The 114,377-nt window shown below is 63.5% G+C and carries 107 protein-coding genes and 1 tRNA gene (2 of these 108 only partly in view); 57 read left to right on the top strand and 51 right to left on the bottom strand.

Annotated elements, in window-relative coordinates:
* Together ABIA96_RS17770 and ABIA96_RS17765 are read left to right on the top strand one after the other, a co-directional pair.
* On the top strand, positions 1–335 hold the 3' end of the coding sequence (locus ABIA96_RS17770; RefSeq protein ID WP_502918831.1) for an SDR family oxidoreductase. The gene continues 556 nt to the left of window position 1, outside the view; 335 of the gene's 891 nt are visible here — the last part of the coding sequence; the start codon falls outside the window, past its left edge; the stop codon is at positions 333–335.
* 17 nt (positions 336–352) lie between these two features.
* Positions 353–580 carry a hypothetical protein gene (locus ABIA96_RS17765; protein ID WP_354138340.1) on the top strand — a complete coding sequence of 76 codons (228 nt, stop codon included), beginning with the start codon at positions 353–355 and terminating at the stop codon, positions 578–580.
* A gap of 97 nt (positions 581–677) precedes the next feature.
* Here ABIA96_RS17765 and ABIA96_RS17760 read toward each other — a convergent pair.
* A tRNA-Leu gene (locus tag ABIA96_RS17760) sits at positions 678–762 on the bottom strand.
* Positions 763–917: 155 nt separating this feature from the next.
* On the opposite strand from ABIA96_RS17760, the gene ABIA96_RS17755 reads away from it, so the two are divergent.
* A complete protein-coding gene (locus ABIA96_RS17755) occupies positions 918–1,457 on the top strand; it encodes a disulfide bond formation protein B (protein WP_354138339.1) in 540 nt (179 codons plus the stop codon).
* A gap of 58 nt (positions 1,458–1,515) precedes the next feature.
* Here the strand turns inward: ABIA96_RS17755 and ABIA96_RS17750 are convergent, their stop codons facing one another.
* From ABIA96_RS17750 to ABIA96_RS17740, 3 genes are read right to left on the bottom strand one after another with little or no spacing between them, the layout of a single operon-like run.
* On the bottom strand, positions 1,516–2,247 hold the full coding sequence (locus ABIA96_RS17750; RefSeq protein ID WP_354138338.1) for an ABC transporter ATP-binding protein: 732 nt from the start codon (positions 2,245–2,247) through the stop codon (positions 1,516–1,518).
* Positions 2,244–4,013 (bottom strand): branched-chain amino acid ABC transporter ATP-binding protein/permease, encoded by a 1,770-nt coding sequence (locus ABIA96_RS17745; RefSeq protein WP_354138337.1) that lies wholly within the window; start codon positions 4,011–4,013, stop codon positions 2,244–2,246. Before ABIA96_RS17745 ends, ABIA96_RS17750 begins: the two co-directional genes overlap by 4 nt.
* Before the next feature lie 7 nt (positions 4,014–4,020).
* Positions 4,021–5,061, bottom strand: a complete 1,041-nt coding sequence (locus ABIA96_RS17740) for a branched-chain amino acid ABC transporter permease (protein WP_354138336.1) — start codon at positions 5,059–5,061, stop codon at positions 4,021–4,023.
* 176 nt (positions 5,062–5,237) lie between these two features.
* Between ABIA96_RS17740 and ABIA96_RS17735 the strand changes: the two genes are divergently transcribed.
* A complete protein-coding gene (locus tag ABIA96_RS17735) occupies positions 5,238–5,771 on the top strand; it encodes a MarR family winged helix-turn-helix transcriptional regulator (RefSeq protein WP_354138335.1) in 534 nt (177 codons plus the stop codon).
* A gap of 148 nt (positions 5,772–5,919) precedes the next feature.
* Here ABIA96_RS17735 and ABIA96_RS17730 read toward each other — a convergent pair whose 3' ends face one another.
* The 9 genes from ABIA96_RS17730 to ABIA96_RS17690 all read right to left on the bottom strand — a co-directional run bounded on the left by ABIA96_RS17730 (position 5,920) and on the right by ABIA96_RS17690 (position 15,833).
* Positions 5,920–7,203: a glycerate kinase type-2 family protein gene (locus tag ABIA96_RS17730; protein WP_354138334.1), complete on the bottom strand. Its 1,284-nt coding sequence runs from the start codon at positions 7,201–7,203 to the stop codon at positions 5,920–5,922.
* A 203-nt stretch (positions 7,204–7,406) separates the two neighbouring features.
* Complete coding sequence (locus tag ABIA96_RS17725; RefSeq protein ID WP_354138333.1) at positions 7,407–8,636, bottom strand: ABC transporter substrate-binding protein; 1,230 nt, start codon at positions 8,634–8,636, stop codon at positions 7,407–7,409.
* 226 nt (positions 8,637–8,862) lie between these two features.
* Positions 8,863–10,089: an ABC transporter substrate-binding protein gene (locus ABIA96_RS17720; protein ID WP_354138332.1), complete on the bottom strand. Its 1,227-nt coding sequence runs from the start codon at positions 10,087–10,089 to the stop codon at positions 8,863–8,865.
* Positions 10,090–10,208: 119 nt separating this feature from the next.
* Positions 10,209–11,438 carry an ABC transporter substrate-binding protein gene (locus tag ABIA96_RS17715; RefSeq protein ID WP_354138331.1) on the bottom strand — a complete coding sequence of 410 codons (1,230 nt, stop codon included), beginning with the start codon at positions 11,436–11,438 and terminating at the stop codon, positions 10,209–10,211.
* A 41-nt stretch (positions 11,439–11,479) separates the two neighbouring features.
* Complete coding sequence (locus ABIA96_RS17710; protein ID WP_354138330.1) at positions 11,480–12,499, bottom strand: branched-chain amino acid ABC transporter permease; 1,020 nt, start codon at positions 12,497–12,499, stop codon at positions 11,480–11,482.
* A 2-nt stretch (positions 12,500–12,501) separates the two neighbouring features.
* On the bottom strand, positions 12,502–13,380 hold the full coding sequence (locus ABIA96_RS17705) for a branched-chain amino acid ABC transporter permease (RefSeq protein ID WP_354138329.1): 879 nt from the start codon (positions 13,378–13,380) through the stop codon (positions 12,502–12,504).
* Positions 13,381–13,392: 12 nt separating this feature from the next.
* Positions 13,393–14,106, bottom strand: coding sequence for an ABC transporter ATP-binding protein (locus tag ABIA96_RS17700; RefSeq protein WP_354138328.1), 714 nt, complete (start codon positions 14,104–14,106; stop codon positions 13,393–13,395).
* Positions 14,103–14,900, bottom strand: a complete 798-nt coding sequence (locus tag ABIA96_RS17695; protein ID WP_354138327.1) for an ABC transporter ATP-binding protein — start codon at positions 14,898–14,900, stop codon at positions 14,103–14,105. Before ABIA96_RS17695 ends, ABIA96_RS17700 begins: the two co-directional genes overlap by 4 nt.
* Positions 14,901–14,966: 66 nt before the next feature.
* Positions 14,967–15,833 carry an IclR family transcriptional regulator gene (locus ABIA96_RS17690; protein ID WP_354138326.1) on the bottom strand — a complete coding sequence of 289 codons (867 nt, stop codon included), beginning with the start codon at positions 15,831–15,833 and terminating at the stop codon, positions 14,967–14,969.
* A gap of 125 nt (positions 15,834–15,958) precedes the next feature.
* On the opposite strand from ABIA96_RS17690, the gene ABIA96_RS17685 reads away from it, so the two are divergent.
* The 6 genes from ABIA96_RS17685 (at position 15,959) to ABIA96_RS17660 (ending at position 24,551) form a co-directional block, all read left to right on the top strand.
* Entirely contained in the window at positions 15,959–18,055 is a 2,097-nt protein-coding gene (locus ABIA96_RS17685) for a 3-hydroxyacyl-CoA dehydrogenase NAD-binding domain-containing protein (protein WP_354138325.1), read from the top strand.
* A gap of 139 nt (positions 18,056–18,194) precedes the next feature.
* Positions 18,195–19,871, top strand: a complete 1,677-nt coding sequence (gene pimA, locus ABIA96_RS17680; RefSeq protein ID WP_354138324.1) for a dicarboxylate--CoA ligase PimA — start codon at positions 18,195–18,197, stop codon at positions 19,869–19,871.
* Complete coding sequence (locus tag ABIA96_RS17675; RefSeq protein ID WP_354138323.1) at positions 19,868–21,055, top strand: acetyl-CoA C-acyltransferase; 1,188 nt, start codon at positions 19,868–19,870, stop codon at positions 21,053–21,055. The genes pimA and ABIA96_RS17675 overlap by 4 nt, the downstream gene beginning before the upstream one ends.
* Before the next feature lie 16 nt (positions 21,056–21,071).
* Positions 21,072–22,262, top strand: coding sequence for a pimeloyl-CoA dehydrogenase large subunit (gene pimC / locus ABIA96_RS17670; protein WP_354138322.1), 1,191 nt, complete (start codon positions 21,072–21,074; stop codon positions 22,260–22,262).
* A 214-nt stretch (positions 22,263–22,476) separates the two neighbouring features.
* Entirely contained in the window at positions 22,477–23,619 is a 1,143-nt protein-coding gene (gene pimD / locus ABIA96_RS17665) for a pimeloyl-CoA dehydrogenase small subunit (RefSeq protein WP_354138321.1), read from the top strand.
* Positions 23,620–23,777: 158 nt separating this feature from the next.
* Entirely contained in the window at positions 23,778–24,551 is a 774-nt protein-coding gene (locus ABIA96_RS17660) for an SDR family NAD(P)-dependent oxidoreductase (RefSeq protein ID WP_354138320.1), read from the top strand.
* A 6-nt stretch (positions 24,552–24,557) separates the two neighbouring features.
* Here ABIA96_RS17660 and ABIA96_RS17655 read toward each other — a convergent pair whose 3' ends face one another.
* Both ABIA96_RS17655 and ABIA96_RS17650 read right to left on the bottom strand, forming a co-directional pair.
* On the bottom strand, positions 24,558–25,451 hold the full coding sequence (locus ABIA96_RS17655; protein ID WP_354138319.1) for a hypothetical protein: 894 nt from the start codon (positions 25,449–25,451) through the stop codon (positions 24,558–24,560).
* A gap of 2 nt (positions 25,452–25,453) precedes the next feature.
* Positions 25,454–26,812, bottom strand: a complete 1,359-nt coding sequence (locus ABIA96_RS17650) for an MBOAT family O-acyltransferase (RefSeq protein WP_354138318.1) — start codon at positions 26,810–26,812, stop codon at positions 25,454–25,456.
* A 315-nt stretch (positions 26,813–27,127) separates the two neighbouring features.
* Here ABIA96_RS17650 and glpK point away from each other — a divergent pair, with 315 nt between their 5' ends.
* Positions 27,128–28,630 carry a glycerol kinase GlpK gene (glpK, locus tag ABIA96_RS17645; RefSeq protein WP_354138317.1) on the top strand — a complete coding sequence of 501 codons (1,503 nt, stop codon included), beginning with the start codon at positions 27,128–27,130 and terminating at the stop codon, positions 28,628–28,630.
* Between the two features lie 256 nt (positions 28,631–28,886).
* On the opposite strand, the gene ABIA96_RS17640 is transcribed toward glpK, so the two are convergent.
* A complete protein-coding gene (locus tag ABIA96_RS17640) occupies positions 28,887–30,044 on the bottom strand; it encodes a BBP7 family outer membrane beta-barrel protein (protein ID WP_354138316.1) in 1,158 nt (385 codons plus the stop codon).
* A 354-nt stretch (positions 30,045–30,398) separates the two neighbouring features.
* Between ABIA96_RS17640 and ABIA96_RS17635 the strand changes: the two genes are divergently transcribed.
* A complete protein-coding gene (locus ABIA96_RS17635) occupies positions 30,399–31,028 on the top strand; it encodes a glutathione S-transferase family protein (RefSeq protein ID WP_354138315.1) in 630 nt (209 codons plus the stop codon).
* A gap of 56 nt (positions 31,029–31,084) precedes the next feature.
* On the opposite strand, the gene ABIA96_RS17630 is transcribed toward ABIA96_RS17635, so the two are convergent.
* The 3 genes from ABIA96_RS17630 to metF all read right to left on the bottom strand — a co-directional run bounded on the left by ABIA96_RS17630 (position 31,085) and on the right by metF (position 37,400).
* Positions 31,085–32,092, bottom strand: a complete 1,008-nt coding sequence (locus ABIA96_RS17630; RefSeq protein ID WP_354138314.1) for a DUF3592 domain-containing protein — start codon at positions 32,090–32,092, stop codon at positions 31,085–31,087.
* A gap of 523 nt (positions 32,093–32,615) precedes the next feature.
* A complete protein-coding gene (gene metH, locus ABIA96_RS17625) occupies positions 32,616–36,467 on the bottom strand; it encodes a methionine synthase (RefSeq protein ID WP_354138313.1) in 3,852 nt (1,283 codons plus the stop codon).
* Positions 36,468–36,473: 6 nt separating this feature from the next.
* Positions 36,474–37,400: a methylenetetrahydrofolate reductase [NAD(P)H] gene (gene metF / locus ABIA96_RS17620; RefSeq protein ID WP_354138312.1), complete on the bottom strand. Its 927-nt coding sequence runs from the start codon at positions 37,398–37,400 to the stop codon at positions 36,474–36,476.
* A 400-nt stretch (positions 37,401–37,800) separates the two neighbouring features.
* On the opposite strand from metF, the gene ABIA96_RS17615 reads away from it, so the two are divergent.
* Positions 37,801–38,817 carry an LLM class flavin-dependent oxidoreductase gene (locus ABIA96_RS17615; protein ID WP_354138311.1) on the top strand — a complete coding sequence of 339 codons (1,017 nt, stop codon included), beginning with the start codon at positions 37,801–37,803 and terminating at the stop codon, positions 38,815–38,817.
* Positions 38,818–38,853: 36 nt separating this feature from the next.
* Here the strand turns inward: ABIA96_RS17615 and ABIA96_RS17610 are convergent, their stop codons facing one another.
* On the bottom strand, positions 38,854–39,699 hold the full coding sequence (locus ABIA96_RS17610) for a prephenate dehydratase (RefSeq protein WP_354138310.1): 846 nt from the start codon (positions 39,697–39,699) through the stop codon (positions 38,854–38,856).
* Positions 39,700–39,720: 21 nt separating this feature from the next.
* Entirely contained in the window at positions 39,721–40,461 is a 741-nt protein-coding gene (locus ABIA96_RS17605; RefSeq protein WP_354138309.1) for a 3-deoxy-manno-octulosonate cytidylyltransferase, read from the bottom strand.
* 218 nt (positions 40,462–40,679) lie between these two features.
* Between ABIA96_RS17605 and ABIA96_RS17600 the strand changes: the two genes are divergently transcribed.
* The 6 genes from ABIA96_RS17600 (at position 40,680) to ABIA96_RS17575 (ending at position 49,159) form a co-directional block, all read left to right on the top strand.
* A complete protein-coding gene (locus ABIA96_RS17600; RefSeq protein WP_354138308.1) occupies positions 40,680–41,234 on the top strand; it encodes a c-type cytochrome in 555 nt (184 codons plus the stop codon).
* 211 nt (positions 41,235–41,445) lie between these two features.
* On the top strand, positions 41,446–43,341 hold the full coding sequence (locus ABIA96_RS17595) for an ABC transporter substrate-binding protein (protein WP_354138307.1): 1,896 nt from the start codon (positions 41,446–41,448) through the stop codon (positions 43,339–43,341).
* A 14-nt stretch (positions 43,342–43,355) separates the two neighbouring features.
* Entirely contained in the window at positions 43,356–45,224 is a 1,869-nt protein-coding gene (locus ABIA96_RS17590) for an extracellular solute-binding protein (protein ID WP_354138306.1), read from the top strand.
* A 2-nt stretch (positions 45,225–45,226) separates the two neighbouring features.
* A complete protein-coding gene (locus tag ABIA96_RS17585) occupies positions 45,227–46,336 on the top strand; it encodes a microcin C ABC transporter permease YejB (protein ID WP_354138305.1) in 1,110 nt (369 codons plus the stop codon).
* Positions 46,336–47,514: an ABC transporter permease gene (locus ABIA96_RS17580; protein ID WP_354138304.1), complete on the top strand. Its 1,179-nt coding sequence runs from the start codon at positions 46,336–46,338 to the stop codon at positions 47,512–47,514. Before ABIA96_RS17585 ends, ABIA96_RS17580 begins: the two co-directional genes overlap by 1 nt.
* A gap of 7 nt (positions 47,515–47,521) precedes the next feature.
* Positions 47,522–49,159: an ABC transporter ATP-binding protein gene (locus tag ABIA96_RS17575; protein WP_354138303.1), complete on the top strand. Its 1,638-nt coding sequence runs from the start codon at positions 47,522–47,524 to the stop codon at positions 49,157–49,159.
* Positions 49,160–49,165: 6 nt separating this feature from the next.
* Here the strand turns inward: ABIA96_RS17575 and ABIA96_RS17570 are convergent, their stop codons facing one another.
* Positions 49,166–50,008 carry a C40 family peptidase gene (locus ABIA96_RS17570; protein WP_354138302.1) on the bottom strand — a complete coding sequence of 281 codons (843 nt, stop codon included), beginning with the start codon at positions 50,006–50,008 and terminating at the stop codon, positions 49,166–49,168.
* A complete protein-coding gene (locus tag ABIA96_RS17565; RefSeq protein ID WP_354138301.1) occupies positions 50,001–51,374 on the bottom strand; it encodes a leucyl aminopeptidase family protein in 1,374 nt (457 codons plus the stop codon). Before ABIA96_RS17565 ends, ABIA96_RS17570 begins: the two co-directional genes overlap by 8 nt.
* A gap of 202 nt (positions 51,375–51,576) precedes the next feature.
* Here ABIA96_RS17565 and ABIA96_RS17560 point away from each other — a divergent pair, with 202 nt between their 5' ends.
* Entirely contained in the window at positions 51,577–51,780 is a 204-nt protein-coding gene (locus tag ABIA96_RS17560; protein WP_354138300.1) for a hypothetical protein, read from the top strand.
* Positions 51,781–52,132: 352 nt separating this feature from the next.
* Positions 52,133–52,945 (top strand): tetratricopeptide repeat protein, encoded by an 813-nt coding sequence (locus ABIA96_RS17555; RefSeq protein ID WP_354138299.1) that lies wholly within the window; start codon positions 52,133–52,135, stop codon positions 52,943–52,945.
* A 63-nt stretch (positions 52,946–53,008) separates the two neighbouring features.
* Here ABIA96_RS17555 and ABIA96_RS17550 read toward each other — a convergent pair whose 3' ends face one another.
* The 10 genes from ABIA96_RS17550 to ABIA96_RS17505 all read right to left on the bottom strand — a co-directional run bounded on the left by ABIA96_RS17550 (position 53,009) and on the right by ABIA96_RS17505 (position 61,937).
* On the bottom strand, positions 53,009–53,983 hold the full coding sequence (locus tag ABIA96_RS17550; protein WP_354138298.1) for a type II secretion system F family protein: 975 nt from the start codon (positions 53,981–53,983) through the stop codon (positions 53,009–53,011).
* A 9-nt stretch (positions 53,984–53,992) separates the two neighbouring features.
* On the bottom strand, positions 53,993–54,970 hold the full coding sequence (locus ABIA96_RS17545; RefSeq protein WP_354138297.1) for a type II secretion system F family protein: 978 nt from the start codon (positions 54,968–54,970) through the stop codon (positions 53,993–53,995).
* 16 nt (positions 54,971–54,986) lie between these two features.
* The gene (locus tag ABIA96_RS17540) at positions 54,987–56,450 is read right to left on the bottom strand and encodes a TadA family conjugal transfer-associated ATPase (protein ID WP_354138296.1); all 1,464 of its coding nucleotides are present in this window, start codon (positions 56,448–56,450) and stop codon (positions 54,987–54,989) included.
* Positions 56,451–56,471: 21 nt separating this feature from the next.
* Positions 56,472–57,740 carry a CpaE/TadZ family protein gene (locus ABIA96_RS17535; protein WP_354138295.1) on the bottom strand — a complete coding sequence of 423 codons (1,269 nt, stop codon included), beginning with the start codon at positions 57,738–57,740 and terminating at the stop codon, positions 56,472–56,474.
* A complete protein-coding gene (locus tag ABIA96_RS17530; RefSeq protein WP_354138294.1) occupies positions 57,737–58,471 on the bottom strand; it encodes a CpaD family pilus assembly protein in 735 nt (244 codons plus the stop codon). Before ABIA96_RS17530 ends, ABIA96_RS17535 begins: the two co-directional genes overlap by 4 nt.
* 20 nt (positions 58,472–58,491) lie before the next feature.
* Positions 58,492–59,967 carry a type II and III secretion system protein family protein gene (locus ABIA96_RS17525; RefSeq protein WP_354138293.1) on the bottom strand — a complete coding sequence of 492 codons (1,476 nt, stop codon included), beginning with the start codon at positions 59,965–59,967 and terminating at the stop codon, positions 58,492–58,494.
* An 11-nt stretch (positions 59,968–59,978) separates the two neighbouring features.
* Positions 59,979–60,776 carry a Flp pilus assembly protein CpaB gene (cpaB, locus tag ABIA96_RS17520; RefSeq protein ID WP_354138292.1) on the bottom strand — a complete coding sequence of 266 codons (798 nt, stop codon included), beginning with the start codon at positions 60,774–60,776 and terminating at the stop codon, positions 59,979–59,981.
* Positions 60,777–60,904: 128 nt separating this feature from the next.
* The gene (locus ABIA96_RS17515) at positions 60,905–61,429 is read right to left on the bottom strand and encodes an A24 family peptidase (RefSeq protein WP_354138291.1); all 525 of its coding nucleotides are present in this window, start codon (positions 61,427–61,429) and stop codon (positions 60,905–60,907) included.
* 125 nt (positions 61,430–61,554) lie between these two features.
* A complete protein-coding gene (locus ABIA96_RS17510; RefSeq protein WP_354138624.1) occupies positions 61,555–61,695 on the bottom strand; it encodes a hypothetical protein in 141 nt (46 codons plus the stop codon).
* 77 nt (positions 61,696–61,772) lie between these two features.
* Positions 61,773–61,937, bottom strand: a complete 165-nt coding sequence (locus ABIA96_RS17505) for a Flp family type IVb pilin (RefSeq protein WP_008131913.1) — start codon at positions 61,935–61,937, stop codon at positions 61,773–61,775.
* Positions 61,938–62,192: 255 nt separating this feature from the next.
* Between ABIA96_RS17505 and ABIA96_RS17500 the strand changes: the two genes are divergently transcribed.
* From ABIA96_RS17500 to ABIA96_RS17480, 5 genes are all read left to right on the top strand, one after another.
* Positions 62,193–63,020 (top strand): sterol desaturase family protein, encoded by an 828-nt coding sequence (locus tag ABIA96_RS17500; RefSeq protein WP_354138617.1) that lies wholly within the window; start codon positions 62,193–62,195, stop codon positions 63,018–63,020.
* A 160-nt stretch (positions 63,021–63,180) separates the two neighbouring features.
* The gene (locus ABIA96_RS17495) at positions 63,181–63,672 is read left to right on the top strand and encodes a pilus assembly protein N-terminal domain-containing protein (RefSeq protein WP_354138290.1); all 492 of its coding nucleotides are present in this window, start codon (positions 63,181–63,183) and stop codon (positions 63,670–63,672) included.
* Between the two features lie 336 nt (positions 63,673–64,008).
* On the top strand, positions 64,009–65,418 hold the full coding sequence (locus tag ABIA96_RS17490) for a TadE/TadG family type IV pilus assembly protein (protein WP_354138616.1): 1,410 nt from the start codon (positions 64,009–64,011) through the stop codon (positions 65,416–65,418).
* Between the two features lie 9 nt (positions 65,419–65,427).
* The gene (locus ABIA96_RS17485; protein ID WP_354138289.1) at positions 65,428–65,985 is read left to right on the top strand and encodes a TadE/TadG family type IV pilus assembly protein; all 558 of its coding nucleotides are present in this window, start codon (positions 65,428–65,430) and stop codon (positions 65,983–65,985) included.
* 12 nt (positions 65,986–65,997) lie between these two features.
* Positions 65,998–66,660: a TadE/TadG family type IV pilus assembly protein gene (locus ABIA96_RS17480; protein WP_354138288.1), complete on the top strand. Its 663-nt coding sequence runs from the start codon at positions 65,998–66,000 to the stop codon at positions 66,658–66,660.
* 96 nt (positions 66,661–66,756) lie between these two features.
* Here ABIA96_RS17480 and ABIA96_RS17475 read toward each other — a convergent pair whose 3' ends face one another.
* From ABIA96_RS17475 to ABIA96_RS17465, 3 genes are all read right to left on the bottom strand, one after another.
* A complete protein-coding gene (locus tag ABIA96_RS17475) occupies positions 66,757–66,969 on the bottom strand; it encodes a cold-shock protein (RefSeq protein WP_027530211.1) in 213 nt (70 codons plus the stop codon).
* A 264-nt stretch (positions 66,970–67,233) separates the two neighbouring features.
* Entirely contained in the window at positions 67,234–67,521 is a 288-nt protein-coding gene (gene infA / locus ABIA96_RS17470; protein WP_008131890.1) for a translation initiation factor IF-1, read from the bottom strand.
* A 23-nt stretch (positions 67,522–67,544) separates the two neighbouring features.
* A complete protein-coding gene (locus tag ABIA96_RS17465) occupies positions 67,545–69,095 on the bottom strand; it encodes a DEAD/DEAH box helicase (RefSeq protein ID WP_354138287.1) in 1,551 nt (516 codons plus the stop codon).
* A 516-nt stretch (positions 69,096–69,611) separates the two neighbouring features.
* Here ABIA96_RS17465 and urtA point away from each other — a divergent pair.
* The 15 genes from urtA to ABIA96_RS17390 all read left to right on the top strand — a co-directional run bounded on the left by urtA (position 69,612) and on the right by ABIA96_RS17390 (position 83,355).
* Positions 69,612–70,934: an urea ABC transporter substrate-binding protein gene (gene urtA, locus ABIA96_RS17460; RefSeq protein WP_354138286.1), complete on the top strand. Its 1,323-nt coding sequence runs from the start codon at positions 69,612–69,614 to the stop codon at positions 70,932–70,934.
* A gap of 81 nt (positions 70,935–71,015) precedes the next feature.
* Positions 71,016–72,626, top strand: coding sequence for an urea ABC transporter permease subunit UrtB (gene urtB / locus ABIA96_RS17455; protein ID WP_354138285.1), 1,611 nt, complete (start codon positions 71,016–71,018; stop codon positions 72,624–72,626).
* Complete coding sequence (gene urtC, locus ABIA96_RS17450) at positions 72,623–73,789, top strand: urea ABC transporter permease subunit UrtC (RefSeq protein ID WP_354138284.1); 1,167 nt, start codon at positions 72,623–72,625, stop codon at positions 73,787–73,789. Before urtB ends, urtC begins: the two co-directional genes overlap by 4 nt.
* A gap of 5 nt (positions 73,790–73,794) precedes the next feature.
* Positions 73,795–74,556, top strand: a complete 762-nt coding sequence (gene urtD / locus ABIA96_RS17445) for an urea ABC transporter ATP-binding protein UrtD (RefSeq protein WP_354138283.1) — start codon at positions 73,795–73,797, stop codon at positions 74,554–74,556.
* 3 nt (positions 74,557–74,559) lie between these two features.
* Complete coding sequence (gene urtE, locus ABIA96_RS17440; RefSeq protein WP_354138282.1) at positions 74,560–75,255, top strand: urea ABC transporter ATP-binding subunit UrtE; 696 nt, start codon at positions 74,560–74,562, stop codon at positions 75,253–75,255.
* 54 nt (positions 75,256–75,309) lie between these two features.
* Positions 75,310–76,152, top strand: coding sequence for an urease accessory protein UreD (locus ABIA96_RS17435; RefSeq protein WP_354138281.1), 843 nt, complete (start codon positions 75,310–75,312; stop codon positions 76,150–76,152).
* Positions 76,153–76,192: 40 nt separating this feature from the next.
* The gene (locus ABIA96_RS17430) at positions 76,193–76,495 is read left to right on the top strand and encodes an urease subunit gamma (RefSeq protein WP_354138280.1); all 303 of its coding nucleotides are present in this window, start codon (positions 76,193–76,195) and stop codon (positions 76,493–76,495) included.
* Between the two features lie 11 nt (positions 76,496–76,506).
* On the top strand, positions 76,507–76,812 hold the full coding sequence (locus tag ABIA96_RS17425) for an urease subunit beta (protein WP_354138279.1): 306 nt from the start codon (positions 76,507–76,509) through the stop codon (positions 76,810–76,812).
* A 69-nt stretch (positions 76,813–76,881) separates the two neighbouring features.
* Entirely contained in the window at positions 76,882–78,597 is a 1,716-nt protein-coding gene (gene ureC, locus ABIA96_RS17420; protein ID WP_354138278.1) for an urease subunit alpha, read from the top strand.
* Between the two features lie 140 nt (positions 78,598–78,737).
* Complete coding sequence (locus ABIA96_RS17415; protein WP_354138277.1) at positions 78,738–79,037, top strand: putative quinol monooxygenase; 300 nt, start codon at positions 78,738–78,740, stop codon at positions 79,035–79,037.
* Between the two features lie 21 nt (positions 79,038–79,058).
* Positions 79,059–79,358: a putative quinol monooxygenase gene (locus ABIA96_RS17410; protein WP_354138276.1), complete on the top strand. Its 300-nt coding sequence runs from the start codon at positions 79,059–79,061 to the stop codon at positions 79,356–79,358.
* Positions 79,359–79,369: 11 nt separating this feature from the next.
* Positions 79,370–80,011: an urease accessory protein UreE gene (locus ABIA96_RS17405; RefSeq protein ID WP_354138275.1), complete on the top strand. Its 642-nt coding sequence runs from the start codon at positions 79,370–79,372 to the stop codon at positions 80,009–80,011.
* Entirely contained in the window at positions 79,992–80,720 is a 729-nt protein-coding gene (locus tag ABIA96_RS17400; RefSeq protein ID WP_354138615.1) for an urease accessory protein UreF, read from the top strand. Before ABIA96_RS17405 ends, ABIA96_RS17400 begins: the two co-directional genes overlap by 20 nt.
* Positions 80,721–80,758: 38 nt before the next feature.
* Positions 80,759–81,382, top strand: coding sequence for an urease accessory protein UreG (gene ureG, locus ABIA96_RS17395; RefSeq protein WP_354138274.1), 624 nt, complete (start codon positions 80,759–80,761; stop codon positions 81,380–81,382).
* Positions 81,383–81,696: 314 nt separating this feature from the next.
* Positions 81,697–83,355 carry a CHASE domain-containing protein gene (locus tag ABIA96_RS17390; protein WP_354138273.1) on the top strand — a complete coding sequence of 553 codons (1,659 nt, stop codon included), beginning with the start codon at positions 81,697–81,699 and terminating at the stop codon, positions 83,353–83,355.
* A 2-nt stretch (positions 83,356–83,357) separates the two neighbouring features.
* On the opposite strand, the gene ABIA96_RS17385 is transcribed toward ABIA96_RS17390, so the two are convergent.
* From ABIA96_RS17385 to ABIA96_RS17365, 5 genes are all read right to left on the bottom strand, one after another.
* The gene (locus tag ABIA96_RS17385) at positions 83,358–83,966 is read right to left on the bottom strand and encodes a TetR/AcrR family transcriptional regulator (protein ID WP_354138272.1); all 609 of its coding nucleotides are present in this window, start codon (positions 83,964–83,966) and stop codon (positions 83,358–83,360) included.
* Positions 83,967–84,055: 89 nt separating this feature from the next.
* Complete coding sequence (locus ABIA96_RS17380) at positions 84,056–85,198, bottom strand: OpgC domain-containing protein (protein WP_354138271.1); 1,143 nt, start codon at positions 85,196–85,198, stop codon at positions 84,056–84,058.
* A 189-nt stretch (positions 85,199–85,387) separates the two neighbouring features.
* A complete protein-coding gene (locus ABIA96_RS17375) occupies positions 85,388–85,840 on the bottom strand; it encodes a hypothetical protein (protein ID WP_354138270.1) in 453 nt (150 codons plus the stop codon).
* Positions 85,841–85,930: 90 nt separating this feature from the next.
* Positions 85,931–86,302 carry an ElaB/YgaM/YqjD family protein gene (locus ABIA96_RS17370; protein ID WP_354138269.1) on the bottom strand — a complete coding sequence of 124 codons (372 nt, stop codon included), beginning with the start codon at positions 86,300–86,302 and terminating at the stop codon, positions 85,931–85,933.
* A gap of 79 nt (positions 86,303–86,381) precedes the next feature.
* Complete coding sequence (locus tag ABIA96_RS17365) at positions 86,382–87,494, bottom strand: AI-2E family transporter (protein ID WP_354138268.1); 1,113 nt, start codon at positions 87,492–87,494, stop codon at positions 86,382–86,384.
* 207 nt (positions 87,495–87,701) lie between these two features.
* Between ABIA96_RS17365 and ABIA96_RS17360 the strand changes: the two genes are divergently transcribed.
* Entirely contained in the window at positions 87,702–88,472 is a 771-nt protein-coding gene (locus ABIA96_RS17360) for a L,D-transpeptidase (RefSeq protein ID WP_354138267.1), read from the top strand.
* A 17-nt stretch (positions 88,473–88,489) separates the two neighbouring features.
* Positions 88,490–89,143, top strand: coding sequence for a DUF2865 domain-containing protein (locus tag ABIA96_RS17355; RefSeq protein WP_354138266.1), 654 nt, complete (start codon positions 88,490–88,492; stop codon positions 89,141–89,143).
* A 10-nt stretch (positions 89,144–89,153) separates the two neighbouring features.
* On the opposite strand, the gene ABIA96_RS17350 is transcribed toward ABIA96_RS17355, so the two are convergent.
* Entirely contained in the window at positions 89,154–91,247 is a 2,094-nt protein-coding gene (locus ABIA96_RS17350) for a methyl-accepting chemotaxis protein (protein WP_354138265.1), read from the bottom strand.
* Between the two features lie 274 nt (positions 91,248–91,521).
* Here ABIA96_RS17350 and ABIA96_RS17345 point away from each other — a divergent pair, with 274 nt between their 5' ends.
* Positions 91,522–91,677 carry a Thivi_2564 family membrane protein gene (locus ABIA96_RS17345; protein ID WP_084292245.1) on the top strand — a complete coding sequence of 52 codons (156 nt, stop codon included), beginning with the start codon at positions 91,522–91,524 and terminating at the stop codon, positions 91,675–91,677.
* A gap of 158 nt (positions 91,678–91,835) precedes the next feature.
* Here ABIA96_RS17345 and ABIA96_RS17340 read toward each other — a convergent pair whose 3' ends face one another.
* From ABIA96_RS17340 to cysD, 3 genes are all read right to left on the bottom strand, one after another.
* Positions 91,836–94,001 (bottom strand): malate synthase G, encoded by a 2,166-nt coding sequence (locus ABIA96_RS17340; protein WP_354138264.1) that lies wholly within the window; start codon positions 93,999–94,001, stop codon positions 91,836–91,838.
* Positions 94,002–94,294: 293 nt separating this feature from the next.
* Positions 94,295–96,232 (bottom strand): adenylyl-sulfate kinase, encoded by a 1,938-nt coding sequence (cysC, locus tag ABIA96_RS17335; RefSeq protein WP_354138263.1) that lies wholly within the window; start codon positions 96,230–96,232, stop codon positions 94,295–94,297.
* A 19-nt stretch (positions 96,233–96,251) separates the two neighbouring features.
* Complete coding sequence (gene cysD / locus ABIA96_RS17330) at positions 96,252–97,046, bottom strand: sulfate adenylyltransferase subunit CysD (RefSeq protein WP_354138614.1); 795 nt, start codon at positions 97,044–97,046, stop codon at positions 96,252–96,254.
* Positions 97,047–97,291: 245 nt separating this feature from the next.
* On the opposite strand from cysD, the gene cysG reads away from it, so the two are divergent.
* From cysG to ABIA96_RS17270, 12 genes are all read left to right on the top strand, one after another.
* Entirely contained in the window at positions 97,292–98,728 is a 1,437-nt protein-coding gene (cysG, locus tag ABIA96_RS17325; protein WP_354138262.1) for a siroheme synthase CysG, read from the top strand.
* A complete protein-coding gene (locus ABIA96_RS17320; RefSeq protein WP_247500134.1) occupies positions 98,725–99,042 on the top strand; it encodes a DUF2849 domain-containing protein in 318 nt (105 codons plus the stop codon). The genes cysG and ABIA96_RS17320 overlap by 4 nt, the downstream gene beginning before the upstream one ends.
* Positions 99,043–99,053: 11 nt before the next feature.
* Entirely contained in the window at positions 99,054–100,709 is a 1,656-nt protein-coding gene (locus ABIA96_RS17315) for a nitrite/sulfite reductase (RefSeq protein WP_354138261.1), read from the top strand.
* Positions 100,696–101,211, top strand: coding sequence for a DUF934 domain-containing protein (locus ABIA96_RS17310; protein ID WP_354138260.1), 516 nt, complete (start codon positions 100,696–100,698; stop codon positions 101,209–101,211). The genes ABIA96_RS17315 and ABIA96_RS17310 overlap by 14 nt, the downstream gene beginning before the upstream one ends.
* The gene (locus ABIA96_RS17305; RefSeq protein WP_354138259.1) at positions 101,208–101,933 is read left to right on the top strand and encodes a phosphoadenylyl-sulfate reductase; all 726 of its coding nucleotides are present in this window, start codon (positions 101,208–101,210) and stop codon (positions 101,931–101,933) included. Before ABIA96_RS17310 ends, ABIA96_RS17305 begins: the two co-directional genes overlap by 4 nt.
* A gap of 112 nt (positions 101,934–102,045) precedes the next feature.
* Positions 102,046–103,071, top strand: a complete 1,026-nt coding sequence (locus ABIA96_RS17300) for a sulfate ABC transporter substrate-binding protein (protein ID WP_354138258.1) — start codon at positions 102,046–102,048, stop codon at positions 103,069–103,071.
* 36 nt (positions 103,072–103,107) lie between these two features.
* Positions 103,108–103,944: a sulfate ABC transporter permease subunit CysT gene (gene cysT, locus ABIA96_RS17295; RefSeq protein ID WP_502918825.1), complete on the top strand. Its 837-nt coding sequence runs from the start codon at positions 103,108–103,110 to the stop codon at positions 103,942–103,944.
* Positions 103,945–103,953: 9 nt separating this feature from the next.
* Positions 103,954–104,865 carry a sulfate ABC transporter permease subunit CysW gene (cysW, locus tag ABIA96_RS17290; protein ID WP_354138612.1) on the top strand — a complete coding sequence of 304 codons (912 nt, stop codon included), beginning with the start codon at positions 103,954–103,956 and terminating at the stop codon, positions 104,863–104,865.
* Positions 104,855–105,892, top strand: a complete 1,038-nt coding sequence (locus ABIA96_RS17285) for a sulfate/molybdate ABC transporter ATP-binding protein (RefSeq protein WP_354138257.1) — start codon at positions 104,855–104,857, stop codon at positions 105,890–105,892. The genes cysW and ABIA96_RS17285 overlap by 11 nt, the downstream gene beginning before the upstream one ends.
* Before the next feature lie 90 nt (positions 105,893–105,982).
* Positions 105,983–106,486 (top strand): CAP domain-containing protein, encoded by a 504-nt coding sequence (locus ABIA96_RS17280; protein ID WP_354138256.1) that lies wholly within the window; start codon positions 105,983–105,985, stop codon positions 106,484–106,486.
* 78 nt (positions 106,487–106,564) lie between these two features.
* Positions 106,565–107,740 (top strand): DUF3734 domain-containing protein, encoded by a 1,176-nt coding sequence (locus ABIA96_RS17275; protein ID WP_354138255.1) that lies wholly within the window; start codon positions 106,565–106,567, stop codon positions 107,738–107,740.
* A 1-nt stretch (position 107,741) separates the two neighbouring features.
* Positions 107,742–108,530, top strand: a complete 789-nt coding sequence (locus ABIA96_RS17270; protein WP_247507301.1) for a 3-hydroxybutyrate dehydrogenase — start codon at positions 107,742–107,744, stop codon at positions 108,528–108,530.
* Positions 108,531–108,664: 134 nt separating this feature from the next.
* On the opposite strand, the gene ABIA96_RS17265 is transcribed toward ABIA96_RS17270, so the two are convergent.
* The 5 genes from ABIA96_RS17265 to ABIA96_RS17245 form a co-directional block, all read right to left on the bottom strand.
* Positions 108,665–109,489, bottom strand: coding sequence for a sulfite exporter TauE/SafE family protein (locus ABIA96_RS17265; protein ID WP_354138254.1), 825 nt, complete (start codon positions 109,487–109,489; stop codon positions 108,665–108,667).
* A 182-nt stretch (positions 109,490–109,671) separates the two neighbouring features.
* On the bottom strand, positions 109,672–109,995 hold the full coding sequence (locus ABIA96_RS17260) for a type II toxin-antitoxin system RelE/ParE family toxin (RefSeq protein WP_354138253.1): 324 nt from the start codon (positions 109,993–109,995) through the stop codon (positions 109,672–109,674).
* Positions 109,992–110,228 carry a hypothetical protein gene (locus tag ABIA96_RS17255; protein ID WP_354138252.1) on the bottom strand — a complete coding sequence of 79 codons (237 nt, stop codon included), beginning with the start codon at positions 110,226–110,228 and terminating at the stop codon, positions 109,992–109,994. Before ABIA96_RS17255 ends, ABIA96_RS17260 begins: the two co-directional genes overlap by 4 nt.
* 41 nt (positions 110,229–110,269) lie before the next feature.
* Positions 110,270–111,652 (bottom strand): oligosaccharide flippase family protein, encoded by a 1,383-nt coding sequence (locus tag ABIA96_RS17250; RefSeq protein ID WP_354138251.1) that lies wholly within the window; start codon positions 111,650–111,652, stop codon positions 110,270–110,272.
* A 130-nt stretch (positions 111,653–111,782) separates the two neighbouring features.
* A complete protein-coding gene (locus tag ABIA96_RS17245; RefSeq protein ID WP_354138250.1) occupies positions 111,783–112,622 on the bottom strand; it encodes a protein-disulfide reductase DsbD domain-containing protein in 840 nt (279 codons plus the stop codon).
* 142 nt (positions 112,623–112,764) lie between these two features.
* Here ABIA96_RS17245 and ABIA96_RS17240 point away from each other — a divergent pair, with 142 nt between their 5' ends.
* Entirely contained in the window at positions 112,765–113,409 is a 645-nt protein-coding gene (locus ABIA96_RS17240) for a YqgE/AlgH family protein (RefSeq protein ID WP_354138249.1), read from the top strand.
* A 196-nt stretch (positions 113,410–113,605) separates the two neighbouring features.
* On the opposite strand, the gene ABIA96_RS17235 is transcribed toward ABIA96_RS17240, so the two are convergent.
* Positions 113,606–114,377 carry the 3' portion of a TauD/TfdA dioxygenase family protein gene (locus tag ABIA96_RS17235; RefSeq protein WP_354138248.1) on the bottom strand. Its footprint extends 116 nt past the window's final position, so the window shows 772 of its 888 coding nt (coding positions 117–888); its start codon lies off the right edge, out of view — the gene reads right to left on this strand; the stop codon is at positions 113,606–113,608.

Genomic DNA, 114,377 nt, shown 5'->3' with positions numbered 1-114,377 from the left:
CAACATCCGAACAGGCTTACGATCCTTCTCCAGATCTCTACGACTATGCGCAGACCAAAGCGGCGACGATGAACTACGTGAAGTCGCTGGCGAAGCAGCTTGCCTCCAAAGGCATTCGCGTCAACGGAGTCGCGCCGGGGCCAATCTGGACACCGCTCCAAGTGTCGGGCGGCGCTACGATGGAGAAGCTGGAAAAATTCGGTGGCATGACCCCATTGGGCCGCCCCGGCCAACCCGCTGAGCTAGCCTCCATCTACGTGCAGCTTGCCGCCGCCGATGCGAGTTACGCGACCGGCCAAGTCTATGGCTCCGCGGGTGGATCAGGACAGCCGTAATGCCACGGCCTCAACCGATGGCGCTTCTAACCATCAAGCCAACGCAAGTCGATATCGAGATCGCGAGTAAGGTCGCGGATCATACCGATGTGACGATCGCCGTATCTTTGAACTTGCTGCAGGCATGGAAGACGGGTGGCGCCGCAGTCGACGAATTCGCCTTGGAGCTCACGCCATCGTTCGCTGATGACGTTTGTTCGCCCGATACCAGCAAAAATGCCAGCAAATCGGACGGCCGCGGCTGATTTTTACGTAGGTTTTCAACGTGTCGCGAAAATTATTGCGTAAAAACCGGAATCGAACCAGCGAATTAAGTTATTGATATTATTACAAATTTTTCCGTGGTGCCCCTGGCCGGAATCGAACCAGCACTCCTTGCGGAACTCGATTTTGAGTCGAGCGCGTCTACCAGTTCCGCCACAGGGGCCCTCGGTCGGCCCCAGGAGGGGTCGTCGCGAAGCCGGCGGACTATAGCCATGGACAAAGCGGGGTCAACCCGCGCCAAAGTGATCCCGGGCGTTCTCGACAGCCGCCTGGGCCGGGGTTAGAGCCTTAAACTACGCCCCATCCGGAGAGGCCGCCGTGACGACCCAGAGCGCAATACCTGCGTTTCGCCCAGCCGCCAGTGGGCCTGCGCTGACGGCTTCGCTGGCCGTGACCCTGATCGCGGCGGCGACCATCGCAGGCGCCTGGTTCTTCCAGCTCGTCCTGGAGGTCCTGCCTTGTCCGCTCTGCCTCGAGCAGCGCTATGCCTATTATTTCGCGATCCCGCTCGGTGTGCTTACCGCGTTTGCGGCACGAAGCGGCGCGCCACGGCCGCTGCTGCTGGCCGGGCTCGCGCTTCTCGCGCTGGCGGCGCTCGCCAATGCCGGCCTCGGCACCTATCATTCCGGCGTCGAATGGGGGCTCTGGAAGGGGCCGACCGATTGCACCGGTCCGGTCGTCAATCTCGGCAGTGCCGGCGATCTCCTGTCGCGGCTCGACACCGTCAAGGTCGTGCGCTGCGACGAGGTGCAGTGGCGCTTCCTCGGCCTCTCGCTCGCCGGCTACAATGTGCTGATCTCGCTGCTGATGGCTGCGATCGCCGCCTGGGGTTTTGTTCGGACGGCAAACCGGCGGTGAGCATGATCCGGAAAAGTGTGCATCGGTTTTCCGATTAGATCATGCTCAAAATAACAACCTAGATCGCGCTCGCGGCCTCGTGCTGGAAACCGAGATAGCTGGCAGCCACTTGTTCGTTCGCCGCGACATCGCTGGCCTTGCCGCTCAACACGAATTCGCCGAGCTCCATCACATAAGCCTGGTCGGCGATCTTCAGCGCCGCCTGGGCGTTCTGCTCGACCAGCAGCACGGAGACGCCGCTGGCGCGGAGCTCCGTGACGATGCGGAAAATGTCGGCGACGATGATCGGGGCCAAGCCCAGGCTCGGCTCGTCCAGCATCAGCAGTTTGGGTTCGCCCATCAGCGCGCGGCCCATCGCGAGCATCTGTTGCTCGCCGCCGGAGAGCGTGCCGGCAAGCTGCTTGCGCCGTTCCTTCAGCCGCGGAAACAGGGTGTAGATCCGTTCCATCGAGGCTTTCGCCCTGCTTCTCTCGATGCGAAAAGCACCCAATTCGAGATTGTCCTCGACATTCATGGTCACGAACAATTCGCGGTGCTCCGGCACGAGGCCGAGCCCCATCGCGACGCGGTCCTCGATGTCGTGCTGCGCCAGGTCCTGGCCGGCAAAGGTGACGCGGCCCTTGAGCGGCAGGATGCCCATGATCGCCGACAGCAGCGTGGTCTTGCCGGCGCCGTTGGCGCCGACGATGGTGACGATCTGGTTCTCGCCGACTTCGAGAGCGACCGAGCGCACGGCTTCGACCTTGCCATAGGCGACATGCGCATCGGTGACGGACAACAGCGCGCTCATGCCGCCACTCCGAGATAGGCCTTGATCACTTCGGGATTGGTCTTGATCGTGGCGGGCGTGCCTTCCGCGATCTTGGTGCCGAAATCCAGCACCACGATGCGATCGGCGAGGTTCATCACAAAGCCCATGTCGTGTTCGACCAGCAGCACGCTCATGCCGCCGTCGCGCAGATCGCGCAGCAATTTCGCAAGCTGCTGCTTCTCCATGTGGCGCAGGCCCGCGGCCGGCTCGTCGAGCAGCAGCAGCATCGGATCGACGCACAGGGCGCGCGCGATCTCGACGATGCGCTGCTGGCCGAGCGAGAGCGATCCTGCGAGCTGATGCATCTGATCGGCGAGGCCGACGCGCTCGATCTGACGGGCGGCTTCTGCGAGCAGCCTGGCTTCGTCGGCGCGGTCGAGGCGCAGCATCGAGGCGAGCGGCCCTGATTGGCCGCGCAGATGTGCGCCGATTGCGACATTCTCCAGCACGGTCATGTCGGGCACGAGCTTGACGTGCTGGAAGGTGCGGGAGATGCCGAGCTTGACGATTTCCTGCGGCGGCGCGCGATCGACCTTCTTGCCGAGCACCGAGATCGAGCCCGAGGTCGCCGACAACACGCCGGTGATCAGGTTGAAGGTGGTGCTCTTGCCGGCGCCGTTCGGTCCGATCAAGGCGACGATCTCGCGAGCCTGGACGTCGAAGGAGACGTTATTGACCGCGACCACGCCGCCGAATTGTTTGCGCGCCTTCTCGACCTGGAGCAGGGTGTTTGACTGGCCGGGCGAGCGGGGACGGGCCTCGAGCTTCAGCGATGTGTCCGGCTTCCTGCCGCCCGACCATTCGGGCAGCAACGACATCAGCCAGGGCCAGACGCCGCCCGGTGCGAGCTGGAGCAGCGCCACCAGCATGATGCCGAACACGATGGTTTCGACCTGGCCGGAGCCGGGCAGGATCAGCGGCAGGTAGCTCTGCAGCACCTCTTTCAGGATCACGACGATCGCCGCGCCGAGCACGCCGCCCCAGACATAGCCGGCGCCGCCGACCACCGCGATGAAGAGATATTCGATGCCGGCCTGCGCCCCGAACGGCGTCGGGTTCACCGCGCGCTGGAGATGGGCGTAGAGCCAGCCGGAGAGGCCGGCGAGCACGGCGGCGTGGATGAACACCAGAAGCTTTGCGCGCGGCGTGTGCACGCCGAAGGCCTCTGCTGCCACATGGCCGCGCCGCAGCGCGCGGATGGCGCGGCCGGTGCGGGAATCCAGCAGGTTCATCGTGAGCAGCGCCGAGATGAGGACGGCGACCCAGATCGCATAATAGATCGAGCCGGGCGATAGCATCTTGAACGTGCCGATCGACAGCGGCGGGATCGCCGAGATGCCGTCGTTGCGACCGAGGAAGCCGAGCTTGCTGAAGAGGTAGAACAGGCCGAGCCCCCAGGCCAGCGTGCCGAGCGGCAGGTAGTGGCCGGAGAGACGGACCGTGACCAGGCCGAGCAGCACGGCGAGCAATCCGCTGACCACGAGTGACAGCGGCAGGGTCAGCCAGGGCGACAGGCCGTAAGCCGTCGTCAGCAGCGCCGTCGTGTAGGCACCGAAGCCGACGAAGGCTGCTTGTCCAAAAGAGGTCAGGCCGCCGACGCCGGTGAGCAGCACGAGGCCCATCGCGACGAGGGCGGAAAGACCGATATTGTCGAGCAGCACGATCCAGAATGGCGGCATGCCCGGGACGAACGGGATCGCTGCCATGACAGCTGCGAAGACAATGATGGGAAGCCGGCTCTGCATCTTGGCGTCAGTCCTTCTCTTCCTCGACGGCAGGTGCTGCGAGCGACCGCAGCAGCAGCACGGGGATCAGGAGCATGAACACGATCACCTCCTTGTAGTTGGAGGCATAGAAGGACGAGAACGCCTCGACGATGCCGACGAAGAGGGCCGCAACCGCTGTGAGGGGGTAGCTGACGAGGCCGCCAATGATCGCGGCGACAAAGCCCTTCAGGCCGATCAGGAAGCCCGAGTCATAGTAGAGCGTCGTGATCGGCACGATCATGATGCCCGACAGCGCGCCGATGACGGAGGCCAGCAGGAAGGCGATCTGGCCCGACAGCGAGGTGCGGATGCCGGCCAGCCGTGCGCCGAGCCGGTTGACGGCGGTGGCCCGCAGCGCCTTGCCGTAAAGCGTCAGGCCGAAGAACAGCCAGAGCCCGACGATGAAGGCGATGGTGATGCCGTAGACCGTGAGGCTCTGGCCTGTGAAGCGCAGCGAGCCCGCGGTGAAGGCGCCGGAGAGCACCGCCGGTCCGCGCTGACCCTCGGCGCCGAAGAACAGCAGGCCCAGTCCCTGAAGCGCCAGATGCACGCCGACCGAGGCGATCAGCAGCACCAGCACCGAGGTGTGCGCCAGCGGCTGGAACGCGATGCGGTAGAGATAGAGGCCGATCATCGCGACAATCGCCAGCGACAGCACGATGCAGACCGCGACCGGTGGCTTCTGGCCGGCGAAGTACAGCGTGACCGCCAGCACGATGGCCGGCAGCACGATATTGGCTAGGACGCTGCGCAGGATCAGTCGGCCATGCAGCGCCTTGCGGGCCACGAACAGGTCGAAGGCGCAGGCGCCGATGCCCATGGCGAGCGCCAGCTTGGCCGTGCCCGGCATCTGGCCCGAGGCCAGCGAGGCATAGGTCAGCGCGCCATAGGTGACGAATTCGCCCTGGGGGATGAGGATGACGCGGGTGACGGCGAAGACCAGCACCAGCGCCAGGCCGAGCAGCGCATAGATCGCGCCATTGGTAATGCCGTCCTGCAGCAGGAACAGCATGATGGTGGTGTTCAAGACCGGACGCTCCCCCTCAACGATCCGGACCGGTCTCCGCGGTTGCGGTGGATGGTCCGCTGACAGCCATTGAAATACGCTGGCGATATTTGATATGATCCATAACAATTATCAAATATAACATCAAGGTGGGCGGACGACCCGTCCGAATTTAGCGGGATTACGAGCACGAGGCGATGACCGTTTCCAGAACCGCTGAAAAGTCTTCTGAAAAGCCGTCCGACGCGACCAAGAGCCGCAAGGATGCTGCCGGGGGGCAAAGCCAAGGTCCAGCCGAAGCCCTCCAGCTCGGCGAGCTCTCGGAACAGCTGGGCTATGTGCTGAAGCGGGCGCAGCTCAAGGTGTTCGAGAACTTCTTGCGCTGCATGGCCTCGCTCCAGTTGACGCCGGCGCAGTTCTCGGTGCTCCTGCTGGTGGAGAAGAACCCCGGCCGTAACCAGACCGAGATCGCCTCCACCCTCGGTATCCTCAGGCCGAATTTCGTCGCCATGCTCGACAATCTCGAGAGCCGCGACCTCTGCGCCCGGATCCGCTCCACCAACGATCGCCGCTCGCATATCCTGGTTTTGACCGACAAGGGCAAGGCCGTGCTGACGCGCGCCAAGAAGCTCGTCGCCACCAAGCACGAGTCGCGGCTCAACGATCTCCTGGGGCAAGCCAATCGCGAAGCCCTGCTCGAAATGCTCTCGAAGATCGCCAACGAGTTTTGAGCCTCCGCCGTCATCGTCCGCCTTGTGCGCAATTGCGCACTGGAGCGGGCGATCCAGTACTCCGAGGCCGCAGTGGGTGACGGAGAGGCCGCGGCGTACTGGATTCCCCGCTTTCGCGGGGAATGACACCGTCATTGGGGCAGTCGCCTCAATCCACCAGTATCACGCGAATGTCGTTGACGTTCGTCAGGGTCGGCCCTGGCATCAGCAGATCGCCGGTCGCCTCGAAGAACGTCGTCGCGTCGTTGTTGTCCAGATATGCCTGCGGCGCGAGCCCCTGCGTCTTCATCTTCGCGAACGTCGCCGCGTCGATCAGCGCGCCGGCGGGGTCGGTGGGATGGCCGGCGCCGCCGTCGGCGCCGTCGGTGTCACCGGCGAGTGCCGAGATGCCGGTGGTGTCCTTGAGCAGGTCGGCGAGCGCCAGCGCGTATTCCTGGTTCGGGCCGCCACGGCCATTGCCGCGCACGGTGACCGTGAGCTCGCCACCGGACAGGATCGCGACGCGCTTGCCTCGTGCGCGGGCCTGCAGCGCGAGCCTGGCGTGATCGGCGGCGACCTCGCGGGCCTCGCCTTCGAGATCGGCGCCGAGATCGATGGTCTCGTAGCCGGCGTCTTTCGCGAGCTTCACCGCGGCGTCGAGCGATTGCTTCGGACGCGCGATCAATTCGAAATGCGCGCGCGCAAAGGCGGCATCGCCCGGCTTGCAGCTTTCGTTGGCGGGATCGTCAAGCGCGCGGCGCACGGCATCGTCGATGGCGAGCTTGTACTTCGCCACGATCGCGCGCGCATCGGCCAGCGTGGTGGGATCGGGCACGGTCGGACCCGAGGCGATCGCGGACGGGTCGTCATGCGGTACGTCGGAGATCGCGAGCGTCACGATCACGGCGGCGTTCTTGCCGGCGCGCGCGAGACGCCCGCCCTTGATGCGCGATAGATGCTTGCGCACGACGTTCATCTCGCCGATCGGCGCACCCGAGCGCAGCAGTGCCTTGTTGACCGCCTGCTTCTGCGCAAAACTGATCCCATCCACCGGCGCGATCCAATTCGCCGAGCCGCCGCCGGTGAGCAACACCAGCAGCAGATCGTCGGGACCAGCCTCGCTCGCGAGCGCGAGCGTGTCGGCCGCGCCCTTGAGGCCAGCTTCATCGGGCACGGGATGGCCGGCCTCGACGACGCGGATGCGGCGCGTCGGCACGCCATAGCCGTGGCGCGTGGTGGCGATGCCGAGAAGCCGCTGCGGTGCGAGCGCGAGCGTGTCGAGATAATGCCGCTCCGCAGCCGCAGCCATCGCGGCGGCGCCCTTGCCGGCGGCGAGGCAGATCACGCGGCCCTTGGGTGCAGGGCGCAGATGCGGCGCCAGAATCGCGTTCGGATGGGCGGCGGCGACGGCGGCGTCGTAGAGCGCGCGGAGCAGGGGGCGTCGGTCGGTCATGACGATGGCCTTCAGCAAACTCTGGGGCAGACTAAAGCGAGCGCGAGGACGTCGCCATGCCCCTTGCCTACCGCATCGGGCGCGAAAGGGTAAGCAGGCTTTACCATCATTCGATTGTGCAATCGCGTGATCATAATCGGCGCAGCAAAAGCCCCCTGCGATCATCTCGCAGGGGGCTTGTGATCATCGGATACCAGAATGGATTAGCCGCCGACGTCGGCGCTGATCACGTCCCCGAACAGCTCCCACTTCTCGCCCTTGAACTTCTCGAGTTGAAGCTGGCTGAGCGGCGCAAAATCGGTCGGCGAGGTGTTGATCTTCACGCCCGGCAGCAGCGCCTCGGTGCGGAAGTCCTTCAGGCTCGCCGCCTGCTTCATGATGTTCTCGCGCGTGAGATTATCACCGCACTGCTTCAGCACCTGGACCAGCGTCTGCGCCACGGCGTAGCCGACGATGGTGCCCTTGTCGAGCTTGTCGCCCTCGGGGAAGTACTTGCCCATGAAGGCCAGGAAGTCCTTCATGCCGGGATCGTTGTTCCACTCCGGATCCGCCACGTCCTTGAGATAGTCGGCCGAGATGATGCCCTGGCCGTTCTCGTATCCGGCGGGCTTCATCACGCTGCCGACGGAGGCGGAGACGTTGTTGAGGAAGTGCAGCGGCTTCCAGCCGATCTCGGCGACCTTCTTGATTGCCTGTGCCGCGAATTTCGGCGTCGAGATGTTCATGAACACGTTGGCGCCGGTCGACTTCATCTTGACGATGTGGCTGTCGATGGTCGGCTCGGAGGTCTCATAGCTCTCCTCCATGACGATCATAGAGGCGGCCTTGGCTCCCAGGCCGTCCTTCAGGCCCTTGAGATAGTCCTTGCCGTAGTCGTCGTTCTGGTAGAGCACGGCGATCTTGGCGTCGGGCTTGTTCTTCAAAAGCCACTTCGCATAGATCTGGGTCTCGCTCTGGTAGTTGGGCTGCCAGCCCATCGTCCACGGGAAGTTCTGCGGATCGTTCCACTTGGTGGCGCCGGTGGCGACGAACAGCTGCGGCACCTTCTTCGAGTTCATGTATTTGTGGATCGCCGAGTTCGGCGGCGTGCCGAGCGAGTTGAAGATGAACAGCACCTCGTCGCTCTCGACCAGCTTGCGCGCCTGCTCAACCGTCTTCGGCGGCGAATACGCATCATCGTAGCTGATATAGGTGATCTTGCGGCCGTTGATGCCGCCTTCGTCGTTGATCTTCTTGAAATAGGCGGCTTCGGTCCGCCCGATGATGCCGTAGGCGGAGGCCGGTCCGCTGTAGGGCATGATGTTGCCGATCTTGATCTCGGTATCGGTCGCGCCGGTATCGTATTTCTTCTGGGCCGACGCGATGGAGGTCGTGGCCGCAATGAGCGCGAGCGCCAGTGACGCGGCCGCAAGCTTGCCGGTGACAGCGGGCATTCCTATCTCCCTATTTTCTTGGTGTGTGTGCGCTCCTTTTTTTGCCTTCATTGTTTTTGGCGACGCGCCAGCAATTCAATACGATTTACCTGTTGCCTTCAACAGAAAGCCCCCGCGACGTCGTCGCAGGGGCTGCGTCTTTAGTAGTCAGGCAGGCTTGTGCAACTGCGAGAGAACTAGACCGTCTTGAGTTGCCTGATGACACTCAAGCTATTCTGAGTTGCTATCAGTGACCGAGGTCACTCGAGATGATATCGCCGAACAATTCCCACGCCTTGCCCTTGAACCGCATCATCTGGAGCTGCTCGATCGGCGCGAAATTGTCGGGCGCGGTGTTGATCTTGATGCCGGGCAGCAGTGTGTCCGGCTCGAAATCCTTTAAGGAAGCGGCCTGCTTCATGATGTTGTCGCGGGTGAGGTTGTCGCCGCACATCTGCAGCACCTTCACCATGGTCTGTGCGGCGGCATAGCCGAACACCACGCCGGCATCGAGCTTGTTGGCCTTCGGGTTGTACTGCGCGAGGAAGTTGTAGAACTTCTTCATGCCGTCATCGGCGTTCCACTGCGGATCGGAGCCGTCCTTAAGGTAGCTCGCCGACAAAATGCCTTGCGAGATCTCGAAGCCCGCCGGCTCGATCACGCCGCCCACGGACGCCGAGACGTTGGAGATGATGTGGACCGGATGCCAGTTGATCTCGGCCGCCTTCTTGATCGCTTGCGCCGCGAATTTCGGCGTGGTGATGCTGATGAACACGTCCGCGCCCGCGGCCTTCAGCTTCACGACATGCTCGTCGATCGCAGGCTCCGAGGTGTCGTAGCCTTCCTCGAGTACGATCATCGAGGCCTTGGCGCCGAGCCCGTCCCTCAGCCCGTTCAAATAGTCCTTGCCGAAATCGTCGTTCTGGTAGAGCACGCCGATCTTGCCGTCCGGCTTCTCCTTCATGATGTACTTGGCGTAGATCTTTGCCTCGCTCGCGTAGCTCGGCTGCCAGCCCATGGTCCAGGGGAAGTTCTTCGGATCGTTCCACTTCGAGGCGCCGCTCGCCACGAACAGTTGCGGCACCTTCTTCTCGTTCATGTATTTGCGGATGGCGCCGTTGGTGGAGGTTCCCAGCGAGCCGAAGATCAGCAGCACGCCGTCGCTCTCGACCAGCTTGCGCGCCTGCTCCACCGTCTTCGGCGGTGAATAGGCATCGTCATACGAGATGAACTTGATCTTGCGGCCGTTGATGCCGCCCTCGGCGTTGATCTTGTTGAAATAGGCGTCCTGGGTCTTGCCGATCGCGGCGTAGGCCGAGGCCGGGCCGCTATAGGGCATGATGTTGCCGATTTTGATCTCGGTATCGGAGGCGCCGCTGTCGTCGGACTTCTGTGCCAGCGCGGGATTGTTCATCGCAGTGCACAACGCGAATGCGGCTGAAAGCACCGCAACCTGAAATCGAACGACAGCCATTTCTCTCCCACCTCACCTGGATCGGCGCCGCATTGAACAAGATTGATGCACGACGTCAACAAAAAGCCCCCGCGTTCGTTCGCGGGGGCCTTGGCAGTTTGGACTATTGCGACAGCGCGTTATTCCGGAGCCACGTCGCCGCTCAGGATGTCGCCGAACTGTTCCCATTTCTCGCCCTTGAACCGCTGCATCTGCAGCTGGCTGATCGGGGCGAAATCGCTGGGGCTGGTGTTGATCTGGACGCCGGGCAGGAGAGTGTCCGGCGTAAAATCCTTCAGGCTCGCCGCCTGCTTCATCAAATTGGCGCGGGTGAGATCGTCGCCGCACTGTTCCAGCGCCTTGGCCAGCGTCTGCGCGGCACCGTAGCCGTAGACGACGCTGGAGTCGGTCTTGTCGGCGCCGGGCATGTACTTGTCGAGGAACTCGGCCCACTTCTTCATGCCGGCATCGTCAGCCCAGCGCGGATCGGCGCCGTCCTTGGCATAGGCCGCCGACAGCACGTTCTGGGCGGCCTCGAAGCCTGCCGGCTTCATCACGCTGCCGACCGAGGCCGACACGTTGGTGATGATCTGGAGCGGTTTCCAGCCGAGCTCGGCCGTCTTCTTGATGGTCTGGGCGCCGAACTTCGGCGTCGTGTAGATCAGGAGCACGTCGGGATTGGCAGCCTTGATCTTGACGATGTGGCCGTCGATCGACGGCTCGGAGACCTCATAGCTCTCCTCCATGATGATCATGGACGAAGCCTTGGCGCCAAAGCCGTCCTTGGTGCCCTTGAGGTAGTCTTTGCCGAAATCGTCGTTCTGATAGAGGATCGCGACCTTGGCGTCGGGCTTTTCCTTGATCAGCCACTTCGCATAGATATGCGCTTCGCTCTGGTAGGAGGGCTGCCAGCCCATGGTCCAGGGGAAGTTCTTCGGGGCGTTCCACTTGGTGGCGCCGGTGGCGACGAACAGCTGCGGGATCTTCTTGGCGTTCAGATATTTCTGGATCGCAGTATTCGAGGGCGTGCCGAGCGGGTTGAACACGGCGAGCACCTCGTCGCTTTCGACCAGCTTGCGGACCTGCTCGACCGCCTTGGGCGGCGAATAGCCGTCGTCATAGGTGACGTAGACGATCTTGCGGCCGTTGATGCCGCCCTTGTCGTTGATCATCTTGAAATAGGCTTCTTCGGTCTTGCCGATGATGCCATAGGCCGAGGCCGGACCGCTGTACGGCATGATGTTGCCGATCTTGATCTCGGTATCGGACGCGCCGGTGTCGTATTTCTTCTGGGCGAGGGCTGCGCTGGAGGCGAGGGTTGCGACCGCAGTCGCGAGCGCTGCGGTTCGCAGTGTTCTTCCGAAAAGCAATTGGGTCTCCTTGGTTAAATGAACAGTCTTGACGAGAGTCTTCAGTTCTTTCTGAACTTACCGACGAGTTGCTGGCCCATGATCGCGACTTGCCTTGCGCCATGCGGCACGAGATAGATGACGAGGAACAGCAGCACGCCGAACACGGCGCCGGAGAGGCCTTTGGAGATGCCCTCCGCGATGTTCGGCACGAAGATGATGAAGGCTGCGCCGACGATCGAGCCGGGCAGCCAGCCGACGCCGCCGACGACCATGCCGAGGAACAGCTGGATCGCGAGCGTGATGGTGAAGCTGTCGGGCGCGACGAACTGCACCGCGATCGCGCTCAGGCCGCCGGCGATGCCGGTGATGGCGGCGGAGACACCGAAGGCGAGCGTCTTGTACAGCGCGACGTTGACGCCCATGGCGGAGGCCGCGATCTCGTTATCGCGGATCGCCATGAAGGCGCGACCCGAGCGGGAGCGCAGCAGGTTCACCGAGAAGATATAGATCGCGAGCACGACGACGAGCGTGAAATAATACAGCCACATGTCCTGCGACATCGGCAGGCCGAACGGCGCGTCGGGCTTGGTGACGACGAGGCCCTGCACGCCGCCGGTCCAGGGCTCGAGAAAGTTCAGCTTGAGCAGTTGCGGCATCGCCGTGGCGAGCGCGAAGGTCGCAAGCGCAAGGTACACGCCGGACAGCCGCAACGCCGGCTGGCCGAACAGGAAGCCCGCGCCGAAGCAGACCACACCCGCGACCGGCAGGCAGAGGAAGTACGGGATGTTGAACTGCTCCATCATGACAGCGGTGACATAGGCGCCGATGCCGTAGAACGCGCTCTGGCCGAGCGAGAACTGGCCGGAACCGCCGGTCAGGATGTTCAGCGCGAGCACCGCCAGGCCCAGATACAACAGCTGGGTCAGCTGGAAGATCACGAAGTTCTTTGCGAACAGCGGAATGGCGATGAGAAGCAGCAGCACCACCACCGAGGTGCCTGTGCCCAGCGTCATGGCCCGCTTCGGAACGGCCTCGACCGCCTCGTTGCCTTCGGCGACGACTTCTTCTGCTGCGCTCATGATCAAACTCGCTTGACGATGTGCCGGCCGAACAGACCAGCGGGTTTGACGACCAGGACGGAGATGATCAGCGCGAGCGCGATCGGGAGTTTCAGCTCATTGCCGACGCCGGGGATGTAGGTGCCGGCGAGGTTCTCGAAGATGCCCATGAGGAAACCGCCGACCACGGCCCCGAGCGGGCTCGTCAGTCCGCCGAGCACCGCTGCGGCGAAGCCGTAGATCAGCACACCGCCCATCATGTTGGGCTCGAGGAACACGACCGGGGCGATCAGCATGCCGGCGATTGCGCCGATCGCGGACGCCATGCCCCAGCCCAGCGCGATCATCCAGGACGTGTTGATACCGACCAGGCGCGCCGATTCAGGCACCGAGGCGGCCGCTCGCATGGCGAGGCCGATCCGCGTGTACTGGAAGAAGAAGTAGAGTCCAATCAGCATCAGCACGGTGACGCCGATCATCCCGGCCTGGTGGGTCGAGATCAGCTGGCTGCCGAGGAACGGCGCGGAGCCGAACGGGGTCGGATACTGCTTGATGGTGAAGTCCCAGATCAGGCCGGCTGAGGAATTGATGATCGCAAACAGCGCGATGAAGCCGGCGACGTTGGTCAGGATCGGCGCTTTCGCGAGCGGCTTGAACAGGATGCGCTCGATGGCGATGCCGCCGAAGAAGGCGAAGACCAGCGTGATCACGAACGCGGCCCAATAAGGCACACCCCACTGCATCAACTGCCACGAGATGAAGGTCGCGAACATCGCCATCTCGCCCTGCGCGAAGTTGAGATGGTCGATCGCCTGGTAGATCATGACCACGGCGAGGGCCATGCAGGCGTAGATGGCACCGGTGGCAATGCCGGCCAGCACCTGGTTGGTAAAAAGCTCCATCGTGCCGGCTCCTCAGTAACCCAGATAGGATTTGCGGATTTCTTCGTTGTTCGCGATGTCCTTGGCATTGCCCGACATCACGATACGGCCGGTCTCGATCACATAGGCCTGGTCGGCGAGCTCGAGCGCGAGTTGGGCGTTCTGCTCGACCACCAGGATCGACACCTTGTCCTCGCGGTTGATCTTGCCGAGGATGCCGAACAGGTCGCGCACGACCAGCGGCGCCAGGCCAAAGGACGGTTCGTCGAGCAGCATCAGGCGCGGCCGCAGCATCAGCGCGCGGGCGACCGCGAGCATTTGCTGCTCGCCGCCGGAAAGTGTACCGGCCTGCTGGGTGTGCCGCTGCTTCAGAACCGGGAAATGCGCATACATGCGCTCAATGTCGGAGACGATGCCGGCGTTGTCCTTGCGGGTGATGGCGCCGAGCTGGAGGTTTTCCTCCACCGTCATGGTGGTGAACGTGCCGCGGCCCTGCGGCACATGGGCGATGCCGAACCGCACGATGTTCTCGGTCGAGCGGTTGTTCAGCGGCTTGCCGTCGAACTCGATGCCGCCGGTGGAGCGCACCATGTTGCAGATCGCGCGCAGCGTCGTGGTCTTGCCGGCGCCGTTGGCGCCGAGCAGGGTCGTCAGCGAGCCTTCGTCGAGCGAGAAGGAGAGGCCATGGAGCGCCTGGACCTGGCCGTAATAGGCACGCAGATCCTTGACGTTGAGCAGCGTCGTCATTGGTCCTTGCTCCCGAGATAGGCCTTGATGACGTCGGGATCCACCTGCACCTGGGCGGGTGTGCCTTCCGCGAGCTTCTTGCCGAAATTCAGCGCGACGACGTGGTCGGCGATCGACATCACGAGGCCCATGTGGTGCTCGACCAGGAGCACGGTCATGTGGCGTTCGTCACGGATTTTGCGGATGAGGTCGCCGAGGACATGGACCTCCTCGTGGTTCAGGCCGCCGGCGGGTTCGTCGAGCAGCAGGATCTTCGGGTCCGCCGCCAGCGCCCGCGCCAGTTCGACACGCTTCTGCGTGCCGAAGGGGAGGCCGGAGACGATGGTGTGGGCGACGTCCTCCAACTCGAGATAAGCGAGGATCTCGTGCACCTTCTTGTTGACGCTGCTTTCGCTGCGGCGAATCCAGGCCAGTCGCAACGAGTCGCTGATGATGTCGCTGGAGGTGCGGGCATGGGTGCCGACGCGGACATTGTCCATCACCGAGAGGTTCGGAAACAGCGCCACGTTCTGGAAGGTGCGGCCGATGCCGATCTCGGCGATCCGGTGCGGCGGCCGCTTCAGGATGCTCGTGCCTTCCATCAGGATGTCGCCGGACGATGGCTGGTAGAGGCGGGAGAGGCAGTTGAAGAGCGTTGTCTTGCCGGCGCCGTTGGGGCCGATCAAGCCGAGGATCTGGCCCTTGTGCATGTCAAAGGACACGCCGTTGAGCGCGACGATGCCGCCGAACACGACGCTGACATCGCGAACGGCGAGCAGGGGCGATGTCCCCTGCGCGAGCTGTGCCTGCGTCATGTCGTCTCGCCCACACGCTTCAGTGGGCGACGAAGCGATGTGAGCCGCTCCCGATGATGACAAAGGCTATCTGAATCCCTCGGCCACACGCGCAACTTTCCCTCCTGATTTCAGCTTTTTGCTGACTTCTTTTTTGGATTGCGGCATCAGACCCCCAAGTGCCGCTTCGATGTTCCTTACCATTGCCAGCAGGCGCGGTCCAATGTCGTTGATCAAACGCTCTTCCGTGAAGCGGAATGCGGGTGCGCCGCAATTCAATGCGTAAGGTCCAGTTCCGTCGTTGAGCCTGAGCGCGACGCCGGCGGCGCCGATGTCGTCGTGCCAGTCACCGACGGACATCGCGAAACCGTATTTCGCGACGGTCTCACCCGAACGTTCCAGTCCGTCGCGCATCTTGGGCCAGCGGCTGCCGTAATGTTCGCGCAGGATACGCGCGACGTCGGCGCGGGCCTCGTCGTCGAGCGCCCAGAAATAGGCGCGGCCCATCGCGCTGGTTGCAATTGGCACGCGGGAGCCCACGTCGAGTTGAACGCCGACCGTCTCGCTGCCACGGCTTTGCCCGAAATAGATCATGCTATGACGGTCGCGGCCGCCGATTGCGACCGCGCCGCCGGTGGCGCGCATCATTTCTTCACGAAACGGCTCGGACAAATGCCGAACGCCGAGATTGGCTAACGCGGCGTAACCGAGCGCCATCGCGGCAGGCGCCAGTTGGTACTTCTCGAAACGGGGAACCGGTGTCAGATAGCCGAGCTTCGTCAGCGTGTAGGTCAGCCGCGACACCGTCGGCTTCGGCAGGTTGGTGCGGGACGCAATCTCCTGATTGCCGAGAAGTCCGTCGCTGGGTTGGAAAGCGCGCAATACGTCGAGCCCGCGGGAAAGCGCGACGACGAAATTCCGATCGGTCGCAGTCTTCTTTCCTGTACGCTTCATCCCTGATCTGCTCTTGCGCGGAGTCGTTGACAAGCCACGTGCTTCAAAATAACCCTGCCGTCAAGATGCGGAATTAAATTCCGCACCGCGAAATCGAACAAAAGTAAACCACCAAGGAGGACACCGTGAGCGAAGTGGTCAAGCTTGAGCGTCATGACGAAGTCGGGATCGTCACGGTCAACAGTCCTCCGGTCAATGCGCTGAGTGCCGCAGTTCGCGGTGGTATCCTGGAGTGCATGAAGGCCGCGATCGCCGACCCCGCGATCAAGGGCATCGTCCTGACCTGCGCCGGCCGCACCTTCATTGCCGGTGCCGACATCACTGAATTCGGCAAGCCGCCGAAGCCGCCGGGCCTGAATGAAGTGCTGGCCGAAATGGAGAATTCGCCGAAGCCGATCGTGGCGGCGATCCACGGCACCGCGCTTGGCGGCGGTCTCGAGGTCGCGTTGGCCTGTCATTTCCGCGTGGCTGTCAAAGAGGCAAAGCTCGGCCTGCCCGAGGTGAAGCTCGGCCTGCTGCCGGGTGCCGGCGGCACCCAGCGCCTGCCGCGTGCGGTCGGTCCTGAGCTCGCCGTCAAGATGATCGTCGGTGGCGATCCAATCGGCGCCGCTGAAGCGTTGAAAAATGGCCTGATCGAGGAGATCGTCGAAGGTCCGGCCTCCGGCGGCGAAGCCTTCGTCCGCAAGCTGCTCGCGGAGAAGCGCCCGTTGCGCCGTCTGCGCGACGACGATTCCAAGATCGCGGCTGCGAAGGCCGACCGCTCGATCTTCACCAACGCGGTCGCGGCCATGACCAAGAAGTCGCGCGGCCTGGAAGCGCCGTTCGCGGCGGCCGATGCCGTCGGCGCAGCGATCGACCTGTCGTTCGACGAAGGTCTCAAGAAGGAGCGCGAGGGCTTCCTCAAGCTCGTCGCCAGCGACCAGTCCAAGGCGCAGCGCTATGCCTTCTTCGCCGAGCGCGAAGCCGCCAAGATCGCGGGCGTGCCTGAAGGCACCAAGTCGCGCCCCGTTAACCGCGTCGCCATTCTCGGCGCCGGCACCATGGGCGGCGGCATCGCGATGTCCTTTGCCAATGCCGGCGTTCCCGTCACCCTGATCGAGACCGGCGAGGAGCAGCTCAAGCGCGGCCTCGGCATCATGCAGAAAAACTGGGAGGCAACCGCCGCGCGCGGCGGTATTCCGGCCGATGCGCCCGCCAAGCGTATGGCGCTGATCACCGGCGTCGTCGGCATCGAGAATGTCGGCGATGCCGACCTCGTCATCGAAGCCGTGTTCGAGACCATGGCGGTGAAGAAGGAAGTGTTCGGCAAGCTCGACCAGTACGTCAAGCCGGGCGCCGTGCTGGCCTCCAACACCTCCTACCTGAACATCGACGAGATTGCGAAGTCGACCAAGCGTCCGCAGGACGTGCTCGGCATGCACTTCTTCTCGCCGGCCAACGTCATGAAGCTGTGCGAGATCGTGCGCGCCGACAAGACCGCGCCGGATGCGCTGGTCACCGCGGTGAATATCGCCCGCAAGATCGCCAAGGTGCCGGCCGTTGTCGGCGTCTGCGACGGCTTTGTCGGCAACCGCATGCTGGCCCAGCGCGGCAAGCAATCCGAGAAGCTGTTGTTCGAAGGTGCCTTGCCGCAGCAAGTGGACGCCGTGGTGACAAAATTCGGCATGCCGATGGGACCGTTCGCGATGGGCGATCTCGCCGGTCTCGACATTGGCTGGCGCTCGCGCAAGGACCGCGGCATCAAGTCGGAGATCGCGGATGCGCTCTGCGAAGCCGGCCGCTTCGGCCAGAAGACCGGCAAGGGCTATTACAAGTACGAAGCAGGCTCCCGTTCGGCGCTGCCCGATCCCGAGGTCGAGAAGCTGATCGACGAGACGCTGCTGCGTCTCGGCCGCAAGAAGCGCATCGTCAGCGACGACGAGATCCTCGAGCGCATGATGTACCCGATGATCAACGAGGGCGCGAAGATCCTCGAAGAGGGCATCGCGGCGCGTCCCTCAGACATCGACGTGGTCTGGCTCTACGGCTATGGCTGGCCGATCTACCGCGGCGGCCCGATGTTCTGGGCCGACACCGTCGGCCTCAAGCACATCGCTGATCGCTTGGCCTTCTACGCCAAGGAGACCAACGACCCGAGCCTCGAGCCTTCCCCGCTGCTGAAGAAGCTTGCGGCGGAAGGCAAGACGTTTGCGTCACTCGCCGCGGCGTCGAAGGCGGCTTGATGGCCGCTGGTACCCCGATGGGCGAATCCATTTCGCCGTTGAGCGCACCGCCTGATGGATTCTCCGATGCGCAATTGCGCATCGGATCTCGCGACTTCGTCGCGCCCCGGAATGACAGCTAGTGTGGTTTAAGGACGCAATGACCCATCCCGGCGAACAGTTTTACCCCGAGGGCGTGCATTGGGACGACACTATCGTCCAGGGCACGCTGCCTGACCTGCTCTCGACGGCCGCCGCGAATTACGGGCCGCGGACCGCGCTGGAGTTTCGCGATCGTCCGATCACCTATACCGAACTCGCGGGAATGGCCGAGCGCGCGGCTGCAGCGTTCCTGCGCGCCGGCTGCGGCAAGAACACCTCCGTCGCGCTGTTCCTCGGCAACACGCCGGACCATCCCGTCAATTTCTTCGGCGCGCTGAAGGCTGGCGCCCGGGTCGCGCATCTCTCGCCGCTCGATGGCGAGATTGCGCTGACGCACAAGGTTTCCGATTCCGGTTCGCGCCTGCTGGTCACCTCGAACCTCCGGGCCTTGCTCCCGACCGCGTTGAAATTCCTGGAGAAGGGGCTGATCGATCGCCTCGTCGTCTGCGAGGACGACGATTGGGGCAAGGTCGGCACACCGCAGGCGGCAATCCCCAACGATCCCCGCATCGTCACCTTCAAGGCCTTCGTCGAGGGGGCGCCGCTGCCGGCGCAATGGCCCGCTGTTGCGGTCGACGACGTCGCGCTGCTGCAATATACCGGCGGCACCACCGGCCTGCCGAAGGGCGCCATGCTGACGCACGGCAATCTCACCTCGGCGGTGTCGATCTACGAGGTCTGGGGTCTGCCGACGCGCGCGGCGCGTGGCGCGGCCGTCGAGCGCGTGATCTGCGTGCTGCCGCTGTTTCACATCTATGCGCTCACCGTCGTGCTGCTGTCGTCGCTCAGCCGCGGCAATCTGATCTCGCTGCATCAGCGTTTCGATGTCGAAGCCGTGATGCGCGACATCGAGGTCAAGCGCGCGACCTATTTCCCGGGCGTGCCGACGATGTGGATCGCGATCGCAGCGCTGCCCGATCTCGACAAACGCGACTTCTCCTCGCTGGTCGCCATCGGCTCCGGCGGCGCGCCGCTGCCGGTCGAGGTTGCAAGCTTCTTCGAACGCAAGGTCGGCAAGAAGCTCAAGAGCGGCTGGGGCATGACCGAGACCTGCTCGCCCGGCACCGGCCATCCGCCCGTTGGTCCCGAAAAGCCCGGCTCGATCGGTCTGACGCTGCCGGGCATCGAGCTCGACGTCGTCTCGCTGGAAGACCCCTCAAAGGTGCTGCCGACGGGCGAAGTCGGCGAGATCCGCATCAAGGGTCCGAATGTCACCAAGGGTTACTGGAACAAGCAGAAGGAAGCCGCGGAGTATTTCTCCGACGGCCGCTTTCTTACCGGCGACATCGGCTATGTCGACACCGACGGTTACTTCTTCCTGGTCGACCGCAAGAAGGACATGATCATCTCCGGCGGCTTCAACGTCTACCCGCAGATGATCGAGCAGGCCATCTACACCGTATCAGGCGTGCACGAGGTGATCGTGCTCGGCATTCCCGACCCGTATCGGGGCGAGGCCGCAAAAGCCTTCATCAAGCTGAAGCCGGACGCAAAGCCGTTCTCGCTCGACGAGCTGCGCGCGCAGCTCACCGGCAAGGTCGGCAAGCACGAACTGCCGGCGGAAGTCGAGTTCGTCGACGATCTGCCGCGCACGCCGGTTGGAAAGCTGTCGCGCCACGAATTGCGCCAGCAGCGGAAACCATCACAATCCACGCAACCAGGAGGTCGCTCTTGACCGACGCCGTCATCGTTTCCACCGCCCGCACGCCGATCGGCAAGGCCTATCGCGGCATGCTCAACGCCACCGAGGGTGCGACCCTGCTCGGCCATGCCATTGGCGAAGCCGTCGCGCGCGCCAAGGTCGATCCGAAGGAGATCGAGGACGTCGTGATGGGGGCGGCGCTCCAGCAGGGTTCGACCGGTGGCAACATCGCGCGCAAGGCGCTGCTCCGGGCTGGTTTGCCCGTCACCGTCGCCGGCACCACCATCGATCGCCAGTGCGCCTCGGGCCTGCAGGCGATCGCGCTGGCCGCACGTTCGGTGATCTTCGACGGCGTCGAGATCGCGGTCGGCGGCGGCGGCGAGTCGATCAGCCTCGTGCAGAACGACAAGATGAACGGCTTCCACGCCCAGGATCCGGCGCTGCTCAAGATCAAGGGCGAGGTCTACATGCCCATGATCGACACCGCCGAAATCGTCGCCAAGCGCTACGGCATCTCGCGCGAGAAGCAGGACGAATATTCGCTGGAGAGTCAGCGCCGCACGGCCGCCGCGCAGCAGGGCGGCAAGTTCAAGGACGAGCTCGCGCCGATCACCACGCAGATGGCGGTCACCGACAAGGCCACCGGCGTGGTGTCGATGAAGGAAGTGACGCTGTCGCAGGACGAAGGTCCGCGCCCCGAGACCACGGCTGAAGGTCTCGCCGGGCTCAAGGCTGTGCGCGGCGAAGGTTTCTCCATCACCGCCGGCAATGCCAGCCAGCTCTCGGACGGTGCCAGCGCCAGCGTGATCATGAGCGACAAGGAAGCGGCCAAGCGCGGCCTCCAGCCGCTCGGCATCTTCCGCGGCTTCGTCTCCGCCGGCTGCGAGCCGGACGAGATGGGCATCGGCCCGGTCTTCGCCGTGCCGCGTCTGCTCAAGCGTCATGGCCTGACGGTCGACGACATCGGCCTCTGGGAGCTGAACGAGGCCTTCGCGGTGCAGGTGCTGTATTGCCGCGACAAGCTCGGCATCGACCCCGACAAGATCAACGTCGACGGCGGCGCGATTGCGGTCGGCCATCCCTACGGCATGTCGGGCGCGCGCCTGACCGGCCACGCCTTGATCGAAGGCCGCCGCCGCAAGGCGAAATATGCGGTCGTCACGATGTGCGTCGGCGGCGGCATGGGCGCGGCCGGCTTGTTCGAGATTTTGCAGTAATTCACAGGAGGATCCGATGGATCTCGCATTCACGAAGGAAGAGCAGGCGTTTCGCGAGGAAGTGCGGTCATTCTTCCGCGACAACGTGCCGCCGGATACGCGGCGCAAGCTGGTCGAGGGCCGCCACCTCTCGAAGGACGAGATGGTGACGTGGTGGCGCATCCTCAACAAGAAGGGCTGGGGCACCAGCCACTGGCCGACGCAGTATGGCGGCACCGGCTGGAGCTCCGTGCAGCACTACATCTTCAACGAGGAGCTGCAGTCCTATCCGGCACCGCAGCCGCTCGCCTTCGGCGTCAGCATGGTCGGCCCGGTCATCTACACCTTCGGCAATGAAGCGCAGAAGAAGCAATACCTGCCGCGTATCGCCAATGTCGACGATTGGTGGTGCCAGGGTTTTTCGGAGCCCGGCTCCGGCTCCGATCTCGCTTCGCTGAAGACGAAAGCCGAGCGCAAGGGCGACAAGTGGATCATCAACGGCCAGAAGACCTGGACCACGCTGGCCCAGCACGCCGACATGATCTTCTGCCTCTGCCGCACCGACAATAATGCGAAGAAGCAGATGGGCATCTCCTTCATCGTGTTCCCGATGAAGTCGAAGGGCGTCACGGTGCGCCCGATCCAGACCATCGACGGCGGCGTCGAGGTCAACGAGGTCTTCTTCGATGACGTCGAGGTGCCCGTCGAGAATCTGATCGGCGAGGAGAACAAGGGCTGGGATTACGCAAAATTCCTGCTCGGCAATGAGCGCACCGGCATCGCCCGCGTCGGCGTCTCCAAGGAGCGGCTGCGCCGCATCCGCGATCTGGCCTCCAAGGTCGAATCCGGCGGCAAGCCGATCATCCAGGACGCGGCCTTCCGCGAGAAGCTCGCGGCGTGCGAGATCGAGCTGAAGGCGCTCGAACTGACGCAGCTCCGCGTCGTCGCCGACGAAGGCAAGCACGGCAAGGGCAAGCCCAATCCGGCCTCGTCCGTGCTGAAGATCAAGGGCTCCGAGATCCAGCAGACCACCACCGAGCTGCTGATGGAAGTGATCGGCCCGTTCGCCGCGCCTTATGACGTGCACGGTGACGACGGCTCGAACGAAGCGATGGACTGGACCGCCCAGATCGCGCCGAGCTACTTCAACAACCGCAAAGTCTCGATCTACGGCGGCTCCAACGAGATCCAGCGCAACATCATCGCCAAGGCGGTGCTGGGATTGTGATGCTTTCTTCTCCCTCGCCCCGCTCTTGCGGGGAGAGGGCGGGGTGAGGGGCTTCTCTCCCGGTAAAGATTGTCGAGAGAGCGGTACCGCCTCACCCGGATCGCACCGGACGATGCTTCGCATCGCCGAGGCGATCCGACCTCTCCCCGCAAGCGGGGCGAGGTGAAGAGGCACCCCACGCAACGCGGACATTTGTTAGTTTGAGGAAACAGAGATGGATTTTGATTTGAACGAGGAGCAGCGGCTCCTGAAGGACAGCATCGACGGCCTGCTGACCGATGCCTACGATTTCGAGAGCCGCAAGAAATACATGAAGGAGAAGGGCGGCTGGAGCCAGGCCGTCTGGGGCAAGCTCGCCGAGCAGGGCCTGCTCGGTCTGCCGTTCGCGGAGGCCGATGGCGGCTTCGGCGGCGGCGGCGTCGAGACCATGATCGTGATGGAAGCGCTCGGCAAAGCGCTGGTGCTCGAGCCTTACCTCGCGACCGTCGTGATCGGCGGCGGCTTCCTGCGCCATGCCGGCACTGATGCGCAGAAGGCCGCGCATGTGCCCGGCATCGTCGACGGCAGCAAGACGCTCGCCTTCGCCCAGCTCGAGAAGAACTCGCGCTACGACCTGTTCGATGTCGCCACGACGGCGAAGAAGAAGGGCGACGGCTGGGTCATCGACGGCGAAAAATTCGTCGTGCTCAACGGCGAGAATGCCGACACCCTCATCGTCACCGCGCGCACCAAGGGCGGCCGCCGCGATACGACCGGCGTCGGCGTGTTCCTGGTCCCGGCGAATGCCAAGGGCGTGACGAAGAAATCGTACCCGACCCAGGACGGCCTCCATGCCGCCGACATCACCTTGACGGGTGTCGAGGTCGGCGCGGACGCGGCGATCGGCAATCCCGACGATAGCCTCGCGCTGATCGAACGCGTGGTGGACGAAGGGCGCGTCGCGCTCTGCGCCGAAGCGGTCGGCCTGATGGATGAATCGCTCAAGACCACGGTCGAGTACATTAAGACGCGCAAGCAATTCGGCGTCGCGATCGGCTCGTTCCAGTCGCTGCAGCACCGCGCCTCCGACATGTTCGTCGCGGCCGAGCAGGCGCGCTCGATGTCGATGTTCGCGACCATGGCGGGTGATTTCGCGGACGCCAGGGAGCGCTCCAACGCCATCGCTGCGGCCAAGGTGCAGATCGGCAAGTCGCTGAAATTCGTGGGACAGCAGGCGATCCAGCTTCACGGCGGCATCGGCATGACCATGGAGGCGAAGATCGGCCACTATTTCAAGCGCCTGACCATGATCGAGAACACCTTTGGCGACACCGACTACCACCAGCGCCGCGTCGCGGATGGCGGCGGGTTGATCTGAGTTGATCTAGACCACACGAAGACTGTCATCCCCCGCGAAAGCGGGGGATCCAGTACGCCGCGGCTTCTCGGTTCTAGCCGCGCCGTCTCTGGAATACTGGATCGCCCGATCAAGTCGGGCGATGACACCGAGTAAATGGCGTCAACGAGGCAACAACAATGAAAAACACCCCGTTCGATCTCACCGGCAAAGTCGCCGTGGTCACCGGCTCCAGCCGCGGCATCGGCCGCTCCTCGGCCGAACTGCTGGCAAAACTCGGCGCCAAGGTCGTGGTCTCCTCGCGCAAGGCCGAGGCCTGCAAGGAAGTCGCCGACGGCATCAATGCGTCCGGTGGCGATGCCACCGTCATCCCCTGCAACATCGCGCGCAAGGCCGAGGTCGAGGCGCTGATCTCGGGCACGATCAAGCATTACGGCAAGATCGACATCCTGGTCTGCAACGCGGCGGTGAACCCGTATTACGGCCCGCTGCTCGACATCACCGACGAGGCCTTTGACAAGATCATGGGCTCGAACGTCAAGAGCAACATCTGGCTCTCGGCGCTCGCGATCCCGCAGATGGCGGAGCGTGGTAACGGTTCGGTCGTCATCATCTCCTCGATCGGCGGCCTGCGCGGCTCGACCGTGATCGGCGCCTACGGCATCTCGAAGGCTGCCGACTTCGCGCTGTGCCGCTCGCTTGCCGGCGAATGGGGCCCGAAAGGCGTTCGCGTCAACTGCATCGCGCCCGGCCTCGTGAAGACCGATTTCGCCCGCGCGCTGTGGGAAGACGAAGCGAATCTCAAACGCCGCACCGCCACCACCCCGTTGCGCCGCATCGGCGAGCCCGACGAGATCGCCGGCGCAGTCGCCTATCTCGCCTCGGATGCGTCGAGCTTCATGACCGGACAGACCATCGTCATCGATGGCGGCGTGACCACGGCGTCGGTGTAGTCGCCGCTACCGGCCGCGGGTGCCGCCGCGCTCGGCCAGGGCGCTTTCGATGGCGCGCACGACGAGCAGGGCCGATCTCTCGTCGAGATGCACGCCGTCGGCCCAGCGCAATTCGTCCATCGGCGGATGGATCGGCAGCCAACGCGCGCGATCCGGGAAGGCGGCGTGGACGATCGCCTTGCTCATCCTGACCATGCGGGAGTCCTCGATCTCCGCCGCGAAGGGAATCTCGAGCAGGAAGACGCGTGATCCCCGCCGCTCGATGTCGTCGACGAGCTCCTTGATGCGCGCCACATTCACCCGCGCCGGAATGGTGGGGTCGTCGTCATTCATCTGTTGCACGGCACGGTCGAGATAGATCTTGTTGTCGAATGGGCTCGGCGGCTCGCTGAGCAGGTGATCCCGCTCGGCGCGCGCCTGCTCAGGATTCGGCGGCGCGTGATTCCACGTCTCGTAGGCGGCGACGGCCGTTCGCACCGGGCGCAGGAACAGCGCCTCGGTGCCCGCGCCGCCGGAGAATTTGCGGATCAGTGCCTCGTCGGGCAGGCGCGTGAGAACATTGGTCTCGATCAGCACGATCTTCGGCAGGCTTTTCTGCTTCGCGACGATATCGAGGCTGGTCACCGGCGAGCCGCCGGCGAGAGCAAGATTGCGGACGCCGGCTCGCGAGAAATATTCCTCCTTGAGCCGCCAGGCGACCGAGCTGCCGACCAGCACGAGGTCGGGCATGGGTTCCCGGACATAGCGGTTGAGGGTGATGATGTTGCCGTCGCGGGTCGTGACGGTCGGCTGTTGCAGCGCGGAGCCGAAGCGCGCGGTGGCAAGGCCGCAGGCCAGCAGCAACATTGCGGCGACGCAAGCGCATTTGATCAGCCATGAATGCTGTGATGATTGCTGCATGGTCAGAACTGGAAATAGATGAAGGCGGCGTCCGGTCCGGCCTCAAGCCAGGCCATCGCCGCGAGCGCACCATAGAGATATGGCTCCCATCGCCGCAATTTTCCGCTCAGGAGAGCACCGATGCCAAGGTGCTGGATCAGGACGGGAAGGGCGTAGAGCAGCGCCATGTTGCGGAACAGCTTTGTCGGATTGGGATTGTCAGTCGGCGAGAACATGCCCGAGAGATAGCCGAGCGCGTGCTCGAAGTTCGGCAGCTTGAAGAAGATCCACAGCATCGTCACGCAGAAAAACACCGCGCCCATGCGGACGACCCGGACCGCTGGGCCCGCTTCGCCGAGCAATGTCAGAAACGGGCGCTCAACGACGAGCAGCAGGCCGTGCAGCATGCCCCACAGCCCGTAGCTCAAGCTCGCGCCGTGCCAGAGCCCGCCGAGCGTCATCACGATCATCAGATTGAGGCAGGTTCTAATAGGCCCTTTTCTGTTACCGCCGAGCGGGATGTAGAGATAGGTCCTGAGCCAGGTCGACAGCGAGATGTGCCAGCGGGTCCAGAACTCGGAGAACGAGACCGAGATGTAGGGCAGGTCAAAATTGACGGGCAGGCGGTAGCCGAACAGCAGCCCGAGGCCGAGCGCGATCGCAGAGTAGCCGAAGAAATCGGCATAGATCTGGTAGCTGTAGAGAAACACCAGCAGCCAGCGGTCCGGCGTCGCCACGGCCTCGTAGAGCGGATAGTCCATGTAGGACGTCATCTCGTTGAGATTGTTCGCGACGTAGAGCTTGAAGAAGAAGCCGGCCAGGATCCATTTTGCGGCCGCCACGACATCGACGTCAGCGAGACGCTTGGGCGCGATCTGCGGCATGAACTGGCCCGCGCGCGTGATCGGCCCGGACACGAGCTGTGGGAAGAAGATGATGTAGAGGAACACATCGCGCAAGCGTGGCGGCCGCTTCTCGCGCGTCAGGTCGACCAGCAGGCTGATATTGTGGAACACGAAGAACGAGATGCCGATCGGCAACGGCAGCCGCAGCAGGACGTCGATCGGTGCGACGCCGGTCAGCTGGGCTGCGGCCGGGTCGATGAACAGCAGCTTGTATTTGAAGAACGCCAGCAGCGCGAGATTGAAGACGATGCCGGCCGGCATCCAGACCGCGCGGTTGTCGAACGCCAGCACCAGGCAGAGATAGGTTCCGAGCACGGCGAGCAGCAGCAGCGGCAGCAGGGCCGGCTGGCCGGAGCCATAGAACACCAGGCTCGCGAGCACCAGCAGCTGGACCTGGAAGCGGCGCAACGGCGGCAAATAATAGGCACCAAACACGACCGCAACAAAGATGCCGAACTGAATTGAAGTGAATGTCATGCCGCCCCGTACTACCCGGTCCGGCATGTACCATCTTCGCTCCCGCCGTCCTAGTCTCCCGGCCGGGTCTGCTTTTTTCCCTCTCCCCTTGTGGGAGAGGGTGGATCGCCGCGAAGCGGCGAGACGGGTGAGGGGTTTCTATCCCCATGTCCAACTTTTAGCGAACGCACCGACAGAATCCCTGCCACCTTCTCCCACAAGGGGAGAAGGAAGGGGCAACGCGCCTCTCGCATCCCACCTTGACCTCTTGCCGGCAATCCCGTTTCTTTGGCGCGACACAATGACCCCTTCGGGGGAATCACCAAGGGCGCTTCCATGTCTTTCGTCCTCGCCATCGACCAAGGCACCACCTCCTCGCGCGCGATCGTGTTTCGCGGCGACATCTCGATTGCCGCCCGCGCGCAGCAGGAGTTTCCGCAGCATTTTCCGGCCTCGGGCTGGGTCGAGCACGAGCCCGAGGACATCTGGACTTCGACCGTGACGGTCTGCCGCGATGCGATCAGGCAGGCCGGCATCACGGCAAAAGATATCGCCGCGATCGGCATCACCAACCAGCGCGAGACCACCGTGGTGTGGGACCGCACCACGGGCCAGGCCGTGCACCGCGCCATCGTCTGGCAGGACCGCCGCACCGCTGGCATCTGCGCCAAATTGAAAGCAGATGGCCGCGAGCCGCTGATCTCGCAAAAGACCGGCCTGATCATCGATCCCTATTTCTCCGGCACCAAGGTCGCCTGGATTCTCGATCACGTCCCCGGCGCGCGCGCGCGTGCCGCCCGCGGCGAGCTGATGTTCGGCACCGTCGATTGCTATCTGCTCTGGCGCCTCACCGGCGGCAAGGTGCACGCCACCGACGCCACCAACGCCTCGCGCACGCTGCTGTTCAACATCCACACCGGTCAGTGGGATGACGAACTGCTCGAGATCATCGGCGTGCCGCGCTCGATGCTGCCCGAGGTGAAGGATTCCTCCGCCCGCTTCGGCGAGACCACGCCGGACCTGTTCGGCGGCGCGATCGCGATCTCCGGCATCGCCGGCGACCAGCAGGCCGCGACCATCGGCCAGGCCTGCTTCCGTCCGGGCATGATGAAGTCGACCTACGGCACCGGCTGTTTTGCCCTGCTCAACACCGGCACCACGCCCGTGGTCTCCAAGAACAAGCTGCTCACCACCATCGCCTATCAGCTCGACGGCAAACGGACCTACGCGCTCGAAGGCTCGATTTTCGTGGCGGGCAGCGCCGTGCAATGGCTGCGCGACGGCCTCGGCATCATCAAGCATGCCGCCGAGACCGGACCTCTTGCTGATCAGTCGGACTCGATGCAGAGCGTCTATCTGGTGCCGGCCTTCGTCGGCATGGGCGCGCCCTACTGGAATCCCCGCGTGCGCGGCGCGCTGTTCGGCCTCACCCGCAACACCGGTCCGGCCGAGCTCGCGCATGCCGCACTCGAAAGCGTCTGCTACCAGACCTTCGATCTGTGGGCCGCGATGCGCGCGGATTGGCCGAGCTCGGAAACGGCGAGCGTCGTGCTCCGCGTCGATGGCGGCATGACGGCGTCGGACTGGACCATGCAGCGCCTCGCCGATCTCCTCGACGCGCCGGTCGATCGCCCCGTCATCCAGGAGACCACGGCACTTGGCGCCGCCTATCTCGCCGGCCTCCAGGCCGGCGTCTATCCCGAGCCAACAAAGTTTGCTGACAATTGGCGCCTTGAGCATCGCTTCAAGCCGAACATGAGCGAGGCGACAAGGGATCGGAAGCTTGCGGGCTGGGCCCGCGCCGTGAAGGGCGTGCTCGCGAGCGACGAGGGGGAGTAGCACTTCGTAGCCCGGATGGAGCGCAGCGCAATCCGGGGCTTTCTTACCCGCTGACCGAATCCCGGATTACGCTGCACTCCACCCGGGCTACACGGCTCTTTCCACCGTCATTGCGACGAAGCTCTTGCGACGAAGCAATCCAGGCTGCCCGCGCGGAAAGATTCTGGATTGCTTCGCTTCGCTCGCAATGACGGAGTATGGGCGACGCCGTCGCTTTTCGAACCGACATATCATCGCGCGGCGGGTTGCAACGCCCTCAATAATTATACCGCACGCCGAAGCTAAAACCCTGCGCCAGCAAATTCGTCGTGTTTGACATCGGCAGTGGCCGCACCGGTCCGATGCCGGGGCCCGGCACCAGGGTCGGGTTGACGCTGGTGTCGACCAGCCCGCCGGCGCGCTGCACGCCGGTCCAGTACAGTACGTCATAGCCGGCCATGAGCCGCCAGCCAGGTGCGACCTGATAGCCGGCTTTCAGCGAGATCTCCGGTACGACGGCGAAGCGGGTCTGATCGAAATGGCCGATATTGCTGGGCGCGGTCAGGAATCCGCCCGCGGTCGTCGTGGTGACGCCAAAGATGGTGCTGGTCGTGGCGCCCGAGATATCGGCGGTGTTGAGATTGGCACCGAGCGCGACCTTGCCGCGCCATTCCAGCGACCACGGTCCGTTGCGCCACTCGCCGGTGAGGCCGAGATCGACGCCGTGGAAATTGCTCGCCGCCTTGAAATTGTCGGTGGGGATGAATGTGCCGAAGGCCGGGGCGTTGCTGGTGTCGGTAATCCATAGCGTGTCGGATGAACGCAGATAGCGATAGCCGATCAGCGCGCTGACGCGTTGTCCGCTCCACATCCCGAGGTCCTGGCGATACAGCGCGCCGGCGCCAAGCAGGCGCGAGGTCTCGTTGGTGTTGACGCTGCCGGTGCTGATCCCCGGAAAAGCCGCGATCAGTGAGTCCTGCCCCCCGGTCGCGACGTTGAAGAAAGGCCGGGTCAGGATCGGAAAAGTGTTGCTGTCGGCCGCAAAGCCGGTCCCGATATTCTCCAGCCCGAAGAACGACGCCTCGATGCCGCGGCTCCGCTGCGGATCGAACCAGTAGCCGGCGGTGACCCGTCCGCCCGAGCGCCAGTCCTTGTTGACGCTGGAATCGCCGAACAGCACCGTCGTGGTCGGTTGCCCCAACACGCCAGCCACGCCGAGCGGCGTACCGGCAGGCGCCGTGGTCACCAGCGCCGGCAGTTTGTCGCCGGTCACGCTCCAGGCGAGATAGTCGACCTCCGCCCAGAACGGATTGAAATCAATCGATTTTAGCGGAGCCTTCAGCGGCAAATCTGCGGCCCATGCGCTCGTTCCGCCAAACGCCGTCGCGGCCAGGACCATCCCAATCGATGCGCTGCAGATTGCTCGCCGATTCATGGCCGTTCCCCCAGGCTTCCCTAGGATGGAACCATGCGACATTTTGTTCGGCAAGGCGGAGTTGACAGGGGCGTCGAAGGAAACCGGCAGCTGTTGCCGTAAAGTCTCGCTGTCGAATGGGGTATACGCGCTCTCTCCGCGCCGTCATTGCGAGCATAGCGAAGCAATCCAGGCTGTCTCCACGGAAAGATTCTGGATTGCTTCGCTGCGCTCGCAATGACGGAGCGCGAGCTACGGCCACGGCGCAGATGTGGCCCGCGGTGCCTTTCCCTTCCAGGATAATTGTTGCGGACGCCGCGAATTGGCGGTGAACTGAACGGCCCTGCCTTGTCCAACGCCAGAGAAGCGAGAACGATGTTCCTGATCGGCCAATATGATTCCCCCTTCGTCCGCCGCGTCGCGGTTGCGTTGCGGCTTTACGGGCTCGCCTTCGAGCACAGGCCGTGGTCGACCTTCGGCGATGCCGACAGAATCGCGCCGTACAATCCGCTGCGCCGGGTGCCGACGCTGGTGTGTGATGACGGCGAGGCGCTGATCGAGAGCACGATCATTCTGGACTATCTCGATGAGCTCGTCGGTGCGGACAAGGCGATGCTGCCGCGAAGCGGCGTCGATCGGCGGAAGCACCTGCGGATCTGCGCGCTCGCCTGCGGTCTCGGCGACAAGGCGGTCAGCCTGCTCTACGAGCGCGTGCTGCGGAAGGAACAACTTGCGCTATGGGTCGAGCGCTGCCGGGCACAGATCGCCGACGTGCTCGGCGCGCTGGAAACCGAGCGCGCGAAAGTAGTGACGCCGTACTGGCTCGGTGGCAGCATTGGCCACGCCGATATCGCGGTCGCCTGCGTCGTCCGCTTCACCCGCGAGGCGCATCCGCAGCTGTTCGACGCTGCGCGCTATCCAGCGCTGGCGGCACATGCCGAGCGCTGTGAGGCGCTGGCCCCGTTCAAGGAGATCGTGCAGCCGCTGGCGCCGCCCAAGGGGTGAGTCCCATGGTGTCATTCCGGGATGCGCGCTCTCGCCCGGAATGACCTCAAGCGCCGCTATGCGAACCCGACCTTGATCAGCAATGTCAGGAAAAGGCCTCCGACGATCGCGCAGACCGCGGCACCGATCAGCGGCCCCAGCGCCCCTTCCCGGCTTGCGGGCTCCAGCACCGCATGTCCCGGCCGTTCCGGATCGTAATAAACTTTGACGTTTTGCCCGGGACGATATTTCGCCGCGGCCTCTTCCGCGACCTCGCGCAGCCCGGAGATCATGGTGCCGCCCCAATTGACTTCGGTGCCGGTGAAGTCGCGCTTGCCGACCTTGTAGGCGTAGCGGAGGTCGACCTGATAACGGTGCTGGAACTTGCTGGTCCGTGACTTGTCGTCGTCGCTGCCCTTGTCCTCGATGATCTCCTCGATCACGGCGCAACGGGTAACCCTGCCGGCCGCGGTCGGCCAGCGCAGGCTGGCGCTCGCCAGCCGGCGCGTGCTGACATACTCGGCGATGCAGAACACGCCGGCCACGAGCACGATGATCGGCAGCGCGAACACGAACAGCGGAACGCCCTTGTCGGCGTAAAGCACGTGCCCCGCGAGCGAATGAGCGGTCAGGGTGGCGGCAATGAAACCGAACACGATCGTGAATGCCACGAGCGCCGCGACGTTCTGCGCTTCGGCGGGTTCCAGCAGCGCTTCGGCCGGGCACGCCGGATCGACATAGACGTCGACATGGGCGCCGACCGGATATCGTCCGGCCAGTTTGGCGGCGAGCACCCTTGTCGTCATGGCGATGCCGCCGACAAAGACCTTGTCGCTTTCAAGCTCCTCGCCGCCAGCATGATAGCGATAGCGGACGACAGGCTTGGCGTCGTTCTGATCGTCCGAGACGTGCGTCGCCGGTTGGTCGACCCTGGAGACCGTGATGATGCCCTCGACCTTCTCCCAGCTCCGCGCGGCCTGCATCCGGCCCCGCATGCGGACCAGATTGAACAACATCAATCCAAACAGCAGCGCCGAGATGCCGGCGGCAATCTGCGTCCACATCAATCCCTGGGCATCCAGCATCTGATTCCTGCTCTCCGACGGCGACTGCCATTGGTCGCGGCGAGCGCGCGTTGCGTTCACGGCGCTGGCGCCGTTCAAGGAGATCATGCAGCCGCTGGCGCTGCCGAAGGGGTGAGGCGTCGCAATTCTCGCCACACGCCATTGCGCTCGCAATGACGTGGTGAAGCAGTTGTGCGCGGCGGACTTGGCGGAGAGTGTCTGCCGGACGCGACACCCGATCATGCATTGATACAGCTGTTTTGCCCGACGGAGCAAGTGATTTTCGGTAAGACCGAAAAGGCTTCAAGCCTTTCAATCCCATCTCTACTGTGCATGGGGTTGTTTTTGCGATTTGAGTTCGTTGCGTTGAGGAAAGCTCCATCACCGTCACCCTGAGGTGGCCGCTTCTTCAGCGGCCCTCGAAGGGCGACGGCCCGACTGCTAGATCGGCCGTTCATCCTTCGAGGCTCCCCACGCGACGCGTCGCGTCGCATGGTTCGCGCCTCAGGATGACGGGACTGGAACGGCGGCGGGAGAGCGGAAGCTACCCCGCCCCCGCGCGCTTCCTCTGCCAGACCAGATGCACCGCGCAATTGCAGCCGGGTGGATGCGAGGCGAGGTCCTTCGACGTCTCGTCGTTGGCGGGCGTTGCCGCGAAGGCCTTGCCGGCATCCTCCCGCGACGGGATGTAGTTGAGCACAGGAGCGAGCCAGCGCTCGGTCTCGGCCACCGTCATGCCCTTGCGCGCGGCGTAGTCCTCGACCTGATCGCGCTCGATCTTGCCGACGCCGAAATAGTAGCTCTCGGGGCTCGCGAAATAGAGCCCGGACACGCTACTGCCCGGCCACATCGCAAAGCTCTCGGTCAGCTGCACGCCGGCGGAGGCTTCCGCATCGAGCAGCTCGAACAGCGTCGCCTTTTCGGTGTGATCGGGCTGCGCGGGATAGCCCGGCGCGGGACGGATGCCCTGGTATTTTTCCAGGATCATCTCGTCGTTCGAGAGCGCCTCGTCCGGCGCGTAGGCCCAGAACTCGCGACGCACGCGGGCATGCATGCGCTCCGCAAAGGCTTCGGCCAGCCGGTCGGCCAGCGCCTTGCACAGGATCGAGGAGTAATCGTCATTGGCCATCTTGAAGCGATCGGCGACCGCATCCTCGCCGATCCCGGCGGTGACGACGAAGCCGCCGACATAGTCGGGCACGCCGGCGGGCGCGACGAAGTCGGCGAGCGCCGCGTTGAAACGGCCCTCGCGCTTCTCGAGCTGCTGGCGCAGCGTGTGCAGCGTCGCGATGCTCTTGGTCCGGCTCTCGTCGGCATAGAGCACGATGTCGTCACCTTCTGCATTCGCCGGCCAGAAGCCGACGGTGGCGCGCGCCCGGAACCATTTTTCCTTGACGATGGTGTCGAGCATCTTGCGCGCGTCATCGTAGAGCGAGCGGGCGACCTCGCCGACCTTGGCGTCGTCGAGGATCGCAGGGAAGCGGCCGGCGAGTTCCCAGGTCTGGAAGAACGGTGTCCAGTCGATATAGGGCACGAGCTCGGCGAGGTCGTATTCGTCGAAGCTCTTGATGCCGAGGAAGGTCGGCTTCACCGGCTTGTTCGCCGCGAAATCGACCGGCACGCGGTTCTTGCGTGCCGCCTCCAGCTTCAGCCGCTTCTTGTCGGCCTGCGCGCGCATATGCGCGTCCGAGATTTTTGCGTATTCGGCGCGAACCTCGGCCGCATAAGCCTCGCGCTTCTCAGGGCTCAGCAGTGAGGAGGCGACGCCGACGGCGCGGCTGGCGTCGTTGACATGCACGACCGGACCGGCCCGATAGCTCGGGTCGATCTTCACCGCCGTATGCACGCGGCTCGTGGTCGCGCCGCCGATCAGCAGCGGCAGCTTCAACCCTTCGCGCTGCAGTTCGCCGGCGAAGAACGCCATCTCGTCGAGCGAGGGCGTGATCAGGCCGGACAGGCCGACGATGTCGGCCTTCTCCGCCTTCACGATCTCGACGATCTTGGCCGCCGGCACCATGACGCCGAGGTCGATGACCTCGTAATTGTTGCACTGGAGCACGATGCCGACGATGTTCTTGCCGATGTCGTGGACGTCGCCCTTCACGGTCGCGAGGATGATCTTTCCGGCGGACGAGCTCTTGCCAGTCTCGATGCCGTTCGCGGCGTTGCGCGCCTTCTCTTCCTCCATGAACGGCATCAGCCAGGCCACCGCCTGCTTCATGACGCGGGCGGATTTGACGACCTGCGGCAGGAACATCTTGCCGTCGCCGAAGAGATCGCCGACCACGTTCATGCCGGCCATCAGCGGGCCCTCGATCACGTCGAGGGGACGCGACGACGCCTTGCGGGCTTCCTCGGTGTCAGTTTCGATGAACTCGGTGATGCCGTGCACCAGAGAATGCGACAGCCGCTTCTCGACTGGCCATTCGCGCCAGGCGAGATCGGCTTCCTTGGTCTGGGTCTTGTTGCCGCGGAATTTCTCGGCGAGCGCCAGCAGGCGCTCGGACGCTCCAGGATCGCGGTTGAGGATGACGTCTTCGCAGACCTGGCGCAGTTCGGCATCGATGTCGTCATAGACGATCATCTGCCCGGCATTGACGATGCCCATGTCCATGCCGGCCTTGATGGCGTGATACAGGAACACCGAGTGCATGGCCTCGCGCACCGGCTCGTTGCCGCGGAACGAGAACGACAGGTTCGAAACGCCGCCGGAGATGTGTGCGCCCGGCAGGTTCTTGCGGATCCAGCGCGTCGCTTCGATAAAGTCCACGCCGTAATTGTTATGCTCTTCGATGCCGGTCGCGATTGCGAAAACGTTGGGATCGAAGATGAGGTCTTCAGGCGGAAAGCCGACGCGCTCGACCAGGATGTCGTAGGCGCGCTTGCAGATCTCGGTCTTGCGCTTGAACGTGTCGGCTTGGCCGACCTCGTCGAACGCCATCACCACCACGGCCGCGCCGTGACGGCGGGCGATGTTGGCTTCGTGGATGAATTTTTCTTCGCCTTCCTTCATCGAGATCGAATTGACGACCGGCTTACCCTGTACGCATTTCAGGCCGGCCTCGATCACCGAGAATTTCGACGAATCGACCATCACGGGCACGCGGGCGATGTCGGGCTCGGCGGCGACGAGATTGAGGAAGGTCACCATCGCGGCTTCCGAATCCAGAAGACCTTCGTCCATGTTGACGTCGACGATCTGCGCGCCGTTCTCGACCTGGTCGCGCGCGACCTGGAGCGCGGCGGTGTAGTCGCCATTGGTGATCAGCTTGCGGAAGCGCGCCGATCCGGTGACGTTGGTGCGCTCGCCGACGTTCACGAACGGAATGGCATCGGTCAGGATAAACGGCTCGAGGCCGGAGAGCCGCAGGCGCGGTTCGATCTCCGGCACGACGCGCGGCTTGTGCGGGGCGACGGCGGCTGCGATCGCCGCGATATGGTCGGGCGTCGTGCCGCAGCAGCCGCCGACGATGTTGACCAAGCCATCACGCGCGAACTCGCCGACCAGGCGCGCCATGTATTCCGGCGTCTCGTCATACTGGCCGAATTCGTTCGGCAGGCCGGCGTTCGGATAAGCGCAGACCAACGCATCGGCGACGCGGCCGATATCGGCGATATGCGCGCGCAGATCCTCGGCACCGAGCGCGCAGTTGAAGCCGATGGTGATGGGCTTTGCATGCCGCACCGAATTCCAGAACGCCTCCGGCATCTGGCCCGAGAGCAGGCGGCCGGATTTGTCGGTGATCGTGCCGGACACCATCACAGGCACGTCGATGCCGCGCGCTTCGGTGATTTCGGCGATCGCGTAGAGCGCCGCCTTGGCGTTCAGCGTGTCGAAGATGGTCTCGACCAGCAGCAGATCGACGCCGCCGTCGAGCATGCCGTTGATCTGTTCGCCATAGGCCTTTCGCAGATCGTCGAAGGTGACCGCGCGGTAGCCGGGATTGGAGACGTCAGGCGAGATCGAGGCAGTGCGGTTGGTCGGGCCAATGGCACCCGCGACGAAGCGCGGCTTGCCGTCCTCGGCGGCGACGCGCCTTGCGGCGTTGCCGGCGAGGCGGGCGCCTTCGCGCGCCATCTCGTAGACGATGTCGGTGAGGTCGTAATCGGCCTGTGCGATCGAAGTCGTGGAGAAAGTGTTGGTCGCGACGATGTCGGCGCCGGCGCGCAGGTATGCGGCGTGAATGTCCTCGATCGCCTGCGGCTGGGTCAGGATCAAGAGATCGTTGTTGCCGCGCAGGTCGCGATGGAAATTCTTGAAGCGCTCGCCGCGGAAGGCGGCCTCGTCGAACTGGAGGTTCTGGATCATCGTGCCCATGGCGCCATCGAGCACGAGGATGCGCTCGCGCGCGGCATTGATCAGGGCGGTTCGCTTGGGCGAGGTCGATACGGTCATGGTGTCTTAGGCCGCCTTCTGCGCGCTCTTGGCGCGAATGCCGAGCAAATGGCTGATCGCGAACACGAGATCGGCGCGGTTCATGGTGTAGAAATGGAAGGTGTCGACGCCGTTCTTGGCGAGCTTCTGCACCTGGCCGGCGGCGACGGTTGCGGCCACCAGCTTGCGGGTCTCGGCGTCGTCGTCGAGGCCTTCGAATTTCGCGGCGAACCAGTCCGGCACTGTGGTGCCGGCGCGGGTGACGAAATTGCGGGCCTGCTTGAAATTGTGCATGGGCATGATGCCCGGCACGATCGGGATGTTGATGCCGCGGGCGCGGACGCGGTCGAGATAACGGAAATAGAGGTCGTTATCGAAAAAGACCTGGGTGATCGCGCGCGTCGCGCCGGCGTCGACTTTTGCCTCGAGCGTGTCGATGTCGGCATCGAAGTCGCGCGCTTCGGGATGCTTCTCGGGGTATGCAGAGACCGAGACCTCGATATCGCTGTGCCGCTTCTTGATCCCGGCGACGAGCGCGTCCGAGCTCTGGTAGCCGTCGGGATGAGCGGAATAGGCAGTGCCGATGCCGCCGGCCGGATCGCCGCGCAGGCCGACGATGTGGCGGACGCCGACCTCATGGTAGCGGTCGACGATCTCGTCGATTTCGCCGCGCGAGGCGCCGACGCAGGTCAGGTGCGCGGCCGGCAATAGCGCGGTTTCCTTCAGGATGCGGGAGATGGTCGAGTGAGTGCGTTCGCGGGTCGAGCCGCCGGCGCCGTAAGTCACGGAGACGAATTTCGGGTCGAGCGGGGCCAGCCGGTTGATGGTCTCCCAGAGATTCCGCTCCATATCTTCCGTCTTGGGCGGGAAGAACTCGAAGGAGATCGCAGGCCGCTTTGTGGCGAGGTGCCCGTCTTGCCCGTCAGTGTGGGCAGGAATCGTCAAATCGGTCATGGCACCACTCACTCCTGGGGCTCGCCAGCGGTCTGGCGGCGGCGGTCGGGTCTAGCTTGGGAGAGGCTAAGATAGGGCAAAGGCGGGTTTCTCGACAGCCCATCGGAGATGGGAAATGGCCCACTTTTTGTATAATTGTGTCGAATATTGCGATGCAGATGAGAAAAGTGGGAAATGGCCTGAAGAGATATATTTTCAAGTAATATCAGGTGTATAATTCTAGTTCAGTGGTTGATGAAGTGGATTTATGTTGAGTGGGCAGAATAAGTTTTGCGTTGCGTGACCTGTGCCCGTCCCAACGCCATGCTCATACCGTCCGCGCGGCGTCTGCGCCTGCACACGCCAGACCTGCGCTGCCGGCCCATTGCCGCGGCGCCGCTCTTCACTACGTTAACGCGCCATGATCCCCCTCTCAGTCCTTGACCTCTCCGTCGTCACCACAGGCACAAAGCCGGCCGCGGCGCTGCGCAACAGCATCGATCTGGCGCGCCATGTCGATGGGCTCGGCTATGTCCGCTACTGGCTCGCAGAGCATCACAACCTCGCCTCGGTGGCGAGCCCGGCGCCCGACGTGATGATCGGGCAGATCGCTGCGGTGACGAAGCACATCCGCGTCGGCTCAGGCGGTGTGATGCTGCCTAACCACGCCCCGCTGGTGGTGGCTGAGCGCTTCAAGATGCTGGAGGCGCTGTTTCCCGGCCGCATCGATCTCGGCCTCGGCCGTGCACCCGGCACCGATGGCGCGACGGCGTATGCGCTGCGCAGCCGGCTCGATCGCCGCGAGGGTGACGACTTTCTGGAGCGGCTGCACGAACTCATCCTGTGGGAGACCCGCGAATTCCCCGCAGGGCACCCCTACCATAACGTCGTCGCGATGCCCGACGACACCAAGCTGCCGCCGATCTGGCTGCTCGGCTCCAGCGACTATTCCTCGGAGCTCGCCGCGCAAGTCGGCATGGGCTTCGCTTTCGCCCATCATTTCGCGTCCCACGACGCGATCGACGCGATGGTGCATTACCGTAATCGCTTCCAGCCGTCCGCGTGGAGCGCAAGCCCGCAAGCTATCCTTGCCGTCGCTGTCATCGCGGCGGATACCGATGAGGGGGCTGAAAAGCTCGCGACCTCTTTCGATCTCAACCGCTTGCGCCGCGACCGCGGCCAGTATTTGCCGCTGCCGAGCGTCGACGAGGCGCTGGCCTATCCTTACTCTGATTCCGAGCGCGTCTCGATCGCGCGCAATCGGTCGCGCCTGTTCGTCGGTAGCCCTGCGACGGTGCAGAAGAAGCTGCAGCCGTTGATAGATGCAAGCAAGCCGGACGAGTTGATGGTGATCACGGCCGTGTATGACCACGAAGCACGCAAGAAATCGTACTCGCTGTTGGCGGAAGCGTTTGGGCTGGCAAAGCAGGCAGCCTAGATCCCGGCTCGCGCTTCGCGCGTTCGGGACATGCGATCATTCCATCGTCGCGCGGAACGGGTGGCCCGGATACACGCCGACGATGCGGAATTCACGCGAGAAGAATTTCAGCTCCTCGATCGCAAACGCGAGACCCTTGTCGTCGGGATGGCCGTCGACATCGGCGTAAAACTGCGTGGCGAAGAAATTGCCGTCGACCATGTAGCTCTCGAGCTTGGTCATGTTGACGCCGTTGGTGGCAAAGCCGCCGAGCGCCTTGTAGAGCGCGGCGGGGAGGTTGCGCACCCGGAAAACAAAAGTGGTGACTAGCGGGCCTGAGCCTTGCGCGGCCCATTTCGGCTCTCGCGCCAGCACGACGAAGCGCGTGGTGTTATGGGCCTCGTCCTCGATGTCTTCGGCGAGGATGTCGAGGCCGTAGATCTGCGCAGCCAGGCGCGATGCGATCGCGGCGACGGTCTTGTCCTTGCGCTCGGAAATGTCGCGGGCGCTGCCGGCGGTGTCCGCGTGCACGATGCCCTTGATGCCGAGCTTGCGGATGATGCGCCGGCACTGGCCGAGCGCATGCACGTGGCTCTCGACGCTCTTGATGTCTTCGAGCTTGGTGCCCTTCACCGCCATCAGTTGATGACGGACCGGCAAAAACCACTCGCCGATGATGAAGAGGCCAGAGGCCGGCAAAAGATGATGAATGTCGGCGACGCGGCCCGCGACCGAATTCTCGATCGGGATCATGCCGAGATCGGCCTCGCCCGAGGAGATCGCCGACAGCGCGTCCTCGAAGGTGGCGCAGGGCAACGGCTCGGCGTCGGGAAAGGCCTCGACAATGGCGATGTGGGAATTGGCGCCAGGTTCGCCTTGGAATGCGATCTTCATCTTGCTCATGAGGGGCCTTGTAGCAGCGGCTCAGGATTTGGAAAGGATGCCGCGGGCGGTCTCGAGGTCCGCCGGCGTGTCGACCCCGCGGGGCACGGTGTCGACGATGGTGAAGTCGATGCGCATCCCGGCCTCCAGGGCCCGGAGCTGCTCGAGTTTCTCCTGCAGCTCCAGTGGCGAGGGCGGCAGCGAAACGTAGCGCTCCAGCGCGGCGCGGCGATAGGCATAGAGGCCGATATGGTGATAGCGCGGTCCGCCCCCGGTCGGCGCGGTGGCGCGTGTGAAATAAAGTGCGCGCATACGCCGGCCGCCGAGCGAGGTTCCGATCGCCTTCACGACGCTGGGGGCGAGGTCCTCTTCCTCGGTGTGGATCTGCGAGGCCAGCGTGGCGATGTCCACGGCCGGGTCTTCCAGCGGCGGCAGCACGTCGCGGATATTGTCGGTCGTGATCGTCGGAAAGTCGCCCTGGAGATTGACCACGATCTCGGCCTGTCCGCTCGGATCGAGCCTCTGCATGGCCTCGTGGATGCGGTCGGAGCCTGAGGGGTGCTCCGCGCGGGTCATCACCGCCTCGCCGCCATGGGCGGTCACGACCGCGGCGATCTCTGCCGTATCGGTGGCCACAGCAACCCGGCCGATGCCGGCGGCCTCGGCACGCCGCATCACGTGCACGATCATCGGCAGGCCAGCGATATCGGCAAGCGGCTTGCCGGGCAGGCGGGTGGCGGCCATGCGGGCCGGGATCAGCACCAGAATGCGGGGATCGGTCATCTGTTCAAGGGCCTGGAAACGGGGCGTTTTCCGCGTCGAGAAATGGAATGGGGATGGGCCGAAAGCCGGGTCGCTTATACGGGTTGCCAGACCCCGGGCAAACCGATATCTCAATGGCAAAACTCGGGGAAACAATAAGGAACGTTTGATTCCCCCGAGGCTCGTCCTGGCGGCCGCCTGGCCGCTAGTTCTTCTTGCGGTGTGGGGCCTGGCCGGAAATGGACTCTTTCGAACTCAACAAGATTCTCGGTGCCGTGCTCGGCACCTGTCTCATTCTGCTGGTGACGAGCTTCACCGCTCAGGCGCTATTCTCGCCCAAGATGCCGGAAAAGCCGGGCTTCGAGATCGCCGTGAAGGAAGTGGCCGGCGACAAGGAAGGTGGCGCGGCCGCCGCGGCCCCGTCCGAGCCGATCGAAAAGCTGCTCCAGACCGCTTCCGTCGAGAAGGGCGCGTCCGCCGCCAAGAAGTGCGGCGCCTGCCACACCTTTGAAAAGGGCGGCCCGAATCGCGTTGGCCCCAACCTCTTTGGGATCGTTGACGACCACCGCGGCGAAGGCCGCAACGGCTTCAACTTCTCGGCTGCGATGAAGGCCAAGGGCGGCACCTGGACCATCGACGACCTCAACAAGTTCATTGCCAATCCGAAGGGTTTCATTCCCGGCACCGCGATGGGCTTTGCCGGCATCCCGAAGGATAGCGAGCGCGCCGACGTCATCGCCTATCTGAACAGCCTCTCCGACAGCCCGAAGCCGCTGCCCACCGCCGCGAAATAAGGCTCTTCGGTCTCGATCTCAGATGTGCGGCCAGGCCTCAAAGCCTGGCCGTTTCCATATCCGGGGCTCGCGGCGTCGTTATCGGGGCGTTTGGCCGCATCTGACGGGCCGTCTGGCCTTCCAACATGAGGAAAAAGCAACATATTCGGTCGAAACCTCGCCTATATTGAGCCCTTAAAGGGGTAACCTCCTTCAAGATCAGGATGTTGATTTGACCATTACCCGACGCGATCTCCTGCTCACTGGTGCGGCCGTTGCTGCGCTCCCCGCCCTTGGTTCCGCAGCGGGCACTCCCGTCGTCAGCGCCGCAGAGGCGCAATCCGCAGGTGAGCTTCCCTGGCGCCACGCTTTGTCCCTGTTCGGCGACATTAAATATCCCGCCGACTTCAAGCGCTTCGATTACGTCAATCCGGATGCGCCCAAGGGCGGCGTCGCGCGCCTGATCTCGATCGGCACGTTCGACAATTTCAACATCACGGTCTCCGGTATCAAAGGCAATATCGCGCCGGCGGCGGCCATGATCTACGAAACGCTGATGACCCGGGCGCAGGACGAGGTGGCGACCGAGTACGGTGAGCTTGCCGAATCCGCCCAGCATCCGGCCGATTTCTCCTGGGTGACCTATCGCCTGCGCAAGGAAGCCCGCTGGCACGACGGCAAGCCGGTAACCCCCGAGGACGTCATCTTCTCGCTGGAAACGTTCAAGCAGCAAAGCCCGATGTACGCCTCTTATTATCGTCACGTCACGAAGGCCGAGAAGGCGGGCGAGCGCGACGTCAAGTTCACCTTCGACGCGCCCGGCAATCGCGAATTGCCGACCATCGTGGGCGAGCTCACGGTGCTGCCGAAGCATTGGTGGGAAGGCACCGATGCGCAGGGCCGCAAGCGCGATGTCGGCGCGACCACGCTGGAGCCGCCGCTCGGCTCCGGCCCGTACAAGATCAAGGAATTCGTGGCAGGGCGCTCGATCAAGCTTGAGCGGGTGAAGGATTATTGGGGCGCGAATGTCCCGAGCCAGATCGGCACCAACAATTTCGACGAGCTGCGCTTCGAGTTTTTCCGCGACAACCAGGTCGCGCTGGAAGCCTTCAAGGCCGACCAGGCCGACTGGATCGCGGAAAATTCCGCCAAGCAGTGGGCCACGGCCTACGACTTCCCGGCGGTGGCCGAGAAACGGGTGCTCAAGGAAGAGTTCCCGATCAACGATTCCGGCAGGATGCAGGCCTTTGTCTTCAACATCCGCCGCGATCAATTCAAGGACGCGCGGCTGCGCCGGGCCTTCAACTACGCCTTCGACTTCGAGGAGATGAACAAGCAGCTCTTCTACGGCCAGTACAAGCGGATAGGCAGCTATTTTGAAGGGACTGAACTTGCCTCCTCCGGCCTGCCGCAGGGGCAGGAGCTGGAGATCCTTCAAGCCGTGAAGGACAAGGTGCCGCCGGAAGTCTTCACCACGGCCTACCAGAATCCGGTCGGTGGCAATCCGGAAGCCGTGCGCGCCAATTTGCGCGAGGCCGCAAAGCTCCTGAAAGAGGCCGGCTTCGAGGTGCGCGATCACAAGCTGGTCGATGCCTCCGGCAAGCCGCTCACGGTCGAGATCCTGGTGCAGGATCCTTCGTCGGAGCGCATCGCGCTGTTCTACAAGCCGTCGCTGGAGCGCATCGGCGTCGCCACCTCGATCCGTGTCGTCGACGACGCGCAGTACCAGAACCGGCTGCGCAGCTTCGACTTCGACATGATCATCGATCAGTGGGGCGAGTCGCTCTCGCCCGGCAACGAGCAGCGCGAGTTCTGGGGCTCGCAGGCCGCCGGCATGCCGGGCGCGCGCAACACCATCGGCATCAAGAACCCCGCGGTCGACGCGCTGATCGAGAAGGTGATCTACGCCAAGGACCGGGGCGAGTTGGTCGCCGCGACCCACGCGCTCGATCGCGTGCTGCTATGGAATTTCTACCTCGTGCCGCAGTTCACCTATGGGTTCTCTCGCTACGCCCGCTGGGACCGCTTCAGCCATGCCGAACCGCTGCCGAAATACGGCCGGTCCGGCCTGCCGACGCTGTGGTGGTATGACGCCGAAAAGGCGGCGCGCATCGGAAAACGCTCTTGAGGAAGCAATTGCGCATGGCGCAGCTTTCACGCCGGCATGTCTTGGCCTTGGGTGCAGGCGTCTTGAGCGTGCCGCTGTTGCGCGGTGCGCGCGCGTCGGAAGCGGCGACCGAAGCCCACGGCATATCGGCCTTCGGCGATCTCAAATACCCGGTCGACTTTCACCATTTCGATTACGTCAATGTCGACGCGCCGAAAGCCGGCGCGTTCTCGCTGATCCCCTCGGTGCGGGCCTACAACCAGTCCTATTTCACGTTCTCTTCGCTCAACGCCTACATCCTGAAGGGCGAGGGCGCGCAAGGCATGGACATGACCTTCGCGCCGCTGATGGCGCGCGCCAACGACGAGCCCGACGCGATGTACGGGCTTGCGGCGAAATCGGTGCGGATCTCGCCGGACAAGCTGACCTACACCTTCACGATGCGCCCCGAGGCCCGCTTCCACGACGGCTCCAGGCTCACCGCGCATGACGTCGCGTTCTCGCTCGCCGCGCTGAAGGAGAAGGGCCATCCGCTGATCGTCGTCCAGCTCCGCGATTTCGTGAAGGCCGAAGCGATCGACGACGCCACCTTGGTCGTCACCTTCGCGCCGAACCGCGCGCGCGACGTACCGCTCTATGTCGCGAGCCTTCCGATCTTCTCAAAGGCCTATTACGCCGCGCGCGCTTTCGATGAATCGACGCTCGATACGCCGCTGGGCTCTGGCCCGTACAAGGTCGGCAAGTTCGAGGTCAATCGCTACATCGAATACGAGCGCGTCAAGGACTGGTGGGGCGCCGACCTGCCGGTCTGCCGCGGCAGCTACAATTTCGATACGGTGCGCTACGAATTCTACCGCGACCGCGACGTCGCTTTCGAAGGCTTCACCGGCAAGAATTATCTGTTCCGCGAGGAGCTCACGTCGCGCATCTGGGCCACGCGTTATGATTTCCCCGCGGTGAAGGACGGCCGTGTTAAGCAAGAGCAGTTGCCGGACGAGACCCCGTCGGGTGCGCAGGGCTGGTTCATCAATATTCGCCGCGACAAGTTCAGGGATCCGCGTGTCCGGGAAGCGCTGATCTACGCCTTCGACTTCGAGTGGACCAACAAGTCGATTATGTACGGCGCTTATGCGCGCACGTACTCGCCGTTCCAGAATTCGGACATGATGGTGTCCGGCCCGCCTTCTCCCGAGGAGCTCGCGCTGCTCGAGCCCTTCCGTGGCAAGGTGCCTGATGAAGTGTTTGGCAAGCCTTTCGTACCGCCAGTGTCGGACGGATCGGGGCAAGACCGCAGCCTGCTGCGCAAGGCAAGCGAGTTGCTCAACGAAGCCGGCTACGTCGTCAAGGACCGCAAACGGGTGCTGCCCAATGGTGAGCCTTTCACGATCGAGTTCCTGAACGACGAGCAGTCGATCCAGCCGCATCATGGGCCTTATCTGAAGAATCTCGCGACGCTCGGTATCGACGCCACATTCCGGCTGGTCGACGCCGTGCAGTATCGCGCAAGGCTCGAGGATTTCGATTTCGACATGACGATCGAACGGTTCTCGATGTCGGCGACGCCCGGCGATGCCATGCGGGCGTTCTTCTCCTCCCAGGCGGCCAAGACCAAGGGCTCGTACAATCTCGCCGGCATCTCCGATCCGACAATCGACGCGCTCATCGAGAAGATCATTGCTGCGCAGACCAGGGCGGAGCTGACTACAGCCTGCCGGGCCTTTGACCGCGTGTTCCGGGCGGGGCGCTATTGGGTGCCGCAGTGGTACGCCAACTTCCATCGCGTGGCCTATTGGGACCAGTTCAGTCATCCCGATAAGCCGCCGAAATATGCGCAGGGCGTCGGTGCGCCGGAGAACTGGTGGTACGACCGCGCCAAGGCGGCCAAGCTCGAGCAGGCGAAATAGCCATGAGTGCCTATCTCGCCCGCCGCATCCTCCTGATGATCCCGACGCTGCTCGGGATCCTCTTCGTCTCCTTTGTCGTCGTGCAGTTCGCGCCGGGAGGCCCTGTCGAGCGCGTGATCGCGCAGTTGTCGGGCGCCGACACCGGCGGCAGTTCGCGCATCTCGGGCGGCGGCGACTTTGCGCAACGCGCGCCCGGGCAGCTGGGTGCCGGAGGCGATGCCATCAGCTCGAAATATCGTGGCGCGCAGGGGCTCGATCCCGATTTCATCAAGAAGCTCGAAGTGCAATTCGGCTTCGACAAGCCGGCGCCGGAACGCTTCGCGCTGATGGTGTGGAATTTTGCCCGCTTCGATTTCGGCAAGAGCTATTTCCGCGACGTCAGCGTGATCCAATTGATCAAGGAGAAGCTGCCGGTCTCGATCTCGCTCGGCATCTGGCTGACGCTGATCACCTATCTGATCTCGATTCCGCTCGGCATCCGCAAGGCGGTCAAGGACGGCACGCGTTTCGACACCTGGACCTCGGCGATCATCATCATCGGGTTCGCGATCCCCGGCTTCCTGTTTGCCATCCTCTTGATCATCCTGTTCGCCGGCGGTTCATTCTTCAACCTATTCCCGCTGCGCGGCCTGACCTCGGACGGCTGGTCGCAATTTCCCTGGTACTGGAAGATCATCGATTATTTCTGGCACCTGACACTACCGCTGCTCTCGATGGGCCTCAGCGCTTTCGCCACGATGACGCTGCTGACCAAGAATTCGTTTCTGGACGAGATCCGCAAGCAATATGTCATGACCGCGCGGGCCAAGGGCTGCAGCGAAGGCCAGGTGCTTTACGGCCACATCTTCCGCAACGCGATGCTGATCGTGATCGCGGGCTTCCCGGGTGCCTTCATCCACGCCTTCTTCTCCGGATCGCTTCTGATCGAGACGATTTTCTCGCTCGACGGGCTCGGCCTGCTCAGTTTCGAGAGCGTGCTCAACCGCGACTATCCCGTTGTGTTCGGCACGCTCTATATCTTTTCGCTGGTCGGCCTCGTGGTCAACCTGATCTCTGATCTGACCTATATGTGGATCGATCCGCGGATCGACTTCGAGGCGAGGGAGGTCTGATGACGCTGACCGCCCCCACTCCGATCGAGACCACAACGACGTCGCCGCTCGGTGAAGTCGTGCCCGCCACGCGCAAGCCGTTTGCGCCGTCACCGCTGAACAGGCGGCGCTGGGAGAATTTCAGGGCGAACCGGCGCGGCTACTGGTCGTTCTGGATCTTCATGGTCCTGTTCGTGGTGTCGCTGTTCGCCGAATTGATCGCCAACGACCGGCCGTTCCTCATCAAATATGACGGCCATCTCTACTGGCCGGCCTTCGTCACCTATTCTGAGACGACCTTCGGCGGTGACTTCGAAACCGCGGCGGACTATCGCGATCCCTATCTGCAGAAGCTGATCAAGGACAAGGGCGGCAGCATCGTCTGGCCGCTGATCCGCTACTCCTACGACACTCACAATCTCGATCTGCCGACACCGGCGCCGTCGCCGCCGACCTGGATGCTGACGGAAGCGCAATGCAAGCCGGTGGTCGAGAAGAAGGGCCTGAAGAGCTGCCGCGACCTCGAATATAACTGGCTCGGCACCGACGATCAGGGCCGTGACGTGGTGGCGCGGCTGATCTATGGTTTCCGCATCTCGGTGCTGTTCGGCCTCTGCCTCACCATCGTCTCCTCGATCGTCGGCGTCGCCGCCGGCGGCATCCAGGGCTATTTCGGCGGCTGGATCGATCTCACCTTCCAGCGCTTCATCGAGATATGGACCGCGATCCCCTCGCTCTATCTGCTGCTGATCCTGTCATCGGTGCTGGTGCCCGGCTTCTTCGTGCTACTCGGGATATTGCTGCTGTTCTCATGGGTGTCGCTGGTCGGCCTCGTGCGCGCGGAATTCCTGCGCGGGCGCAATTTCGAGTACATCCAGGCGGCGCGCGCACTGGGTGTGTCGAACAAGGTCATCATGTTCCGGCACCTGTTGCCGAACGCGATGGTCGCGACCATGACGTTCTTGCCATTCATCGTCTCAAGCTCGGTCATGACGCTGACAGCGCTGGACTTCCTCGGCTTTGGCCTGCCACCGGGCTCGCCGTCGCTCGGCGAGCTGCTCTCGCAGGGAAAATCCAACGTGCAGGCGCCGTGGCTCGGTTTTACCGGCTTCTTCTCGGTCGCGATCATGCTGTCGCTCTTGATCTTCATCGGCGAAGCCGTGCGCGACGCCTTCGATCCGCGCAAAACGTTCAAGTGAGGGCGTGATGGACGCGATCAACCAGCCCCTGCTTGCCGTTCGCGATCTCTCCGTGGCGTTCCATCAAGGCGGCGCCACGACGCTTGCGGTTGACAAAGTCTCCTTTCAGATCAAGCGCGGAGAATGCCTGGCGCTAGTCGGCGAATCCGGTTCCGGCAAGTCGGTCAGCGCGCTCTCGATCCTCAAGTTGCTGCCCTATCCCAGCGCTTCGCATCCCTCTGGCAGCATCCGCTTCAAGGGGCAGGAGCTGATCGACCAGACGGAACGAGAGATGCGGGAGATCCGCGGCAGCGACATCTCCATCATCTTCCAGGAGCCGATGACCTCGCTCAATCCGCTGCACACGATCGAGGCGCAGATCGGCGAGATCATCCAGTTGCACAATCCGACCAGCAACGCGCAGGCGCGCACGCGGACGCTCGAGCTCTTGACGCAGGTCGGCATTCCCGAGCCGGAGACGCGGCTGAAGAGCTATCCGCACCAGCTCTCCGGCGGTCAGCGCCAGCGCGTGATGATTGCGATGGCACTCGCCAACGAGCCGGACCTGCTGATCGCGGACGAGCCGACCACGGCGCTCGACGTCACCGTGCAGGCGCAGATCCTGACGCTGCTCGCCGAAATCCGCGCCCGGCTCGGCATGAGCCTGCTCTTCATCACCCACGATCTCGGCATCGTGCGCCGTATCGCCGACACCGTCTGCGTCATGAAGGGCGGCGTGATCGTCGAGCAGGGACCGGTCGAGCAGGTCTTCCAGACTCCGAAACATCCCTATACGCGCGATCTGCTTGCGGCCGAGCCGAAGCCTGACCCGGCGCCGCCGCAGCCGGATGCGCCGGTGGTGATGTCGGCCGACGATCTCAAGGTGTGGTTTCCGATCAAGCGCGGCCTGATGCGCAAGACCGTCGGTCACATCAAGGCCGTCGACGGTGTCAGCGTTGCTGTGCGCAAAGGCGAGACGCTCGGCGTGGTCGGCGAATCCGGCTCCGGCAAGACCACGCTCGGGCTGGCGCTGATGCGGCTGATCTCGTCGAACGGACGCATCGTTTTTCTTGGAAAGGACATCCAGGGCCTGCGTTTCAAGGAGATGCGCCCCTTCCGGCGCGACATGCAGATCGTGTTCCAGGATCCGTTCGGCTCGCTGAGCCCGCGCATGTCCGTCGACGACATCATCGCAGAGGGCCTCACCGTGCATCAGCCAAAGCTGTCGCGCGAGGAGCGCGAGGGACGCGTCGTCAAGGCGCTCGAGGACGTCGGGCTGAAGCCGGACACCCGCTTCCGCTATCCGCATGAATTCTCCGGCGGCCAGCGCCAACGCATCAGCATCGCGCGCGCGGTGGTGCTGGAACCGGATTTCGTCGTGCTGGACGAGCCGACCAGCGCCCTCGACATGCTCATTCAGGCGCAGATGGTCGACCTGCTGCGTGAATTGCAGCGCAGACGCGATCTCACCTACATGTTTATCTCGCACGATCTGCGCGTCGTCGCCTCGCTCGCAAGCCATCTCATTGTGATGCGCGGCGGCAAGGTGGTCGAGGAAGGCCAGGCCGCGGAGCTGTTCAAGAACCCGCAGACGGATTACACCCGCGCACTGTTCGCTGCAGCGTTCCGGCTGGAGACGGCGGGTAACGGATCGGTCGCGACGTAAATCCGGTCAGAGCCGCTTGATTGCGACGACTTCGCTGCCGGCCGCCCTGATCCGTGCGATGGCCGGCTCGATCGGCTCGATCACGGTTGCCATGTGATGCGCGTTGGCGTGAACCATCGTACTGCTATCGCGAACGATGGCGACGTGTCCCTTCCAGAAGATCAGATCGCCGCGTTGCAGCTTGTTTCGCTCATGCGGCTCCAGCGCACGGCCGAGGCCCGCCTGCTGCATGTCGCTGTCGCGGGGGCATCCGGTGCCGGCGGCGGCCAGTGAGACCTGGACGAGTCCGGAACAGTCGATGCCAACACTGCTCTTGCCGCCCCAGAGATAGGGCGTGCCGACGAAGCGCTCGGCGACCGCGACGAAGTCCGGCTCGCGATGGTCGAGCATCGCGAGATGGGTCTTCGGCAGGAACGTTCCCTCGCGCGTGACGGCGAAAATGCCCTCTTCGCGCGCGATCGTGAGCTTCGATCCCAGCACCAGCGTGTCGGTCGGCGGCAGCTTGATCGACGGACCCGGGAAGATAAACGTCCGCAGCGCGCGGACCTTGTGCGTTGGCGCGGCCGCCGGCTTCATCAGCACGACGTCAGGCAGCCAGCCGACATAGCCATCGCCGCCGAGCTGGCCCCAGGCCCAGCCTTCGCCGTTGCGGTCGTAGACCGTGACGCGCTCGCCGCGCAGCGCTTCCGTCATTTGCATCGCGTTAGATGACGGCTGCTCGCGGACCGGCGCGATCGGCGCGACCACCTCGAATTCCTCGCCGGTGACGAAGCGGTCCGCTCGCACCTTGCCTTCGAGATATTTTGCGGCGAGATCGCCGCGCGCCGGTGTCAACCGCGGATCATGCATAGCGCTCGCTCAGCAGCTTGTAGATGGCGCGGGCGGCCTGGCATTCGCCGCCCTCGGGCCGTGCCGGTTTGGCCGACGGCGTCCAGCCATAGATGTCGACATGCAGCCAGCTTTTGGCCTGCTCGACGAAGCGTTGCAGGAACAGCGCGCAGGTAATCGAGCCGGCAAAGCCGCCGGACGGCGCATTGGTGATGGTGGCCGTCTTGGAGTCCAGCCACGCATCGTAAGGTGGCCACAGCGGCATGCGCCACAAGGGATCGTTCTCCTTCACCGCGCAGCGTGCGACGTCGGCGGCCAGCGTCTCATCATTGGTGTAAAAGGGCGGTAAATCCGGCCCCAGCGCGACGCGGGCGGCGCCGGTCAGTGTGCCCAGATCGATCAGCAGCTCGGGCTTCTCCTCGTCGGCCAGCGCCAGCGCGTCGGCGAGCACCAGCCGGCCTTCCGCATCGGTATTGCCGATCTCGACGGTGATCCCTTTGCGGGAGGTGAAGATGTCGAGCGGGCGGAAGGCATTCCCGGAAACCGCATTCTCGACCGCCGGAATCAGGACGCGCAGGCGCACCTTCAGCTTCGCATCCATCACCATGCGTGCCAGCGCCAGCACGTTGGCGGCGCCGCCCATGTCTTTCTTCATGATCAGCATGCCACTCGACGGTTTCAGATCGAGCCCGCCGGTGTCGAAACAGACGCCCTTGCCGACCAGCGTCACCTTGGGATGGCCGGGATCGCCCCAGACGATGTCGATCAGCCGCGGCGCTCGATCCGAGGCCATGCCGACGGCGTGGATCAGCGGAAAGTTCGTTTGGAGATCCTGGCCGATCGTGCATGCGTAGCTTGCGCCGAACTCAGTTGCGAGCTCTTGCGCGGCTGCGGCGAGCTCTTCGGGTCCCATGTCGTTGGACGGCGTATTGATGAGATCGCGTGCCAGCATCGCGGCATCCGCCATGCGGTTGATCTCGGCGGGGTCGACGCCGTCAGGCGGCACCAGACGGACGTCGGGCCTGTCAGCCTTGCGGTAACGGGCGAAGCGGTAGCTGCCGAGCGCGAAGGCGAGCGCCGCAAGTCGTGCATCGTGCGGTGCATTGGCAAAGCGATAGGTGCCCGGCGGCAGCAGGCCCGGCAATGCGCCCGGCCGGAACGGATCGCGCGATCTGGCACCGTCGTCATCGAGGCCGAACAGCACTTGCGCGATCGTGCCGTCGGGCGCGGGCAGCGCGAGATAGCCGCCGGGCTTGGCGGCAAAGGCGCTGGCTGTGGCGAACTGGCGTTGCGCCGGCGGCAGCGTCTCGCGCACGGCATCCCAGCTCGATTTGGTGACGAAAATGATCGGAGTGGCAGTCGTGGACGTCTCGAAGACGGAAGGCATTGGCGGGTCCGCAAGGTCGTTCGGTTGGAGGAGACTTCGCAGAGTTTCGCGGTGGCTGCAATCGGCATTGCGGTCACCGCTCGGTGAGCCGCTACTCGCAGAGATGCAGCCATGCTAGGTTCCGGCAGCGGTTGCCGGGCAGATCGTAAAGCGAGCCGAGAACGCCCGTGACCGAAGACGAAGCGTGCCGGGAGGAATTGCAATGGAATTTGTGTGGGGTGTGATCACATTCATCGGCCAGGCAATCGAGGCTGTCTTTGGCTATGTCGAGCATCACCATTGGGTCTTCGCGTTCCTCGCCGGCGGCTACGTCTTCTATCTCCATGACCGTTCTGTTCATGCGCGGTTCGATGCGCTCGACAAGCGTATTGATGAAATCCGCAAGCGCCTCGCCATCGAATATTGATCGGGCTTGCGAAACCATCTGCTGATTGCGCTCGTATGTCGCTCGAGAACTGCCGTTCACGAGCGCGTTGCGCTCGACGAGCTCCGCGCAGATCGCCTGGTCAATCGTGGCGATCTTCGCGCCGGTGGCCGACGCTGCCGCGCGAGGCTGCCGACATCGAGGGGAGGACGCGGCTACGGTTGGAATTGCTGCGGGACCTGAACGACCAGGTGAAGCTGCTCGGCCTCGACCTGGGCCTGGGCGGTAAGATGCCGCCGCAAGGCGGTGGTCCTCCGCGTTAACCGGCCATTAGGGTTAACAGTCTATTGCTGACGCGTTCGGCTCGATCAATCGGCTCGAGAGTCAAAGCGTCATGCGTCAACGGTTCCGTCCTGCCCGGCTTCTTGTCTCCGCCTCGCTGATCGCGCTGGCGGCCGCGAGCCTCGGCGGCTGCACGGCAATGTCAAAACTCTCCGATGTTACCGGCTCGATCGGTCCGAAGGCGGAAGCCGCCCCGACCGATCCGGCACGCGCAGTTGAGATTTATAGCGAGCGCTACCGCGCCAATCCCAAGGATCCCGACGTGGCGTTGGCCTATGGCCAAGCCCTGCGTGCCAACGGTCAGCGCGCCCAGGCCGCCGCCGTGCTCGAACAGGCGACCATCGCCAATCCCGGCAACAAGCAGCTGCTTGCCCAATACGGCCGCGCGCTCGCCGACAATGGTAATTTCCAGCAGGCCTTCGACGTGCTGTCCAAGGCGCATTCGCCCGACAATCCGGACTGGCGCTTGCTCTCGGTGCAGGGCACGGCGCTCGACCAGATGGGCCGTCACGACGAGGCACGCGCTTATTATGCGAGCGCGCTCAAGATCGCGCCGGGCGATCCTGGCGTGCTCTCCAATCTCGGCCTGTCCTACATGCTGTCGAGAGACCTTCCAAAGGCGGAAGAGGCGTTGCGACAAGCCTATGCTTCACCGCGTGCAAGCTCCCGAGTGCGGCAGAATCTCGGCCTGGTGGTCGGCCTCCAGGGCCGCTTCGCCGAGGCCGAGACCATCGTGAAGGCGGACTTGCCGCCGGACCAGGCTGCGGCCAACGTCGCTTATCTCAAGGAAATGCTGAATCGCAACGATGGCCCCCGCGGTGCGTCGAAGCGGACGCCGGTCGCCTCGCTCAGCCAGCCCGACTGATCAGACCTGATCTTCCGATTCTGAAATCGACTGCGGACCGCGTGCGGTCCGCAATCTCCGGCGTCAGTGCAGCTCGGAGATCTTGATGCCGGTCGGTCCGAGAATGACGACGAACAGCACCGGCAGGAAGAACAGGATCATCGGCACCGTCAGTTTCGGCGGCAGGGCAGCTGCCTTCTTCTCGGCCTCGGTCATGCGCATGTCGCGGTTTTCCTGCGCCATGACGCGCAGGGACTGGCCGAGCGGAGTGCCGTAGCGTTCCGCCTGCTGAAGCGCCAGACACACCGATTTGACGCCTTCGAGCCCGGTGCGCTTTGCCAGGTTTTCGTACGCTACCTTGCGGTCCTGCAAATAGGACAGTTCGGCGGTGGTCAGGGTGAATTCCTCCGACAGCGCGATCGACTGGCCGACGATTTCGGTGGCGACCTTGCGGAACGCCATTTCCACCGACATGCCGGATTCGATACAGATCAGCAGCAGGTCGAGCGCATCGGGAAAGGCGCGCTTGATCGAGAGCTGGCGCTTGGAGATCCTGTTCTTGAGAAACAGCATCGGCGCCTGCAGGCCGGCATAGGCGGCGCCCACGCACATGCCGATCTTGATCGGCATCGACTTCTCCAGATGCGCGATCAGAAACACGTAGACGACCGAGCCGACGAACAGCACGAGCGGGGCCACCATGCGGGCGAACAGGAACGTGATGTAAGGCGCGTGGCCGCGATAGCCCGCCATAATGAGCTTGTCGCGCGCAGCTTCCTGCGCCAGCCATTTGGTGAGGTTGAAATCTTCGACCACCCTGGAGACGAGCTGCTTGGGCGTCTGGCGCAGCGAGACCTTCTCGCTCTTGTTGAGACGTTCGCGCTCGCGTTGCCGGATGCGCTCACGCTCGCTCGCCACCGCCTTCATGCGCTTGGAGAGGCCCTCGCCGGCGAGCAGCGGCATCACCAGCGTATAAACGGTGGCGCTGGCAGCGATGGCCGCCAGCATCATGGTCATGAAATGGACGTCGTGCAGCTTCGTGACGAGTAAATCGACCATACGGCACCATCAGAAATCGAAGTTAATCATCTTCTTCATCACCATGATGCCGACCGACATCCAGACGACGCAGCCGACCAGCATGAGCTGGCCGGTGGGATGGGTCCACAGCAGTGAGATGTAGCCGGGCGTCGTGAGATAGACGAGGAACATCACGATCGGCGGCAGCGATCCGATGATGCCGGCCGAGGCCTTGGCCTCCATCGACATCGCCTGGATCTTTTCCCTCATCTTCTTGCGGTCGCGTAACACCTTGGAGAGATTGCCGAGCGCTTCGGAGAGGTTGCCGCCCGACTTCTGCTGGATCGACACCACGATGCCGAAGAAATTCGCCTCCGGCAACGGCATGCGGTGATAGAGCCGCGTGCAAGCCTCGCCCAGCGGCATGCCGATCGCCTGCGTCTCGATGATCTGGAGGAATTCGCTGCGCAGCGGCTCCGGTGCGTCGGCCGCGACGACCTTGATGGATTCGAACAGCGGTAGGCCAGCCTTGATGCCGCGGACGATGACGTCGACGGCATCGGGCAGTGCCTTCAGGAACTTGTTTTCGCGGCGCTTCTTGAGGAAGCCCAGCGCCCAGCGCGGCAGGCCGAAGCCGCCGGCAAATGCAAGACCGACGGCGCCGAGCAGGCCGCCGCCGCCGAACAGCGCGCCGCAGAAAAACAAGCCCGCCACTACGGCGGACGCGATCCAGAATTTCTGCGGCGTCCAGTCGAGCCCCGCCTGTGACAGGCGGACGGTGAGCGGGACGCTCTTCTCCTTGAGGCGCCGTGCCTCGAGATCCTTGAGCGAGGTCTCGACCTGCTCGCGGCGCGAACGCTGGCTTTTTTCGGCCTGCTTGGCCGCAGGAGCCTCGGCGCGCGCGATCGAGGCGCGACGGCCTTCCGCCTTCCGCTCCCCGGACAGCAGCGGATAGAGGAAAACCCAGGCGATGCCGCCGACGGCGGCGGTGGCGAGGAAGGCGAGGGCGAAGACTTGCATGTTCATGGCTGCGTTGACCTGCTCACGTCGGCGGCGCCGATTCCGCGGCGTCGAGCGCGGCGGCAAGGCGTTTCTCTTCGCCGTAATAGCGGGCACGCTCCCAGAATTTCGGGCGGCCGATGCCGGTCGAGCGGTGCTTGCCGATGATCTTGCCGTTGGCGTCTTCGCCGACCAGGTCGTAGAGGAAGACGTCCTGGGTGATGATGGTATCGCCCTCCATGCCCATCACCTCGGTGATGTGGGTGATTCGGCGCGAGCCGTCGCGCAGGCGCGCGGCCTGGACGATGACGTCGATCGAGGCGCAGATCATTTCGCGAATGGTGCGCGAGGGCAGCGAGAAGCCGCCCATCGTGATCATGGATTCGCAGCGTGACAGTGCTTCGCGCGGATTGTTGGCGTGCAGCGTTCCCATCGAGCCGTCATGGCCGGTGTTCATGGCCTGGAGCAGGTCGAAGGCCTCCGGGCCGCGGACTTCGCCGACGATGATGCGTTCGGGGCGCATACGCAGACAGTTGCGCACCAGCTCACGCATGGTGACCTGGCCTTCGCCTTCGATGTTGGGCGGCCGGGTTTCGAGCCGCACCACATGAGGCTGCTGGAGCTGGAGTTCGGCGGCGTCTTCGCAGGTGATGACGCGCTCGTCATGCTCGATGTAGTTGGTCAGACAGTTGAGCAGGGTGGTCTTGCCCGAGCCGGTACCGCCGGAGATCAGCACGTTGCAGCGGACACGACCGATGATCTGGAGGATTTCCGCGCCTTCCGGCGAGATCGCGCCGAACTTGACCAGCTGATCCAGCGTCAGCTTGTCCTTCCTGAATTTGCGGATGGTGAGCGCTGGACCGTCGATCGCCAGCGGTGGCACGATGGCGTTGACGCGGGAGCCGTCGGCGAGGCGCGCGTCGCAGATCGGCGAGGATTCGTCGACGCGCCGGCCGACCTGGCTGACGATGCGTTGGCAGATGTTGAGGAGCTGCTGGTTGTCGCGGAAGCGAATACCGGTTTTCTGGATCTTGCCGCTGACTTCGATGAAGACGGTGCCGGCACCGTTCACCATGATGTCGGCAATGTCGTCGCGGGCGAGCAGCGGCTCGAGCGGACCATAGCCGAGCACGTCGTTGCAGATATCGTCGAGCAGCTCTTCCTGCTCGGCGATCGACATCACGATGTTCTTGATCGCGATGATCTCGTTGACGATGTCGCGGATTTCCTCGCGCGCCGACTCGGAATCGAGCTTGGCGAGCTGGGCGAGGTCGATGGCCTCGATCAGCGCGCCGAAGATGGTCGCCTTGACCTCGTAATAATTGTCCGAGCGGCGGCTCTCCATGGCCGGCGCGGGCCGGGCAGGGGCGAGCGGCGGGGAGGTGACGGCCGGCGGGGGCGGCGCGCGCGACACCGTCGGCGCCGGAGCCGGGGCAGGCTCTGGCGACACGGCGCCGGGCTTGGGAGCCCGAGGGTCGGTGTCTGTTCCGCTACGCTTACCGAACACTTAATAACTCCATGCGGCGGCCTATTTTCCCCGCAATTTCTCAATCAGCGGTGAAAGCAAGGACGACTTTTGTTTCTTCGTCTCGCTGCGGCCGGTCAGTCGCTGAGCGATCTGGAGGAACATCTCGATCGACTTGTGGTTGGCGGAGATCTCCGCGATCATCTGGCCGTTGTTGGCGGCCGCACCGAAGATCTGCGGCTCGAACGGGATCGAGACGACCGGCTGGCTCTCGATCGCCTTGGCGAATTCCGCCGCCGCGATCTCCGGCCGCTTGGGAACGCCGACCTGGTTCAGGCAGTACAGTGGCGGGCGGTCGTTGGGACGCGCGGCCTTCAGGAGATCGAACAGGTTTTTGGTGTTGCGCAGATTGGCGAGGTCGGGCGCCGCCACGATCAGGATGTCGTCGGCGCCGATCAGGGCGCGCTTGGTCCAGCCCGACCATTGATGCGGGACGTCGAGCACGATGCAAGGCATGGTCGCGCGCAGCGTGTCGAACACGGCGTCGAAGGCGTCGGTGCCGAAATCATAGACCCGGTCGAGCGTGGCCGGCGCCGCCAGCAGGCTGAGGTGGTCGGTGCACTTCGACAGCAGGCGGTCGATGAAGGCGGTATCGACGCGATCGGGCGAGAACACGGCATCCGCGATGCCCTGCGGCGGGTCCTGGTTGTAGTCGAGCCCCGCGGTGCCGAAGGCGAGGTCGAGATCGGCGACCACGGCGTCCATCGCGAGGTCTCGCGCGATCGCCCAGGCGACGTTGTGAGATATGGTGGAGGCGCCGACGCCGCCCTTGGCGCCGACCACGGCAATGATGCGGCCGACCGCCTTGGCTTCCGGCGCCGAGAACAGGTTGCAGATCGAGCGCACGACGTCGATCGCGCCAACCGGCGCGAGCACGTAGTCGCTGACGCCGCGGCGCACCAGCTCGCGATAGAGCATGACGTCGTTGATGCGGCCGATCACGACCACCCGGGTACCGGCGTCGCAGACGGTGGCAAGCTGGTCGAGCCCGTTCAGCAGATCGTTGCGGGCGTCGCTCTCGAGCACGATGACGTTCGGCGTTGGCGCCGAGCGATACGCTTCGATCGCAGCCGCCATCCCGCCCATCTGGATCTTCAGGTGGGCCTTGCCGAGACGGCGATCCTCGCCGGCCGATTGCACGGCGGCCGCAGTCTCCACGGTTTCGCAGAAGGCCTGAACCGAGACGCGCGGCGATGGCGCAATATGCTCCTCGACCGGCGGCTGCGAAGCCTCCGGCTGTTCTTCCTGAGTCTGGCGCGCGTAGCTGATCATTTGCCGGTATCGCTGAGTTTGGCCTTATCGGCCTCGGGATAGGTGGTCGACGTCTGCGTGCCCTTGCGATATTTCTCGAAGGCGGTGATGCGGCGCGCCGTGTAGGCCGGAGTTTCGGACCGCGGCTGCTCGAGGTCCGACGGATTGTCGATCATGGCCGCGATGTTGCGCTGATAGGCACAGCCGTAGTTGTAGTAGTCCTTGTTCTCGAACCAGCTCTTGTTCTTCATCGAGGGGCCAATATCCTCCGGCCACAGGCCGCAGGGGCCCGCGACCGCGGCGATCTTGGAATAGGTCAGCCGAATCGGCGGCAGAAATCGCTTGTCTTCCGGCTGGTAGGGGCGGGCGATGATGCCGCGCGGGGGAACGCCCGCCGCTGCCAGCATCGCCTGAATCTCGTGCATCGATTCTGCCACTGGACGTGCATTCGGCATTCCGGACGGCACGTCGATGTGGATGGCTCCGGTGCCCTCGTGCATCCAGGTCGAGGCCAGGCCCATCACGTCGGCGCGCTGGGCTGCGGTCAGGCCGCCGCGGGCGTGACCGACGAACACGACGATCGAACGGTTCTGTTCCTCGATCGCGATCGGATGACGCTGCTTGTAATCATCGGGAATGGAAGCGGTCGCCACCTCGTCGTGCTGGCAGCCGCCGAGCGCGAGCGCGATACCGACGAGCGCGCCACCGAAGCCGGCGGCGCGGTAGCGGGTCTGGGGTCGTGTTTTGATCATACTATGTCCCCGTTCCGCCATCAGTCCGTGATGAAGCCGTAGGTGCCGCGGTAGTTCTTGGCCGGCTCGGTCCGTCCCGGCACGCCATAGATGCGATTGATGTTGCCGATCAGTTCGGCCTGCGGATCCGCGGGCGCCGCGAAGCCGTCATCCGGCCGCGACAGGTCCTTTGGCGCTGCGGCGCGAACGACATAGGGCGTCACGATCACGACCAGCTCGGTCGAGTTGTTGACGAAGTCGCGGCTGCGGAACAGGCTGCCGAGGATCGGGAGCTGCATGAGCCCCGGCAATCCGCTGACCGCCTGCTTGGTCTGCTGCTGGATCAGGCCGGCCATTGCCATCGCGCCGCCGGAGGGAATTTCCAGCGAGGTCTCGGCGCGGCGGGTCTTGATCGACGGCACCGTCAGCGAGTTGACCGAAGTCGAGGTCACGGCCTGCGACAGCGTGATCGCATTTTCGTTCGACAGTTCCGAGACCTCGGTCATCACGTGCAGGCTGATCTTGCCCTCGCTCAGCACCACGGGGGTGAAGTTGAGAGAGATGCCGAACTTCTTGAAGCTGATCTGGGTGGTACAGACATGCGTGGTGGGATCGCAGGCATAGCCTGCCGGCACCGGGAATTCACCGCCGGCGATGAAGGTCGCGGACTCGCCGGAGATCGCGGTCAGGTTCGGCTCGGCCAGCGTCCGGATCACGCCCGCCGTCTCCATCGCGCGCAGGGTTGCCTGCACCGACGGTGTCGCGCCGAACTTGGTGGTCAGAGCGTTGCCGTCCACGAGATTGTGACCAAGCGCCGTGAACGGGTTGGAGTTTGTAAAGCTCACCACCGACGTGCCGTAGTTCAGGTTCGCGGTGAGGTCGATACCGAGCTGCTTGACAATGGTGCGCGCGACTTCGGCGACGGTCACCTTCAGCATCACCTGGTCGCGACCGCGGACCACGATCGAGTTCACCACCTTGTCGGCGCCGCCGGCGAGGCGCGCGGCGAGGTCGTTGGCCTGCTGCGCTTCCAGCGGATTGGCGGCGCTCCCGGTCAGGACGACGCCGTCGCCGAGACCGTCGATCTGGATGTCGGAATTGGGCAGGATCTGCTTCAGCGCCGCACGTAAGCCGTTGAGGTCGCGCTTGACCGCGATGTCATAGGCCGCGATCTGCTGGCCGGCGGAATCGAAGAACACGATGTTGGTCTGGCCAACGGTGGCGCCGATGATGTAGGCGCGCTGGGACGAGCGGACCACCGCGTTGGCAATCTTGGGATCGGCAACCAGCACATCCTTGATGTCGCGCGGCAGGTCGATCACGATCGACTTGCCGACGCCGAGCGAGAGGAAGCGCGCGTTCATCTGGCCGTCGGCTGCAACCGGCGCCGCGGGACGATAATCCGCTGCGATTACGGGCGTCAGCGCGGGGTTGAGCGTCAGCGCGAGAGCGGCCGAGAACGACAGGGCGCGAACCATCGAGGTCCGCATCGTCGCCAGATCTGGCCTGCATTTCATATCGACTGTCCTCATCGCGCCTTCGCCGCCTGGGTGGGAATGCCGTAGCGAATGATCGAAACGCCGTCGCGCTTCTGCGCGGATTCATCGAGCGTGATCTCGCTCATCTTGACATCGGCAATGCTGCGTAGCGCCAGCGAGAGCGTTCCAGTCTGGCGGGACGAGGAAAGCAGCTGGGTTTGTGCGGAATTGAGTTCCAGCGTCACGGTCTTGCCGACCACCGCGTTCTGACCGTCCTTCTCCTTCGGCGCCTGGTCGATGGCCAGCACGCGGACATTGGCCAGAATGACCTCGGACGAGACGATATCCTGGGCGCCAGCGCTCTGGTCCGGGTTCTTGAGGCGGCGCGTCAGCAGCACATCGACGCGATCGTTCGGCAGGATGAAGCCGCCCGCGCCGGTCTCCGGCGAGATTTCGGTCGAGATGGCGCGCATGCCGCTCGGCAGGATCGCAGCCATGAAGCCGGACCCATCAGCCTTGACCAGCTTCTGGTCGCGGATCGGCTCACCCTGGATGAAGGGGGCCCGCGCAATCGAGCCCGTAACCTGGGTCGCTCCATCGGGGCGCTCGCTGCGGCGGATGAAGGCGGCGCTGGCGGTCGCGGTCGGCCAGGTCTGCCACTGCACGTCTTCCGGCTTCACGGTCTGTCCGAGGCCGATGTCGTTCTTGGCGACCAGCACATCGGTGGTGGGAAGCTGCGCGACCGGAGCCGTCGGAGGCGGCGCAGAGTTCGAGCCGCTCGCTAGATACGCGGCGACGCCGCCGGCGCAGATGGCGACCGTCAGGACGACTATGCGTGCCCTATTCATACGCTTCACTTTCCACAGAACGCCGCGACGCTGCCGCCGCCGTAATCGGCAGTTGACCAGCTATTCGTCAAAGCATGGTTAATGAGGCGTATCTAAATCGCGTTAACGCCGGGTTGATCCGGGGGCGTTCAGCTCAGTGCGAGATGGGCGAGGTCGATCGCCTTCACCCATTCGGTGTCGGGGTAGACCATCAGTGCGCCAAGTGCGAGAGCGATGCCGTAGGGAATGCCGGTCTGCTTGTCGTGAAGTCGCGCCAGCCAGGCTTGGCCGGCAAGCCCGTAAGGCAACGGCCATTGCCGGAACTGGAGCAGGAGCAGGGTCAGCGCGCCACCGAACAGCGAAGCGTAGAGCAGGAAGTCCATCAATGGGGCGAAGCCGAACCAGAGCGCCACGGAAGCTGCGACCTTGGCGTCGCCGCCGCCCATCCAGCCCATCGTAAAGCAGGTAAAGGCCACGACGAGGAGCAGTGCGCCGGCGCCGACATGGCTCAGCACCTCGTAAGGTGCCATGCCACCGGCAAAGGCGAGCACGAAGAAGCCTGTCACCAGTGCCAGCGATACGCGGTTCGAGATCGTCATCGTGAAGAGATCGCTGGCGGCTGCGAACGCCATCAGAGCCGGGAAGAGCAGAAGGCGCGCGAGGTCGAGGATCATGGGCTGCGTCTTGAGGCCTGGGTCCGTCGCCCGGATCGGGGCGTCGGCGCATGCTAGGGGGCAGTGCTAAACAAACCGACAACGGCCGCTGCGGTCTCGGACCCGGAAATCCGATGCGGGCAGTCTCACCACATGCTGGCAATGCGCATCGCCAGTGTGGCCATGGCGAGCAGCAGCGCAAGGCAGACCCAATAGGCCGGCGCGTCGCCTCGCGACGTGTCCACCTCGTTCGCCGCAACCGCGGCATCGGTTCTGTGCTTACGCAACGCCACTTGAACTCGCACTGTCCAAAAAACAAAGGCCCCGGAGGTCCGGGGCTTTTGCCGTCGTCTTGCCGGTCGGCTTACTTCAGCGAGGAGCTGATCGAGCCGAACTTGGCGTTCAGCGTGGTGCCGAGGTTGTTGACGACGGTGATGATGGCCAGCGCGATGCCGGCGGCGATCAGGCCGTATTCGATGGCGGTGGCGCCGGATTCATCCTTCGCGAAACGCGCAATGAGGTTCTTCATGAACTAACTCCATCTGGGTGAGGTCGCCTCGATCGGCGCTGTCTTTACACGACGAGCATGTGAGCCGAGCTCTTTCGGTAGAGTTAATTCGATCGGTTAAACCCGCGCCTCGCGCGATGCTTTTGGCCAGAGTGAATTTCGCCTTAAAGCCGCTGTTGCAGTTCGTTCCAGTTGCGAACGCGCCGTCAACTTCACTCTCCCTTAAATTTCGCGGAGTAGGCCTAAGGGGATCAGCGGACTGGAACAGAAGCGATGATGTCGAGCCTACCCATGCAAGTCGCCCTGATGCTCGGCGAGACCATCGAGAAGGTGATCCCTGTCACTCTCATGCTCGCGGTGGTTTTCACCGTGCTCGAGCATTTTTGGGCCTGCAATGCCGGTTCGGCGTGGTGGCGCAAGCGCGAGATCGTGACCGACATCTGCTATTGGTTCTTCGTTCCGGTGTTCGCCCGCACCATGCGGATCGGACTCCTGATCGTCACCGCCGGCGTCGTCTTCAACATCCACGACGCCGACGAGTTGATTGCCTTCTACGACAATGGCCACGGCCCGCTGTCGCAACTGCCGCTCTGGGTGCAGGGCGTGCTGTTCCTGGTCCTGGCCGACTTCATGCTGTATTGGCTGCACCGGCTGTTTCACGGCGGTGGGTTCTGGAAGTACCATGCGATCCATCACTCATCCGAGGAGATCAGCTGGATCTCGGCCGCCCGCTTCCATCCGGTCAATCTGATGCTCGGCACCATCGGCGTCGATGTCGTGCTGCTGATGGCCGGCATTTCGCCGAACGTGATGATCTGGGTCGGCCCGTTCACGACCTTCCATTCGGCCTTCGTGCACGCCAATTTGAATTGGACCTTCGGGCCATTCAGATATGTGCTGGCGACGCCGGTGTTCCACCGCTGGCACCACACCTCGCTCGAAGAAGGCGGCGATACCAATTTTGCCGGCACCTTCCCGATCTGGGACATGCTGTTCGGAACCTTCCGTATGCCGAAGGGCGAGCTGCCGCAGGATTACGGCAAGGATGAAGCGACAATGCCGAAGGAGATCGGCGGCCAGCTTGCTTATCCGTTCCGTCAATAGGACTGCGTCCGGCACCGCGGGCGACAAATACGCCAGTCTGTTCAAACAATACCTGCCAAATTTGCGGAACGTTCACGAATTACAGGCAGGTTAACCGGGTCGGGCGCCGGCTCCGCTTCCTGATCGATTCTGCCGGTTTGTGACGTCCCGGGGTAAGAGTATGCGTAAAGAGTTCCTGCGCCGTCATGTGCGCATCTGTCTCCTGACTGCGGCTGCCATGCTGGCTTCGCCGTCCATTGGCCTTGCCGAGTCCACCGTCGATACCATCGCGGTCAATGTCGACCAGGCCAAGCTCGTGCGGCTGCCCGGCAAGGTGGCAACGATCGTGGTCGGAAATCCCCTGATCGCCGACGTGACGCTGCAGCCCGGCGGGATGATCGTCGTGACCGGCAAGGGTTACGGCGCCACCAACTTCATCGCGCTCGACCGCGGCGGAGAGATCCTGGTCGATCGGCAGATCCAGGTCGAAGGCCCGACCGACCGGCTTGTCACCGTCTATCGCGGGATCGAGCGGGAGTCCTATAGCTGCTTGCCGATCTGCCAGCGCCGCGTCACGCTCGGCGACAGCGACAATTACTTCAGCACCACGATGAGCCAGGCCGGCGCGCTGAGCAGCAATGCCAGCGGTGGTGGTGGCGGCAAGACCAACTAGCTGGCCTTATAATCCCATCGTGATGTGAGCCACGTGGCCAGGCACCCACCGGTGTCTTCGCGGCGATTCTCGTGCAGGCGGCGACTATCCTGTCGTGCGTGCCTGAAAAAATGCCGGTTTCGCCTTGAACATTTAAGCTCGGTTAATGATGCCACTTCAATCTTGCGGTGGACTTCTCGCAGACCCGTGTTCACACAGTCCAAGTAAGCATTGCTTAAGCGGCCATCCCCAGATTGAACCCCTGCTGAAACCAATCGGCAGAGCAAACGGCGTTGCTTTCTCCAATCGTCAAGGGAAGCGCTGATGCTCCATCGGGGCGCAATCGGGATGAAGGTCATGTTTCGCGGTGCAATGCGACGTTTCGCGAGAGATCGGAAGGCCAACGTCGCCATTATCTTCGCGCTCGTGATGGTTCCGACCATCTTTCTCCTGGGCATGTCGCTCGACTACACGCTGGCCCTGCGCAAGAAGGGGCAGTTGGACGCGGCCGCGGACGCGGCGGCAGTTGCGGCTGTGAGGCCAGCGATGCTGGTGCAGAGCGACGACAGTGTCGTCCAGGCGACCGCGGCAGCCGTCTTCGCGGCGAAGGCGAATATTGCAGGCCTGCAGTCGGTTCCGACGCCGACAATCAATGTCGTCGATTCCGGCCTCCAGCGGACCATCACGGTCTCGTATTCCGCGCAGTCCATCAATAATTTCCCAGGCGTTCTCGGCAAGCAGACTTGGCAGATCAACGGCACGTCGACGGCGAAGGCGTCCAGCGCACCCAACATGAATTTCTATCTGCTGATGGATGACTCGCCGTCCATGGGGATCGGCGCGACCACGTCCGACATCAGCAATCTCATCAAGTACACCGCTCCCGCGTACCAGTCGGCAGGGGCCTCGCAGAACTGCGGCTTCGCCTGTCATCAAACCAATATTGCTCACGACGGCGGGACCAAGGATAACCTCGCAATCGCACGATCCAACAATATCACCCTGCGGATCGATCTCGTGACAAGTGCCGTCAACCAGTTGCTCAATACATGGTCGAACTGCCCACAGTCGGGTGTTTCGGGGGGCGTCATGCAGTGCATGGCGGCCCTGAACAACACCACCTACAAAGCGGCGCTCTATACGTTCGACGTAGGTTTGAACACACTGGCGACGTTGACCACCCCGACCACCGCCGGAACCAAAGTTTCCAACATCTCTCTGATGCCGGTCGCCTACCAGAACTGCGTCGTTGTGACAACGAACTGTAAGACCGACAATGGCACAGATATCGCCGGCGCGCTTACCACCCTCAACAAAGCCATGCCTACCCCCGGCCTTGGCAGCAACGTGGCGGGAGATACGCCGCAGGAAGTGGTGTTCCTTGTCACCGACGGTGTCGAAGACAAGATCTCCTCGACTTGCCCCAACGCGAGCTTCGCCTCCAACAGTCGATGCCAGCAGCCGCTCGACACGACGTTGTGCACGACCATCAAGAACCGCGGCATCAAGATCGCTGTCCTCTACACGGAGTATCTGCAACTCATCGCCAATCCCGCTACCGGAATCCAGAAAACGGATAGCTGGTACATGAGCTGGATAGACAAGTACGACCAGCCTACTTCCTCAACCGGCGCGATCGCGCAAAACCTCCAAGCGTGCGCCTCGCCTGGCTTCTATGCCAGCGTTCAAACCGGCGGCGATATTTCCGGGGCGCTGACGAACCTCTTCATCAAGGTCGCGTCGAGCACAGCCAGCCTTTCACAGTAGGACAGCCGCATGACCGCACCAGATGCCACATCGAAAAAAAGACGCAGCAATCGCTGCGCCGCTTTCGCTGCGGACAACAACGGAGCCACGGCCGTCGAATTCGCGCTCGTTGCCGCGCCGTTCCTCGCTCTCATCATCGCGCTCGTTCAGACGTTTCTCGTCTTCTTTGCCCAGGAGCTGCTCGAATCCGTCGTGCAGCAATCCGCACGCCTCATCATGACAGGGCAAGTCCAGTCTGCGCAGATGACGCAGGCCGCATTCAAGCAGAAGGTCTGCGATCAGATCGTGATCTTCTTCAATTGCTCGGGCATGATGGTCGACGTGCAGGTCGCCAACGACTGGACGACGGCGAACACGAGCTTGCCCCCCTTGACCTTCAACGGCCAGGGGCAGGTCACGAATGTCTGGCAATACAATCCTGGGGATGCCGGCGATATCGTCGTTCTTCGCGTGACGTACGTATGGCCCGTCGTCCTCGGGCCGCTCGGTTTCAATCTCTCGAATATTTCGAACGGCAACCGGCAGATCATGGCGTCGGCCGCTTTCCAGAACGAACCGTCATCCTAGAAGGAGTTAGCTATGCTCGCCGGCATGTCGTTTCGCGCGCGGCACCTATGGACCGACGTTCGCGGCGTTGCAGCGACGGAGTTTGCCATCGTGGTCCCGTTCATGCTGGTGCTCTATATCGGCGGAGTCGAGCTCGGCAACGGGCTGGCGATGAACGTCAAGGTCACCGCAGCGGCCCATAGTGTTGCCGACATGATTTCGCAGAACACTCAGGTTACGTCGGCCCGGATGGACAGTATCCTCTCGGCTTCGACCGCAATCATGGCGCCCTATCCTGTCACGGGTTCCGGTGGCGCCTCCCTGATGACGATCACGGTCTCCGGAGTCTCGACCGACAGTACTGGCAAGGCGACGGTTCAATGGAGCCGGTCAACCAGTTCGTCGGGAGCAAGGCCGGTCGGTCAGACGATGACACTGTCGTCATTTACCGCGCCTGACCCGAATCACTCGGCCAACGCCAACATCTCGCTCATTCTCAGCGAGGTTGCCTATGACTACACGCCCAACCTCGGTTACACGATCAGCGGCACCGTAAAGCTGACCGACAGCTATTATCTGTTTCCGCGTTGCTCGACGAACAGCCCGAGCAATTCGACCTTTCCCTATTACGACGTGAAGTATCCGGCCACAACAACTTGCACCTGCATACAACATTTGCAGCAGAAGAGCTGCTAGTCCGCTCGATCTAGCGGCTACAGCATCCGCCTTGGGACAAAAAAAGGCCGTGCATCCGCACGGCCTTTTCGTTGTTCGGTACGCTCGCGCTGGAGATTAGCCAGCGTCGCGGAGATTGTCGGCAGCCGACTTGCCGGACCGGCGATCGGCAACGATCTCGTAGGAGATCTTCTGGCCTTCGCGCAGCGAGCCGAGGCCGGCACGCTCGACGGCGCTGATGTGAACGAACACGTCTTGGCCGCCATCGTCGGGCTGGATGAAGCCAAAGCCCTTGGTCGCGTTAAACCACTTCACGGTTCCCATGCTCATGGGGGTAGTTCCTTCTCAGATACACAATGTAAGAGCCCGCTCGCGCAGGCAGGTTAGATCGAATTTCTGGAAGGGTCGTCAGCGTGTCTGAACCGGCTGTACCGGTGGATGCTAATGTCGTCCGGCCGAAAATCGATTAGCGGATTTTATTGGAAAGAAGGCGCCGAAACAATGCTGACGAGCACGATTTTTTGATCCGCCGTGATTTTCACGGCGGACCAGCATACAGGTCAGCATTTCAAGCTCTGCGCGGGCGCGGAGCCATTAACGACGGCGGAACTGGCCGCCGCGCTGGCCGGGACGGGGAGGTCCACCCACGCCACTGGGGCGTTCGTCCTTGTGGCGGAAAATCAGCCGGCCCTTTTCGAGGTCGTAGGGCGACATCTCCACCGTCACACGGTCTCCCGCCAGCGTCTTGATGCGGTTCTTCTTCATCTTGCCGGCGGTGTAGGCGACGATCTCGTGCCCGGCGTCGAGCTGCACGCGGTAGCGCGCGTCGGGGAGGATTTCGGTGACCAGTCCTTCGAACTGGATCAGCTCTTCCTTAGCCATGAATTTCTCCAGGTCGTGGACGGCTAGTGCGAATAGGGTTTGCGGGTCGGTTGGCCCATCGGCCGGCTATCGCGGCGCAAAAAGGCTACGCCTTGTATCCCATCAGGCTGGCCGGCGCTATGCGCGGAACGCTGCTCCGGTCGGTCGTTTGGCGAAGAGTGCGTTTTGCCACCGGACCTTGGGCGACGAGACCCCTTCGAGGCCTTCTGGCTACCGCCAGGCCGTCCGTCAACATGCCTGCTATCACCATGCCGACCTTCGCCGGGCCTTCCGTCGCCCTGCTTGCCGGCGCTATGCCGTCCGTCGCTACGCCTTTCGTCACCACGACGGCCGTCGCCTTGACGTGCCTCGCCATGTCTTGCGCCTTGCGGGCGCTGGCCCGGGCGGCCGGGGCGACCCTGCCGTTGCTGCTGCGGGGGAGCGCCCGCATCGCGGCGGCCGGCATCGGTACGGAGGTCTTCGCGCGGCAGTGCCACCTTGATCAGCTTCTCGATGTCCCGGAGATAGCTGAGTTCCTCGCCGCCGGCGACCAGCGAGATCGCGGTGCCGTCGGCGCCGGCGCGCGCGGTGCGGCCGATCCGGTGCACATAGGTCTCGGGCACGTTGGGCAGATCGAAATTGATGACGTGGGTGATGCCGTCGACATCGATGCCGCGGGCGGCGATGTCCGTGGCGACCAGCGTGCGGATTTCGCCGGAGCGGAACTGCGCCAGCGTCCGCTCGCGATGGTTCTGCGACTTGTTGCCGTGGATGGCGCTGGCCGGAATGCCGGCCTTCTCGAGCGTCTTCACGACCTTGTCGGCGCCGTGCTTGGTGCGGGTGAAAACCAACGCGCGGTTGACCGGCTCTTGTTTCAACAGCTTGGCAAGGAACGCCGGCTTGGCCGAGAAGTCGACCTGGATAATGCGTTGCTGGATGCGCTCCACGGTCGAGGAGACCGGGGTTACGGCGACGCGGGCGGGATCGCGCAGCATGGCGTCAGCAAGTTCGGCGATGTCCTTCGGCATGGTGGCCGAGAAGAACAGCGTCTGCCGCTTGATCGGCAGCTTGGCGACGATTTTGCGGATGTCGTTGATGAAGCCCATGTCGAGCATGCGGTCGGCCTCGTCGAGTACGAGGAATTCGACGCTGCCGAGCTTCAGCCCGTTGCTCTGCACGAGGTCGAGCAGACGGCCGGGGGTGGCAACCAGCACGTCAACGCCCTGCATCAGGGAGCGGACCTGGCGGCCCATCGGCACGCCACCGATGGCGAGCGTCGAGGACAGCCGGATGTGGCGGCCATAGGCGTTGAAGCTGTCTAGGATCTGCCCCGAAAGCTCGCGGGTCGGCGACAACACCAGGACGCGGGCCGTCTTGGGCTGCGGCTTGATGCGGTTCTCGAGCAGGCGATGCAGGATCGGCAGCGCGAAGGAGGCGGTCTTGCCGGTGCCCGTTTGGGCAATGCCGACGACGTCCCGGCCGGTCAACGCCGTGGGAATCGTCTGGGCCTGGATGGGGGTGGGGGTGACGTAATTCTCTTCGGCGAGAGCACGTGCGATGGGTTCGGCGAGGCCGAAGTCCTGAAACGAAGTCAAAAGAGGGTTCTTTCCATGTCAAAAGCGGGCGCCCGGCGCATTCAGCGCGGCGCACGCAAAAGGGTGTCGAGAGGACACCTGCGTGTTTGGGGTGTCGGATGGCTTGGGAGATATGGGGCAAGCCAGACGCCCGTACGGGCTTAAGAACACGCGGCTCGCAACGATCGCTCGATTCGCGATCTGTGCCCTCATATGGAACATCGGCGCGGCGTTTTCAAGGCGGGCGTTCACCTGCCGGCGATTGCGGTGCAAAAATAGTTATGCCGGAAATTTAGCCAGTTGCGATACGCTGCTTATAAAATAAGCTGACTGCCGCATAAGCAAACATTTTACTCGCCCAAGATTTGAGCAGGCAGACTACGGCTAAACTTTGATTGTATGAAAATTGTCTAGTCTTAACAATTGCTTGGCGGGTGCCCAGCCCATGGCATGGTTCTTGCGATTCCGTTGATCGCAGGCGGCCGTGGGGCCGTTTCGCAGCGTTTTTCACGCCTGCGTCAGGGAGACGACACACTCATGAATAACAAATCCACTCACGATATAGCGGCGTCATTTAGCCGCCGCGGCGTTCTCGCCGCGACCGCCGGACTGATGCTTGGTCTGGCCTCCATTTCCGGCGCAAAGGCCGCTGACGACACCATTAAGGTCGGCGTCCTGCACTCCCTCTCCGGCACCATGGCCATCAGCGAAACCACGCTGAAGGACACTATCCTCTTCCTGATTGACGAGCAGAACAAGAAGGGCGGCGTGCTCGGCAAGAAGCTCGAAGCCGTCGTCGTCGACCCCGCTTCGAACTGGCCGCTGTTCGCCGAAAAGGCGCGCGAGCTGATCACCAAGGACAAGGTTGCCGTCGTGTTCGGCTGCTGGACTTCGGTGTCGCGCAAGTCTGTGCTCCCGGTGTTCAAGGAGCTCAACAACATCCTGTTTTATCCCGTGCAGTACGAAGGCGAAGAGTCCGAGCGTAACGTGTTCTACACGGGCGCTGCGCCGAACCAGCAGGCGATCCCTGCCGTCGACTATCTCATGAAAGAAGAGAAGGTGAAGCGCTGGGTGCTCGCGGGCACCGACTACGTCTATCCGCGCACCACCAACAAGATCCTGGAAGCCTACCTGAAGTCCAAGGGTGTCGCCCAGGAAGACATCATGATCAATTACACGCCGTTCGGTCACTCGGACTGGCAGACGATCGTCGCCGACATCAAGAAGTTCGGCTCGGCCGGCAAGAAGACGGCGGTGGTCTCGACCATCAACGGCGACGCCAACGTCCCCTTCTACAAGGAGCTCGGCAACCAGGGCATCAAGGCGAAGGACATCCCGGTGGTCGCGTTCTCGGTGGGTGAGGAAGAGCTCGCCGGCATCGACACCAAGCCGCTGCTCGGCCATCTCGCCGCCTGGAATTACTTCGAGTCGATCAAGACCCCGGCGAACGAGAAGTTCATCAAGGACTGGCAGGCCTACACCAAGAACCCGAAGCGTACGACCAACGACCCGATGGAAGCCCACGTGATCGGCTTCAACATGTGGGTGAAGGCAGTCGAGAAGGTGAAGTCGACCGATCCGGACAAGGTGATCGACGCGCTTCCCGGCATCGAGGCTGCGAACCTGACCGGTGGCACCTCGAAGATGCTGCCGAACCACCACATCACCAAGCCGGTGTTCATCGGCGAGATCAAGGGCAACGGCCAGTTCGACGTTGTCTGGAAGACCCCGGGGCTCGTCGCGGGCGATGCCTGGTCGAAGGAGCTCGACGGCTCCAAGGACCTGATCGGCGATTGGGTCGGCAAGAAGTGCGGCAACTTCAACACCAAGACCAACAAGTGCCTCGGCACCGGCTCCTGATCCGGATCTGACATTCGACTGCACAAGGGGAGAAGACGGCTATTCCGCCGCCTTCTCCCAGTTCTGCCGGGGTGATCCACAGTGCCAACCAAATTATCCGCTCGTCTCTGTACCTTTGTCCTCTCGCTATTCCTGATCGCGCTCGCGCTGCCGGCCTTTGCCGGCCCGTTCGAGGATGCGATCGCCAAATTCGCCAACGACGACTATTCCGATACGGAAGAGGCGATCGGTGCGGTCGCAAGCAGCGGCAATGCGCTGGCGTTTCCGATCATCAATGCGCTCCAGGACGGCCGCCTGATGGCCGATCCGGACAGCAAGAATGTTTACGTCACCGGGACCGACGGCAAGTCAATTGACGCCGCGACCGGCCAGCCGGTCGCCAGCGTGCCTGACAGCGCCAGCGCCGTCCGCCTCAACAACCGCCTGCGCCGCAGCGTCGATGCTGCGCTCGGCAGCCTGACGCTGCAGTCGCCTGATCTCGGTGCGCGCCTCCAGGCTGCGCAGTCCGTCTTCAAATCGCATGAGGAGACGGCGCTCGAGCCGGTTGAAAGCGCGCTCGCCAAGGAAACCAACCGATCGGCCAAGACCGCGCTCGGCGAAGCGCGTGCCGCGATCCTGCTGTTCAAGTCCGATGCCACCGAAGTGCAGAAGCTCGAAGCCGTCGCCACCATCAGGGCGCGCGGCGATCAGGAAGCGCTGGCCCTGCTGTCCGATATCGGCTCCGACCAGCCGGCCTCTGTCACGAAAGCGGCTGCGAGCGCGATCGGCTCGATCCAGAGTTCGCTCGCAGTCTGGTCCACGGTGCAGAACGCCTGGTACGGCCTATCGCTCGGTTCGGTGCTGCTGCTCGCCGCGATCGGGCTCGCCATCACCTTCGGTGTGATGGGCGTCATCAACATGGCCCACGGCGAGATGGTGATGATCGGCGCCTACACCACCTTCGTGGTGCAGGAGGTGATCCGCACCCGCTATCCCGCTCTGTTCGACTATTCGCTGCTGATCGCCGTGCCGCTCGCGTTCCTCGTCGCTGGCGCCATCGGCGTGCTGATCGAGCGCAGCATCATCCGCTTCCTCTACGGGCGGCCGCTGGAGACGTTGCTTGCGACCTGGGGCCTGTCGCTGGTGCTGCAGCAGGCGGTGCGGACCATGTTCGGTCCGACCAATCGCGAGGTCGGCAATCCCTCCTGGATGAGCGGTGCGTTCGAGCTCGGCCAGATCACCATCACCTATAACCGGCTCTGGATTCTCGTCTTCACGCTTGCGGTGTTCGCGATCCTGCTGGCCATGCTGCGCTATACCGCGCTTGGCCTCGAGATGCGCGCGGTGACGCAGAACCGCCGCATGGCGGCCTCGATGGGCATCGCCACCTCGCGCGTCGACGCGCTGACCTTCGGGCTCGGCTCGGGCATTGCCGGTATCGCTGGCGTGGCGCTGTCGCAGATCGACAATGTCAGCCCCAATCTTGGCCAGAGCTACATCATCGACAGCTTCATGGTCGTGGTGTTCGGCGGGGTCGGCAATCTCTGGGGCACGCTGGTCGGCGCCTTCACGCTCGGCATCGCCAACAAGTTCCTGGAACCGGTCGCTGGCGCTGTGCTCGGCAAGATCGCCATCCTGGTCCTGATCATCCTGTTCATTCAAAAGCGGCCGCGCGGCCTGTTCGCGCTCAAGGGCCGTGCGGTGGAAGCATGACCCCTCACATGCTGACGCGATCGCTGGATCGCGGTGCGGCGATCTTCCTCGCGGTCGTCGCTGCCTGCGGCATCCTGATCCCGCTCTCCAGCCTGCTGCTGCCGGCGGGCTCGTTCCTGCAGGTGCCGACCTATCTGGTCGCGCTCTGGGGCAAATATGTCTGCTACGCCATCCTCGCACTCTCGATCGACCTGATCTGGGGCTATTGCGGCATTCTCTCGCTCGGCCACGGCGCCTTCTTCGCGCTCGGTGGCTACGCCATGGGCATGTACCTGATGCGGCAGATCGGCGCTCGCGGTGTCTACGGCAATCCGATCCTGCCCGACTTCATGGTGTTCCTGAATTATTCGAAACTGCCGTGGTACTGGCATGGCTTCGACATGTTCTGGTTCGCGGCACTGATGGTGCTGTTCGTGCCGGGCCTGCTTGCTTTCTGCTTCGGCTGGCTCGCTTTCCGCTCCCGCGTCACCGGCGTCTATCTTTCGATCATCACGCAGGCGATGACCTATGCGCTGCTGCTCGCCTTCTTCCGCAACGATTTCGGCTTCGGCGGCAACAATGGCATGACCGACTTCAAGGACATCCTCGGCTTCAATGTGCAGGCCGAAGGCACCCGTGCAGCGCTGTTCGCGTTGAGCTGCCTGGCGCTGATCCTCTGCTTCCTGATCTGCCGGTCCGTCGTGTCCTCCAAGCTCGGCAAGGTCCTGATCGCGATCCGCGATGCGGAATCACGCAGCCGCTTCCTCGGCTACCGCGTCGAATCCCACAAGCTGTTCGTGTTCACGCTGTCGGCCTGCATGGCCGGCGTCGCCGGCGCGCTCTATGTGCCGCAAGTCGGCATTATCAACCCATCCGAATTCGCACCGGGCAATTCGATCGAGGCGGTGATCTGGGTCGCGGTCGGCGGCCGCGGCACGCTGATCGGCGCCGCGCTCGGTGCCATCGTCGTCAACTACGCCAAGACATACTTCACTTCCGGTGTGCTGGCGCCGTACTGGCTGTTCATGCTAGGCGCGATGTTCATCCTGGTGACGCTGCTGCTGCCGAAGGGAATCGTCGGCACCTTCAATGCATGGCGGGAGTCGGCCAGGGACAGGCGCCCCGCCGCGACCACCGCGAGTGCGGCCGAAGACGGCATCATCGAACCGAAGATGGCGGAGTAGCGGTCATGAACGTCATGGATACCCGCGCGACCTCTGCGATGCTCTATCTCGACGGCGTGCACGTCTCGTTCGACGGCTTTCACGCCATCAACAATCTGTCGCTGACGCTCGCCCCCGGCGAGATGCGCGCCATCATCGGCCCGAACGGCGCCGGCAAGACCACGATGATGGACATCATCACCGGCAAGACCAAACCGGACGAGGGCACGGTTTTGTTCGACGGTGTCACCGATCTGACGCGACTGGACGAGACCCGCATCGCTGAGCTCGGCATCGGCCGCAAATTCCAGAAGCCGACGGTGTTCGAGAGCCAGACCGTGCAGGACAATCTCCTGCTCGCGCTCAATGTCGACCACAGCGTCAGGGGCACGTTGTTCTGGCGCGGCAGCAAGGCCGAGTCCGAGCGCATCGACAAGGTGCTGGAGACGATCCGCCTCACCGACGCCCGCAACCGTCTCGCCGGCAGCCTCAGCCACGGCCAGAAGCAGTGGCTCGAGATCGGCATGCTGCTCGCGCAGGACCCGAAGCTCTTGCTGGTCGACGAGCCCGTTGCCGGCATGACCGACGTCGAGACGCATCTCACCGCCGAGTTGCTCAGGGAGATCAACAAGACCCACACCGTGATGGTGGTCGAGCACGATATGACGTTCGTGCGCGAACTCGGGGTCAAGGTCACCTGCTTGCACGAAGGCACTGTGCTCGCCGAAGGAACCATCGACCAGGTCTCGTCCAACGAGCGGGTCATCGAAGTGTATTTGGGACGCTGAGCGATGCTTGAGGTCAAGGACATCAACCTATTCTACGGTGCGGCGCAGGCGCTGCGTGGTGTGTCGATCGCGGCCGAGCCGGGCAAGGTGACGTGCGTGCTCGGGCGTAACGGCGTTGGCAAGACCTCGCTGTTGCGCGCCATGGTCGGTCAATATCCGATCTCCTCGGGCGCGATCGTGTTCGACGGCCGCGACATCACCGGCCTCAAGCCTTACGAGCGGGCGCGCAAGGGCATCGGCTTCGTGCCGCAGGGCCGCGAGATCTTTCCGCTGCTGACGGTCGAGGAAAACCTCAAGACCGGCTTCGGCCCGCTCAAGCGCGAGGACAAGCATATCCCGGACGACGTGTTTTCGCTGTTTCCCGTGCTGGAGTCCATGCTCGGCCGGCGCGGCGGCGATCTCTCCGGCGGTCAGCAGCAGCAGCTCGCGATCGGACGCGCGCTGGTGATGCGGCCGAAACTGTTGCTCCTCGACGAGCCGACTGAGGGTATCCAGCCCTCGATCATCAAAGACATTGGCCGGGCCATTTCCTATCTGCGCAATCTCGGCAGCATCGCCATCGTGCTGGTCGAACAATACCTCGACTTTGCCTGCGAACTCGGCGACAGTTTTGCGGTGATGGATCGCGGCGCGGTAAAGTTTACGTGCGACCGCTCCAATCTCGACGCCAGCGAGATCAGCCGCCAGATGGCGCTGTAAGCCGGGAAATTGTAGGCTACAAAAAATCCTGCCGCGGCCGGCTGGGGGACACGGATGCGCAGCGACGCCCTGGTAACATCTTTGGCGAGATCTTCGGTGTTCGAAGCCAATCGTGCCCGCGGCGCTGTGCGCTTCGACGTGCACGCCCGCGACGGCGTGACGCGGCGTGGCACCTTGCATGAATCCGGTTCGCTCCGGGTGCGCTTTCCCTCGCCGGAGGATGATGGCCTGTCCGGCGTGTTCGTCAACACGGCTGGCGGTGTTGCTGGCGGCGATCGTTTCGATATCGAGATATCGGCCACTGATGCTGCGCGCTTGACGCTGACCACGGCCGCCGCCGAAAAGGTCTATCGCGCGCCCGGCGCTGCTGCGCAGCTCAACATCTCCTTGAAGGCCGCCGCTGGCGCGCATCTCGGCTGGCTGCCTCAGGAGACGATCCTGTTTGATCGCGCCCGGGTTCATCGCCGCTTCGATATCGAACTCGATGATGCCTCATCGCTCCTGCTTTGTGAAATTGTCGTATTCGGCCGTACCGCCATGGGCGAGCGGGTGGAGCAGGGCGAGTTCGTCGATCGCTGGCGGCTGCGACGCGGCGGCAGACTCGTGTTCGCCGAGACGGTCAGGCTAGACGGCAATATCGGCGCAAAACTTGGACGATCCGCCGTTGCCAAAGGCGGTGCCGCGATCGGCACGGCGCTGATCGTTCCCGGTGACGAGGCGCTGATCGAACGCATTCGCGAGGCATCGGAATCTTTCGCCGGCGAAGTCGGAGTTTCGGCCTGGAATGGCTTTGCAGTGGCGCGGTTCTGTGCCCAAGATGCGGCGCGTTTGCGCGCCGACATGATGGCCGTGCTGGCGCGCACCGGCGCGGCGCTGCCGCGACTCTGGCTGAATTGATGGCCGGCTGAATTGACGAGTTGAACGGAAGAGATTCTTCATGAACCTGTCTCCCCGCGAAAAGGACAAGCTTCTGATCTCGATGGCGGCCATCGTGGCGCGCCGCAGGCTCGACCGCGGCGTCAAGCTCAATCATCCCGAGGCGATCGCCATCATCTCCGATTTCATCATCGAGGGCGCGCGCGACGGCCGCACCGTCGCCGAGCTGATGCAATCCGGCGCACAGGTGCTCACCCGCGACCAGGTGATGCCGGGCATCCCCGAAATGATCCACGACATCCAGGTCGAGGCGACCTTCCCTGACGGCACAAAACTTGTCACCGTGCACGAACCGATCCGATAGGAGTAAGACGCATGATCCCCGGCGAACTCTTCATTCAGGACGGCGAGATCGAGCTCAATGCCGGCCGCAAGACCGTGACGCTGACGGTGGCCAACACCGGCGACCGCCCGATCCAGGTCGGCTCGCACTACCATTTCTTCGAGACCAACCCGGCGCTGAAGTTCGACCGCAAGAAGTCCCGCGGCATGCGCCTCGACATCGCCGCCGGCACCGCCGTCCGCTTCGAACCGGGCCAGACCCGCGACGTCCAACTCGTCGCCGTGGCCGGGAAGAAGACGATTTACGGTTTTCGCGGCGAGGTGGTGGGCAAGCTGTAGGCGCATACGCTTACTGATGCGGCGCCGTGTGTCTGCGCCTTAGAAATTCAAACCCAAACGGGGCTTGTGATGTCCGTCAAGATGAAGCGTTCCGTCTATGCCGATATGTTCGGTCCGACCACCGGCGACAAGGTGCGGCTGGCCGACACCGATCTCATCATCGAGGTGGAGAAGGATTTCACCACCTACGGCGAGGAGGTGAAGTTCGGTGGCGGCAAGGTGATCCGCGACGGCATGGGCCAGTCACAGGTCACCAACAAGCAGGGCGCGGCCGATACCGTCATCACCAACGCGCTGATCGTCGATCACTGGGGCATCGTGAAAGCCGACGTCGCCATCAAGGAGGGCATGATTTCGGCGATCGGCAAGGCCGGCAATCCCGACATCCAGCCGAGCGTGACCATCATCATCGGCCCCGGCACCGACGTGATCGCGGGTGAGGGAAAAATCCTCACCGCTGGCGGCTTCGACAGCCACATCCATTTCATCTGTCCGCAGCAGATCGAGCATGCGCTGATGAGCGGCGTCACCTCGATGCTTGGCGGCGGCACCGGCCCCTCGCACGGCACCTTCGCCACCACCTGCACGCCGGGCCCCTGGCACATGGGACGGATGATCCAGTCGTTCGATGCCTTCCCGGTCAATCTCGGCATTTCCGGCAAGGGCAACGCCTCACGACCGGCACCGCTGGTCGAGATGATCAAGGCCGGCGCCTGCGCGCTGAAGCTGCACGAGGATTGGGGTACCACGCCGTCCGCGATCGATAATTGCCTCTCGGTTGCCGATGACTATGACGTTCAGGTCATGCTGCATTCCGACACGCTGAACGAATCCGGATTCGTCGAGGACACCATCAAGGCGTTCAAGGGCCGCACCATCCATGCCTTCCACACCGAAGGCGCCGGCGGCGGCCACGCGCCTGACATCATCAAGGTCGCTGGCTTGAAGAACGTGCTGCCGTCCTCGACCAACCCGACCCGGCCTTTCACCCGCAACACCATCGACGAGCATCTCGACATGCTGATGGTGTGTCACCACCTCGATCCCTCGATCGCGGAAGATCTGGCCTTCGCGGAAAGCCGCATTCGCAAGGAGACCATTGCGGCCGAGGACATTCTGCACGATCTCGGCGCGCTCTCGATGATGTCGTCGGATTCCCAGGCGATGGGCCGCCTCGGCGAGGTCATCATCCGGACCTGGCAGACCGCCGACAAGATGAAGAAGCAACGCGGGTCGCTGCCGCAGGACAAGGGCAGGGACAACGACAACTTTCGCGTGAAGCGCTATATCGCCAAATACACGATCAACCCCGCGATTGCGCATGGTGTGTCGAAGCTGATCGGGTCGGTGGAGAAGGGTAAGCTCGCCGATCTCGTGCTGTGGTCGCCGGCCTTCTTCGGCGTCAAGCCGGACTGCATCGTCAAGGGCGGCATGATCGTGGCAGCGCCCATGGGCGACCCCAATGCTTCGATCCCGACGCCGCAGCCGGTGCATTACCAGCCGATGTTCGGCGCCTTCGGCAAGGCGCGCACAGCGTCCTCGGTCGTGTTTACTTCAAAGGCAGCCATCACCGGTGGCCTTGCGCGAAAACTCGGCATCGAGAAGAAGCTCTATGCGGTCCAGAACACCCGCAGCAAGATCTCGAAGAAGAGCATGATCCACAACGACGCCACGCCCAATATCGAGGTCGATTCCGAGACCTATGAGGTGCGCGCCGACGGCGAACTGCTCACCTGCGCCCCGGCCGAGGTGCTGCCGATGGCGCAGCGATATTTCATGTACTGAAATAGCGCCTCAACGCATGTTCCCGGCGCATGCCTCACTGCATGTCCGGGGACGGCTTTTCCGGTTTTGCGTTCAATCCCGGCTGGTCTAATGTCCCGCCCGGTATCGTGACATTTAGAAGAAAAGCCGGAGGATTTCTCGTGATCTACGTCGTTGCCACCCTGACCATCAAGCCCGAAACGCGCGCCGAATTCATTGCAGCCGCCACCGCCTGCATCAAGGAGACGCGGAAAGAACCCGGCAATATCGCCTACGATCTGCATGAGAGCGTCACCGATCCCTCCAAACTGGTGTTCGTGGAGCAGTGGGAGAATGCCGAGGCGCTGGTGCCGCATCGCGGCCAGGAGCATATGAAGACGTTCGGCCGTGTCGCGGTGAAATGCTTCACGGCGCCGCCGAAGATCGAGGTGATCACGCCCGAGAAGGTCGACGTACGCTAACCAAGAAGAGGGAGCATCCCCATGATCTATGTCGTTGCCACGACCCATATGAAGCCGGAAAACAAGGACGACTTCATCAAGGGGCACAAGGCCTGCACCGTCGAGACGCTCAAAGAGAAGGGCTGTCTCTCCTATGACGGCCATGTCAGCGTCAATAATCCCAATACTTATGTCGTGGTTGAGCGCTGGGAGACCCGTGAGGACCTCAACGCCCACGGTCGGGCGCCGCACATGAAGGTGTGGCGCGAATACTCCGCGCAGATGAAGACCGCGCCGACGGTGATCGAGATCATCAGCGACGCCAAGGTCGAGAAGCTCTGAGGACATAGCGCATGATCCGGGCGACGCAAGTTAAAGGACAGCACCGCTTCATGGAAACGCCGGCGGATACGGTCGTGCTCGATTTCGACGATCGGCACCGCCGCCGGATGGCGATGACGGGAACGCGGGGGCTTAATTTCCTGCTCGACCTGGAGAATGCCGTCGCGCTGCGCGGTGGTGATGCGCTGGTGCTGGAGGACGGAAGGCTGGTCGAGGTGGTCGCGGCGCCCGAACCGCTGCTCGAGATCCGTGGCCACGACCCGCACCATCTCATTCGCGTTGCCTGGCATCTCGGCAACCGCCATCTGCCGACGCAACTTATGGCCAAAGCCTTGCGCATTCGCCGTGACCACGTCATCGAGGCAATGGTGAAGGGGCTTGGCGCGCGGGTAGTCGGGATCGAGGCGCCGTTCGATCCCGAACGCGGCGCCTATGCCGAGGCCGGCCATGCGCATGGCCACGATGACCACGCGCATCATGCTCATGATCACCACGATCATGGTCACAATCACGATGATGATCGGGGCCATGACCACCACGGCCATGACCATACCGCGCATGACCATGGGCATGATCACCACCATCATCACGACGAGCATTGCGACCATCCCGACCATCACCACGGCCACAAGCATCCTCATGACCACAAATGAGCAGGTCAGTGCCGGTGATCTCGCCGAACGCGAGGCGGCGGCGCTGTACCGGCTGATGACGTGGCTGTCGCCGGCGTTTCCCGTCGGCGGGTTCTCCTATTCCAGCGGCATCGAATGGGCGGTCGAAGCAGGTGACGTCACCGACATCGCGACGTTGGCTGGTTGGCTGGATGCCATGCTCGGCGACGGCTCCGGCTTCTGCGATGCGACGTTTCTGGTCCACGCCTATCGCGCTGCCGAGGCCGGCCAAGATGCGTCCTTGAATGATATTGCCGAACTCGCAGCGGCCTTCGTGCCCTCGCGCGAACGGCAGCTTGAGACGACCTCGCAAGGCCGCGCCTTCATCGACATCACCCGCGCGGCATGGAATGCCGAGGGTCTGGATGCCGTGGTCGCGGCATGCCGCACACCATTGGTCTATCCCGTCGCCGTCGGCGTCGTCGCCGCGCTGCACAGCGTGCCGCTGGCGCCGACGCTGCACGCCTTTCTGCATGCGTTGGTCTCGAACTGGATTTCGGCGGCAAGCCGGCTCGTTCCGCTCGGCCAGACCGACAGCCAGCGCGTGCTGGTGAAATTGGAAGCCGCCGTCGCCGTCACCGCAAATCGGGCGCTGAAGGCGACACTGGACGACCTCGGCAGCGCGACCTTCCGCGCCGATCTCGCCAGCCTGCGGCACGAGACACAATATACGCGGCTGTTTCGCTCGTGAACGGTACGGCCTTCAACTGATCAAGAGAGAGCAACTACATGGCAACTTCTCACGGCCCCCTGCGTGTCGGCATTGGCGGCCCCGTTGGATCGGGCAAGACGGCGTTGATGGACCTGCTCTGCAAAACCATGCGTGAGCGCTACGACATCGCCGCGATCACCAACGACATCTACACCAAATGGGATGCGGAATTCCTCGTGCGCTCGGGCTCGCTGACGCCGGACCGCATCGCCGGCGTCGAGACCGGCGGCTGCCCGCACACCGCGATCCGCGAGGACGCCTCGATGAATCTGGCCGCGGTGGCGGACATGCGCGCCAAATTCCCCGGGCTCGACCTCGTGCTGATCGAATCGGGCGGTGACAATCTCGCTGCCACTTTTTCCCCGGAGTTGGCCGACCTCACCATCTACGTCATCGACGTTGCCGCCGGCGACAAGATCCCGTCCAAGGGCGGTCCCGGCATCACCCGCTCCGACCTTCTGGTCATCAACAAGATCGACCTCGCGCCGCATGTCGGTGCCTCGCTCGAGAAGATGGACACGGACGCCAGACGCATGCGTGGCGAGCGTCCCTTCGTCATGACCAACCTGAAGAAGAGCGAGGGGCTCGACCGCATCGTCGGCTTCATCGAGACCAAAGGCGGACTGAGGCGGGCGGATTGAAACGGGCAGGCCGACGGGCCGCGGCGACTTGGCGCAGGCATTTTCCGCCGTTAACGTTTGAGGCAGATCCGCATCAACGGAACAAATTTCGGACACGGCGATTATCTACCTCCGGTGCCCGGAGCAAAGCCTTTGTTGGCCGGACGATCGGCCGGGCGAATTAAGCTTTTTGGGCGACCGAAGTTGCGTACAGATGCCTCCTCCGTCATTATCTCTGCCACTGGGCTCCACCCTGTTTCGGCACATGGCCGTTCGAGCGGCGTTGATATGCTCCGTGTTTATTGCCGACCTCCTGCTTTCGCCTGAGTAGTCGCGTGGTCCGGCTGGGTTTCATCATCGGCTTCATCGCACTGCTCGGAGCGTTGCTCTCCGGGCTGGCGGCCTATCGTGTCCACGACCAAGAGCTGGCGCTGGACCGGATTGCGTTGGCGCGCGCGATCGACGTTCATGCGAGCCTCGTCCAGGACAGGTCGACCGAGCGTGAGCTGCTGGCGCGTGTCGCCTCAGGCCTGTTCCGCGCGCCGTCGGTGCTGAAGCCCAACATGCTGGAACCGCTGCGCTCCGCGATCTACGCCTTCAAGACCGATTTCGTGGTGGCCGGGTGGATCGCCCGACTGCGGCCGAGCGAACTCGCCGCGGCACAGACCGCCATCGCGGCCGCCGGCTTCCCGAAACCTGAGATCCGCGACTACAACGACAAGCCGATCGACCCGGCAAGCCTGACCCAGCCGATCGACGTATTGATGGACCTCGAGCCGCGCAGCGACGAGACCAAGGCCCTGCCGGGCCGCAGCTATGATAACGACCCGGTTCGCAACGCGATGCTGACGCGTGCCAGGGTCGAGAAGCGGTCGGTTGCCTCCGATCCGGTGCCGCTGCTCCGCGGGGATGGGCCGATCGGCATCATCGTGGCGGCCCCCGTCATTCCCGAGGGCGCCACCGAGCCGGTTGGCTTCATCACGTTTTCATACGAACTCGCCTCGCTGATGTTGACCAATGACGATCTGTCGTTGTTCTCCGTCGCGCTCAAGGATCCGCGCAAGGAAAACAGCGAACTCGTTGCCAACGACCAGGGCGTCATCTCCACCCGCATGACGACACCGGACGGGCCGCCGCCCTCGGCGACGCGCATCGTGAGCTTCGGTGGCCGCGACTGGCAGCTTGGCTATTACGCCAAGACCAATTCGGCACGGCGCGCCGAGCAGACCGCGATCATCGTGGCGGCGATCGGCTTCGCTATCACTGCAATGGTGTGTGGCCTGTTCGGCTATGTCGCCTACAACAATCTAAGGCTCAGCCGCGAAATTCAGGTGCGGATCGGCTTCGAACGGCGGCTGACGGCGGTGATCGACGAGCTCAACCACCGGGTCAAGAACATCCTCGCGGTGATCCAGTCGATCGTGACGCGCACCTTGCGCCACGGCGCGGACATCGATGGCGCGCGCGAGCTCCTGATCGGCCGCATCCACGCCATGTCAAACGTGGTTTCGTTGCTCAGCGAGAGCCAGTGGCAGGGCGTCAAGCTGAAGGGCCTGTTCGAGGCGCGTGCTATTCCGCATGCCGATCGCATCGCCGTCAGCGGCCCGGACATCGCGGTCAGCGCGCGCGCCGCGCAGAGCCTGTCGCTGCTGTTCTTCGAGCTGGCCTCGCACTCGGACGAAGGTCTGTCGCTGGTCGGCAAGCATCCCCACATCACCGCGAATTGGACGGTGACGGGCGAGGAGCCTGAGACGGTGTTTCATTTCCGCTGGGAGGAGTTCAACACCAGCGAGGCGACGCGTCGCCCGGATTCGGATTTCGGCCTGATCCTGCTCGATCGCGTCGCGCCCGAAGCGCTCGGCGGCACCGCCAAGCGCTACTTCACCGATGCCTCCTATGTCTACGAGTTGACCGCGCCAATGGAAACGGTCGTGGACATGACCGAACGCGATCGCACGGAAAAGCTGTCGCAACCGGTGAAGCCTTCGCGGTAATTTTAGCCTTTCGGCCGCAACACCAGGTCGACGAGATTCCGCGCATAGGCCGGCGTGATCGGCGCGATGCCGAAGACATAGCGGTAGAACAGGCTGCCATAGATCGCGTCGTAGAGATCCTCCGCCGGAGCCTCGGCCAAAATGCTGCCGTCGCGCTGGCCGGTGGCGATCATCTCCACCAGCGCGTCGCGGCGGAATTGGAGGTAGCGGACATAGAACAGCTCCGCCGAGCCGGTCTTGGAGATGCATTCGGAGATGACCGCAAGCTGCACCTTGCCGAACTCGCCTTGCAAGGCTTCGGCATAGGTGGCCGCATGGCGGCGCGCGCGCGCCGCGGGCGTGCCTGCGCTCACCGGGGGCAGTGGCAGCATTTGCGCGGCATGGTGGAGGAAGGCGTCGATCAGCAGCGCCTCCCGCGACGGCCACCATTTGTAGATCGTCATCTTGGAGACGTTGGAGTGGCGCGCGACGGCGTCGATGGTGGTCGCAGCGAGGTCGGTGGTCGCCATCAACGCATAGGCGCTTTCAAGGATGGCGTTGGTGGTCTCGATCGAGCGCGGCCGGCCGCGCCGGGGGGCGCCCTCGGCCGCATCGCTCGTGCCTTTCGCCATGACCAAACAGCTCTCCTCGCGCCGAAGCCGCTTTCGTTCGGCATAGCGCAGTCGCAGCCGTCGGCCTAGCGGAATCCCGACGTCCGGGGCTAGGCTTGCTGACGCAAAGCGGCAGGCAAGTCCTGACGGTGCGACCAGGAGATATAATAGGCCACCGCCGTCATCGCCGCGAAACCGGCGAGGCTCACGCCGATCTGCATCACCACCAGATTGGCGCCGGTGATCAAAATGAGATGCCCGGCGAAGGACAGGAATACGCCGACGCAGAACACGGCGAGCCATTCCTCGCCGCATTTGATCACCATCTGGAGCGGCTTCCATTGCAGCCCCGGATGGTCGGGCGGGATGAGGTGGGTCGCGATGAAAGCGAGCGCGAGGAAATGGATCACGCGATAGGGCGCGAGGTTTTCCTTGTCGGTCGGAGAGATCCCGTTGAGCACGACATCGGGCAAATAGGCGGACAGTACCGGCGAATGGCGCATCAACGTGATGGCCATCGCAGACACGAGATAGGCGCCCGCCAGCACGCGGAGCCAGGGCAGGTCGAGCAAGGCACGGCCTGACGCGCCGGTGACGGCGAACCAGCCGCCAAGCACCATCAGCATCTGCCAGCAGAACGGATTGAAGGTCCATTCCTGGTCGGGATAGGTATGAAAATTCCAGCCGAACCAGCGTGCGGCGAGATACAGTGCGATCGATGCGGCCAGAGTCAGGTTCGGACGGCGCAGCAGACCCCAAAGCGCGAACGGGAAGAACGCCATCAGCGGAATCATCAGCTGCAGCAAGTCGAGGTTGAGCGGTTCCTCCTGAAGCACCAATCCCTGGACCAGGATGCGCAGCGGGTGCTCGAGAATACCGGAGATATTGTATTCGCTGATGATCTCCGGCGCCATGGATTGCGAGGCAACATAGGCGATGGCGTCGATATAGATCACGAACAGCACGACATAGGCGGCATAGAGCCGCCAGACGCGGCGGAAGATGCGCGTCGCGGCGACGACATAGCCGCGCTCCAGCGCCATCTTGCCGTGGATGATGGCAACGCCATAGCCGACCACGAACACGAACAGGTCGGCAGCGCCGCTGAAGCCGAAGTTGCGCAGCGTCAGCAGGTTGACGACATTGTTCGGGATGTGGTCGACGAACACCGACCAGGTCGCAATGCCGAGCGTCAAATACAGCCTTGCGTCGTGGTGGAATGCGGCGAGGTTCGCCCTGACAGACGGCTTCATTGCCCAATTATTTCAGTTGGAATCAGGGCGATGCTTTTAGCGGCAACCGCCACCCTATCCGAGTAGCGTTTGCGTGAAGGAGGATGGATTCACCGGGCCTGGCGAAAAATTGCGCAGAGGCGGGCTGCCGAATTCCCGCAAGCCTGCTCGTCCGGCCGACAGCGCAACTTTCTTAATCTGGTCCCATCCTTATTCGGCCGGCTCGGCCGAAGTCTCATCCGCACCGCCGGCGCGGCTTGCCATGATTCCGAGAGCGACGCCGCCGATGGCCAGGATCGGCAACAGCCGCTTGACGCCGATGGCGCGCACGATCTGCAGGCCCGTGGCGAGCAGCATGGGATCGGCCAGCATGCTCGGGGCCGCCTTCGCGGCGCGCTCGGCGGCGATGCGGGCGCGTGTCCGCATCTCCCGCTTGTAGCCCCAATAGCTTCCAGCGGCGGCAAGCGTCAGCAGGAAGAAGATGCCGGCGCCCGCAAGACAGGCCTGCACGGGGCCGTATTTCTCCAGCACCGCGATGAAGGCCGCCGCGCAGAGGAAGCATGTAGTGATGAACAGCGCGAGCGCTGCGCCCGCCGCCAGCGAGGTCAGCCGCATGGTCGTGCCTGTCGATGCGCTGATGCCGTCGATGATGCGCTGAAACACGATCTTGCTCCTCAGATCCCCACAAGCCAATTCGTCACGAGCCGGTCGCGGCGGCAGAGGCCGTCGTGAACTTAAGCCCAATCCTGCGTCCTAGCGGCGCCAGGCGATGCCGATCAGCAAGCCGATGCCGAGCGCGATGCCGACGGTCGCGAGCGGCCGCTGCGTGATCGCGTCTTCCAGCGTCTCCTCGATCGAGCCATAGGCGTCCTGCGCCGCGCCCATCATCGCGCTGCCGCGCTCCGAGAAGTCGTCGAGCGTCGAATCCATGTTGTCGCGCGCCTGCTTGTAACCGCGCCGGGCCTGTTTTCCCGTGGCGTTGGCGAATGTGTTGAGGGCGTCAGTGATCTGGTCGGTGAGGGCGGCGATATCGCTTTTCACGGCTGCTACATCCTTCTCGAGGCGTTCTGCGGTGGCTTTGTCGGTCCAGTCTCTCATCCCGGTTTCGCCATTGGTCATTGACATCTAGGGGCTCCAAAACTGTGGGCGGCGGAGATAGCCGGAAAACGTTTCGTCTTCGGGTAAGTTCCGTTTGCGGCAGCCGTCATGCCTGCGGCAGCTGCGGCGAATTCTCCGGCAGCAGATGCTCCTTCAGGATCAGCCCGACGATCAGCAGTGGAGACGACAAAAATGCGCCCATCGGCCCCCATAACCAGGTCCAGAAGGCGAGGGCGATGAAGACGGCCAACGCATTTAGTGCCAGCCTGCGGCCGATGATGGTCGGTGTGACGAAGTGCCCTTCCAGGAAGGTGATGCCGCCGAAGGCGATCGCAGCGACCAGACCGCCGCCGATGGTCGGGAAGGCCACGACGCCGACCACGGCCAGCACGACGAACATGGCGACCGGCCCGATGATCGGGATAAAGTTGAGCGTCGCCGCGAGCGCGCCGAGGCCGGCTGGATTGGGCATGCCCGTGACCGCGCAGACGAGGCCGGCCGCGATGCCCACGCCGACGTTGATGATGGTCACGGTCAGGAGGTAACTGCCGAGATGGACCTCGATCTCGTTGAGGATCCGCAGCGTGCGCAGTCGCGCATCGCGTTCGCCAAAATTCATGATCATCGCCCGCCGCAAATCGCGCCAGCTCGCGATGAACAGGATCAAGGTCGCGAAAAACAGCAGGAATTCGGCGAAGGTCGGCGACAGGAATTCCAGTGTCGGCTGCACCCATTCGAATTTGGGCAACTGGAGGCTCGGCAGCCCTTCGGAGCCACCCACCATGGTTTGAAGCTCTCGCCACAGCGCCAGGGGGCGGTCAAAGACGTGCATCTTGTCCTTGAGCTGCGCACCCAGCTCGGGCAGGCGCGAACTCCATTCCATGGCAGGTGCGGCAATCAGCGCGAACACGAACGCGACCAGCGCGGTTACTGCGACCACGATCAGAACGGCGCCGACTGAACGCGGCACTCGCCGCTTTTCCAGAAAGGTCGCGGCCGGCGACAGCATGGTGCCGGCGACGATAGCCATCACGACCGGTAGGAAGAACGCCTTGGCGACATAAAGCACCGCGACAATTGCGATCAGGAGCAGACCGGCGAGCGCAAAGGCAACGAACTCGGTGCGCCGGATCACCGGCGGCAGTTCGGTATGGCTGTCGGGAAGCGGAGTACCCTCGTCTTTGCCGGAAATCAGACATTCACTGGGATGGACGCGCACGATCTCTCTCCCCGCACGGAAGCCTCCGCGCGCCCATTGATGATGGGAAAACGCCCCGGGGGCGCCGGGGTTCCATCGCGGCTTCGTGAAGTTGTGCTCGCTTGACTGTGACGTGTCTGCATCAAACGAGCGCGGAACTTGAGTCGGCCTCACTGCGTTTGTTGGGAAGCCGCATCACCAAGATGCACGCATCCCACGGGGCAGCACATGACAAAGTCCTCTGAAGTTCGTCGCAGCTTCTCGCCGCGCGTCGTCACCGCTTTTGCCTTTGCGACAGCTTTACTGACCGTGCCGTTCGCGGCTCAGGCGCAAACGCCTGGCTATGCGCCAATGCAGCCGCAGACATATCCGCAGGGCCAGACTTATTCGCAGGGCTACACCACCGATGCCCCGCAAGCCGAAGATGAGGACGCGGCGCTGCCGGATCGGCTGCGCCGGCAGATCGTGAGCTTCGATCGCAACGAGCCGGCCGGCACCATCGTCATCGATACCGCCAACACCTATCTCTACTATGTGCTCGGTAACGGGCGCGCCATGCGTTACGGCGTCGGCGTCGGCCGCGAAGGATTTACCTGGGCGGGCGTGCAGAGCATCACCCGCAAAGCGGAATGGCCGGATTGGCATCCGCCGGCAGAGATGATCGCGCGGCAGCCTTATCTGCCGCGCTTTGTTGCCGGCGGCCCCGGCAATCCGCTCGGTGCGCGCGCGATGTACCTCGGCTCCAGCGAATACCGTATCCACGGCACCAATGATCCCACCACGATCGGCAAGTTCGTCTCCTCCGGCTGCATCCGCCTCACCAATGAGGACGTCTCCGATCTGTTTAACCGCGTCAGCGTCGGCGCGAAGGTCGTGGTTCTGCCGAAGAATGCGCCGCTGATGGCGAGAGGCGGTGATCCCGTGCGCAAGCGGCCCGCCGTGACGACGCTGCACTCTGGGCGCCAGGCGTTGAATGTCTCGACGTCGTCGGTGGACTAGGAGGTGAGTGAGGTCACATGATGAGACGTTCGATCAGCAAATTGGCTTGCGGAACGGCTGCGTTCGTCACGATCGCTGCCCTCGGCCTCGCGCTGGCGCCTCCGGCCCATGCGGAGGACTTCTTCTCGGCGCTGTTCGGAGGCTTCCGGGCCCGGTCCACGCCTGAGATTCGCATGCCGTTCCCGAACGACGACATGCCGCGCTACGATGCGCCGCGCCAGCGTGCGTCCTATGGCGGCGGCACGGCCTATTGCGTGCGCGGCTGTGACGGGCGTTATTTCCCGGCGCAAGGCACTGACGCCGAGAGCAAGGCGCAATCCTGCAAGAGCTTCTGCCCGACGTCAGAGACTTCGCTGGTCTACGGCAGCAATATCGACGACGCCACGACCGACAGCGGCAAGTCCTATTCCGACCTGCCGAACGCCTTCCGCTATCGCAAGGAGATCGTTTCCGGATGCACCTGCAACGGCAACGACCCGGTGGGTCTCGCGTCGCTCAAGGCTGAGGACGATCCGACCTTGCGCAAGGGCGATATCGTTGCGGGTAGCGACGGCCTCGTCGTCGCCAACCGCAATGCCAACAATCGCCGCGGTGTCGCGATGAACTTCTCGCCGTTGCCGGACAAGGTACGCGCCAAATTCCACCAGGTGCCGGTGGTGGCGAAGGAGTAGGCGGCGTGCCCTACGCTGCGCGGATCTTGCCCAGAAAATCGCTGACCTGATCGCCAAGCTGGTTGCTCTGGGTCTCCAGCATCTCGGAGGCGCTCTTCACATTGTCCGCAGCCGAGGCTGCAGCGTCCGCATTCGCTTTCACGCCAGTGATGTTGTCGGACACGTTTTTGGTGCCTTGAGCGGCATATTGCGTGCTGCGCGTGATCTCCTGCGTGGCCGCGCCCTGCTCCTGCACGGCGGCCGCGATCGCGGTGGCGACTTCATTGACCTCGCCGATGATGCCGCCGATGGCCTGGATCGCGTTGATGGCATCCCCCGCGACCTTCTGGATGTCAGCGATCTGTTCCGAAATCTCCTCGGTCGCCTTCGCTGTCTGGCTCGCCAGCGATTTCACCTCAGAGGCGACGACCGCAAAGCCACGACCGGCTTCGCCCGCGCGCGCGGCCTCGATCGTGGCGTTGAGCGCAAGCAGATTGGTCTGCGCCGCGATCGTGTTGATGAGGCCGACGACCTCGCCGATGCGGCCTGCGGATTGCGCAAGGCCCTGCACGGTGCCGTCGGTCTCGCGTGCCTGATTGACGGCGCGGCTGGCGATGCCCGCGGCATGCGCCGCCTGCTGGCTGATATCATTGATCGAGGCCGAAAGCTCCTCGGCGGCTGCCGCGACGCTCTCGACGCTGGTGGAGGCGTCGTTGGAGGCCTTGCCGGCGACCTCGACGCGTTCATTGGTCTGGCGCGACACAGCGGAGAGATCGACCGAAGTCTTGCGCATCTGCCCCGACGCATCATTCAACTCGCCGAGCGTCTTGCGCACTGTGCCCTCGAACTCCCCGACATAGGCTTCGACCGCGCGCTGCCGTGCGGCCGCGCCGGCATTGCGCTCGCGCTCCTGCTCCTCGATCTTGAGCTTGTCGATCGCTTGCTGCTTGAAGGTTTCCAGCGCGCCGGCAAGCGCGCCGATCTCGTCGTTGCGATCGAGATAGCCGCTGTCAACGCCGAGATCGCCGCCGGCAACCTTGAGCATCGCGTCGCGAATGGTGTTGAGCGGAGTGATGACGCGGCGGCTGACCAGCATGATCGCGCCGACGGCCAGGGCGATGGCAAGCGCCAGCAGCACCAGCTGCACGGTCAGCGCGCGCTGCGCGGCGCCGCGCTGATCCAGCGTATGAGCTCGTGCCGCGTCGAGGGCGCCTTCGGCTACCGCGACCGCGCTCGCCATGCGGCCGACCGTGAGCGGGCTCCATTGGTTGGCGGTCATCTCGGCCTTCTCGCCCTTGGCCAGCGTGTCCGCGAGGCGGTCACGCAATGTCAGATATTGCGGCTCGAAATAGGCGGTCTTGGCCGCGGCCATGGCGGAGGCGAGCACCGGCGGCAATTGCATGCCCGAGGTCGACAGTTCCAGCGCCTTCCACATCGCGCTCGTGCCGCCGACATATTGGGTATAGTTGTAGCGGCCCTCCGGCGTGATCTTGCCGGCGGCAAGCCCCATTGAGACGATCAGCGAGGCCTCTCCGGCCGTGTTGCGCAGCAGCCAGGCGTTCTGCTTGATCGACAGCAGCTGGTCAATCTCGGCGTCCTGGTGGTTGACGGTCGCGGCCAGCGTGTTCCCAAGATTATCGAGGACGTCGAGCAGGCCTTGCGTGGTCTCCATATACTCCTTGGTCAAGCCCGCGCGACGCTTGTCCTTCGGCTTGGCCACGCTCTCCCAGAACTCCTTCTGCTCATCGATCAACAGTTTGTTGAGGCGCGCGAGATCCGGCACCAGTGTGCCGGATCGTGGGAAGTCCATGCTCGGCAACAGCTCGAGCGCGCGTGCCATTGCTGGCATCTGCGCATCACGTAGCGCGCGCAGATACTTCTCGATCTCGGAGTCCATCGGCTCGGTGGCGTTCAGCAGCCGCGAGGTGGTCGAGCGATCGGTGCGCAGATTGTGCATCGCCTTGAACAGATCGGCGGAGGCGTCGGCGATCGCCGAGATGCGGTTGGCGGTCTTGAGGCGGTCCCAGGACTCGTAGGCGGTGAGCGACAGTGCGATCACCACGCAGATCGACGTGATCGCAACCACTGCCTTCAGCAGCGCGGACACGGTCAGACGATTGAGCATCGAAGTCCCCCAAATTCCTATTTCGAAGTTCGGCAGAGACGCCCCCGGCAGAATCGAGAAAAAGGGGGGCGGCAGCATCGGCAATTACATACCGTTCGCGACACGTCGGCCGTACGGTTTCGATATCTGAAACGAAAAGGGTAAAGTTTTAAGCAGACGGCCTGCCGGTAGAAGTACGTATTTACTAGAAGTTGCAACGGGTTGCCTGAGTGGAACCAGCACGAGAGATGGACGTTGGGATGCCGGTAGCAATTTGCCTGAAGGGGGCCTTGCAATGTTGGTCGGCGTACTCGTCACCTTTCTCGTCATCATCCTCGTTCTTTATCTTATCAACATGCTGCCGATGGACGGTCGCGCCAAGCAGATCGCGCGCGTCGTCGTCATCATCATCGGCATCGTGTCGCTGCTGAAATATCTCGCGGTGTTTTAGCGGGACGATTGGGTCTCGTAGCCCGGGTGGGGCGAAGAGAAGTCCGGCTCTTGCCCGAAGCAACGCCGGTCCCGGATTGCGCTTCGCTCCATCAGGCTACTTGTGCCCAACAAAAAAGCCCCGGCGAGCCGGGGCTTTTGGTGTTCGAATAACCGGGCTCAGCCCGCCGCTTTCGCCTCCCGGCGGCGCGCGGTGAGGATGTATTCGGTGTAGCCGTTCGGCTGCTCGCGTCCCTTGAAGATGAGGTCGCAGGCGGCCCTGAAGGCTGTGCCGTCGAAGGCGGGCGCCATCGGCTTGTAGATCGCATCGCCCGCATTCTGCTTGTCGACGACGACGGCCATGCGCTTGAGCGATTCCATCACCTGCGCTTCGGTGATCACGCCCTGGTGCAGCCAGTTGGCGAGATGCTGGCTGGAGATGCGCAAGGTGGCGCGGTCTTCCATCAGGCCGACATCGTGAATGTCAGGCACCTTGGAGCAGCCGACGCCCTGGTCGATCCAGCGCACGACATAACCCAGAATGCCCTGACAGTTGTTGTCGATCTCCTGCTTGACGTCGTCGGGCGCCCAGTTCGACTTCGACACCGGAATGGTGAGGATGTCCGAGAGTTTTGCGCGCGGGCCGCCCTTGGTCAGCTCCTGCTGGCGCGCGGTCACGTTGACCTGGTGGTAGTGCAGCGCGTGCAGCGTTGCCGCGGTCGGCGAGGGCACCCAGGCGGTGGTGGCGCCGGCCTGCGGATGGGCGAGCTTCTGTTGCAGCATGTCCGCCATCTTGTCCGGCGCAGCCCACATGCCTTTGCCGATCTGGGCATGGCCGGGCAGGCCATCGATCAGGCCCATGTCGACGTTCCAGTCTTCATAGGCCTTGATCCAGGCCTGCGCCTTCATCTCGTTCTTGCGGATCATCGGACCCGCTTCCATCGAGGTGTGGATCTCGTCGCCGGTGCGGTCGAGGAAGCCGGTGTTGATGAACATGATGCGCTTGGAGGCGCGCTGGATGCAGGCCTTGAGGTTGACGGTGGTGCGCCGCTCCTCGTCCATGATGCCGACCTTGAGCGTGTTCTCCGGCAGCCCGAGCATCTTCTCGACGCGGTCAAAAGTCTCGCAGGTGAACGACACCTCGTCCGGGCCGTGCATTTTCGGCTTGACGATATAGGCAGATCCCGTGCGGCTGTTCTTGACCTCTGAGTTGCCCTTCAAGTCATGCATGGCAAGCAGGCCCGAGACAGCGGCATCGAGCAGACCTTCGGGGATTTCCTCGCCCTTCTCGTCCAACACCGCATCGGTGAACATGTGGTGTCCGCAATTGCGCAACAGCAGCAGGCTGCGGCCGTGCAGCTTGACCTCGCCGTTGTCGTCTGGCGTCTTGTAGCTGCGGTCGGCGTTGAGCGAGCGCGTCAGCGTCTTCCCGCCCTTTTCAAAGTCGGCCGAGAGCTTGCCGTTCATCAAGCCGAGCGTGTTGCGATAGACCAGCACCTTGTCTTCGGCATCGACCGCCGCGACCGAGTCTTCCATGTCCAGGATGGTAGAGACCGCGGATTCCATGACCATGTCGGCGACGCCGGCCGGATCGTCTTTGCCGATCGCGCTGCTGCGGTCGATCTTCACTTCGACATGCATGCCGTTGTTGACGAGCAGCACCGCGCTCGGTGCGGCCGCATCGCCCTGGAAGCCCGCGAACTGCGCGGCGTTCTTCAGAGCGGTGGCGTTGCCGCTCTTCAGCTTCACCGCGAGCTGTCCTGCGACGATGCTGTAGGCGGTGACGTCGGTGTGGCTGCCGGTCGCGAGCGGGACGGCGGCGTCGAGGAAGGCCTTCGCCTTGGCGATCACCTTGTCGCCGCGCGCCTTGTTGTAGCCCTTGCCGCTCTCGGACGGATCGTGCGGGATCGCGTCGGTGCCGTAGAAGGCGTCGTAGAGCGAGCCCCAGCGCGCATTCGCGGCGTTCAGCGCGTAGCGTGCGTTGGTGAGCGGCACGACCAGCTGCGGACCGCAGATCTTGCCGATTTCATCGTCGACGTTCGTGGTCTCGACCTTCTGCGTCGCGGGCTCCGGGACGAGATAGCCGATCTCCTTCAGGAAGGCGGTGTAGGCGTCGAGGTCGAACGCCTTGCCCTTGTTGGCGCGGTGCCAGTCGTCGATCTTGGCCTGCAGTGAGTCACGGAAGGCGAGCAGCGACCGGTTCTTCGGACCCAGCTCCTTGATGATGCCTGCCACCCCGGCCCAGAACGCATCCGGCGCGATCCCCGTTTTCGGGGCGGCTTCCTTGGCGATGAAATCGAAAAGGACGGGGGCGATCTTCAATCCGTGGGCGTCGACGCGTTTCATGATGGTCTTTCTTGTTGGAAATGGCTGTTTTTGGCTGCTTTTGACTCGACAGCAGCAAAATGCGCCCACGCGGGGCCGCTTTCGGGGCTCTATTAGCCCCAAAATCGGGGCGGTGAGAAGACCCCCAGCGGGTTGTCAAAATGTCAAGGTGAGGTGGAGCGGCGCACACCGGTGTCATTCCCCGCGAAGGCGGGGAATCCAGTACGCCGGGGCTTCTCCGTATCCCAACGCTGTCTCTGGAATACTGGGTCGCCCGGTCCAGCCGGGCGACGGCAGCGGGAAATAGGATAGCCTCAAATATTCGCGGCGAGATCCACGAGTTCGTCGAACAACACGCCCGATGACTTCAGCATCTGCTCGATCTCGTCTGCCGCCTCGGCAACCGTCCGTGCCGCCGTGTCGATCACGAGCTCGGCGGCTTCGGGCTGCTCGTAGTCGTTGCCGATGCCGGTGAACGAGGCCAGCGCGCCGGCGCGGGCTTTCTTGTAGTGGCCCTTGGGATCACGCTCTTCGCAGACCTCGGCCGGTGTCGCGACATGGATCTCGCGGAACGCGGTGTCGGCGATGCGGCGTGCGGTGGCGCGATCCTCGCGGGCGGGCGAGACCGCCGCGACGATCGCGATGTGGCCGTTGCGGGCGAGATGTGTTGCGACTTCGGCAAGCCTGCGAATGTTCTCGCTGCGGTCGGCGGTGGAAAAACCGAGATCGCTGTTGAGTCCGGCACGCACAGTGTCGCCGTCGAGCAGGATCGGCGAGCCGCCATTGGTGAACAGCCGCCGTTCCAGCGCCTTCGCCAGCGTCGACTTGCCGGAGGCGGGAAGGCCGGTGAGCCAGACCACCGCGCCGTGATGGCGATAGCGCGCGGAGCGCTCGTCCGGCCGCAGCGCGGACTCGACCGGAACGATATCGACCGGCACGGCACGCTGGCCGGCATCGACCGACAGCACGAGACCGCCGCCGGCGATGCGCCCGGACACCTCGATGACGAGACGGCCGGTGCGCGGATTCTCGGTGTAGGGATCGGTAGCAATCGGGCTCGAAAGCGAAATGTCGATCTCGCCGACATGGTTGCGTCCGATCGCCTTGTTCTCGCGGCTCTCGAGCTCGCCCGGATCGACCGCCTTCTCGATGGCAACCACGGTGGCGCGGCTTTCCTTCGGCCCGCAGCGGACCAGGAGCTGGTCGCCCTTCGCGAGCGGCTTGTCGTGCAGCCAGAAGATGCGCGCGCGCAGCCGCCGCGTCTCGCGCGGAGCGGCGTTGGCGTGCGCGATGATGTCGCCGCGCTCGATGAACAATTCGCGGTCGAGCGTGATGCCGACCGAGCGACCGGCGCCCTGCCTTCCCGCGACCGGCGTCGCCGGCCAGTTCTCGACCGTCTTGATCTTCGCGATCTTGCCGGCGGGCATGATCACGATCTCGTCACCGGCAATCAGGCTGCCGGATTCGATGCGGCCGGCCACGATGCGGCGGTCGTCAAACTTGTAGATTGCCTGCACCGGCAGGCGCAGCGCCAGCGCTTCCAGCGGCCGCGCCGGCTCGAGCCGGTCGAGCGCCTCGACCACGGTCGGCCCCTTGTACCAACCGATACGATCGGTGCGTTCGGCGACGCCGTCGCCGTCGCGCGCGGAAATCGGGATGATTGCGGCCGGCGTCACGCCGAGGCCATTGAGGTGTGCAGAGATCTCGTCGCTGATCTCCTTGAAGCGCAGGTCCGAGAAATCGACGCGGTCCATCTTGTTGACGACAACAGCGACCTGCTTCACGCCGAGCAGATGCAGGAGATAGCCGTGACGGCGGGTCTGGTCGCGTACGCCTTCGAGCGCATCGATGATCAGCACCGCGCCATCGGCCTGCGAGGCGCCGGTGATCATGTTGCGCAAAAATTCAGCGTGGCCGGGCGCGTCGATCAGGACGATGTCGCGCGAATTGGTGCGGAAGCGGATCTGCGTGGTGTCGATGGTGATGCCCTGGTCACGTTCGGTCTGGAGCGCGTCGAGCAGGAACGACCATTCGAACGGCATGCCGCGCCGCGCACTGACGGCTTTGAGCATTTCCAGCTTGCCGTCGGGCAGGCTGCCGGTCTCATGCAGGAGGCGGCCGACCAGCGTCGACTTGCCGTGGTCGACATGGCCGACAATGACGATGCGCACTTGAGGTCGCGTCGTGCCATTTGGCATCGATGTGGTGCCGTTCGGCGTGGCAGGCGAAGCGGGGGTGACGATCATGTTCATGCGACGCTCGCGTCCTTGATCAGAGATAGCCGGCGACGCGCAGGCGCTCGAAAGCGTCCTCGGTCTCGTGGTCGAGCGCGCGTCCCGCACGCTCCGGCACCTTGGTCTGCTCCAGCTCGATCAGGATCTCGTCGATGTTCGACGCCGTCGAAGCGACCGGATTGGTGATGTCCTGATCGCCCAGCGAGCGATAGCGCTTGCCGTTTTGCGAGAGGTAGAGCGGGATGATCGGGATGTTCTCGCGCTTGGTGTACGCCCAGATGTCGGACTCGGTCCAATGCAGGATCGGGTGGATGCGTAAGTGCGCGCCCTGCGGCGGCGACGCGTTGAAATGATCCCAGAACTCCGGCGGCTGGTCGCGCACGTCCCAATTGCCTTCCAGACCGCGCGGCGAGAACACGCGCTCCTTGGCGCGCGTGGCCTCCTCGTCGCGGCGGATGCCGGCGATCAGGCCGTCAAAGCCGTATTTGGCCAGCGCCATCTTGAGGCCTTCGGTCTTGCGCGCGGCGGAACGGGCGGCCGGCGGCAGCGTTGGGTCGACGGCATCGATGGGCGGGCAGGGCTCGACGCGCAAATCGAGCTCCCATTCTTTCCCGTAATGATCGCGGAACCGGTACATCTCCGGAAACTTCTTGCCGGTGTCGACATGGAGGGCCGGGAACGGCAGGCGGCCAAGGAACGCCTTGCGCGCCAGCCAGATCATGACGTTGGAGTCCTTGCCGAGCGACCACAGCAGGGCGATCTTCTTCAGACGGGCGAAGGCCTCGCGGAAGATGTAGATGCTCTGGGCTTCGAGCTGGTCGAGATGGTCCATGCTCGGGGCAAGGTCAGCAGAAAATTCTTTCGCGGGCACGCGCTCGGCCAGCGCAGGGCTGCTCGGTCCATTTGCTACGGAATCGTCCTTGAGAAGATGCATCTCTGCCACTTTGCGTTTGGAGGCGAAAATTCTATAGTTGCAGTGCAGAAGAGAAGAAAAAATTTTCTCTTTGCGCGCTCGAAACGACACATATATAGAAAATAATTCCAGTCAACCCCGGATGTGGGGGAAGCGAGTATCGCATGCGGTTCTTGCCGGTGTTCCTCGATCTCAGTAACGGCCCGGTGGTCCTCATCGGCGCGGGTGAGCTTTTGCGCGCAAAATTGCGCGTGCTCGCCGCTGCCGGTGCGCGCATTCGTGTGCATCCGATCGACGGCAATCAGGATCTGGGTCCGAGCTCCGAGGATGCGGCCCGTATCGACATCGCGACGGGCGATCCGCTTACGGCCGATCTTGCCGGCGTCATCGCCATTGTCTGCGCGGGCGCGGGCGATGTCGGTGTGGCGATGGCGGCGCGGGCGAAGTCGCTCGGTCTGCCCGTCAACGTCATGGACGATCTCGAACATTCCAGTTTCATCTTCCCGGCGATCGTCGATCGCGGCGATGTCGTGGTCGCGGTTGGTACCGGTGGAACCTCGCCGGTCGTGGCGCGGCGCGTGCGCGAGAAGATCGAGGCGCTGCTGCCGGCGCGCATCGGCGAACTCGCTGAGTTCATCGGCGGCTTCCGCAAGTCCATCAACGAGCGCATTGCCGAGTTTCCGCTGCGCCGCCGCTTCTGGGAACGCGTCATCGACGGTCCGATCGGCGCCGCCGTGTTGGCCGGCCGCAAGGGCGAGGCAGACACAGCGCTCAAGGCCATTGTCGATCCGTCCGCGTTCGCGCGTGCCGACAAGCCCGAAGGCTCGGTCGCACTGGTCGGCGCTGGCCCCGGCGATCCCGATCTCCTGACCATCAAGGCGCTGCGCGCGTTGCAGGATGCCGACATCGTCTTCCACGATGAGCTGGTCTCGCCCGAAATTCTCGACCGCATCCGCCGCGACACTACGCGCGTTGCTGTTGGCCGCCGTGTCGGCAAGCCCGGCATCGGCCAGGACGCCATCAACAAGCGCATGATCGAGGCCGCGCTATCAGGCCAGCGCGTCGTGCGGCTGAAGGGCGGCGATCCCTTCGTGTTCGGCCGCGGCGGCGAAGAGGTGGAAGCGTTGCGCGCCGCCGGCATCGCCTATTCGATCATCCCCGGCATCACCGCAGGCCTCGGCGGCGCCGCCGATTTCGAGGTGCCACTCACTTACCGTCACGAAGCGACTCGCATCACCTTCCTCACCGCGCACAAGGCCCGCGACGCAGAAGCCGTCGACTGGTCGACGCTGACCGATGCCAAGATGACCGTCGTGGTCTACATGGGCATGAGCGCTGCGCCCGCCATTCGCGCCGGATTGTTTGCCGCCGGCCGTTCGCCGGAGACGCCGGTCGGCGTGTTCGCCCGGGTCACGCGTCCCGACGCGGAAGGCGCGATCGGCACGCTGCGCGATCTGCCCGAGCTCGTGAAGCGGACCAATGGCGGTCCCGCCATTCTCATCATCGGCGACGTGGTCCGGCATGCCGGTTCGCTTAGCCATCAAGCCCCCAAGAAAAACTCAACTCAAACCATCTCTGACTTATTGGATGCAGCCGAATGACCTCCCCGCTTGAACAGAAGAAGATCAAAATCGCCGGCCCCTCGGTCGTGACGGCCAACCGGACCTGGGACGGCATCGTGGTTTACCGCACCGCCGCCAAGAGCTGGTCCGCGGACCTCTCGGAAGCCGCGATCGTGCGCAACTCGGACGAGGCGAAGGCGTTGCTTGCGGAGTCGGTTGCCGATGACGTCGGCGCGATTGGTCCCTATATCGCTCCGGTGCAGGTCGGCGCAGACGGCAAGATCGAACCCGGCAATCTGCGCGAACAGATCCGCCGCACCGGGGTGACCATCGGACAGCCGGTCCAGGCTTAAGGCATTCTCTTATGTACGCTTACGACGAAATCGACCGCACGCTTGTCAACGAGCGCGTCTTGGAGTTCCGCGACCAGGTGAAGCGCCGCCTCTCCGGCGAGCTGACCGAGGATGAGTTCAAGATCCTGCGGCTTCAGAACGGCGTCTATCTGCAACTGCACGCCTACATGTTCCGCGTCGCGATTCCCTATGGGACGTTGGCCTCGAACCAGCTGCGGGCGCTCGCCCATGTCGCGCGCAGATACGACCGGGGCTACGGCCATTTCACCACGCGGCAGAACATCCAGTTCAACTGGATCAAGCTCGCCGAGCTGCCGGATGCGCTGGCCGATCTCGCCGAGGTCGGCATCCATGCGATGCAGACCTCCGGCAATAACATGCGTAACGTCACCTCGGACCAGTGGGCCGGGGTCGCGCCCGGTGAGATCGAGGACCCGCGGATCTGGTCGGAGCTGATCCGCCAGCACACCACGCTGCATCCCGAATTCTCGTTCCTGCCGCGCAAGTTCAAGATCGCGATCACCGCGTCTGACCATGATCGCGCTGCGATCAAGATCCACGACATCGGATTGAAGCTGATCAAGAACGAGAAGGGCGAGACCGGCTTTGAGGTGCTCGTCGGCGGCGGTCTCGGCCGCACCCCGTTCATCGGCAAGACCATCAAGCACTTCGTGCATGGCCGCGATATCCTCAGCTATATCGAGGCAATCCTGCGCGTCTACAATCAGTACGGCCGCCGCGACAACATCTACAAGGCGCGCATCAAGATCCTGGTGCATGAGCTCGGCATCGAGAAATTCTCGCGTGAGGTCGAGGACGAGTGGCAGCACATCCGCAATTCCTCGCTCCAGATCGACGACGAGGTGATCGAGGACATCCGCTCGCGCTTCACCTATCCGAACTACGAGAAACTGCCGCACATGCCGGACGAGCTGCGTCAGGCCGCGGCGGACCCGGACTTCGAGGCGTGGCGCAAGAATTCGGTGTCGCCGCACAAGGTGCAGGGCTATTCCATCGTCACGATCTCGCTGAAGCCGATCGGCGCGCCTCCGGGCGACGCTACGGCCGAGCAGATGGATGCGCTGGCCGATCTCGCCGATAAATATTCCTTCGGTGAGATCCGCGTTGGCCACGAGCAGAACCTGGCGCTGCCGCACGTCGCCAAGCGCGACCTGCCGGCGCTTTGGAAGGCGCTCGACAAGCTCCGGCTCGCGACGCCGAACGTCAATTTGATCACTGACATCATCGCCTGCCCGGGTCTCGACTATTGCTCGCTGGCCAATGCGCGCTCGATCCCGATCGCGCAGGAGCTGACGCGGCGCTTCGCCAACCACGAGCTCGCCAATCTGATCGGCCGTCTCCACATCAACATCTCCGGCTGTATCAACGCCTGTGGCCATCACCATGTCGGCCATATCGGCATCCTCGGCGTCGAGAAGAACGGCGAGGAGGTCTACCAGATCACCATCGGCGGCCGTGCCGACGAGGGCGCGGCGCTGGGCAATCTGATCGGTCCCGGTGTCAAGTTCGACGAAGTCGCCGACGTCGTCGAAGACGTGGTGGAAGCCTATCTTGCGCTGCGCGAGCGGCCCGAAGAGCTGTTCATCGACACGGTGAAGCGCCTCGGCGTCGAACCCTTCAAGGAGCGCGTCTATGCCACTCGTTAACGGTGGAAAAATCGCCGACGACAGTTTTGTCAAACTCACCGTCGACACGCCGCTGCCCGAGAGCGGCGACATCCTGGTGCCGGCGGAGCGTTTCGTCGGCGAGGCGGGGGCGCTGCTCAAGCGCGCCGGCAAGGTCGGCGTGATCTGGCCGAACAACCGCGATATCGACGAACTCGTGCCCTATCTCGGCAAGGTCGCCACGGTTGCACTGGTGTTCCCGACCTTCCGTGACGGACGTGCCTATAGCCAGGCGCGGCTGCTGCGCGAGCGCTACAACTACCGCGGCGATCTGCGTGCGACGGGCCAGATCCTGCGCGATCAGTTCGTGTTTATGCTGCGTGCCGGCTTCGATTCCTTCGAGGTCAAGAAGCAGGCCGACGCCGAAGCCTTCATGCAGACGGCGAAGCGTTACTCGGTGTTCTATCAGCCGACCGGTGACGGCCGGATCACGGCGCTGCACCGGCGCATGCAGCTGCGTCACTCCGAGGGTGTCGGTACGTGAACGCCATCGCGCCTCAAATCTCGCCCGTCTCCACGCTGCCATCGGCGGCAGAGATCGATCGCGCTTTGCGCGATGCCTCTCCTGCGGAGGTCGTCGCTGCGGCGTTAAAGGCGGTCGGGCGCGAGAACCTCGCGCTGTTGTCGTCCTTCGGCACGGAATCGGCGACGCTGCTCAAGGTGGTGGCGGATGTCGATCCGGCAATTCCGGTGATTTTTCTCGACACCGGCTGGCTGTTCGAGGAGACACTGGCCTATCGCGATACGCTGATCGCAATGCTGGGGCTGAAGGACGTTCGCTCGGTCAAGCCGGCCGAAGAGACGCTGTCGCGCGAAGATCCCGAGCGCGATCTCTGGTTCTCTGATCCCGATGCCTGCTGCCGTATCCGCAAAGTGGAACCGCTGGCGCGTGCGCTCATGCCGTTTTCGGCCTGGCTCAACGGCCGCAAGCGCTTCCAGGGCAATGCGCGCACCGACATTCCGGTGGTCGAGGACGACGGCGCGCGGTTGAAGTTCAATCCCTTCTCCAATGTCTCGCGTGAGGAACTCGAAGCGATTTTCGTCCGCGCCAAATTGCCGCGTCATCCACTTGTAGCGTCCGGTTTTCGCTCGGTTGGGTGTATGCCTTGCACCAGCAGAACGACCGAGGGCGAGGATGAGCGCGCCGGTCGCTGGCGGGGCCGGACCAAGACAGAATGCGGCATCCATACGATGAAGATTTCGTAGCACAGTCGAACTGCGCCGCTACGAACAAGGAAATCCGGTTCCGTTGACTTCGGAGCCTTTCGCCACGAGTTTCGCCTGCATGCCTTCGCCGACATTGACGTCGTCGAAGTGAATGGAGATGGACATGATGCGCCGTATCGTTCCGCTCGCTGCAGGACTTCTCGCGACCGGATTAGTAGCAAGTTTCTTGGCAAGCGCGGCTCTCGCTGCTGATATCAGTCTGCTGAACGTGTCGTACGATCCGACGCGGGAGCTCTATGTTGAATTCAACAAGGCGTTCGCGAACGCCTATCAGAAGGAGACCGGCAAGAGCGTCGAGATCAAGCAGTCGCATGGCGGCAGCGGCTCGCAGGCGCGCAGCGTCATCGACGGGCTGCAGGCCGATGTGGTGACGCTCGCGCTTGCCTACGACATCGATGCCATCGCCGGCAAAGGCCTCACCGCGGCCGATTGGCAGAAGCGCCTGCCGCAGAATTCATCACCGTACACGTCGACCATCGTGTTCCTTGTGCGCAAGGGCAATCCCAAGGGTATCAAGGACTGGGATGATCTGCTCAAGCCGGGCGTTGCCGTGATCACGCCGAACCCGAAAACATCCGGGGGCGCGCGTTGGAATTATCTGGCGGCGTGGGGCTTTGCGCAGAAGAAATACGGCTCGGCCGACAAGGCCAAGGAGTTCGTCGGCAAGCTGTTCCAGCAAGTGCCGGTGCTCGATACCGGTGCGCGCGGTGCGACCGTGACCTTTGTCGAGCGCGGCGTCGGTGACGTGCTGCTCGCCTGGGAGAACGAGGCTTACCTCGCGCTGAAGGAATTCGGACCGGAGAAGTTTGAAATCGTCGCGCCGCCGCTGTCGATCCTCGCCGAACCGCCGGTCGCGATCGTCGACAAGGTGGCCGACAAGAAGGGCACCCGCAACGTTGCAGATGCCTATCTCCAGTATTGGTACACCAAGGAAGGTCAGGAGATTGCCGCGCGCAATTTCTACCGTCCGCGCGATCCTGAGATCGCTAAAAAATATCAAAACTCCTTCGCAAAAGTCGAGCTGTTCACGATCGACGATGTGTTCGGCGGCTGGACCAAGGCGCAGAAGGAACATTTTGCCGACGGCGGCGTCTTCGATCAGATCTACAAGAACTGATCGGGCGCTGTCGGAGGAGCTTTAACAGGGGGGCTGGTGAGCGTAATCGCAGCACGACGTCGGACATTGCCGGGCTTCGGTCTTACGATGGGACTGACGCTGTCCTGGCTGTCCGTCATCATCCTGATTCCGCTGGCCGGCCTGTTCCTGAAATCGTTCGAGCTCAGCCCCGAGCAGTTCTGGGCGATCCTCTCGAGCCGCCGCACCCTGAACGCGCTCCGCGTTTCCTTCGGGCTCGCTTTCGCAGCGGCCTGCGTCAATCTCGTGATGGGTAGCATCATCGTCTGGGCGTTGGTGCGCTACCGCTTCCCCGGCCGGCGGCTGTTCGATGCCATCGTCGACGTGCCCTTTGCATTGCCGACCGCGGTCGCGGGCGTCGCGCTGACTGCGCTGTTCGCCGAGAAAGGCTGGCTTGGCGCGCCGCTCGCCGCGCTCGGAATCAAGGTGGCGTTCACGCCGGTCGGCATCTTCGTCGCGATGATCTTCATCGGCATTCCCTTCGTGGTGCGCACGGTGCAGCCGGTACTCCAGGATATCGACGCCGAGATCGAGGAAGCCGCGGGCAGCCTCGGCGCCAGCCGCTGGCAGACCATCATCCGCGTGATCCTGCCTTCGCTGGCGCCGGCGCTGCTCACCGGCCTTGCGCTCGCCTTTGCACGCGCGGTCGGCGAATACGGTTCGGTGATCTTCATCGCCGGCAATCTGCCCAACGTCTCCGAGATCGCCCCGCTGCTGATCGTGATCCGTCTCTCCGAATTCCGCTACGCCGACGCGACCGCCATCGCGGTCATCATGCTGGTTGTTTCCTTCGTCATCATCTTCGCGGTCAACCGGCTCCAGCGCTGGGCGCAGAGCCGAATCCCGGCGCACTGAGGGCGAATGATGACAATGCAGATCGCCGAGCCCGTCTCGCTCTCACCGTCCGCCGCGAAGGCGCGCGCGCATGCGGCGGCCGCGTGCAACAATCTGCGCACCGAGCCGAGGGCGGTACGCATCACCATCATCGCGCTGGCAATGATCTTTCTGTCTGTCTTCGTCGTGCTGCCGCTGGTCCTGGTGTTTGCACAGGCGTTCTCCAAGGGCATCCTCGCCTATTTCGCCGCGCTCGCCGAGCCGGAGGCGCTGGCTGCGATCAAGCTGACGCTGGTGGTGGCCGCGATCTCGGTGAGCCTCAATCTCGTCTTCGGCCTGGTCGCGTCGTGGGCGATTGCAAAATTCGAATTCACAGGCAAGACCTTCCTCATCACGCTGATCGACCTGCCGTTTTCGGTGAGCCCGGTGATCTCGGGCCTCGTCTTCGTGCTGTTGTTCGGGGCGCAGGGTTATTTCGGCGGCTGGCTCAGGGATCACGACATCCAGATCCTGTTCGCGGTGCCGGGCATCGCGCTCGCCACCACCTTCGTGACCTTCCCGTTCGTGGCTCGCGCGCTGATCCCTTTGATGCAGGAGCAGGGCACGCAGGAGGAGGAGGCCGCGATCTCGCTCGGCGCCTCCGGCTTGCAGACCTTCTTCCGCGTCACGCTGCCCAATATCAAATGGGGCGTGCTCTACGGCGTCCTGCTCTGCAACGCCCGCGCGATGGGTGAGTTCGGCGCGGTCTCCGTCGTCTCCGGCCACATCCGCGGCGAGACCAACACCATGCCGTTGCTGGTCGAGATTCTCTACAACGAGTACCAGTTCGTCGCCGCCTTCGCGATCGCCTCGCTGCTGGCAATGCTTGCGCTGATCACGCTGATCGCCAAGACAATTCTCGAACGTCATCTGGACGAAGGACACGACGCAAGTGACCATTGAAGTCAAAAATCTCGTCAAGAAGTTCGGTAGCTTCGCTGCGCTTGATGGCGTCGACCTCAAGGTCAATAACGGCGAGTTGCTGGCGCTGCTCGGTCCATCAGGCTCCGGCAAGACCACGCTGCTGCGGATCATCGCCGGCCTCGATTGGCCGGATTCCGGCGAGGTCGCGTTCAATGGCGAGGACGCGCTGGCGCAAGGCGCGCGCGAGCGGCATGTCGGCTTTGTGTTCCAGCACTACGCGCTGTTCCGCCACATGAGTGTGTTCGAGAATGTCGCCTTCGGCCTTCGCGTGCAGCCGCGCGCGATCCGCAAGGATGAGGCGACCATCCATAGACGCGTGAAAGAGTTGCTCGATCTCGTGCAGCTCGATTGGCTTGCGGACCGCTATCCGAGCCAGCTCTCCGGCGGGCAGCGCCAGCGCATCGCGCTCGCCCGCGCGCTCGCGATCGAGCCGCGCATCCTGCTGCTCGACGAGCCCTTCGGCGCGCTCGATGCCAAGGTGCGCAAGGAGCTGCGCAAATGGCTGCGCTCTCTGCACCATGAGATCAACGTCACATCGATCTTCGTCACCCATGACCAGGAAGAGGCGCTGGAAGTCGCCAACCGCGTCGTCGTGATGGACAAGGGCAAGATCGAGCAGATCGGCTCGCCCGAAGATGTCTACGAGACCCCGGCGACGGCCTTCGTCCACGGCTTCATCGGTGAATCCATCGAGCTGCCGGTTCAGGTCGAAGGCGGCGTGATCAGGCTCGGCGATCGCCCGCTCAATCTTGCAACGGACGGCCTGGTGTCTGGCGCGTCAAAACTGTTCGTGCGGCGACATGACATGCTGGTCGGCCCGCCAGGTTCGGGTGCCTTCGAGGGCGCGGTCCGGCACGTTCGCAATTTCGGCCCGGTGCAGCGGGCCGAGGTCGCCCTGTCCGGCGGCGAGACCATCGAGATCGACGCCCCCCGCGATCGGGAACTGCGCGCAGGCGACACGATCGGCTTAAAGCCCCGCCGCTACCGCATATTTGCGGGCGCCTGAGCCGGTTTGAAGGGGCGAATTTTCCTCAAAATTCACCTTTCAGCCACGGTTGGTATGCAACAACGGCCCTTCCTTTGGGGGCCTCGATTCATGCGCGCTGCGGCCGCAATTCTCATCGCTTTGCTTCTCGCCGGCTGCGCCGGCAACGAAGCGCCGGTCCAGCAGCCGTCGATGTATGCCGACATGTCGGTCCCGGGCTCCAAGCTGGATGCGCAGGCGGCCGCGATCATGATTTCGCAATATCGCCAGAACAACGGGCTCGGCACCGTCGTCATCGACCCCGATTTGATGCGGCTCGCGGAATCCCAGTCCCAAGCCATGGCGGCGGCCAACAAGATGGACCATGACGTCCGCGCGCCGCTGGCCAAGCGGCTTTCCTCCGGCGGCTACCCGGCCACCGTGGCGGTCGAGAACGTCTCGGCCGGCTATCATACGCTGGCGGAAGCGTTTTCCGGCTGGCGCGACTCGCCGCCCCACCGCGCCAACATGCTCAAGAGCGGTGTCACAAAATTGGGCATAGCGGCGGGCTATGCTCCAGGCACCAAATACAAGGTGTTCTGGACCATGATCCTGGCTTCGACCGATCCCCGATAAGCCAGACTTGATCCCGGGATGCATTGACGCCGCGGCAGACTGTCGCCACGGTGGCTCGCCTTTTGCTATTGTTCCTGCATGACAGATCACAGCCCCGAAGTCGCAACAGTCCCCGCGAAGGCGCAGCGCGTCCTGGTTCTCCAGGGCGGCGGGGCGCTCGGCTCCTATCAGGCAGGCGCCTATCAGTCGCTGTGCCATTTCGACTTCGAGCCCGAATGGGTCGCTGGCATCTCGATCGGCGCGGTCAACGCCGCCATCATCGCCGGTAACGAGGGCCATACCCGCGTCAAGCGGCTCAAGGAATTCTGGGAGATGGTCTCCGCGCCGGTGCCGTGGAAGCCCATCGGCAAGAGCGACCACAGCCGCGAGTTGTTTAATTCCACGAGCGCCGCACTGATCGCGACCTTTGGCGTGCCCGGTTTCTTCGCGCCGCGCATTCCGCCCGCGCCGCTCTGGCCACCGGGCAGCCCGCAGGCCGAGAGCTATTACGACACCGCGCCGCTGAAGAAGACGCTGGAGCGTCTGGTCGACTTCGACCGCATCAACGATCTGAAGACCCGCCTGTCGGTCGGCGCGGTTGGCGTCACCTCGGGCAACTTCAAATATTTCGACAATTTCGAGTTCAAGAAGCTCGGCAAGAGAATCGGCCCTGAGCACATCATGGCCTCCGGCGCGCTGCCGCCGGGCTTTCCGTCGGTCGTGATCGATGGCGAGCATTATTGGGACGGCGGCATCGCCTCCAACACGCCGCTTGACTTCGTTCTCGACGCGGAGATCGATCGCGACCTCCTGATCTTCCAGGTCGATCTGTTCAGCGCCCGCGGCGACCTGCCGACCTCGCTGCTCGAGGCCACCGAGCGCGAGAAGGACATCCGTTTCTCCAGCCGCACGCGGATGAACACCGACAAGAACAAGCAGCTGCACAACGCCCGCCGGGCCGCGCGCGACCTGATTTCCAAATTGCCCGATTATCTCAAGAACGACCCCTCCGTCGAATTCCTCGCGAAGGTCTCGCGTGAGAGCACGGTCACTGTGGTGCACCTGATCTATCGCAGCAAGAATTACGAATCCTCGTCCAAGGACTACGACTTCTCGCATGTCGCCATGGTCGAGCATTGGGAAAGCGGCGTGCGCGACGTGCATCTGTCGATGCACCACAAGGATTGGCTCGAGCGGCCGCAGTCCGGCGAGACCATGGTCACCTACGATCTCACGGGGGACGCGACCGCGCCCCCGCCAAAAAGGAGCGAATAATATGGGTAGTCTTTCAGGCAAGAACGCCGTCGTGACCGGATCGACCAGCGGCATCGGGCTTGCGTATGCGCGCGCCTTCGCCGCCGCCGGCGCCAACGTCGTTATCAACGGGTTCGGCTCGCCGGAGGACATCGAGAAGGAGCGCTCCAAGATCGAGTCCGATTTCGGCGTGAAGGCAGTCTACTCGCCCGCCGACATGACCAAGCCGGCTGAGATCGCCGGGATGATCGCGCTCGGCGAGAAGTCGTTCGGCTCGGTCGATATCCTCGTTAACAATGCCGGCATTCAGTTCGTCTCGCCGATCGAGGAATTCCCGCCGGAGAAGTGGGATCAGATCATCGCGATCAACCTGTCCTCGGCCTTCCATGCCATCCGCGCCGCGGTGCCCGGCATGAAGAAGAAGGGCTGGGGCCGCATCATCAACACCGCGTCGGCGCACTCGCTGGTCGCTTCGCCCTTCAAGTCGGCTTACGTCTCGGCCAAGCACGGCATCGCCGGCCTGACCAAGACCGTGGCGCTGGAAGTCGCGACCAACAAGATCACCTGCAACTGCATCAGCCCCGGCTATGTCTGGACGCCGCTGGTCGAGAAGCAGATCCCGGATACGATGAAGGCCCGCAACCTCACGCGCGAGCAGGTCATCAACGACGTGCTGCTCGACGCCCAGCCGACCAAGGAGTTCGTCACGTCCGAGCAGGTCGCAGCGCTGGCGCTGTTCCTGTGCGGCGACGATGCCGCGCAGATCACCGGCACGAACCTGTCGATCGACGGCGGCTGGACGGCTGAGTAAGAGCTCGATGCCGTAGGGCGGGCAAAGGCGCGTCAGCGCCGTGCCCACCATCTCTCCCTGACCGAAAAAGGTGGTGGGCACGCTCCGCTTTGCCCACCCTACGAGACCTACGATTCCGTCGTCGGGGCGAGTTCTCAATGGCTCCAGGCTAGCGCCGTCACGATCGCGGATTGCAGGTTCAGCTCCGTGAACATGATCTTGCCGGCGACCACGACGAGGACGCTGGCGAGTGCCACGCGCAGCACCGTCTCCGGCACGCGTGTCGCGCTGTAGCTGCCGATGATGATGCCGGGCAGCGAGCCGAGCAGCAGCACACCCATCAAAGCCCAGTCCACCGAGCCGAGCATCCAGTGTCCAATGCCGGCCACCAGCGTCAGCGGCACGGCATGCGCGATGTCGGAGCCGACGATGGTTGCCATCGGCAGGCGCGGATAGAGCAGCAGCAGCACGGTTACGCCGACCGCGCCAGCGCCGACGGATGAAATCGAGACCAGCACGCCGAGCACGATTCCGGTGACGACGGTCGCGATCACGGTGGTGCGCTCGTCGACCTGCTCCATGCGCCGGCGATAGCGCTCCATGATCGACTTGCGGAAGATCAGCGATGTCGCCGTCAGCACCAGTGCAAAGCACAGCACCAGATTGACCAGATTGCGCTCGGCATCGCCTCTCAGATCGAGCTTCCACAGCACCAGCAGCGTCAACGCGCTCGCCGGAATGCTGCCGCATGCAAGCCGCAGCACCGCCGGCCAGTGCACGCTGCGTGACCAGCCGTGCACCACGCTGCCGCCGGTCTTGGTGGCCGCGGCATAAAGCAGATCTGTGCCGACGGCGGTGGTCGGGTGAATGCCGAACAGCAGGATCAGCAGCGGCGTCATCAACGAGCCGCCTCCCACTCCGGTCAGCCCGACGAGGAGGCCGACGCCAAATCCCGAGGCGACGTAAAGCGGATCAATCATGTCAGGGGGAAATCTAGGTTTATCTCGTCAGTTGGGCAATATGACGTAGAATAAATTTCCCCTATGGCGCAACCGCTTGGGCGGAATAAGAAAAATTGTTCCCCCTGCTCGGGGTGATTGGTCATTCCATCCAAATTGTTACCCTTCGGCGAAATGGACGTTTTGTGTGCCTGCTCAGCAAATCAGCGATCAGCGATGCCGGGTTGTGAGGGCTCATTCAACCCCGTGAGCGGCCGTCGGGATGTGTGGCGAATATGGAGGATGTCGATCGTGTCGCCACGAACCCGGTAGAAGATTCGAAATGGGTAACGGACGACGGATGCTGCGCGAATGTTGGAACGTTGCACGACGCGTGGTGCCGAGAGCGGTGCGCGCTGAATGCGATCAATGACGTCGAAGAGTCTTCGCGCGATGGCTTCCGAGACGGCGGGACTTGCGCTGGCTGTATAGTAGTTCGCGATGTCGCTGAGATCAGCAATGGCCTGTCGGGAATAGAGAACCTTCATCCGCGGCGGAATTTTGCGAAAGCCGCCTCGATCTCGGCTTCGGCCGCGACCTCGCCGCGATCAATGGCCGCCATGGCCGCATCGATGATCTTCAGCTCTTCCTGGCTTGCCAAATATTCGCCGCCGTTGAGTTCGCTTTCGATCTCATTGGCAACAGCGATCAACTCTTTCTGGGCCTCGTCAGGCCACGATTGAGCGCGCTGCAGCAAATCTCTCAGGTTGGGCACAGCCATGGGCTGGATTCTAGCAGATAGAACGCGATTGACCAACGTCTCTATTGTGGAGACGGGGATTTTCCAAACGCCAGCACATGCAGCCCGAGCCGCTGCCGTACGATCCAGAACAGGAGCACCGTTTCGAAGGTGAGCGAGATCGAGGTTGCGGCCGCGGCGCCGTGGCCGCCGAAGCGCGGCACCAGCGCGATGCAGAGCACGAGGTTCATCGCGAAGGCTAGCGCGTAGGCCAGCGCGCAGATTCTTTGCTGGCCGAGCATGTTGAGCAGGCGTTCCACCGGGCCGATCGCGGCGCGCACCACGAGGCCGATCGCGGCGACGAACATGATGTCGTAGCCGATGACGAACTGCGGTCCGAACAGCCAGAGCAGGGGTTTGCCCAGCGCGAGCAGCACGGCGGTTGCGGCCAGCGACGGCCAGAACGTCCAGTTGATGGCGTGCGCGACATAGGCCGACAGCCGCGCCTTATCGCCGAGCGCATTGTATTCGGCGAAGCGATGTGCCGTTGTCGCCGACATCGCGTAGTGAATGAACGACACCAGCGCCAGCGTCTTCACCACCGCGAAATAGACGCCGACCTCGTCCGAGGGGCGGAACTGCTGCAGCACCAGCACGTCGGTGTAGGACAAGAGCAGATAGAAGCTTTCGACCAGCAGGATCGGCAGCGAGACCGCGAGCCAGCCGCTGATGTCGTAGGCCTTGGGGCCCGGTTCGATGCGATCGGCAAGCTTGCGGTTCAGCACCACCATCTGTCCGGTCATCGCGATCCACACGGCGCCGGCGCTCGCCACCATCGCCGCGACCGCGCCGAGATGATAGCCGAGCAGGAAGGCGCAGGCTGTGATGCCGATGATCAGCGCCTGGCGGATGATGAATTGCGGCATCAGGCCGAGTTGCATCCAGTCGTGCGAACGCGCGATGCCGTCCTGGGTGTTGGCGACGACGAAGGCCGGCAACGTCATGCAGCCGATATAGAGCGGCAGCACCTCGCCCGGATTAATCCAGGGCGAAAGCAGCTTGACGATGCCGGCAAGCGCCAGCGAGACCAGGGTGGAAACGGCAAAGGTCAGCCAGCGGCTGCCGGAAAGAAAGCCGCGCAGCAGGGCATGGTCACCGCTGGCGCGATACTCCGGAATGATTTTTTGCGCGGAGGCGGAGATGCCGAAGTCCATCATGCTGCCGAGCAGCAGCACCCAGGTCCAGACATAGACATAGATGCCGTAGTCGGACGTGCCCATCCAGCGCGCGAGCAAAACCTGCGAGAAATAGGCGAGGCCCGCGCTGATGACGCGAATGATGAAGATGGTGCCCGCCAGCCGCCGCGTCAGCGACGCCTCGCTGGATCCGCCCGTCAGTTTTCCGCGCAGCCGTGCGATGAGGCCGGCAGGTCCGGTCGTTGCGGGGTCTGCATCCATCACGGCCAAATTCGAAGAATCCCCAGGCGTCTCGCATGCTGCGGCGGGCTTATGCGGTCACTGTTGGGATTAGCAACGATTCGTTAAGATTCGGTTGGGTGTTACCGGCGTCGTCGTGGCGAAAAAGCCAGGACGACGGCTACTCCAAATTCGCATTGAACTCGTACGATTTGTCCGGCCCGACCAGCGTGAACTTCAGCGCGGCGCCATCAGGCTTGACGCCCGGCGGCAATCCGTCGAGCTCGAAGGAAAACCGCTTCACGCCGGGCGGGCTGTGCTCGACCGGATCAGGAATGGGCAGCGACCACTCCGGCGTCGGCCCTTCCACGAACAGATTGACCTTGCTGTTTTCTGGCGCAACGACATCGACCACCACATTCTTCGGCCCGTCCCGCTTGACGTCGCGGATGGTCAGCGGATTGGGATCGCCGACATTGGCGGGCTTCGGCACCGAATCCAGCGCCGTGCGCAGATTGGCGTCTTCGGTCGATGCCACGTTGTTGAAGCCGAGCTCGACATGGGCTTCGACCGGAATGCAGAGCTTCTCGCACACCGCGTAATTGATCTCGGCGCGCAACGTCACTGGCTTGTCGGCCGCCTTGGCGACGATGCGCAAGGGCAGCACGATCTGGTCGTGATAGCCGATCGAATGGCCGCCCGCGCCATCGTCGAATTTCTGCGGAGCCGGCCACATCACTGTCACCGCTTCGACATTATCCGACTTCGAGAAGTCGAACCGCGGCGGAACGCCGGAATCGCCTGGCATGCGCCAGTAGGTTTTCCACCCTGGCTGGATCTGGAAGGCGATGCCGCCGAGCAGGACCGCGCCGCTGCGCGATCCCGCGAGCAGCCGCACCGCGGAATGCCCGTCGCGCTGCCACGGTGAAGCGTCGTCGGCATAGGCTACCGTCGTCAGCGACGACACAAGCAAGATGGTCGCGACGCCAATCGCCGCATGCAGGGGAACTCTTGTCAGCATGGCACGTCTTTACAGGGTCGCCCCGGGGCAAACCATTGAATTGCTTGTGATGGATGCACTTGAATCAGATCTCTGCAAGCCTTGATTTGACAGCCGCCCGGCCCGACATCAGGATAGGAATTGAAACCGGAGTGCTTCACCGATGGCTCCCACAGGCAAGAGGACGGGCGAAAGCACCCGCAGCGCGGGTCATGGGCTCCCCAGCTCGGCCAATTATCTCGACGGCCGGCTCCTGATCGCGATGCCGGTCATGGGCGATGAGCGCTTTGAACGCTCGGTGATCTACCTTTGTGCGCATTCCGCCGAGGGCGCGATGGGCATCATCGTGAATCATCCGGCCGGCAGCATTGATTTCCCTGAACTGTTGCAGCAGCTCGGTATCGTCAAGAAGGGCGAGCACATCAAGCTGCCGCAAAATGCCGAGAGCATGAAAGTGCTGGCCGGCGGCCCGGTCGACACCGGTCGCGGCTTCGTGTTGCATTCGAGCGACTTCTACATCGAGCACGCGACACTGCGGATCGACGACGGCGTCTGCCTTACCGCGACCGTCGACATCCTGCGCGCGATCGCCAACGGCTCCGGTCCCAAGCACGCCATTCTCGCGCTCGGTTACGCCGGCTGGGCGCCGGGCCAGCTCGAGACCGAGATCCAGAGCAATGGCTGGCTCCATTGCGACGCGGATGCGGATCTGATCTTCGGCGATGATGTCGACGAGAAGTACGGCCGCGCCTTGCGCAAGATCGGCATTGATCCCGGGATGTTGTCGAACGAGGCGGGTCACGCGTAGCGCTGTGCTTGGCATAGCGAAGTCCTCACAGCCGTCGTTGCGAGGAGCGAAGCGACGAAGCAATCCAGCCTTTGTCGCGGCGGCAGTCTGGATTGCTTCGCTTTGCTCGCAATGACGGAGTTCGTTGAGGCCGTCTCGCGCTCATCGCCGCCTCGCGCCCTTCGGTCTCGTCCCATCCTCGCCAGGACGGTCGGGCCTACTCCGCCGCCTGCTGCTGCACCGTCGGCTCCGTCCCCGCCACCGTCGCCCTTCGCATGTCGCGGGGCTGGGACTGATCGTAACGGCGGACGCGGTGCATGGTCTGACGGTTGTCCCACATGACGAGATCATGCAGCTTCCATTTGTGGACGTAGACGAATTCCGCGTTGGTCGCGTGCTCATTGAGATCGCGCAGCAAGAGCCGTCCCTCCGGCACGCTCATGCTGACGATCTTGCCGGCATGCGACGAGAGATACAGCGATTTGCGGCGATGCACGGGATGGGTCCGCACCAGCCGCTGCAGCACCGGCTTGAACATCGCCTTCTCATCGTCGGTGTATTCGGTGAAGCCGAGCGATCCCCGCGAATACATCAGCGAATGTTCGCAGACGAGGTCGTCGATCTCGCCCCTCGTCTCGTCGTCGAGCGCGTCATAGGCCGCGCGCATGTCGGCGAATTCAGTGTTGCCGCCCGTCGGGTTCACTACGCGCGCCGACAGCAGCGAAAATTTTGCCGGGATCGGGCGGAACGAGCTGTCGGAATGCCACAGGCAATTGCCGAGATTGAACAGATGCGTGCGGCTGTCCTTGGAAAGCGGCTTGCCGTCCTTGCCGAGATTGGAAACGTCGTTGAGGCCTGACTGGAGCCGATAGTCTTTCGCCTGCGTGACAGTGCCACCGCGTGCGTCCTCGCGTTGTCCAAAATTCAACGCGAAGGCCATCTGCTGCTCGTCGGTGATGTCCTGGTCGTGGAAGACCAGCACCGCATAT

The organism is Bradyrhizobium sp. LB11.1 (assembly GCF_040549385.1).
GTDB lineage: Bacteria > Pseudomonadota > Alphaproteobacteria > Rhizobiales > Xanthobacteraceae > Bradyrhizobium.
Note: the sequence above shows the minus strand (reverse complement) of the source record. Positions and strands in the feature narration are given on the sequence as shown.

Bases quoted from the DNA above. Each gene is read 5' to 3' on its own strand.
- ABIA96_RS17765 (WP_354138340.1), top strand. From the start codon at position 353: ATGGCGCTTCTAACCATCAAGCCAACGCAAGTCGATATCGAGATCGCG.
- ABIA96_RS17750 (WP_354138338.1), bottom strand. From the start codon at position 2,247: ATGAGCGCGCTGTTGTCCGTCACCGATGCGCATGTCGCCTATGGCAAG.
- ABIA96_RS17745 (WP_354138337.1), bottom strand. From the start codon at position 4,013: ATGCAGAGCCGGCTTCCCATCATTGTCTTCGCAGCTGTCATGGCAGCG.
- ABIA96_RS17735 (WP_354138335.1), top strand. From the start codon at position 5,238: ATGACCGTTTCCAGAACCGCTGAAAAGTCTTCTGAAAAGCCGTCCGAC.
- ABIA96_RS17730 (WP_354138334.1), bottom strand. From the start codon at position 7,203: ATGACCGACCGACGCCCCCTGCTCCGCGCGCTCTACGACGCCGCCGTC.
- ABIA96_RS17725 (WP_354138333.1), bottom strand. From the start codon at position 8,636: ATGCCCGCTGTCACCGGCAAGCTTGCGGCCGCGTCACTGGCGCTCGCG.
- ABIA96_RS17720 (WP_354138332.1), bottom strand. From the start codon at position 10,089: ATGGCTGTCGTTCGATTTCAGGTTGCGGTGCTTTCAGCCGCATTCGCG.
- ABIA96_RS17710 (WP_354138330.1), bottom strand. From the start codon at position 12,499: ATGAGCGCAGCAGAAGAAGTCGTCGCCGAAGGCAACGAGGCGGTCGAG.
- ABIA96_RS17705 (WP_354138329.1), bottom strand. From the start codon at position 13,380: ATGGAGCTTTTTACCAACCAGGTGCTGGCCGGCATTGCCACCGGTGCC.
- ABIA96_RS17700 (WP_354138328.1), bottom strand. From the start codon at position 14,106: ATGACGACGCTGCTCAACGTCAAGGATCTGCGTGCCTATTACGGCCAG.
- ABIA96_RS17695 (WP_354138327.1), bottom strand. From the start codon at position 14,900: ATGACGCAGGCACAGCTCGCGCAGGGGACATCGCCCCTGCTCGCCGTT.
- ABIA96_RS17690 (WP_354138326.1), bottom strand. From the start codon at position 15,833: ATGAAGCGTACAGGAAAGAAGACTGCGACCGATCGGAATTTCGTCGTC.
- pimA (WP_354138324.1), top strand. From the start codon at position 18,195: ATGACCCATCCCGGCGAACAGTTTTACCCCGAGGGCGTGCATTGGGAC.
- pimC (WP_354138322.1), top strand. From the start codon at position 21,072: ATGGATCTCGCATTCACGAAGGAAGAGCAGGCGTTTCGCGAGGAAGTG.
- pimD (WP_354138321.1), top strand. From the start codon at position 22,477: ATGGATTTTGATTTGAACGAGGAGCAGCGGCTCCTGAAGGACAGCATC.
- ABIA96_RS17660 (WP_354138320.1), top strand. From the start codon at position 23,778: ATGAAAAACACCCCGTTCGATCTCACCGGCAAAGTCGCCGTGGTCACC.
- ABIA96_RS17655 (WP_354138319.1), bottom strand. From the start codon at position 25,451: ATGCAGCAATCATCACAGCATTCATGGCTGATCAAATGCGCTTGCGTC.
- ABIA96_RS17650 (WP_354138318.1), bottom strand. From the start codon at position 26,812: ATGACATTCACTTCAATTCAGTTCGGCATCTTTGTTGCGGTCGTGTTT.
- glpK (WP_354138317.1), top strand. From the start codon at position 27,128: ATGTCTTTCGTCCTCGCCATCGACCAAGGCACCACCTCCTCGCGCGCG.
- ABIA96_RS17640 (WP_354138316.1), bottom strand. From the start codon at position 30,044: ATGAATCGGCGAGCAATCTGCAGCGCATCGATTGGGATGGTCCTGGCC.
- ABIA96_RS17635 (WP_354138315.1), top strand. From the start codon at position 30,399: ATGTTCCTGATCGGCCAATATGATTCCCCCTTCGTCCGCCGCGTCGCG.
- ABIA96_RS17630 (WP_354138314.1), bottom strand. From the start codon at position 32,092: ATGCTGGATGCCCAGGGATTGATGTGGACGCAGATTGCCGCCGGCATC.
- metH (WP_354138313.1), bottom strand. From the start codon at position 36,467: ATGACCGTATCGACCTCGCCCAAGCGAACCGCCCTGATCAATGCCGCG.
- metF (WP_354138312.1), bottom strand. From the start codon at position 37,400: ATGACCGATTTGACGATTCCTGCCCACACTGACGGGCAAGACGGGCAC.
- ABIA96_RS17615 (WP_354138311.1), top strand. From the start codon at position 37,801: ATGATCCCCCTCTCAGTCCTTGACCTCTCCGTCGTCACCACAGGCACA.
- ABIA96_RS17610 (WP_354138310.1), bottom strand. From the start codon at position 39,699: ATGAGCAAGATGAAGATCGCATTCCAAGGCGAACCTGGCGCCAATTCC.
- ABIA96_RS17605 (WP_354138309.1), bottom strand. From the start codon at position 40,461: ATGACCGATCCCCGCATTCTGGTGCTGATCCCGGCCCGCATGGCCGCC.
- ABIA96_RS17600 (WP_354138308.1), top strand. From the start codon at position 40,680: ATGGACTCTTTCGAACTCAACAAGATTCTCGGTGCCGTGCTCGGCACC.
- ABIA96_RS17590 (WP_354138306.1), top strand. From the start codon at position 43,356: ATGGCGCAGCTTTCACGCCGGCATGTCTTGGCCTTGGGTGCAGGCGTC.
- ABIA96_RS17585 (WP_354138305.1), top strand. From the start codon at position 45,227: ATGAGTGCCTATCTCGCCCGCCGCATCCTCCTGATGATCCCGACGCTG.
- ABIA96_RS17580 (WP_354138304.1), top strand. From the start codon at position 46,336: ATGACGCTGACCGCCCCCACTCCGATCGAGACCACAACGACGTCGCCG.
- ABIA96_RS17575 (WP_354138303.1), top strand. From the start codon at position 47,522: ATGGACGCGATCAACCAGCCCCTGCTTGCCGTTCGCGATCTCTCCGTG.
- ABIA96_RS17570 (WP_354138302.1), bottom strand. From the start codon at position 50,008: ATGCATGATCCGCGGTTGACACCGGCGCGCGGCGATCTCGCCGCAAAA.
- ABIA96_RS17565 (WP_354138301.1), bottom strand. From the start codon at position 51,374: ATGCCTTCCGTCTTCGAGACGTCCACGACTGCCACTCCGATCATTTTC.
- ABIA96_RS17560 (WP_354138300.1), top strand. From the start codon at position 51,577: ATGGAATTTGTGTGGGGTGTGATCACATTCATCGGCCAGGCAATCGAG.
- ABIA96_RS17555 (WP_354138299.1), top strand. From the start codon at position 52,133: ATGCGTCAACGGTTCCGTCCTGCCCGGCTTCTTGTCTCCGCCTCGCTG.
- ABIA96_RS17550 (WP_354138298.1), bottom strand. From the start codon at position 53,983: ATGGTCGATTTACTCGTCACGAAGCTGCACGACGTCCATTTCATGACC.
- ABIA96_RS17545 (WP_354138297.1), bottom strand. From the start codon at position 54,970: ATGAACATGCAAGTCTTCGCCCTCGCCTTCCTCGCCACCGCCGCCGTC.
- ABIA96_RS17535 (WP_354138295.1), bottom strand. From the start codon at position 57,740: ATGATCAGCTACGCGCGCCAGACTCAGGAAGAACAGCCGGAGGCTTCG.
- ABIA96_RS17530 (WP_354138294.1), bottom strand. From the start codon at position 58,471: ATGATCAAAACACGACCCCAGACCCGCTACCGCGCCGCCGGCTTCGGT.
- ABIA96_RS17525 (WP_354138293.1), bottom strand. From the start codon at position 59,967: ATGAAATGCAGGCCAGATCTGGCGACGATGCGGACCTCGATGGTTCGC.
- cpaB (WP_354138292.1), bottom strand. From the start codon at position 60,776: ATGAATAGGGCACGCATAGTCGTCCTGACGGTCGCCATCTGCGCCGGC.
- ABIA96_RS17515 (WP_354138291.1), bottom strand. From the start codon at position 61,429: ATGATCCTCGACCTCGCGCGCCTTCTGCTCTTCCCGGCTCTGATGGCG.
- ABIA96_RS17505 (WP_008131913.1), bottom strand. From the start codon at position 61,937: ATGAAGAACCTCATTGCGCGTTTCGCGAAGGATGAATCCGGCGCCACC.
- ABIA96_RS17500 (WP_354138617.1), top strand. From the start codon at position 62,193: ATGTCGAGCCTACCCATGCAAGTCGCCCTGATGCTCGGCGAGACCATC.
- ABIA96_RS17495 (WP_354138290.1), top strand. From the start codon at position 63,181: ATGCGTAAAGAGTTCCTGCGCCGTCATGTGCGCATCTGTCTCCTGACT.
- ABIA96_RS17490 (WP_354138616.1), top strand. From the start codon at position 64,009: ATGTTTCGCGGTGCAATGCGACGTTTCGCGAGAGATCGGAAGGCCAAC.
- ABIA96_RS17485 (WP_354138289.1), top strand. From the start codon at position 65,428: ATGACCGCACCAGATGCCACATCGAAAAAAAGACGCAGCAATCGCTGC.
- ABIA96_RS17480 (WP_354138288.1), top strand. From the start codon at position 65,998: ATGCTCGCCGGCATGTCGTTTCGCGCGCGGCACCTATGGACCGACGTT.
- ABIA96_RS17475 (WP_027530211.1), bottom strand. From the start codon at position 66,969: ATGAGCATGGGAACCGTGAAGTGGTTTAACGCGACCAAGGGCTTTGGC.
- infA (WP_008131890.1), bottom strand. From the start codon at position 67,521: ATGGCTAAGGAAGAGCTGATCCAGTTCGAAGGACTGGTCACCGAAATC.
- urtA (WP_354138286.1), top strand. From the start codon at position 69,612: ATGAATAACAAATCCACTCACGATATAGCGGCGTCATTTAGCCGCCGC.
- urtC (WP_354138284.1), top strand. From the start codon at position 72,623: ATGACCCCTCACATGCTGACGCGATCGCTGGATCGCGGTGCGGCGATC.
- urtD (WP_354138283.1), top strand. From the start codon at position 73,795: ATGAACGTCATGGATACCCGCGCGACCTCTGCGATGCTCTATCTCGAC.
- urtE (WP_354138282.1), top strand. From the start codon at position 74,560: ATGCTTGAGGTCAAGGACATCAACCTATTCTACGGTGCGGCGCAGGCG.
- ABIA96_RS17435 (WP_354138281.1), top strand. From the start codon at position 75,310: ATGCGCAGCGACGCCCTGGTAACATCTTTGGCGAGATCTTCGGTGTTC.
- ABIA96_RS17430 (WP_354138280.1), top strand. From the start codon at position 76,193: ATGAACCTGTCTCCCCGCGAAAAGGACAAGCTTCTGATCTCGATGGCG.
- ABIA96_RS17425 (WP_354138279.1), top strand. From the start codon at position 76,507: ATGATCCCCGGCGAACTCTTCATTCAGGACGGCGAGATCGAGCTCAAT.
- ureC (WP_354138278.1), top strand. From the start codon at position 76,882: ATGTCCGTCAAGATGAAGCGTTCCGTCTATGCCGATATGTTCGGTCCG.
- ABIA96_RS17410 (WP_354138276.1), top strand. From the start codon at position 79,059: ATGATCTATGTCGTTGCCACGACCCATATGAAGCCGGAAAACAAGGAC.
- ABIA96_RS17405 (WP_354138275.1), top strand. From the start codon at position 79,370: ATGATCCGGGCGACGCAAGTTAAAGGACAGCACCGCTTCATGGAAACG.
- ureG (WP_354138274.1), top strand. From the start codon at position 80,759: ATGGCAACTTCTCACGGCCCCCTGCGTGTCGGCATTGGCGGCCCCGTT.
- ABIA96_RS17385 (WP_354138272.1), bottom strand. From the start codon at position 83,966: ATGGCGAAAGGCACGAGCGATGCGGCCGAGGGCGCCCCCCGGCGCGGC.
- ABIA96_RS17380 (WP_354138271.1), bottom strand. From the start codon at position 85,198: ATGAAGCCGTCTGTCAGGGCGAACCTCGCCGCATTCCACCACGACGCA.
- ABIA96_RS17370 (WP_354138269.1), bottom strand. From the start codon at position 86,302: ATGTCAATGACCAATGGCGAAACCGGGATGAGAGACTGGACCGACAAA.
- ABIA96_RS17360 (WP_354138267.1), top strand. From the start codon at position 87,702: ATGACAAAGTCCTCTGAAGTTCGTCGCAGCTTCTCGCCGCGCGTCGTC.
- ABIA96_RS17355 (WP_354138266.1), top strand. From the start codon at position 88,490: ATGATGAGACGTTCGATCAGCAAATTGGCTTGCGGAACGGCTGCGTTC.
- ABIA96_RS17350 (WP_354138265.1), bottom strand. From the start codon at position 91,247: ATGCTCAATCGTCTGACCGTGTCCGCGCTGCTGAAGGCAGTGGTTGCG.
- ABIA96_RS17345 (WP_084292245.1), top strand. From the start codon at position 91,522: ATGTTGGTCGGCGTACTCGTCACCTTTCTCGTCATCATCCTCGTTCTT.
- ABIA96_RS17340 (WP_354138264.1), bottom strand. From the start codon at position 94,001: ATGAAACGCGTCGACGCCCACGGATTGAAGATCGCCCCCGTCCTTTTC.
- cysC (WP_354138263.1), bottom strand. From the start codon at position 96,232: ATGAACATGATCGTCACCCCCGCTTCGCCTGCCACGCCGAACGGCACC.
- cysD (WP_354138614.1), bottom strand. From the start codon at position 97,046: ATGGACCATCTCGACCAGCTCGAAGCCCAGAGCATCTACATCTTCCGC.
- cysG (WP_354138262.1), top strand. From the start codon at position 97,292: ATGCGGTTCTTGCCGGTGTTCCTCGATCTCAGTAACGGCCCGGTGGTC.
- ABIA96_RS17320 (WP_247500134.1), top strand. From the start codon at position 98,725: ATGACCTCCCCGCTTGAACAGAAGAAGATCAAAATCGCCGGCCCCTCG.
- ABIA96_RS17315 (WP_354138261.1), top strand. From the start codon at position 99,054: ATGTACGCTTACGACGAAATCGACCGCACGCTTGTCAACGAGCGCGTC.
- ABIA96_RS17310 (WP_354138260.1), top strand. From the start codon at position 100,696: ATGCCACTCGTTAACGGTGGAAAAATCGCCGACGACAGTTTTGTCAAA.
- ABIA96_RS17300 (WP_354138258.1), top strand. From the start codon at position 102,046: ATGGAGATGGACATGATGCGCCGTATCGTTCCGCTCGCTGCAGGACTT.
- cysW (WP_354138612.1), top strand. From the start codon at position 103,954: ATGACAATGCAGATCGCCGAGCCCGTCTCGCTCTCACCGTCCGCCGCG.
- ABIA96_RS17280 (WP_354138256.1), top strand. From the start codon at position 105,983: ATGCGCGCTGCGGCCGCAATTCTCATCGCTTTGCTTCTCGCCGGCTGC.
- ABIA96_RS17275 (WP_354138255.1), top strand. From the start codon at position 106,565: ATGACAGATCACAGCCCCGAAGTCGCAACAGTCCCCGCGAAGGCGCAG.
- ABIA96_RS17270 (WP_247507301.1), top strand. From the start codon at position 107,742: ATGGGTAGTCTTTCAGGCAAGAACGCCGTCGTGACCGGATCGACCAGC.
- ABIA96_RS17265 (WP_354138254.1), bottom strand. From the start codon at position 109,489: ATGATTGATCCGCTTTACGTCGCCTCGGGATTTGGCGTCGGCCTCCTC.
- ABIA96_RS17260 (WP_354138253.1), bottom strand. From the start codon at position 109,995: ATGAAGGTTCTCTATTCCCGACAGGCCATTGCTGATCTCAGCGACATC.
- ABIA96_RS17255 (WP_354138252.1), bottom strand. From the start codon at position 110,228: ATGGCTGTGCCCAACCTGAGAGATTTGCTGCAGCGCGCTCAATCGTGG.
- ABIA96_RS17245 (WP_354138250.1), bottom strand. From the start codon at position 112,622: ATGCTGACAAGAGTTCCCCTGCATGCGGCGATTGGCGTCGCGACCATC.
- ABIA96_RS17240 (WP_354138249.1), top strand. From the start codon at position 112,765: ATGGCTCCCACAGGCAAGAGGACGGGCGAAAGCACCCGCAGCGCGGGT.